At 66.9% G+C, this 112,769-nt stretch carries 111 protein-coding genes and 2 pseudogenes (2 of these 113 cut by a window edge); 78 read left to right on the top strand and 35 right to left on the bottom strand.

Annotation, left to right across the window (positions count from 1 at the left end):
- From DID96_RS13110 to DID96_RS13065, 10 genes are all read left to right on the top strand, one after another.
- Positions 1-1,354, top strand: the 3' portion of a protein-coding gene (locus DID96_RS13110; protein WP_124599742.1) for a hydantoinase B/oxoprolinase family protein. It extends 914 nt beyond the left edge of the window; the window shows 1,354 of its 2,268 coding nt (coding positions 915-2,268); the start codon falls outside the window, past its left edge; it ends in the stop codon at positions 1,352-1,354.
- On the top strand, positions 1,342-2,187 hold the full coding sequence (locus DID96_RS13105; RefSeq protein ID WP_124599741.1) for a hypothetical protein: 846 nt from the start codon (positions 1,342-1,344) through the stop codon (positions 2,185-2,187). Before DID96_RS13110 ends, DID96_RS13105 begins: the two co-directional genes overlap by 13 nt.
- Before the next feature lie 157 nt (positions 2,188-2,344).
- Entirely contained in the window at positions 2,345-4,345 is a 2,001-nt protein-coding gene (locus tag DID96_RS13100) for an acetoacetate--CoA ligase (RefSeq protein WP_124599740.1), read from the top strand.
- Positions 4,342-4,653 (top strand): hypothetical protein, encoded by a 312-nt coding sequence (locus DID96_RS13095; protein ID WP_124599739.1) that lies wholly within the window; start codon positions 4,342-4,344, stop codon positions 4,651-4,653. Before DID96_RS13100 ends, DID96_RS13095 begins: the two co-directional genes overlap by 4 nt.
- Before the next feature lie 122 nt (positions 4,654-4,775).
- Entirely contained in the window at positions 4,776-7,379 is a 2,604-nt protein-coding gene (locus DID96_RS13090) for a LuxR C-terminal-related transcriptional regulator (protein ID WP_260463877.1), read from the top strand.
- A gap of 384 nt (positions 7,380-7,763) precedes the next feature.
- A complete protein-coding gene (locus tag DID96_RS13085) occupies positions 7,764-9,350 on the top strand; it encodes an inorganic phosphate transporter (protein WP_124599737.1) in 1,587 nt (528 codons plus the stop codon).
- A 343-nt stretch (positions 9,351-9,693) separates the two neighbouring features.
- Positions 9,694-11,445: an ABC transporter permease subunit gene (locus DID96_RS13080; protein WP_124599736.1), complete on the top strand. Its 1,752-nt coding sequence runs from the start codon at positions 9,694-9,696 to the stop codon at positions 11,443-11,445.
- 22 nt (positions 11,446-11,467) lie between these two features.
- Positions 11,468-12,808 carry an AAA-associated domain-containing protein gene (locus tag DID96_RS13075; RefSeq protein WP_124599735.1) on the top strand — a complete coding sequence of 447 codons (1,341 nt, stop codon included), beginning with the start codon at positions 11,468-11,470 and terminating at the stop codon, positions 12,806-12,808.
- Between the two features lie 317 nt (positions 12,809-13,125).
- Positions 13,126-14,058 (top strand): polyphosphate kinase 2, encoded by a 933-nt coding sequence (gene ppk2, locus DID96_RS13070; RefSeq protein WP_124599734.1) that lies wholly within the window; start codon positions 13,126-13,128, stop codon positions 14,056-14,058.
- Positions 14,059-14,605: 547 nt separating this feature from the next.
- Positions 14,606-15,991, top strand: coding sequence for an NCS2 family permease (locus tag DID96_RS13065; protein ID WP_124599733.1), 1,386 nt, complete (start codon positions 14,606-14,608; stop codon positions 15,989-15,991).
- A gap of 170 nt (positions 15,992-16,161) precedes the next feature.
- On the opposite strand, the gene DID96_RS13060 is transcribed toward DID96_RS13065, so the two are convergent.
- Positions 16,162-17,532: an MFS transporter gene (locus DID96_RS13060; RefSeq protein ID WP_124599732.1), complete on the bottom strand. Its 1,371-nt coding sequence runs from the start codon at positions 17,530-17,532 to the stop codon at positions 16,162-16,164.
- Between the two features lie 95 nt (positions 17,533-17,627).
- The gene (locus DID96_RS13055; protein ID WP_124599731.1) at positions 17,628-18,494 is read right to left on the bottom strand and encodes a LysR family transcriptional regulator; all 867 of its coding nucleotides are present in this window, start codon (positions 18,492-18,494) and stop codon (positions 17,628-17,630) included.
- A gap of 189 nt (positions 18,495-18,683) precedes the next feature.
- Between DID96_RS13055 and DID96_RS13050 the strand changes: the two genes are divergently transcribed.
- Positions 18,684-19,682: an NAD(P)H-quinone oxidoreductase gene (locus tag DID96_RS13050; RefSeq protein WP_124599757.1), complete on the top strand. Its 999-nt coding sequence runs from the start codon at positions 18,684-18,686 to the stop codon at positions 19,680-19,682.
- 35 nt (positions 19,683-19,717) lie between these two features.
- Here the strand turns inward: DID96_RS13050 and DID96_RS13045 are convergent, their stop codons facing one another.
- Together DID96_RS13045 and DID96_RS13040 are read right to left on the bottom strand one after the other, a co-directional pair.
- Positions 19,718-20,152 (bottom strand): phosphatase, encoded by a 435-nt coding sequence (locus DID96_RS13045; protein ID WP_124599730.1) that lies wholly within the window; start codon positions 20,150-20,152, stop codon positions 19,718-19,720.
- Between the two features lie 310 nt (positions 20,153-20,462).
- Complete coding sequence (locus DID96_RS13040) at positions 20,463-21,845, bottom strand: NAD(P)/FAD-dependent oxidoreductase (protein ID WP_124599729.1); 1,383 nt, start codon at positions 21,843-21,845, stop codon at positions 20,463-20,465.
- 99 nt (positions 21,846-21,944) lie between these two features.
- On the opposite strand from DID96_RS13040, the gene DID96_RS13035 reads away from it, so the two are divergent.
- From DID96_RS13035 to DID96_RS13025, 3 genes are all read left to right on the top strand, one after another.
- Positions 21,945-22,898, top strand: a complete 954-nt coding sequence (locus tag DID96_RS13035; protein WP_124599728.1) for a LysR family transcriptional regulator — start codon at positions 21,945-21,947, stop codon at positions 22,896-22,898.
- Positions 22,899-23,023: 125 nt separating this feature from the next.
- Positions 23,024-24,280, top strand: a complete 1,257-nt coding sequence (locus DID96_RS13030; RefSeq protein WP_124599727.1) for an MFS transporter — start codon at positions 23,024-23,026, stop codon at positions 24,278-24,280.
- A 59-nt stretch (positions 24,281-24,339) separates the two neighbouring features.
- Complete coding sequence (locus DID96_RS13025) at positions 24,340-25,254, top strand: LysR family transcriptional regulator (RefSeq protein ID WP_124599726.1); 915 nt, start codon at positions 24,340-24,342, stop codon at positions 25,252-25,254.
- A gap of 30 nt (positions 25,255-25,284) precedes the next feature.
- Here DID96_RS13025 and DID96_RS13020 read toward each other — a convergent pair whose 3' ends face one another.
- The gene (locus DID96_RS13020) at positions 25,285-25,809 is read right to left on the bottom strand and encodes a Tautomerase enzyme (protein ID WP_124599725.1); all 525 of its coding nucleotides are present in this window, start codon (positions 25,807-25,809) and stop codon (positions 25,285-25,287) included.
- A gap of 102 nt (positions 25,810-25,911) precedes the next feature.
- On the opposite strand from DID96_RS13020, the gene DID96_RS13015 reads away from it, so the two are divergent.
- Positions 25,912-26,955, top strand: coding sequence for a GlxA family transcriptional regulator (locus tag DID96_RS13015; protein ID WP_124599724.1), 1,044 nt, complete (start codon positions 25,912-25,914; stop codon positions 26,953-26,955).
- Between the two features lie 120 nt (positions 26,956-27,075).
- On the opposite strand, the pseudogene DID96_RS13010 reads toward DID96_RS13015, so the two are convergent.
- Positions 27,076-28,312: pseudogene (locus DID96_RS13010) on the bottom strand (NADH:flavin oxidoreductase/NADH oxidase family protein).
- A 68-nt stretch (positions 28,313-28,380) separates the two neighbouring features.
- On the opposite strand from DID96_RS13010, the gene DID96_RS13005 reads away from it, so the two are divergent.
- Positions 28,381-28,860 (top strand): MerR family transcriptional regulator, encoded by a 480-nt coding sequence (locus DID96_RS13005; RefSeq protein ID WP_124599723.1) that lies wholly within the window; start codon positions 28,381-28,383, stop codon positions 28,858-28,860.
- A 121-nt stretch (positions 28,861-28,981) separates the two neighbouring features.
- On the opposite strand, the gene DID96_RS13000 is transcribed toward DID96_RS13005, so the two are convergent.
- A complete protein-coding gene (locus DID96_RS13000; protein ID WP_260463875.1) occupies positions 28,982-29,248 on the bottom strand; it encodes a hypothetical protein in 267 nt (88 codons plus the stop codon).
- A 130-nt stretch (positions 29,249-29,378) separates the two neighbouring features.
- Here DID96_RS13000 and DID96_RS12995 point away from each other — a divergent pair, with 130 nt between their 5' ends.
- The 3 genes from DID96_RS12995 to DID96_RS12985 all read left to right on the top strand — a co-directional run bounded on the left by DID96_RS12995 (position 29,379) and on the right by DID96_RS12985 (position 32,795).
- Positions 29,379-30,290 (top strand): AraC family transcriptional regulator, encoded by a 912-nt coding sequence (locus DID96_RS12995; protein WP_124599722.1) that lies wholly within the window; start codon positions 29,379-29,381, stop codon positions 30,288-30,290.
- Between the two features lie 225 nt (positions 30,291-30,515).
- Entirely contained in the window at positions 30,516-31,418 is a 903-nt protein-coding gene (locus tag DID96_RS12990; protein WP_185732240.1) for an NAD(P)H-binding protein, read from the top strand.
- Between the two features lie 228 nt (positions 31,419-31,646).
- Positions 31,647-32,795, top strand: a complete 1,149-nt coding sequence (locus tag DID96_RS12985) for a porin (protein ID WP_124599720.1) — start codon at positions 31,647-31,649, stop codon at positions 32,793-32,795.
- Here DID96_RS12985 and DID96_RS12980 read toward each other — a convergent pair.
- Both DID96_RS12980 and DID96_RS12975 read right to left on the bottom strand, forming a co-directional pair.
- Positions 32,792-33,202: a VOC family protein gene (locus tag DID96_RS12980; RefSeq protein WP_124599719.1), complete on the bottom strand. Its 411-nt coding sequence runs from the start codon at positions 33,200-33,202 to the stop codon at positions 32,792-32,794. The two genes, DID96_RS12985 and DID96_RS12980, sit on opposite strands and share 4 nt — an antisense overlap.
- 149 nt (positions 33,203-33,351) lie before the next feature.
- Positions 33,352-34,548 (bottom strand): GGDEF domain-containing protein, encoded by a 1,197-nt coding sequence (locus DID96_RS12975; protein WP_124599718.1) that lies wholly within the window; start codon positions 34,546-34,548, stop codon positions 33,352-33,354.
- A gap of 396 nt (positions 34,549-34,944) precedes the next feature.
- On the opposite strand from DID96_RS12975, the gene DID96_RS12970 reads away from it, so the two are divergent.
- The 11 genes from DID96_RS12970 (at position 34,945) to DID96_RS12920 (ending at position 43,885) form a co-directional block, all read left to right on the top strand.
- On the top strand, positions 34,945-35,625 hold the full coding sequence (locus DID96_RS12970) for a hypothetical protein (RefSeq protein WP_124599717.1): 681 nt from the start codon (positions 34,945-34,947) through the stop codon (positions 35,623-35,625).
- A 16-nt stretch (positions 35,626-35,641) separates the two neighbouring features.
- Positions 35,642-36,139 (top strand): Lrp/AsnC family transcriptional regulator, encoded by a 498-nt coding sequence (locus DID96_RS12965; RefSeq protein ID WP_124599716.1) that lies wholly within the window; start codon positions 35,642-35,644, stop codon positions 36,137-36,139.
- Positions 36,140-36,290: 151 nt separating this feature from the next.
- Complete coding sequence (locus tag DID96_RS12960) at positions 36,291-37,370, top strand: homoserine dehydrogenase (RefSeq protein ID WP_124599715.1); 1,080 nt, start codon at positions 36,291-36,293, stop codon at positions 37,368-37,370.
- Positions 37,367-38,797, top strand: coding sequence for an aldehyde dehydrogenase family protein (locus DID96_RS12955; protein ID WP_124599714.1), 1,431 nt, complete (start codon positions 37,367-37,369; stop codon positions 38,795-38,797). Before DID96_RS12960 ends, DID96_RS12955 begins: the two co-directional genes overlap by 4 nt.
- Positions 38,798-38,874: 77 nt before the next feature.
- On the top strand, positions 38,875-39,672 hold the full coding sequence (locus DID96_RS12950) for an ABC transporter ATP-binding protein (protein ID WP_124599713.1): 798 nt from the start codon (positions 38,875-38,877) through the stop codon (positions 39,670-39,672).
- A 31-nt stretch (positions 39,673-39,703) separates the two neighbouring features.
- Entirely contained in the window at positions 39,704-40,483 is a 780-nt protein-coding gene (locus DID96_RS12945; protein WP_124599712.1) for a transporter substrate-binding domain-containing protein, read from the top strand.
- An 81-nt stretch (positions 40,484-40,564) separates the two neighbouring features.
- The gene (locus DID96_RS12940; protein ID WP_124599711.1) at positions 40,565-41,242 is read left to right on the top strand and encodes an ABC transporter permease; all 678 of its coding nucleotides are present in this window, start codon (positions 40,565-40,567) and stop codon (positions 41,240-41,242) included.
- Between the two features lie 12 nt (positions 41,243-41,254).
- On the top strand, positions 41,255-41,950 hold the full coding sequence (locus tag DID96_RS12935; RefSeq protein ID WP_124599710.1) for an ABC transporter permease: 696 nt from the start codon (positions 41,255-41,257) through the stop codon (positions 41,948-41,950).
- Positions 41,951-42,006: 56 nt separating this feature from the next.
- Positions 42,007-43,176, top strand: coding sequence for a PLP-dependent aspartate aminotransferase family protein (locus DID96_RS12930; RefSeq protein WP_124599709.1), 1,170 nt, complete (start codon positions 42,007-42,009; stop codon positions 43,174-43,176).
- Positions 43,177-43,289: 113 nt separating this feature from the next.
- Positions 43,290-43,451, top strand: a complete 162-nt coding sequence (locus DID96_RS12925; protein WP_260463874.1) for a homocysteine S-methyltransferase family protein — start codon at positions 43,290-43,292, stop codon at positions 43,449-43,451.
- Positions 43,448-43,885, top strand: coding sequence for an Lrp/AsnC family transcriptional regulator (locus DID96_RS12920; RefSeq protein ID WP_124599708.1), 438 nt, complete (start codon positions 43,448-43,450; stop codon positions 43,883-43,885). The genes DID96_RS12925 and DID96_RS12920 overlap by 4 nt, the downstream gene beginning before the upstream one ends.
- A gap of 28 nt (positions 43,886-43,913) precedes the next feature.
- Here DID96_RS12920 and DID96_RS12915 read toward each other — a convergent pair whose 3' ends face one another.
- Both DID96_RS12915 and DID96_RS12910 read right to left on the bottom strand, forming a co-directional pair.
- Positions 43,914-44,675 carry a GntR family transcriptional regulator gene (locus tag DID96_RS12915; RefSeq protein ID WP_124599707.1) on the bottom strand — a complete coding sequence of 254 codons (762 nt, stop codon included), beginning with the start codon at positions 44,673-44,675 and terminating at the stop codon, positions 43,914-43,916.
- A 1-nt stretch (position 44,676) separates the two neighbouring features.
- Entirely contained in the window at positions 44,677-46,368 is a 1,692-nt protein-coding gene (locus DID96_RS12910) for a sigma-54-dependent Fis family transcriptional regulator (protein WP_124599706.1), read from the bottom strand.
- A gap of 304 nt (positions 46,369-46,672) precedes the next feature.
- Between DID96_RS12910 and DID96_RS12905 the strand changes: the two genes are divergently transcribed.
- From DID96_RS12905 to DID96_RS12825, 17 genes are all read left to right on the top strand, one after another.
- Positions 46,673-46,885 (top strand): phenol hydroxylase subunit, encoded by a 213-nt coding sequence (locus DID96_RS12905; RefSeq protein ID WP_260463873.1) that lies wholly within the window; start codon positions 46,673-46,675, stop codon positions 46,883-46,885.
- 16 nt (positions 46,886-46,901) lie between these two features.
- On the top strand, positions 46,902-47,897 hold the full coding sequence (locus tag DID96_RS12900) for a phenol hydroxylase (RefSeq protein WP_124599704.1): 996 nt from the start codon (positions 46,902-46,904) through the stop codon (positions 47,895-47,897).
- 40 nt (positions 47,898-47,937) lie between these two features.
- The gene (locus tag DID96_RS12895; protein ID WP_124599703.1) at positions 47,938-48,207 is read left to right on the top strand and encodes an MmoB/DmpM family protein; all 270 of its coding nucleotides are present in this window, start codon (positions 47,938-47,940) and stop codon (positions 48,205-48,207) included.
- 39 nt (positions 48,208-48,246) lie between these two features.
- Positions 48,247-49,797 (top strand): aromatic/alkene/methane monooxygenase hydroxylase/oxygenase subunit alpha, encoded by a 1,551-nt coding sequence (locus DID96_RS12890; protein ID WP_124599702.1) that lies wholly within the window; start codon positions 48,247-48,249, stop codon positions 49,795-49,797.
- A 53-nt stretch (positions 49,798-49,850) separates the two neighbouring features.
- Positions 49,851-50,207 (top strand): phenol hydroxylase subunit P4, encoded by a 357-nt coding sequence (locus tag DID96_RS12885; RefSeq protein ID WP_124599701.1) that lies wholly within the window; start codon positions 49,851-49,853, stop codon positions 50,205-50,207.
- A 66-nt stretch (positions 50,208-50,273) separates the two neighbouring features.
- On the top strand, positions 50,274-51,338 hold the full coding sequence (locus tag DID96_RS12880) for an NADH:ubiquinone reductase (Na(+)-transporting) subunit F (RefSeq protein WP_124599700.1): 1,065 nt from the start codon (positions 50,274-50,276) through the stop codon (positions 51,336-51,338).
- Position 51,339: 1 nt separating this feature from the next.
- A complete protein-coding gene (locus DID96_RS12875; protein WP_124599699.1) occupies positions 51,340-51,696 on the top strand; it encodes a 2Fe-2S iron-sulfur cluster binding domain-containing protein in 357 nt (118 codons plus the stop codon).
- Between the two features lie 17 nt (positions 51,697-51,713).
- On the top strand, positions 51,714-52,658 hold the full coding sequence (locus tag DID96_RS12870) for a catechol 2,3-dioxygenase (protein WP_124599698.1): 945 nt from the start codon (positions 51,714-51,716) through the stop codon (positions 52,656-52,658).
- A 21-nt stretch (positions 52,659-52,679) separates the two neighbouring features.
- Positions 52,680-53,138 (top strand): heme-binding protein, encoded by a 459-nt coding sequence (locus DID96_RS12865; RefSeq protein WP_124599697.1) that lies wholly within the window; start codon positions 52,680-52,682, stop codon positions 53,136-53,138.
- A gap of 80 nt (positions 53,139-53,218) precedes the next feature.
- Positions 53,219-54,730, top strand: a complete 1,512-nt coding sequence (locus DID96_RS12860; RefSeq protein WP_221624582.1) for a 2-hydroxymuconic semialdehyde dehydrogenase — start codon at positions 53,219-53,221, stop codon at positions 54,728-54,730.
- 27 nt (positions 54,731-54,757) lie between these two features.
- Positions 54,758-55,540: a 2-oxopent-4-enoate hydratase gene (gene dmpE / locus DID96_RS12855; RefSeq protein WP_124599696.1), complete on the top strand. Its 783-nt coding sequence runs from the start codon at positions 54,758-54,760 to the stop codon at positions 55,538-55,540.
- 40 nt (positions 55,541-55,580) lie between these two features.
- Positions 55,581-56,504 (top strand): acetaldehyde dehydrogenase (acetylating), encoded by a 924-nt coding sequence (locus DID96_RS12850; RefSeq protein WP_124599695.1) that lies wholly within the window; start codon positions 55,581-55,583, stop codon positions 56,502-56,504.
- Between the two features lie 45 nt (positions 56,505-56,549).
- On the top strand, positions 56,550-57,596 hold the full coding sequence (dmpG, locus tag DID96_RS12845) for a 4-hydroxy-2-oxovalerate aldolase (protein ID WP_124599694.1): 1,047 nt from the start codon (positions 56,550-56,552) through the stop codon (positions 57,594-57,596).
- On the top strand, positions 57,593-58,381 hold the full coding sequence (dmpH, locus tag DID96_RS12840) for a 2-oxo-3-hexenedioate decarboxylase (protein ID WP_124599693.1): 789 nt from the start codon (positions 57,593-57,595) through the stop codon (positions 58,379-58,381). The genes dmpG and dmpH overlap by 4 nt, the downstream gene beginning before the upstream one ends.
- Before the next feature lie 14 nt (positions 58,382-58,395).
- Positions 58,396-58,587: a 2-hydroxymuconate tautomerase gene (locus DID96_RS12835; protein WP_014900538.1), complete on the top strand. Its 192-nt coding sequence runs from the start codon at positions 58,396-58,398 to the stop codon at positions 58,585-58,587.
- A gap of 39 nt (positions 58,588-58,626) precedes the next feature.
- Positions 58,627-59,448, top strand: coding sequence for an alpha/beta fold hydrolase (locus tag DID96_RS12830; protein ID WP_124599692.1), 822 nt, complete (start codon positions 58,627-58,629; stop codon positions 59,446-59,448).
- A 135-nt stretch (positions 59,449-59,583) separates the two neighbouring features.
- Positions 59,584-60,486, top strand: coding sequence for a transporter (locus DID96_RS12825; RefSeq protein WP_124599691.1), 903 nt, complete (start codon positions 59,584-59,586; stop codon positions 60,484-60,486).
- Between the two features lie 55 nt (positions 60,487-60,541).
- On the opposite strand, the gene dbpA is transcribed toward DID96_RS12825, so the two are convergent.
- From dbpA to DID96_RS12805, 4 genes are all read right to left on the bottom strand, one after another.
- Positions 60,542-61,936: an ATP-dependent RNA helicase DbpA gene (dbpA, locus tag DID96_RS12820; protein ID WP_124599690.1), complete on the bottom strand. Its 1,395-nt coding sequence runs from the start codon at positions 61,934-61,936 to the stop codon at positions 60,542-60,544.
- Entirely contained in the window at positions 61,933-62,130 is a 198-nt protein-coding gene (locus tag DID96_RS12815; protein ID WP_124599689.1) for a hypothetical protein, read from the bottom strand. The genes dbpA and DID96_RS12815 overlap by 4 nt, the downstream gene beginning before the upstream one ends.
- A 341-nt stretch (positions 62,131-62,471) precedes the next feature.
- A complete protein-coding gene (gene mqo, locus DID96_RS12810) occupies positions 62,472-64,121 on the bottom strand; it encodes a malate dehydrogenase (quinone) (RefSeq protein WP_185732239.1) in 1,650 nt (549 codons plus the stop codon).
- Positions 64,122-64,637: 516 nt separating this feature from the next.
- Complete coding sequence (locus tag DID96_RS12805; protein ID WP_124599687.1) at positions 64,638-65,126, bottom strand: Lrp/AsnC family transcriptional regulator; 489 nt, start codon at positions 65,124-65,126, stop codon at positions 64,638-64,640.
- Positions 65,127-65,242: 116 nt separating this feature from the next.
- Here DID96_RS12805 and DID96_RS12800 point away from each other — a divergent pair, with 116 nt between their 5' ends.
- From DID96_RS12800 to DID96_RS12790, 3 genes are all read left to right on the top strand, one after another.
- Positions 65,243-66,277: a histone deacetylase family protein gene (locus tag DID96_RS12800; protein WP_124599686.1), complete on the top strand. Its 1,035-nt coding sequence runs from the start codon at positions 65,243-65,245 to the stop codon at positions 66,275-66,277.
- 76 nt (positions 66,278-66,353) lie between these two features.
- Positions 66,354-67,430, top strand: coding sequence for an ornithine cyclodeaminase (locus DID96_RS12795; RefSeq protein ID WP_124599685.1), 1,077 nt, complete (start codon positions 66,354-66,356; stop codon positions 67,428-67,430).
- 44 nt (positions 67,431-67,474) lie between these two features.
- Positions 67,475-68,608 carry a branched-chain amino acid ABC transporter substrate-binding protein gene (locus tag DID96_RS12790; RefSeq protein ID WP_124599684.1) on the top strand — a complete coding sequence of 378 codons (1,134 nt, stop codon included), beginning with the start codon at positions 67,475-67,477 and terminating at the stop codon, positions 68,606-68,608.
- A 6-nt stretch (positions 68,609-68,614) separates the two neighbouring features.
- Here the strand turns inward: DID96_RS12790 and DID96_RS12785 are convergent, their stop codons facing one another.
- Complete coding sequence (locus tag DID96_RS12785; protein ID WP_124599683.1) at positions 68,615-69,091, bottom strand: GNAT family N-acetyltransferase; 477 nt, start codon at positions 69,089-69,091, stop codon at positions 68,615-68,617.
- Between the two features lie 133 nt (positions 69,092-69,224).
- Here DID96_RS12785 and DID96_RS12780 point away from each other — a divergent pair, with 133 nt between their 5' ends.
- The 5 genes and pseudogenes from DID96_RS12780 to DID96_RS39545 all read left to right on the top strand — a co-directional run.
- A complete protein-coding gene (locus DID96_RS12780) occupies positions 69,225-70,757 on the top strand; it encodes a PLP-dependent aminotransferase family protein (protein ID WP_124599682.1) in 1,533 nt (510 codons plus the stop codon).
- Between the two features lie 81 nt (positions 70,758-70,838).
- Positions 70,839-71,138 carry a helix-turn-helix transcriptional regulator gene (locus DID96_RS12775; RefSeq protein WP_124599681.1) on the top strand — a complete coding sequence of 100 codons (300 nt, stop codon included), beginning with the start codon at positions 70,839-70,841 and terminating at the stop codon, positions 71,136-71,138.
- Between the two features lie 12 nt (positions 71,139-71,150).
- Positions 71,151-72,503 (top strand): aminotransferase class V-fold PLP-dependent enzyme, encoded by a 1,353-nt coding sequence (locus DID96_RS12770; RefSeq protein ID WP_124599680.1) that lies wholly within the window; start codon positions 71,151-71,153, stop codon positions 72,501-72,503.
- A 134-nt stretch (positions 72,504-72,637) separates the two neighbouring features.
- Positions 72,638-73,108 (top strand): cupin domain-containing protein, encoded by a 471-nt coding sequence (locus tag DID96_RS12765; protein WP_311767737.1) that lies wholly within the window; start codon positions 72,638-72,640, stop codon positions 73,106-73,108.
- 1 nt (position 73,109) lies between these two features.
- Positions 73,110-73,331 (top strand): annotated as a pseudogene (locus DID96_RS39545) (hypothetical protein); the annotation flags it as partial.
- Here DID96_RS39545 and DID96_RS12755 read toward each other — a convergent pair.
- Together DID96_RS12755 and DID96_RS12750 are read right to left on the bottom strand one after the other, a co-directional pair.
- A complete protein-coding gene (locus DID96_RS12755) occupies positions 73,240-73,539 on the bottom strand; it encodes an AzlD family protein (protein ID WP_124599678.1) in 300 nt (99 codons plus the stop codon). The pseudogene DID96_RS39545 and the gene DID96_RS12755 sit on opposite strands and share 92 nt — an antisense overlap.
- The gene (locus tag DID96_RS12750; RefSeq protein ID WP_124599677.1) at positions 73,532-74,266 is read right to left on the bottom strand and encodes an AzlC family ABC transporter permease; all 735 of its coding nucleotides are present in this window, start codon (positions 74,264-74,266) and stop codon (positions 73,532-73,534) included. Before DID96_RS12750 ends, DID96_RS12755 begins: the two co-directional genes overlap by 8 nt.
- Positions 74,267-74,390: 124 nt before the next feature.
- Here DID96_RS12750 and DID96_RS12745 point away from each other — a divergent pair, with 124 nt between their 5' ends.
- The gene (locus tag DID96_RS12745) at positions 74,391-74,849 is read left to right on the top strand and encodes an Lrp/AsnC family transcriptional regulator (RefSeq protein WP_124599676.1); all 459 of its coding nucleotides are present in this window, start codon (positions 74,391-74,393) and stop codon (positions 74,847-74,849) included.
- A 224-nt stretch (positions 74,850-75,073) separates the two neighbouring features.
- Positions 75,074-75,643 (top strand): hypothetical protein, encoded by a 570-nt coding sequence (locus DID96_RS12740; RefSeq protein WP_124599675.1) that lies wholly within the window; start codon positions 75,074-75,076, stop codon positions 75,641-75,643.
- Between the two features lie 42 nt (positions 75,644-75,685).
- On the opposite strand, the gene DID96_RS12735 is transcribed toward DID96_RS12740, so the two are convergent.
- The 10 genes from DID96_RS12735 to DID96_RS12690 form a co-directional block, all read right to left on the bottom strand.
- On the bottom strand, positions 75,686-76,318 hold the full coding sequence (locus DID96_RS12735; RefSeq protein WP_124599674.1) for a LysE family translocator: 633 nt from the start codon (positions 76,316-76,318) through the stop codon (positions 75,686-75,688).
- Between the two features lie 23 nt (positions 76,319-76,341).
- Positions 76,342-76,674: a DUF2322 family protein gene (locus tag DID96_RS12730; RefSeq protein WP_124599673.1), complete on the bottom strand. Its 333-nt coding sequence runs from the start codon at positions 76,672-76,674 to the stop codon at positions 76,342-76,344.
- An 85-nt stretch (positions 76,675-76,759) separates the two neighbouring features.
- Positions 76,760-78,580 carry a hybrid sensor histidine kinase/response regulator AtsR gene (atsR, locus tag DID96_RS12725; RefSeq protein WP_124599672.1) on the bottom strand — a complete coding sequence of 607 codons (1,821 nt, stop codon included), beginning with the start codon at positions 78,578-78,580 and terminating at the stop codon, positions 76,760-76,762.
- Positions 78,577-79,077, bottom strand: coding sequence for a molybdopterin-dependent oxidoreductase (locus DID96_RS12720; RefSeq protein ID WP_124599671.1), 501 nt, complete (start codon positions 79,075-79,077; stop codon positions 78,577-78,579). Before DID96_RS12720 ends, atsR begins: the two co-directional genes overlap by 4 nt.
- Before the next feature lie 35 nt (positions 79,078-79,112).
- Positions 79,113-79,991, bottom strand: coding sequence for a helix-turn-helix domain-containing protein (locus DID96_RS12715; protein WP_124599670.1), 879 nt, complete (start codon positions 79,989-79,991; stop codon positions 79,113-79,115).
- Positions 79,992-80,410: 419 nt separating this feature from the next.
- On the bottom strand, positions 80,411-81,331 hold the full coding sequence (locus tag DID96_RS39540; RefSeq protein WP_409333774.1) for a Wzz/FepE/Etk N-terminal domain-containing protein: 921 nt from the start codon (positions 81,329-81,331) through the stop codon (positions 80,411-80,413).
- On the bottom strand, positions 81,328-81,873 hold the full coding sequence (locus tag DID96_RS12705; RefSeq protein WP_124599669.1) for a low molecular weight protein-tyrosine-phosphatase: 546 nt from the start codon (positions 81,871-81,873) through the stop codon (positions 81,328-81,330). Before DID96_RS12705 ends, DID96_RS39540 begins: the two co-directional genes overlap by 4 nt.
- Entirely contained in the window at positions 81,870-82,925 is a 1,056-nt protein-coding gene (locus DID96_RS12700; RefSeq protein ID WP_124599668.1) for an SLBB domain-containing protein, read from the bottom strand. The genes DID96_RS12705 and DID96_RS12700 overlap by 4 nt, the downstream gene beginning before the upstream one ends.
- 51 nt (positions 82,926-82,976) lie before the next feature.
- Entirely contained in the window at positions 82,977-84,362 is a 1,386-nt protein-coding gene (locus tag DID96_RS12695) for an undecaprenyl-phosphate glucose phosphotransferase (RefSeq protein ID WP_124599667.1), read from the bottom strand.
- 382 nt (positions 84,363-84,744) lie between these two features.
- Positions 84,745-85,761 carry a 1-aminocyclopropane-1-carboxylate deaminase gene (locus DID96_RS12690; RefSeq protein ID WP_124599666.1) on the bottom strand — a complete coding sequence of 339 codons (1,017 nt, stop codon included), beginning with the start codon at positions 85,759-85,761 and terminating at the stop codon, positions 84,745-84,747.
- A gap of 205 nt (positions 85,762-85,966) precedes the next feature.
- On the opposite strand from DID96_RS12690, the gene DID96_RS12685 reads away from it, so the two are divergent.
- The 6 genes from DID96_RS12685 (at position 85,967) to DID96_RS12660 (ending at position 91,302) form a co-directional block, all read left to right on the top strand.
- On the top strand, positions 85,967-86,467 hold the full coding sequence (locus DID96_RS12685) for an Lrp/AsnC family transcriptional regulator (protein WP_124599753.1): 501 nt from the start codon (positions 85,967-85,969) through the stop codon (positions 86,465-86,467).
- A 195-nt stretch (positions 86,468-86,662) separates the two neighbouring features.
- Positions 86,663-87,370, top strand: a complete 708-nt coding sequence (locus DID96_RS12680) for a haloacid dehalogenase type II (protein WP_124599665.1) — start codon at positions 86,663-86,665, stop codon at positions 87,368-87,370.
- A gap of 887 nt (positions 87,371-88,257) precedes the next feature.
- The gene (locus DID96_RS12675; RefSeq protein WP_311767736.1) at positions 88,258-89,274 is read left to right on the top strand and encodes a hypothetical protein; all 1,017 of its coding nucleotides are present in this window, start codon (positions 88,258-88,260) and stop codon (positions 89,272-89,274) included.
- A 199-nt stretch (positions 89,275-89,473) separates the two neighbouring features.
- Positions 89,474-89,983, top strand: coding sequence for a hypothetical protein (locus DID96_RS38870; RefSeq protein ID WP_260463872.1), 510 nt, complete (start codon positions 89,474-89,476; stop codon positions 89,981-89,983).
- A 3-nt stretch (positions 89,984-89,986) separates the two neighbouring features.
- Positions 89,987-90,679, top strand: coding sequence for a C39 family peptidase (locus DID96_RS12665; protein WP_221624580.1), 693 nt, complete (start codon positions 89,987-89,989; stop codon positions 90,677-90,679).
- An 8-nt stretch (positions 90,680-90,687) separates the two neighbouring features.
- Positions 90,688-91,302, top strand: a complete 615-nt coding sequence (locus DID96_RS12660) for a hypothetical protein (RefSeq protein ID WP_124599663.1) — start codon at positions 90,688-90,690, stop codon at positions 91,300-91,302.
- 81 nt (positions 91,303-91,383) lie between these two features.
- On the opposite strand, the gene DID96_RS12655 is transcribed toward DID96_RS12660, so the two are convergent.
- Positions 91,384-92,793, bottom strand: a complete 1,410-nt coding sequence (locus tag DID96_RS12655) for an acetate kinase (protein ID WP_124599662.1) — start codon at positions 92,791-92,793, stop codon at positions 91,384-91,386.
- Between the two features lie 392 nt (positions 92,794-93,185).
- A complete protein-coding gene (locus DID96_RS12650; RefSeq protein WP_124599661.1) occupies positions 93,186-93,659 on the bottom strand; it encodes a VOC family protein in 474 nt (157 codons plus the stop codon).
- Positions 93,660-94,104: 445 nt separating this feature from the next.
- On the opposite strand from DID96_RS12650, the gene DID96_RS12645 reads away from it, so the two are divergent.
- The 5 genes from DID96_RS12645 to DID96_RS12625 all read left to right on the top strand — a co-directional run bounded on the left by DID96_RS12645 (position 94,105) and on the right by DID96_RS12625 (position 100,281).
- Positions 94,105-95,091 carry a MurR/RpiR family transcriptional regulator gene (locus DID96_RS12645; protein ID WP_124599660.1) on the top strand — a complete coding sequence of 329 codons (987 nt, stop codon included), beginning with the start codon at positions 94,105-94,107 and terminating at the stop codon, positions 95,089-95,091.
- Between the two features lie 56 nt (positions 95,092-95,147).
- Positions 95,148-96,716, top strand: coding sequence for a peptide MFS transporter (locus DID96_RS12640; protein ID WP_124599659.1), 1,569 nt, complete (start codon positions 95,148-95,150; stop codon positions 96,714-96,716).
- Positions 96,717-96,747: 31 nt separating this feature from the next.
- A complete protein-coding gene (locus tag DID96_RS12635; protein WP_124599658.1) occupies positions 96,748-97,722 on the top strand; it encodes an isoaspartyl peptidase/L-asparaginase family protein in 975 nt (324 codons plus the stop codon).
- Positions 97,723-97,828: 106 nt separating this feature from the next.
- Entirely contained in the window at positions 97,829-98,632 is an 804-nt protein-coding gene (locus DID96_RS12630) for a GNAT family N-acetyltransferase (protein WP_124599657.1), read from the top strand.
- 71 nt (positions 98,633-98,703) lie between these two features.
- Positions 98,704-100,281, top strand: a complete 1,578-nt coding sequence (locus DID96_RS12625) for an MFS transporter (RefSeq protein WP_260463871.1) — start codon at positions 98,704-98,706, stop codon at positions 100,279-100,281.
- 301 nt (positions 100,282-100,582) lie between these two features.
- Here DID96_RS12625 and DID96_RS12620 read toward each other — a convergent pair whose 3' ends face one another.
- Entirely contained in the window at positions 100,583-101,122 is a 540-nt protein-coding gene (locus DID96_RS12620) for a hypothetical protein (RefSeq protein ID WP_185732238.1), read from the bottom strand.
- A 263-nt stretch (positions 101,123-101,385) separates the two neighbouring features.
- On the opposite strand from DID96_RS12620, the gene DID96_RS12610 reads away from it, so the two are divergent.
- Positions 101,386-101,643: a type II toxin-antitoxin system ParD family antitoxin gene (locus DID96_RS12610; RefSeq protein ID WP_124599655.1), complete on the top strand. Its 258-nt coding sequence runs from the start codon at positions 101,386-101,388 to the stop codon at positions 101,641-101,643.
- Entirely contained in the window at positions 101,640-101,939 is a 300-nt protein-coding gene (locus DID96_RS12605) for a type II toxin-antitoxin system RelE/ParE family toxin (RefSeq protein WP_124599654.1), read from the top strand. The genes DID96_RS12610 and DID96_RS12605 overlap by 4 nt, the downstream gene beginning before the upstream one ends.
- Positions 101,940-102,307: 368 nt before the next feature.
- On the opposite strand, the gene DID96_RS12600 is transcribed toward DID96_RS12605, so the two are convergent.
- Positions 102,308-103,183 carry a LysR family transcriptional regulator gene (locus DID96_RS12600; RefSeq protein WP_124599653.1) on the bottom strand — a complete coding sequence of 292 codons (876 nt, stop codon included), beginning with the start codon at positions 103,181-103,183 and terminating at the stop codon, positions 102,308-102,310.
- Positions 103,184-103,363: 180 nt separating this feature from the next.
- On the opposite strand from DID96_RS12600, the gene DID96_RS12595 reads away from it, so the two are divergent.
- From DID96_RS12595 to DID96_RS12560, 8 genes are all read left to right on the top strand, one after another.
- Positions 103,364-104,683, top strand: coding sequence for a DUF3422 family protein (locus DID96_RS12595; protein ID WP_124599652.1), 1,320 nt, complete (start codon positions 103,364-103,366; stop codon positions 104,681-104,683).
- 30 nt (positions 104,684-104,713) lie between these two features.
- A complete protein-coding gene (locus tag DID96_RS12590) occupies positions 104,714-104,914 on the top strand; it encodes a hypothetical protein (RefSeq protein ID WP_124599651.1) in 201 nt (66 codons plus the stop codon).
- 193 nt (positions 104,915-105,107) lie between these two features.
- Complete coding sequence (locus DID96_RS12585; protein ID WP_124599650.1) at positions 105,108-105,542, top strand: N-acetyltransferase; 435 nt, start codon at positions 105,108-105,110, stop codon at positions 105,540-105,542.
- A 180-nt stretch (positions 105,543-105,722) separates the two neighbouring features.
- Complete coding sequence (locus DID96_RS12580; RefSeq protein WP_124599649.1) at positions 105,723-105,971, top strand: adhesin; 249 nt, start codon at positions 105,723-105,725, stop codon at positions 105,969-105,971.
- A 195-nt stretch (positions 105,972-106,166) separates the two neighbouring features.
- A complete protein-coding gene (locus tag DID96_RS12575; RefSeq protein WP_124599648.1) occupies positions 106,167-107,981 on the top strand; it encodes an alkaline phosphatase in 1,815 nt (604 codons plus the stop codon).
- Between the two features lie 86 nt (positions 107,982-108,067).
- The gene (locus tag DID96_RS12570) at positions 108,068-109,048 is read left to right on the top strand and encodes an ATP-binding cassette domain-containing protein (protein WP_124599647.1); all 981 of its coding nucleotides are present in this window, start codon (positions 108,068-108,070) and stop codon (positions 109,046-109,048) included.
- A gap of 4 nt (positions 109,049-109,052) precedes the next feature.
- Positions 109,053-109,880 (top strand): ABC-2 family transporter protein, encoded by an 828-nt coding sequence (locus DID96_RS12565; RefSeq protein WP_124599646.1) that lies wholly within the window; start codon positions 109,053-109,055, stop codon positions 109,878-109,880.
- Between the two features lie 4 nt (positions 109,881-109,884).
- Positions 109,885-110,688, top strand: coding sequence for an ABC transporter permease (locus tag DID96_RS12560; protein ID WP_124599645.1), 804 nt, complete (start codon positions 109,885-109,887; stop codon positions 110,686-110,688).
- A gap of 121 nt (positions 110,689-110,809) precedes the next feature.
- Here the strand turns inward: DID96_RS12560 and DID96_RS12555 are convergent, their stop codons facing one another.
- The 3 genes from DID96_RS12555 to DID96_RS12545 all read right to left on the bottom strand — a co-directional run.
- A complete protein-coding gene (locus tag DID96_RS12555; protein WP_260463870.1) occupies positions 110,810-112,117 on the bottom strand; it encodes an aldehyde dehydrogenase family protein in 1,308 nt (435 codons plus the stop codon).
- 23 nt (positions 112,118-112,140) lie between these two features.
- Positions 112,141-112,575 (bottom strand): arginase family protein, encoded by a 435-nt coding sequence (locus DID96_RS12550; protein WP_124599644.1) that lies wholly within the window; start codon positions 112,573-112,575, stop codon positions 112,141-112,143.
- Positions 112,576-112,684: 109 nt separating this feature from the next.
- Positions 112,685-112,769: the final stretch of a helix-turn-helix transcriptional regulator gene (locus DID96_RS12545; protein ID WP_124599643.1), read on the bottom strand. The gene runs 779 nt beyond the window's last position; the window shows 85 of its 864 coding nt (coding positions 780-864); the start codon falls outside the window, past its right edge; the stop codon is at positions 112,685-112,687.

The following is a 112,769-nucleotide window of genomic DNA, read 5'->3' as shown; positions in this document are numbered from 1 at the left end:
CTCGTGTGCGATCACCGTGAAGGGCGAGCGGATGGTGATGGATTTCCGCGGCTCGGCGCCGCAGTTCCTGAACCGCTCGGTCAACACCAACATCGCATCGTTCAAGGCGGCGCTGTGTACGGGCCTGCTGCAGAACATCTGGCCGGACCTGCCGCATACGATGGCGGTGCTGTCGCCGATCGAGATCATCACCGACCGCAATTCGATTCTCGATGCCGAAGGCGAGATGCCGCAGGCGATGAGCCTGATGCCGCTGTTCAAGGGCTGCGTCGTGTGGACGATCCCGATGAACAAGCTCAGCTACAGCCTGCCGCACCGCTACTCGGCGGTGATCGCGTCGCAGTACGACCAGGCGGCGACGTTCATCTACGGCGGCCTGACGCAGCACGGCGACGTGACCGGCAACTTCTGCGCGGACATCAACGGCAACGGGCAGGGCGCGCGCAGCCACGCGGACGGCGAGCATTCGATCTCGCCCGTGTTCGGCTTCATGTGCGACACCGGCGAGCACGAAATCGCGGAAGAGGACACGCCGATCATCCGCCTCGGCGCGCAGCGGCTCGCGAAGGACCGGATCGGCTGGGGCAAGTATCGCGGCGGGATGGGCTACGAGCAGATCGCGACCGCGCGCGGCTCGGGCCTGTGGGGCTTCATGACGGGCTGCGAAGGCTCGAAGTTCCCGTCGGCGCAGGGGCTGTTCGGCGGCTATTCGTGCCCGAGCTACCAGCTGATGAAGATCAAGGGCATCAACATCTTCAACGTGCTCGAAGAGAACCCGAAGGCCGTCGAAGTATTCGACATCGTCGAGCTGATGAACAAGCGGCCGATTCCGGGCGCGAAGTACAGCAGCCACGACATGGGCATGACGTTCGAGATCTGCAACGAAGGCGAGATCTACATGATCTGCCAGGGCTCGGGCGGCGGCTACGGCGATGTGCTCGAACGCGATCCCGAACTCGTGATGAAGGACTTGCGCGAGGAGCTGATGTCGCACGAGAACGCGCGCGACATCTACAAGGTCGTGTACGACGAGGAGACACTCGTCGTGGATGTCGAGGCGACCGCCGACACACGCGCGGCCGAGCGGCTCGCGCGCATCGCGCGCGGGCGGCCGTTCGACGCGTTCTGCGACGAATGGGTGACGCCGGAGCCGCCCGCGACGCTGCCGTACTTCGGCAGCTGGAACGACCGCACCGAGATCTACGCGACGACGATGGGCCAGCGTATCAAGATGCCGGCCGACCAGTTGCAGGGCGCGTTCATGCCCGATCCGAAGGACGTGCGGATTGCGGAACTCGAAGCGCGTCTCGCCGCGCGTGTCGACATGAACGGGGAGGCACCATGTCCCGACTGATTGAAGCACATCGCGCTCGCCGGCTGCTGTGGATCGATCATGACCCCTACAGCGCGCCGTTGCTGGCCGGCGGCGCCCCGCCGTGGCTCGACGTTGCCGCGTGCGTCGCATGGGCGCGGCAGGCGCATGGCCTGCTCGGCTCCGACGTGCGCACGCTGCCACTCGCCGAGGTTGCCGCCGCATGGCTGGCGCGCGACGCGGCGCTCGCGGCCGGGATGGCGGAGCGGACGAAACGCGCGCATCTGCCGCTGAAGGCGTGTCTCGCGAGTGTGCCGTTGCGCGAGCACGCGGCGGCGCTCGCAATTGCGCTGCGCGCCGCACTGCCCGATGCGGTGTTCACGCTCGTGCTGCCGTCGCCGCGCGACTGGGCCGCACAGGCGCTCGTGCTGGCAGGCGGCGCGCCGGACACCGTCGTCGACGAAGACGCAGCCGATGCAGCAGCGGCCTGCATCGCGGATTTCCTGCGGTCGTTCGCGACGGCCGGCATCGACGCGGTGCTGTTGCGCGAATCGCGCACCTGGGACGCAGACGAAGCCGCGCTGTGGCTCGAGCTGTATCGGCCGGTCGCGAACGTCGCGCGGCACTACGGGTGGGACTGGGGGCTGCAGGTGCCGTCAGCGATTGAATTTGGCGAGACGCACGGCCCCGATTTCGCGATTGCGCCGTCGGCGTGCGGTCAGGGTCCGACCGGGCTCGTCGTGCCGGAGACTTTCTGGCAAGGTGACGCTCTGCCTGCGCCGCAACCGGGTACGTTCGACGTTGCGGACATTCCTGCGGCAGCGCGTCCGGAGACCGTCCTCGAACGGCTCGCACTCTTACGTGAAAGGCGATAGAAATGACACGACCCCCACGCTCGCTTCGTTCGCTGCCCCGCGAGGGAGCGGTCAGCCGTCCACGGCCGGCTTTGCAAAGCCGGCCGGCTGCGCAGGCGCTGAGCGATGCTCTGCGAATTCCGTGCTACGCCCTTGGGGCGGCCCTGCGGAGGCCGACATGGTGACCGAAGGCGAACTGATGTGGACGCCGGACGAGACCTTCGCGCGCGGCGCCAATATCGCGCGTTACATCGACTGGCTGGCAGCCGACCGCGACCTGAAGTTCGTGGACTACGACGCACTGTGGCGCTGGTCCGTTAGCGAGCGCGACGCATTCTGGGCGTCGATCTGGCAATGGTACGGCGTGCAGTACGACGGGGCGGCGCGCCGCGTCACCGACGGCGCGCCGATGCCCGATACGCGCTGGTTTCCCGATGCACGCGTGAACTACGCGGAGCACGTGCTGCAGCACGCCGCACACGCGAGCGCGACGCATCCGGCGTTCCATCACGCGAGCGAAACGCGGCCGCTGCAGACGCTGTCGCTCGCCGAGCTCGCGAGCCAGGTGCGGCGCTTCGCGATGCGCTTGCGCGAGCTTGGCGTCGAGCCCGGCGATCGCGTCGTCGCGTATATGCCGAACGTGCCCGAATGTGCGGTCGCGATGCTGGCGGCGACCAGCATCGGCGCGGTGTGGTCGTCGGCGGCGATCGACTTCGGCGTGCGCACGGTCGTTGATCGCTTTCAGCAGATCGCGCCGAAAGTACTGATCGCCGCGGACGGCTATACGTTCGGCGGCAAGGTGTTCGAGCGCAAGCGCGAGGTGGCCGAGATCGCGCAGGCGCTGCCGTCCCTGCAGACGCTCGTATGGCTGCCGAACGTCGCGAGCGGAATGCCGGCAGAGATCGCATCGCTTTCGTGCACGGTGCATGCGTGGGACACGATGCTGTCGGGCCCCGACGTGCCGGCCGACGCGTTCCGCTACACGCGCGTCGGCGCCGATCATCCGCTGTGGATCGTGTTCTCGTCGGGCACGACCGGCTTGCCGAAGGCGATCGTGCACAGCCACGTCGGCGTGCTGGTCGAGCATCTGAAGCTGATGCATCTGCACATGGACCTGCGCGCCGGCGACGTGATGTTCTTCTACAGCACGACCGGCTGGATGATGTGGAACCTGCTGGTCGCCGCGCTGATGACCGGCGCATCCGCGGTGCTCTACGATGGCAGCCCGATGAACGGCGGCCCCGAGTGCCTGTGGCAGCTCGCGGCGGACGCGGGCGCGACGTGCTTCGGCGGCAGCCCGACCTTCGTGCAGATGATGGAGAAGGCCGGCATCGAACCCGGCCGGCGGTTCGACCTGTCGCGCCTGCGGAGCGTGCTGCTGAGCGGCGCACCGAGCGCGCCGGAGACGTTCGCATGGTTCTATCGCAGCGTGAAGGCCGATCTGTGGGTCACGTCGCAATCGGGCGGCACCGAGCTGTGCAGCGGGCTCGTCGGCGCGGTGCCGCTGTTGCCCGTCCATGCGGGCGAGATCCAGGCGCGCATGCTCGGCATGGCGGTCGACGTATGGAACGATGCGGGCGAGCCTGTCGTCGACGAAGTCGGCGAACTCGTCGTCACGCAGCCGGCGCCGTCGATGCCGGTGTTCTTCTGGAACGACGAAGGCGGCGTGCGCTATCGTGAGTCCTACTTCGAGCATTTCCCGGGCGTGTGGCGGCACGGCGACTTCATGCGCGTGACGCCGCACGGCGGATGCTACATCTACGGCCGCGCGGATTCGACGCTGAACCGCTACGGCGTACGGATCGGTTCGGCGGAGATCTATCGGGTCGTCGAGGAGATCGACGCGGTGGCCGACAGCCTCGTCGTGTGCTGCGAGCTGCCGGGCGGGCGCTTCTTCATGCCGCTGTTCCTGCGTCTGCGCGAGGGTGCGGTGCTCGACGACGCGCTGCGCGCGCACATCGCCGAGCGGCTGCGTACCGAGTGCAGCCCGCGTCATGTGCCGGACGTGATGGTGGCGATGGCGCAGATCCCGTATACGCTGACCGGCAAGAAGATGGAGGTGCCGGTGCGCAAGATCCTGATGGGACGGCCGGTCGAACAGGCGGCGAGTCGCGACGCGATGGCCAACCCGGCGGCGCTCGATGCGTACGTTGCGTTCGTCGGCACGGTGCCGCGATGACGACGGCGATCGCGATGGCGGGCGCCGGAGCGGCTACGCTTGCGGCACGCGGCGGCGATGACGACGATGGCGGCGGCGACGACGCCCGGCACGACGCGGCGTGCCTGCGGCCGTTCTGCTGCAACCCGTTCGCGGCGTTCTCCGCGTTCTCGCGCGTCGGCGGATGGACGCCGCCGCTGCCGGAAGTGGACACGTCGACGGGCACTTCGGCGTGCACATCGACGGGCACATCGGCGGGCACATCGGCGGGCACATCGGCGCGCGCATCGGACGACGTTTCCGGCGGCCGCTCATATGCCCGCTCATAGTCCGCATTTAGCCCGCTTGTAGCCGCCAGGCAATTGAGGCACGATGACCCACTCTCTCCACCATTCAGGCGAACGTGACTCGCTCCCCGAACGAGATACGACGCGGTGCGCGTCGTGACCGCGTGGATCTGCACGAACACAAGTTCTTCCCGCCCGCCGCCCGCCGTGGCACGATCGTCCGCCATGCGCTGCTCGAGCGCGTGACGCGGCTCGGCGTGCCGCGCGTCGTGATCCTGCAGGCGCCGCTCGGCAGCGGCAAATCCACGCTGCTGCAGCAGATCATGGATGCCGGCCGCGCGAAGCGCTGGACGATGGCGTGGCTGACGCTCGACGAGAACGACAACGACCCGCGCCGCTTCGAGGCGTACTTCATCGCGCTCGTCGCACGGATGGTCGCGGACGCGGGCGTAAGCGCGCAGTCGCACGCGACGACGGACAACATGCTCGACTGGGTGCTCGACCGGATCGCGCGGATCGACGGTCCGATCGGCTTCTGCATCGACGATGTGCAGTGGATACACGAACCCGCGATCCCGCGTTTCTTCCGCGATCTGCTGCGCGCGTTGCCCGGGCGATGCCGCGTGTTCCTTGGCTCGCGCAGCATCCCGGACATCGGCGTGAGCGCGCTGCTCGTGTCCGAGGAAGCACTCGTGCTGCGGATGGAGGATTTGCGCTTCTCGTCGGCCGAATCGGCCGAATTCCTGACCGGTGCCGACGACGTCGCGATCGATGCGGAAACGGCGGCGTTCGTCCAGGCGCGCACCGAAGGGTGGCCGGCCGGCCTGCAGCTGTTCAGGCTGGCACTCGCACGGTCCGACATTCGGCGCACGCTTGACGAGATGCGCGATTGCGCGCCGCTCGAACTCGTGCGGTACCTGTCGGAAAACACGCTGTCGCTGCAGCGCCCCGACGTGCAGGCGTTCCTGCTGAAGACGTCGCAGTTGCGGCGTCTGAACGGCGCGCTCTGCGAGGAGGTGACGGGCCTGCCGCACGCGGATGCGCTGTTGCGGCAGCTCGAGCAGGACGGGTTGTTCGTCGAGGCGCTCGACGGCAGCCCGGGCTGGTATCGCTATCACAGCCTGTTCGCGCGATTCCTGTCCGAGCGGTTCAGCGGCGAAGGCGCTGAAAGCGTGCTCGACGTGCACCGGCGCGCTGCGCATTGGTACGTGCGCCACGGCGTGCCGGAAGAGGCGATGTTTCATGCGGTCGAAGCGCGCGAGCATGCGCTGGCGATCGACACGCTCGACGCATGGGCGTCGCGACTGGTCGCGGATGCGGAGCTGGTCACGCTCGCTTACTGGTACGACCGGTTGCCGGTGCACGAAGTGATCGGCCAGCGGAGCCTCGCGGTCAAGATCGCGTGGGCGCTCGTGTTCCTGCGGCGCGGCGTGCCGAAGCATCCGCTGCTCGCGCAGCTCGAAGCGACGCGCACGGCCGATGGCGAGCAGGCGGGACGCAGTGCCGACGTCGTGCTCGCGATGGCCGAGCTGTTCAACAACGACTTGCGCGGCGCGGTGCCGCTCGCGAACGTGCCGGCGTTGCATCGCCCCGCGCGCGACGTGTTCGAGGCGTTCGAGCTCGGCGCGGCCGCGAACCTGCTGTCGTTCGCAGCGATGGCCGCGTGGGACGAGGAGGAGAGCCGCCGTCTGCTCGTGCTCGCGAACAGCCACAACGATCACGCGCAGGCGGCATTCAGCCACGGCTACACGCTCGCGCTGCAGTGCGTGATGGAGGTCGTCGGCGCGCAGCCGCAGCGCGCGACGCATGCGCCGCGCGCGAGCGCCGGCGCGCGGCCGTACGTGAACCGCGGGATGGCGGCCGCGGCGCTCGCCGCGACGCGCATCTGGGCGTGCTACGAGGCCGACGAACTCGACACCGCAGAACGGCTCGCCGCGCAGTTCGAGCAGGACATCACGCTCGCGGCGGTGCCCGAATTCATTGCACTGTCGATGGTGTCGATCGCGCGCGTGCACGTCGCGCGCGGACGCATGATGCAGGCGCGCGACACGCTCGACACGCTCGAGCGCGTGAGCTTTCAGAGCCAATGGTCGGGCGTGCGCGAGATGATCGCGTGGGAGCGCCTGTATCTGGCGGGGCGCAGCGGCGAGCCCGCGCGTATCGATGCGCTGCTGCCGCACGTGTCGATCGATGGCCCGCCGCCGGATCCGGCCTGGATCCCGGTCACGGAGATGCTGAGCGGCGCGCTGCTGGGCCGCATCCGGCTCGCGTTGCTGCAGCATCGGCCAGAGCGGGCGGCCGAGCTGCTGAAAACGGCGCTGGCCATCGTGCCCGCTCGACCGCTGCTGACGGTCAAGCTGCAGGTGTTGCAAGCGCTGGTCCAGCATCGGCAAGGGCAGACGAGACTGGCGCTGCGCACGCTGCAGCGGGTGGGGGACGCCGCCCGTGCCGGCGGCTGTCGCCGTGCGCTGCTCGACGAAGGCGCGGAGCTGGTGGCGATGCTGGACTCGATGCCGGACGCGGAAACGGATCGCGTCCATTCCATTTCCCGGCCGGGCGTGCAGAAAGCGGCGTGGCTCGGCATGCTGTCGCAACGCGAGCACGAAATCCTGCAACTGCTTTGCAGCGGCGCGTCGAATCGCGAGATTTCGGAAAAGCTGTTCCTGTCCGAGAACACGGTGAAATTCCACCTGAAGAATCTCTACCTCAAACTGGACGTCCGGAACCGCGCGCAGGCCATTCTCAAGGCCCGGTCGGACGTGCGCTGAGTCGTGCGCGACATATTCAATTGATTCGATGAATACCGCGAAAAGAATAATCGAATGCCTGGCGAACCCTTGCATTACTTCGCGTTACGGCATCGCGCGATTATCGTCGACGCCAGCCCGTCGTCCGAGCGACTGAAAAGTGCGCCGATTTACACGCAGCAGGCCGGATTGTCGCCCGCAGCCGTATGCGGAAAATGGCATGCGTGATGCATGAAATGCAACGTCCACAAGCTGGGTGAAAGCATGCCGCGCATATCTTACAGATTGAAATGTCGGATATTAATAATGGCGAATTAACCGGCCTTTTTTGATGCGAATTAACGTGCTAGTCACATGCGAATCGTATAGTCTTCGCTCCGTGCCCGCATTTTCATTCACGTGACCATGTCCGATCCAATCGCCGCGCAATTCAGCGTGCCCCGCAGCCGGGAGCGCAACCTGGGTTTCGCCGTCTTCCTGGTGTTGCTCCTCGCCGGAGCGATCTTCGTCATCACCCAGCTCGCGTCGGATCTTCAGACGGTGGCCGAGCGTTCGACGTTTCCTTACATCCTGCTTGGCATCGCATTGCTGATCGCGCTCGGTTTCGAGTTCGTCAACGGCTTTCACGACACCGCCAACGCGGTCGCGACCGTGATCTACACGCGCTCGCTCGCGCCGCACGCGGCGGTCGTCTGGTCCGGCGCGTGGAATTTCCTCGGCGTGCTGACGTCGAGCGGCGCGGTGGCGTTCGGCATCCTGCAGCTCCTGCCGGTCGAACTGATCCTGCAGGTCGGCAGCAGCGCCGGATTCTCGATGGTGTTCGCACTGCTGATCGCAGCAGTCGTGTGGAATCTCGCGACCTGGTATTTCGGCCTGCCGTCGTCGAGTTCGCATACGCTCGTCGGCTCGATCATCGGGGTCGGGCTGATGAACCAGTTCGTCAACGGTCCGTCCGGCACGAGCGGCGTCGACTGGAACCAGGCGCTGGGCGTCGGCAAGGCGCTGCTGTTCTCGCCGATCATCGGCTTCCTGCTGTCCGCGCTGGTGCTGATCGTCCTCAAGGCGGTCGTGCGCGTGCCGGCGCTCTATGAGGAACCGAAGGGGAACACGCCGCCGCCGTTCTGGATTCGCGCGCTGCTGATCCTGACCTGCACCGGCGTGTCGTTTGCGCACGGCTCGAACGACGGGCAAAAGGGCATGGGTCTCATCATGCTGATCCTGATCGGCGTGATGCCGACCGCCTATGCGCTCAACAAGGCCGTCACGCCGGAACAGACGGGCACGTTCGTCGCGGTGGCGCGCCATGCGTCGACGACGCTCGGCAAATATGCGGACGCGACTGTCCATCCCGCGGACGCACGCGGCGAAGTCGAGGCCTATGTGCGCACCCGCCACATCACGCCGGCGACGGTGCCCGCGTTGCGCGACCTGATCGACGGGATCGCCGGACAGGTCGGCTCGTTGGGCTCGATTTCCGCGGTGCCGCAAAACCAGGCCGGTAACGTGCGCAACAACATGTACGTGGCGTCCGAGGCGATCCGCCTGATGGAGAAGGCCAAGTCGCCCGCATTCACCGCCGAAGACTCGGCCGTCATCGAAGCATTGAGGAAGCAGCTGGACCATTCGACCAAGTTCATCCCGACCTGGGTGAAGGTCGCGGTGGCCATCGCGCTGGGCCTCGGCACGATGGTCGGCTGGAAGCGCATCGTCGTGACGGTCGGCGAGAAGATCGGCAAGTCGCACCTGACCTATGGCCAGGGCGCGTCGGCCGAGGCGGTCGCGATGCTGACGATCGGCATGGCCGACACATACGGGCTGCCGGTGTCGACGACCCACGTGCTGACGTCCGGCGTGGCCGGCACGATGACGGCCAACGGGTCGGGCCTGCGCTGGGGCACGGTGCGCAACCTGGTGTTCGCGTGGGTGCTGACCCTGCCGGCATCGATCGCGCTGTCGGGGGGCCTGTACTGGCTGCTGCATCGGGTCTTCTGATCCGGATGATGTAAGCCCGATGAAGCAAGCCCGATGAAGCAAGCCCGGTCGGGCGCCCGGCGCTCACCGCTCCGGGTGCCGCGACCGCTGGGCGCCGGCCGCCGGCCGGAATCCCTGCCGCAGGTGCCGTGCCGCGTGCGCGTTCCGCGTCCCCGTTGCGGACGCTGCGGGCGGCGTGGACGAATACGCGCATACGCGGATACGCGGCGCATGAATGCCGGAAACGTGCCGGCGCACGTCGCGATCGATCGCCGCAGCGCGGTCGGCCGTTCCGGCCGCCGACGGACGATCGCGGACCGTCGGCCAGTCTGTCCCAACGCTCTCTCGACGGAGAAACACCCTGATGGATCTCAGCTTTGACCCGAGCCGCCGCGCGAATGCGTCGGTGTGGCGTGTGTTGCCCAACCGCTGGGACTTCGTCGCGTTTCCGCTGATCGTCTGCCTGATCGCGATGGCGGCGATCGGCTTCCATCAGACGCTTGCGCCGATTTCGACGCTGAAGACCCAGGCGATCTCGCTCGACCCGTCGAACCTGCCCGAATACGCGCTGCGCACGACGCTGCGGATGCTCGCCGCGATGGTCGCGTCGCTCGCGTTCACGCTCGTGTACGGCACGCTCGCCGCGAAGAGCCGCCGGGCCGAGAAGGTGCTGATCCCGATCCTCGACATCCTGCAGTCGGTGCCGGTGCTCGGTTACATCTCGTTTACGGTCACGTTCTTCCTCGCGCTGTTCCCGGGCCGCGTGCTCGGCGCCGAGCTCGCCGCGATCTTCGCGATCTGGACGAGCCAGGCGTGGAACATGACGTTCAGCTTCTACCAGTCGCTGCGCACCGTGCCGCACGATCTCGGCGAGGTGTCGCGCGGCTTTCACCTGACCGGGTGGCAGCGCTTCTGGAAGCTCGAGGTGCCGTTCTCGATGCCGGGCCTGATCTGGAACATGATGATGTCGATGTCGGGCGGCTGGTTCTTCGTCGTCGCATCCGAGGCGATCACGGTCGGCAACAATACGATCACGCTGCCGGGCATCGGCGCGTATCTCGCGCAGGCGATCGGCGACAAGAACATCGGCGCAATCGGCTGGGTGATCCTCGCGATGACGGTCGTGATCCTCGCGTATGACCAGTTCCTGTTCCGCCCGCTCGTCGCGTGGGCCGACAAGTTCCGGATGGAAAACACGAGCTCGGGCGACGTACCCCGGTCGTGGCTGCTCGACCTGCTGCGCCGCACGCAGCTGATCCACCGCACGCTCGAGCCGATGGGCTGGATGCTGTCGCGGGCCGCACGTGCGCCGTTGCGCTTGCCGGCCTTCGGGCGCGCAGGATCCCGGCAGGCGCAACCGGGGCAGTCGTCGCGCATCGGCGATGTCGTGTGGGGCATCGTGGTGATTCTGCTGACCGCGTACGTCGTGTGGCGCGTGGTCGCTTACGTGCGCACCGGCGTCACGCTCGACGAAGTGGGGCACGTGCTCGTGCTCGGCCTCATCACGCTGCTGCGCGTCACGCTGCTGATCGCGATCGCGTCGGTGATCTGGGTGCCGGTCGGCGTGCTGATCGGGTTGCGCCCGGCGCTCGCCGAAAAGGTGCAGCCGCTCGCGCAGTTCCTGGCCGCGTTCCCGGCGAACCTGCTGTTCCCGGTGTTCGTGATCGTGATCGTGAAATTCCACCTGAACGCCGACATCTGGCTGTCGCCGCTGATCGTGCTCGGCACGCAGTGGTACATCCTGTTCAACGTGATCGCCGGCGCGACCGCCTATCCGAACGACTACAAGGAAGTGACCGCCAACTTTCGCATCCGTGGCCGGCAATGGTGGCGCCAGGCCATGCTGCCGGGCATCTTCCCGTATTACGTGACGGGCGCGATCACCGCGTCGGGCGGCGCATGGAACGCGAGCATCGTGTCGGAAGCCGTGCAGTGGGGCGACACCAAGGTCACCGCGCACGGCCTCGGCGCGTACATCGCGCAAATGACCGCTGCCGGAGACTTCCCGAAGATCATCCTCGGCATCGCGGTGATGTCACTGTTCGTGACACTGTTCAACCGCCTGCTGTGGCGCCCGCTGTTCGCGTATGCCGAGTCGAAGCTGCGTGTTGACTGAAACCGATTGAGAGCGAAACGCGATGCAAAATCCGAATGCTGTAAACGCCCCCGTTCAGGCCCAGCCGGTGCCACCGAAGCTCGGTGACGAAATCCTGCGTGTCGACCGCGTCAGCCGTGGTTTCAACAAGAACCAGGGCGAGCTGCTGGTGCTTGACGACGCGAACCTGTCGCTGCGCGAAGGCGAGATCGTCGGGCTGCTCGGCCGCTCGGGCTCGGGCAAGTCGACGCTGTTGCGGATCATCGCCGGCCTGATCGAGCCGACCGGCGGCGAGGTGAGCTACCTCGGCAAGCCGCTGCGCGGCCCGGCCGAAGGCGTCGCGATGGTGTTCCAGACCTTCGCGCTGTTCCCGTGGCTCACCGTGCTGCAGAACGTGGAAGCGGGCCTCGAGGCGCTCGGCGTCGATGCGCGCGAGCGGCGCGAGCGCGCCCTTGCGGCGATCGACCTGATCGGTCTCGACGGCTTCGAGAACGCGTATCCGCGCGAGCTGTCGGGCGGCATGCGCCAGCGTGTGGGCTTTGCGCGCGCGCTCGTCGTCGATCCGACGATCCTGCTGATGGACGAACCGTTCTCGGCGCTCGACGTGCTGACGGCCGAGACGCTGCGTACCGACCTGCTCGACCTGTGGACGCAGGGCCGCATGCCGATCAAGTCGGTGCTGATCGTCACGCACAACATCGAGGAAGCGGTGTTCATGTGCGACCGGATCCTCGTGCTGTCGTCGAACCCGGGCCGCGTGATCGCCGAGATCAAGGTGCCGTTCAAGCATCCGCGCAACCGCCTCGACCCGGCGTTCCGCAAGCTCGTCGACGACATCTACGCGAAGATGACCGCGCGCCAGATCGGCGAGGCGACGAAGAAGGGGCTCGAACCCAGCAGCCGGCTGCCGAGGGTGTCGACCAACCTGATGGCCGGCCTGATCGAAACGCTCGTGATGGCGCCGTACCACGGCCGTGCGGACATGCCGGAAATCGCGCGCACGCTGCATCTTGAGGTCGACGACCTGTTCCCGATCGCCGAAGTGCTGCAGTACCTCGGCTTCGCGGACGTGCGCGAAGGCGACGTGATCCTGACGCCGCCGGGGCGCGTGTTCGCGGAGTTCGGCACGCAGGAGCGCAAGCTGATGTTCGCGGATCATCTGCTGAAGCATGTGCCGCTCGCCGCGCAGATCAAGAAAGTGCTCGACGAGCGGCCGGGCCATCGCGCGCCGCGCGTGCGCTTCGAGCAGGAACTCGAGGATTTCCTGACCGATGGCGCCGCCGAGGAGACGCTCGACGCGGTGATCGACTGGGGCCGCTACGGCGAAGTCTTCTCATACAACGACAAAACCGAGATTTTCAGTCTCGCCGACGTAGAATCCTGATCCTTTCATTCGCTGAAAACTTCGGGGGATCTTACGTGGTCAGACGCTTGGTTCGCGGTGCCCGGATGCGCAGGCGCCAACGGTCCGGCAGTCATCGGTCGCGCTTGCGCGACGCGCTGTTTCGTCGTTTCATGGCCGCAAGCATGGTGCCCGTTCGACCGATGCTGCAGGCGTTCGCAACGGCGACGCCCGCCGTCGCGGAGCGCAACGGCGGGCAGGGCCGCGCGCTCGCGCTGCCGGACCCGACCGGCGCGCCGCCGCCCTCGCGTGCGCCGCTTTCCGGCACATCCTTTTCCACAGGCAATACAGGGACTCCCATGAAAGATGCTCTTCCGACCAACGATGCAGCCGCTGACGCCGATCGGGATCGATATGCGCGCCTGCAAGCGGAACTGATCGACAGCCTGGACGAGGAATTCGAACTGGAGCTCGACGACCGGCGCTTCGAGTCCGACACCGCGACGGACAGCGACCGGCGCGCGGAACGCCAGCATTACTTCCGCGAGCTGTTGCGTTTGCAGGGGGAGCTGGTGAAGCTCCAGGACTGGGTCGTTCATTCCGGCCACCGGCTGGTCGTGATTTTCGAGGGCCGGGACGCGGCCGGAAAGGGCGGGGTCATCAAGCGCATCACGCAGCGGCTGAACCCGCGCGTGTGCCGGGTCGCGGCGCTTCCCGCGCCGACGACGCGCGAGCGCACGCAATGGTATTTCCAGCGCTATGTCGCGCATCTTCCGGCCGCCGGCGAAATCGTGCTGTTCGATCGAAGCTGGTATAACCGCGCCGGCGTCGAGCGCGTGATGGGGTTCTGCACCGACGACGAATACGACGAGTTCTTCCGGTCGGTGCCCGAGTTCGAGAAGATGCTGGTGAGAAGCGGCATCCAGATCGTCAAGTACTGGTTCTCGGTGTCGGACGACGAACAGGAGCTGCGCTTCCAGAGCCGCATCGACGATCCGCTGAAACAGTGGAAGCTGAGCCCGATGGACCTCGAGAGCCGCCGGCGCTGGGAAGCGTACACGCAGGCGAAGGAAGTGATGCTCGAGCGCTCGCATATTCCGGAATCGCGCTGGTGGGTCGTGCGCGCGGACGACAAGAAGAAGGCGCGCCTGACCTGCATCAAGCACCTGCTCGGGCAAGTGCCGTATCACGACGTCGAGCATTCCGCGGTCGTGCTGCCGGAGCGCGTTCATCACGAAGACTACATCCGCCATCCGGTGCCGGACGACATGTACGTCCCCGACACCTACTGATGCGGGTTTGCGGCCGGCGGGGCATCGGGCCCCGCCTGGCGCAATCGGGCCGGCGCGCGCCGGGCCGCGCGAACGCGCGGTAGTACAAGCCCGGCAGCACAACCCCGGTAGCACGACCCCGGCAGCAGTAAAATCCCGCCGCGAAAAACCTGCGATGTCGCCGCCATGCCGGCCGAGTCCGCGCGCCTGCCCCCTGTATTCAAATACTCGTCTTAACGGAACCGGACTAGGCGTATACACGCGGTCGGCGGCGAAAAAGCCCGGTTCCACGCCGATATAAGCGCTATGACATGCGCTGCATGCCGACGGCCCAATGGGATGCGATGTTCTGTTCGCCTACCCTTCGCTTCGGCAAGATTCGAATGGCCGGGCTGATACAGAGCGCACGATATCGCGCAAAACAAGACGGCCCGCGCTTCGCGAATCGACGAGACGCATCGCGGCTCGCCCGTCCTTCCGACGTTGCCGACAAGCCTGTCAAGAGACGAGACAAACCTGATGACGGCCGCGCGCGGCCGTTTCAGCATGCTGATAAAGGAGCAAGCTCATGAGTGATACCCCGGTGCAGCCGGTCGCCGGCGTCGGCGCGGAAGCGGAGTTCGGCGCCAAGGGCGCCATCGATCGATATTTCGGGATTTCCCTGCGCGGCAGCACGCAGCGCCGGGAAGTCGTCGCGGGTATCACCACCTTCCTGGCGATGGTCTATTCGGTGTTCGTCGTGCCCGGCATGTTCGGCAAGGCCGGTTTCGACACGAGCGCCGTGTTCGTCGCCGTCTGCCTGACGACGGCCTTCGGCTCGCTGCTGATGGGCCTGTGGGCGAAGCTGCCGATCGCGATCGGCTGCGCGATTTCGCTGACCGCATTCACCGCATTCGGCCTCGTGCTCGGCAAGGGGCTGTCGCCGACGGTCGCGCTCGGCGCCGTGTTCCTGATGGGGCTCGTGTTCACCGGCATTTCCGTCACCGGCGTGCGCTCGTGGATCCTGCGCAACCTGCCCGCGGGCGTCGCGCACGGCACGGGGATCGGCATCGGCCTGTTCCTGCTGCTGATCGCGTCGAACGATGTCGGCCTCGTGATCAAGAACCCGGGCGCCGGCCTGCCGGTGACGCTCGGCCACGTCACCGCGCTGCCGGTGATCATGTCGGTGATCGGCCTCGCGGCGATCTTCGGGCTGGAAAAGCGCCGCGTGCCGGGCGGGATCCTGCTCGTCGTGATCGCGATCTCGGCGTTCGGCCTCGCGTTCGATCCGGACGTGAAGTACCACGGCATCTTCGCGCTGCCGTCGCTGAGCGCGCCGGGGCATGCGTCGCTGATCGGCGCGATGGACCTCAAGGGCGCGCTGTCGATGGCCGTGCTGCCGAGCGTGCTGGCGCTCGTGATGACGGCCGTGTTCGACGCGACCGGCACGATCCGCGCAGTCGCGGGGCAGGCGGGCCAGCTCGACGAGAACGGCCGCATCATCAACGGCGGCCGCGCGCTGACCGCCGATTCGGTCAGCTCGATCTTCTCCGGCTTCCTCGGCGGCGCGCCGGCGGCGGCCTACATCGAGTCGAGCGTCGGCGTGGCCGCCGGCGCGAAGACGGGCCTCGCCGCCGCGGTGGTCGGCCTGCTGTTCCTGATCGTGATGTTTTTCTCGCCGCTCGCGGCGCTCGTGCCGTCGTATGCGACCGCGCCCGCGCTGATGTACGTCGGCCTGCTGATGCTGAGCAGCGTGAGCAAGCTGCACATGGACGACATGGTCGATGCGATGTCGGGGCTCGTGTGCGCGGTGTTCATCGTGCTGACCGCGAACATTGTGACGGGCATCATGCTCGGCTTTTCGACGCTCGTGATCGGGCGCATCGCCAGCGGCGAATTCCGCAAGCTCAACGTCGGCACCGTGATCATCGCGGCCGTGCTCGTCGTGTTCTACCTGGGCGGCTGGGCGATCTGACGAGACCCGTCGCACGCTGCCGCGGACAGGGCCGCGGCAGCGTGCAGGGAGGACGTTGTCTCCACAACCATCATCATCGTTGATGGCCTCAAGGCCTGGGAACGTCGGTTTCCAGGCTCTTTTTGCTGGTGCGGCGCGGCTCGCGCGTCGCCAGCCGTGAGATCAGATCATCATGTCACCGGCGGCGCATGCCCGCTGTCGCCGATCCCCCGCATGTCGTCGTATTCCCGCGAGATGTCCTTGTTGGTGTAGTCACCGAGCATCGCCGCGGAGACCACGCTGAACACCGCGCACACCGCCACATAGATCGCGATCGCGTAGCCCGAGTGGTAGTAGGCGAACAGCGCCGTCGCGATCAGCGGTGCCGGGCCGCCGGCGATCACCGACGCGAGCTGGTAGCCGAGCGACGCGCCGCTGTAGCGCAGGCGCCCCGTGAAGGATTCCGCGATCAGCGCGGCCTGCGGCCCGTACATCATCGAATGCGGCACCAGCGACAGCACGATCGCGATGAAGATCCACGCCGCGATCTTCGTATCGACCATCCCGAAGTAGACGAAGCCGAACAGGCCGGCGGCAATCGCGCCGGTGATGTACATCCGCCGCCGCCCGATCAGGTCGGACACGTGGCCGAACAGCGGGATCGTGAAGAACTCCACGACCGACGCGGCAAGCACCGCCGCGAGCAGCAGGTTGCGCGACACGCCGAGTGCCGTGACGCCATAGGTGAACACGAACGCGGTGTAGATGTAGAACGGCGCCTGTTCAGCCATGCGCGCGAATGCCGACAGCAGGATGTCCTTCGGCTGGCGGCGCAGCACTTCGAGCATTGGCGTCCGCTCGATCCGGTGCTCGGCGAGCAGCTTCGCGAAGATCGGCGTCTCGAGAATGTTCAGCCGGATGTAGAGGCCGATCGCGACCAGCACGATGCTGAGGACGAACGGCACGCGCCAGCCCCACGTGAGGAAGCTGTTGCCGGCGATCCAGCTGACGGCCAGCACGGCGAGGTTCGCGAGGAATAGCCCGGCCGGCACGCCGAACTGCGGCCACGACGCAACGAAGCCGCGATGCGCGTTGGTGCGCGCCCATTCCATCGACATCAGCACCGAGCCGCCCCATTCGCCGCCGACACCGACGCCCTGGATGAAGCGCAGCACCGTGAGCGCGACCGCGCCCCAGATGCCGATCACCGCATAGGTCGGGACGAACGCGACGGCGAACGTCGCGAGCCCCATCAGCAGCAGCGTCACGATCAGCGTGGCCTTGCGTCCGATGCGGTCGCCATAGTGGCCGAAGATCGCCGCACCGACCGGCCGCGCGACAAAGCCGACCGCATAGATCAGGAACGCCTGCAGCGTACCGACCAGCGGGTGGGATTGGGGGAAGTACAGCTTCGCGAAGACCAGACCGGTCACGGTGCTGTAGAGGAAGAAGTCATACCATTCGATCGTCGTGCCGACCGTGCTGGCGATGACGGCGCGCCGCAACTGGCGCCGCGCCTCCTCGTCCGAGAGGGGCGATGCCCCGGTTTCCATGGCAGCCATTTGGAATCCCCTTGAAAAAGGGCGATAGATGTATAGACAATCGCCGTTTCAACGGGTTCCGATCGTGGTGGCGTGCGCGTCGCGCGTTGCGCCGGTCAGCCCCCGAACGCCGACACGATCGCATCGATCGTCACGCGGATGCGCGCGGTGTGGCGCAGGTCCTGGTGCGTGACGAGCCATATGTCATACGAAACGTCGCCCGACCGATCGGGCCAGATTCGCACGAGCCCGTCGCGTTCGCCCATCGGCACCGGCAGCTGGCCGATGCCGAACCCGGCCTTGAGCGCCGCGCGCAGCGTCAGGTTCGCATTCAGGCGCGCGACGATGCGGCCGTTGGTCAGCGGCTCGCCGACGAATGCGGGCGCGCGGGCTGCCGCGATGTGCGGCTGGTAGACGGCGAGATCGTGGCCGGCGAACCGCTCGCCCGGCACCGGCTCGCCGCGATGCCGCAGGTAGTCGGGGGACGCGTACAGCCCGACTTCCCATTGCGCGACACGGCGCGCGAGCAGATCCGGATTGGCGGGCTTGACGGTGCGGATCGCGATGTCGGCCTCGCGCTTCGCGAGATTGAGGATCTGCGTCGACGTGTCGAGCACCACCGACACGTCCGGATGCTTCGCGTGCACGCGCTCGATGGCCGGCATCACGAATTCGAGCGCGAGCGCGTCCGTCGTCGTGATCTTCACTTCGCCGGCGAGCCGCTTGTCGACGCCTTGCGTGTGGCGCACGAGATCGTGCGCGGACTGCTCCATCGCCTCGGCGGCGCGGATCGCGATGCGGCCGACGGGCGTCAGCTCATAACCCTTCGACGTGCGCAGGAACAGCGTCGCGCCGAGCGCATGCTCGAGCGCGGCGAGCCGGCGGCCGACCGTCGCCTGGTCGATGTCGAGCGCGCGTGCGGCACCGCGCAAGGTCTTTTCCCGATGGAGCGCGACGAAGATGCGCGCGTCGTCCCAGTTCATGGTGCCTCCGGCATGATGCAATTCTGCATCATACGTTCGGCAATTCGCTGCGTGTCAAGCGCGCGCCGCATCCCTACACTTTTCTCTACCCGATGCGGCGAGCCGGCGAGTTGCCCGGCGTCGCAGCGCATCCGGCATGTCGAAAAGGATGAAGCCGTGTCACATACCACGCAAACTGTTCCCGCGGCGATGACCGCGATCGAGATCGCACGGCCGGGCGGCCCCGACGTGCTCGTGCCGGCGACGCGGCCGACTCCCGCGCCTGCCGCCGGCGAGGTGCTGATCCGCGTTCACGCGGCCGGCGTGAACGGCCCCGACACGCTGCAGCGCAAGGGCCTGTACGATCCGCCGCCGGGCGCTTCCGACATTCCGGGCCTCGAAGTGGCCGGCGAAGTCGTCGCGCTCGGCCGCGACGTGACGCGCTTCGCTATCGGCGATCGCGTCTGCGCGCTGATCACGGGCGGCGGCTACGCGGAATACGCGGTTGCGCACGAGACCAACACGCTCGCGATTCCCGAAGGGCTGTCGATGGTCGAAGCGGCTGCGCTGCCCGAAACGTTCCTGACGGTGTGGCTGAACCTGTTCCAGCGCGGCAAATTTGCAGCGGGCGACAGCGTGCTGATTCACGGCGGTGCGTCCGGGATCGGCACCACGGCGACGATGCTCGCGAAGGCGTTCGGCGCATCGAAGATCGTCACGACGATCAGTTCCGACGCGCAGCGCGCCGCGAGTCTCGCACTCGGCGCCGACGTCGCGGTCGACTACCGGCACGAGGATTTCGTCGAAGCAGCGAAGCGCGCGACGGACGGGCGCGGCGTCGATGTGGTCGTCGACATCGTCGCCGGCGATTACGTCGCGCGGAATTACGCGGCTGCCGCGATGAACGGGCGCATCGTGCAGATCGGCGTGATCAAGGGGCCTGCGAAAGAGCTCGATCTGTTCCCGATGCTGACGAAGCGCCTCACGCATATCGGCTCGACGCTGCGTTCGCGGACGCACGAGGAGAAGGCACAACTGATCGACGATCTCGAACGGTCGGTGTGGCCGCACATTCGCAGTGGCGCGGTGAAGCCGCTGATCTATCGGACCTTCGAACTCAACGATGCGCGCGGCGCGCATGCGTTGATGGATTCCGGCACGCACATCGGCAAGATCGTGCTGACGACGGCGGCGGCGCGCGCCGCGTGATGCACGGCGGCACGGCGGCACGGCCACGCGTGGCTTCAGCAATGACCGAGCGGCGCGGCCGAACGTGCGACGTCGGCGATCCGGACGCTGCGCGACATCCCGTAGACTTCGGCCTCGCGGCGCTCGGGCTCGCTGCTCGCGACGACTGCCGCGCATTCGCGCGGCACGCCGAGTGCGTGCAGTGCGACATCGAACGGATGCTGGCTCGCGGCGACGGACGGCTGATGCGCGTCGGTCACGACGACGGAGAAACGGTCGAGGTTCGCGAGGCCGAACTGGCCTTCGAACATTGCGCTGAGCCGCGACGCCGGCAAGGTCGTCACGAGGCCGAGACGGTAGCCTTCGGCGGATGCGCTGTCGAGCCACTCGATGATCGCATCGCGCTGATGCTGCGATTCCCGCGAGTCCGGTGTCGCTTCGATCTGTTCAAACGCTGCGTCGAGTCGTGTAACGATGGCTTCGATGACCACGGTGATGCTCCTCTCCGGAAGACGTAACGATCCGTTCGCTGACGGGAATGCCATACCTTATCGTTTGAATGGATTACAGGACTAATTAATCTTTTTAGCCGACTCATAGGATCGGGCTTATACATCTTTCTGCACGGTGGTGGTGCAAACGCACGACTGTCGTGCATTCGCGCGATTCATGAAATCTGCGCACCAGATCGGTGTTTCACTGAATGCAACGATCGCATCGACCATCTTCCGGACACGCATGAATCGCGTATCGCGTATCGGGCAACCGTTGCCCGATACGGGTGCCGCTTCGTTCCGCTCGTCAATGCAGCTTGATCGAAGGCTGGTTGCGGCTTTGCAGCCAGTGGCTCAGTGCCTGGAGCAGCGTGCGCTTCGCGCCGTACACGCTGAACAGGTGCTTGCGATACAGGAACTTGTACAACCCGATCGCGGCCAGCCCGTCGACGATCAGCGAGCGCGAGCGCACGCCGAGCTCCGCCTGGAACACCGCACCCGCCTGGCCGAGCGACACGACGGTGCCCGCATCGCGGAACGTGAAGCCGTCGACCGGCTTGCCGGCCAGCCGCCGCGCGAACGCATGGCCGAGATACACGGCCTGCTGGTAAGCGACCTGCGCACGTGGCGGCAGGAAGCCTTGCGCGCCCGCGGACGGGCACGCCGCACAGTCGCCGAACGCGAACACGTGCGGATCGTCCGGCGTCTGCAGCGTATCGGTGACGATCACCTGGTTCGCCCGATTGAGCGCGATGTCGCCGAGCTGCCGCAGGAACGCGGGGCCCGCGACGCCCGCGGCCCAGATCGTGATGTCGCTCGCGAGACGTTCGCCGGTGGCGGTCACCACTGCGTCATGCGCGACTTCCGCGACGCGTGTGCCGGTCAGCACGTCGACGTGCAGTTGCCGCAGCTGCGTCTGCATCCGCGCGGAGAGCCGCTCGTCGAGCGCCGGCAGCACGCGCGGGCCGCCTTCGATCAGCCGGATGCATACGTCGCGGTCCGGCACCAGCGCCTTGAACCGGTACGTCGTCAACTGGTTGATCGCATGCCTGAGCGCGGCCGCGAGCTCCACGCCGGTCGCACCGGCGCCGATCACGTTGATGCAGATCGGCTGCGGGCGCTGAATCGGCTGCTCAATCGGTTGCTGTTCCGGCTGCTGCTCCGCCAGATGGTTGGCCTTCGTGCAGGCCGCGAGGAACTTGCGGCGGAAATCCTCGGCCTGCTCGACGTTCTCGAGCGGCAGCGCGTGACGCGCGGCGCCCGGCACGTTGAAGAAGTTCGTCACGCTGCCGACCGCGAGCACGAGATCGTCGTAATGCACGTCGCGCTGCGGCAGGATTTCCGTGCCGTCCGCGTCGAGCACGGCGGCGATCGTCGTGGTGCGCCGTGCCCGGTCGACACGTTGCAGCTCGCCCTGCACGAACCGGAAGCCATGCCGCTTCGCCTGCGCCGCATACTCGATCGTGTGCGAGGCCGGGTCGCGATGGCCGGACGCGGCCTCGTGCAGCAGCGGCTTCCAGAAATGCGTCGGCGAACGATCGACCAGCACGATCTCCGCCATGCCGCGCCGTCCGACGGTGTCGCCGAGACGCGTCGCCAGTTGCAGGCCGCCGGCGCCGCCGCCGACGATCACGATGCACGGCACGCGCGTCGCGCGATCCGTGCCAAGGGTGAACGGGTTCGTGTCCATGCTTGTGCTCCAGGCTAGATGCTGCAGATGACAGATTTCGAGATACGACGATATAGTTTCGCATCCGCTAAGACAATTTAATGTTTATAGGCGACTCATATGTATTCACTAATAGGTAAGACGGCGACGTTCCGGCAACTGAAGGCGCTGGACATGATCGCGCGGCTTGGCAGCGTGTCGCGCGCGGCGGAGGAGCTGAACCTGACGCAGCCCGCCGTGTCGCTGCAGATCCGCCTGCTCGAGGAGGCCGTCGGCGCGGCGCTGCTGCAGCGGGTGGGGCGCGGCGTGCAGCTGACCGCGGGCGGCGAGATCGTCGCCCGCTATGCGCGCGAGATCCTGTATTTGTGGAGCGAGGCAGGCGACGAAGTGGCGGCGTTGACGGGCGATCTCGGCGGCACGCTGCGGATCGGCGCGATCACGACGGCCGAGTACCTGATTCCGCCGCTGCTCGTCAAATTCACGGCGACGCGCCCGCACGTGAAGACGTACTTCAAGGTCGGCAACCGCGACGACATCATCCGGATGCTCGCGACGCATGAAATCGATCTCGCGGTGATGGGCAGCGCGCCTAAGGAGTTGCGCACGCATGCGGTCGAGTTCGCGAAGCATCCGATGGTGTTCGTCGCGGCGCCCGGCCATCCGCTGATGCAGCGCAAGCGCGTCGCGCTGAAGGATCTCGAATCGGCGCACCTGCTGGTTCGCGAGCGCGGTGCCGGCACGCGCTCGACCGTCGAGAGCCTGTTCAAGGCGTCGGGACACAAGTTTCATGTGGGATCCGAACTGTCGAGCAACGAGGCGATCAAGCAGATGGCCGAGGCGGGGCTCGGCATCGCGTTCCTGTCGCTGCATGCGTGCGCGCTCGAATTGCGCACCGGGCTGCTGGGGCAACTGCCGTTTCCAGGCAACCCGATCGAACGGGAGTGGTACGTGGTGACGCTTGCCGACCGGCGGATCTCGCAGGTGACCGCGCTGTTCCGCGATTTCCTGATCAAGCAGGGCGCGCCGGTGATCGACGGCGCGACGACCGCGTCGCACGAGCGGCGGCGCAAGTGATGGACACCCAACCCGCTCCGTTCGTCAGTCATCAGTTTTTTCGATGACTCAGATCGCTGCCGCGTGCCTACTCGCGGCAGTGGCCTCCGGCTACCGTTACGCCCATCTCAATGCCGAGGCCACACATGTCCAAGCTCAACCTGAAACTGCTGGGCCCCTGCCTGCTTGCGATCGCGATCGATGCGATGGGATTCGGGCTCGTCTATCCGATCATGGCGGCGATCTTTTCCGATCCGCATTCGGGCGTCATCGGCGCCGGCGTGCCCGCGCACCTGCGCAACTTCTATCTCGGTCTCGGGTACGGCATCTATCCGTTCTTCATGTTCTTCGGTTCGTCGCTGATGGGCGAGCTGTCCGACGCCTATGGCCGCCGCAGGATCCTGCTGCTGTGCGTGTTCGGCCTCGCGCTCGGCTACCTGCTGATGGCGCTCGGCGCGCTGCTGCCGAGCATCGCGCTGCTGCTCGTCGGGCGCGGGCTGAGCGGCCTGATGGCCGGCTGCCAGGGGATCGCGCAGGCCGCGATCGCCGACCTGAGCACGCCGGAGAACAAGGCGTACAACATGAGCATCATGTCGGTCGCATTCAGCGCGGGCGTGATCGTCGGCCCCGTGCTCGGCGGCGTCACGTCGGACCGGACCCTCGCGCCGTTCTTCAACTACGGCACGCCGTTCCTGCTGGTCGCTGCGCTGTCGGTCGCCTGCGGGCTCTGGACGCTGCGCTGCTACCGCGACGCGGCCGCGCCCGCCGGCGGCGCGCGGATCGATCTGCTGCTGCCCGTGCGGATCATCTTCGAGGCCGGCACGCATGCACGCGTCGCGTGCCTGTCGGCCGTGTTCTTCCTGATGCAGGTCGGCTACGGCCTGTACCTGCAGACGATCATGCTGGTATTGCAGACGCGCTTCCAGTACACGAGTGCGCAGCTCGGCCTGTTCAGCGGGCTGATCGGCGTCAGCTTCGTGTTCGGGCTCGTGGTCGTCGTCCGGCTGATGCTGAAGGTGTGGGGCGTCGTCGATATCGCGAAGGCCGGCCTCGTCGTCGCCGGCATCGGGCAGGTGCTGTCCGCGCTGTTCCCGCATGAAGGCGCGCTGTGGGTGCTCGCGATGCTGGTCGGCTGCTTCGACATGGTCGCCTATACGACGATGTACACGGCGTACTCGGACGCGGTTACCGAGGACCGCCAGGGATGGGCGCTCGGCGTCGCCGGCTCGGTGATGGCGATCGCCTGGGTGGTGACGGGGTTCCTCACCAACCTGCTGCCGGTGCTTGGCGAACTCGGCCTGCTGATGACGGGCGGCCTGAGCTTCGTGCTGAGCTTCCTCGTGATGATCGCGTACGGCCGCGTGTGGGCGGCGCCGGTGGTGCGGGTTGGCGTACGTGTCTGAGATTGGCGCGCGTTTGCGTCGCCTGTTACGCTTCGACACGTGTCAACACCGGGGAACCCATGGATCTGCTTGCCGCGATGCGCATCTTCGTGCGAGTCGTCGAACGCGGGAACCTGTCGCGCGCCGCGAAGGATCTCGGCCTCGGCCAGCCTGCGGTGAGCGACCGCATCGAGCGGCTCGAGCGGCATCTCGGCGTCAGGCTGCTCCTGCGCAGCACGCGCGCGGTGTCGTGCACGGACGAAGGCGCGCTGTTCTATCAGAAGAGCAAGACCGTCCTCGACGCGGCCGACGACGCGCAGGCCGCGGTGACGCTCGGCGCCAACGCCGTGCGCGGACGTATCCGGATCGCCGCGCCGCACGGGATCGGCGAGGTCGTGCTGCCCGGCGTGCTGGCGGCCGCGCGCGAACGTCATCCGCAGCTGCAGGTCGACCTCGTGCTGAACGATGCGATCACCGACCCGGTGACCGAGGGCGTGGACATCTCGCTGCGGCTTGGCCAGCTCGGAGATGGCAACTTCGTCGCGCGCCGGCTCGGCCATGTGCGCCGCGTGCTGGTCGCGGCGCCGGCCTACATCGACGCGCACGGCTTGCCGGACAAGCCGGCCGAGCTCGCCGTCCACCCGTTCGTTCGCGTCGCGGGACTCTTCGGCGACGGGCAGCTGCGGTTCGCGAACGGATCGAAACCGGCGCGGCCCGCGCCGATCAGCATCGTCGTCAGCACGAGCCACTGGCGGCCTGCCTATGAGCTGCTGGTCGGCGGCGCGGGCATCGGCGTGCTTCAGGAGCCCGTGTGCCGCGACGCGCTGGCGACCGGGCAGCTCGTCAGGTTGTTGCCCGGGCATACCGTTCCCGGCTTCGAGCTGCATGCGCTGTGTCCGGCCGTGCGGCCGCTTCCGGCGAAGACGCAAACCGTGATGAAGCTGCTGGACGCGCATTTCGGCCGCGTGCTGGCGGCGGGCGACGTGGACGTTTGATATCCCGTCCGCGCCGAACCGCGCCGCCGCTCAGCGGTCCTGCACGATCGCGTCGAGCGCGCTTCCCAGCACGACGCGCGCGTGCTCGCGCCGCCGCCGCGCGACCCGTTCCGCGCCTGTCTGCCGCTCGTGCTCGCCGGCGATGAATGCCTGGATGTCGGGCAGCCGGCGAATCACGCCGCGGCTGCCCCACTGGCCGTCCGGCATTTCCGTCGGAAACACCCAGACGCGCGGCGCAACGTCGTCGTGTGTGCCGCCTTCGGCCCGCACGACGGCCGCGGTGATCTCTCGGACGAGCGTCTCCCGCGCCGCGTCGGTGTATTGCCCCTCGGGCACGGTCGGCACGATCCGGTAGCGCGGCTTCGCGGAGCGCTCGCCGCCCACCCACGTTCCGGCGGGGCGATGCAGAAAGACCACGGAGACGCTCTGTGCGATCTCGTTGGCCGGGTCGAAGCCTTCGGCCCGCAACAGGATGTCGGTCATTTCCTTGAGCAGCCGCGCTTCGGCTTCGGCGGACAGCGCGTGCTCCGGAATCGTTGCGTCGATCATCGGCATGGCAATCTTCCTTCTTCGGTGGTTGGGACAGCCCGATGATCGGGCTTGCGACACGCATCGACGAGTGGCAGGATCGCCATTCCTGATGGAAAAACGGACAACATGGCGACTATCCGTATCTGGGTCTACGACGGGATTCTGGCGTCAGGCGTTGCCGGGCCGATCGACGTGTTCAACGCGGCGAACCGTCTCGGCGCCGGCCGCGCGGCGCCGGGGCAGCCGTGCGCGCCGACGCTCGCGTGGCGCGTGGAATCCGTCGACGGGCAACCCGTGCGCGCGGCCTCCGGACAGGCGATCGCGGTGGACGGGCGCATCGACGTGCGCAAGCGCGCCGATGCGATTCTCGTGACCGCGCCGTTCGTCGCGGACATGGACGCATTTCTCGCCCGCCGCGAACTGGTGGACACGCTGTCTGCCGCGCTGCGCCGCCAGCACGACGCTGGCGCGCTGCTCGCGTCGTATTGCACGGGCAGCTACCTGCTTGCCGAGGCGGGGCTGCTCGACGACCGGATCGCGACGACGCACTGGTCGCGGGCGCCGGATTTCCGGCGGCGTTATCCGTTGGTCGAATTGCGCGCGCATGAAGTGCTCACGGAGCAGAGTGGCATCCTGTGCGGCGGTGCGGTGACGTCCTATCTGGACATGGCGGTGCGAGTGGTCGAGCGGCTGACCGACGCGCGGCTCGCGGCGCTCGTCGCGAAGACGCTGCTGATCGATGCGGGGCGCGCATCGCAGGCGTCATATGCGTCGCTCGTCGACGATCACGGACACACCGATCCGCTCGTCGCACGCGCGCAGCGCCGGATGGAGGCGACGCTCCGGCAGCGATTCCGGCTGGCGGACCTCGCCGCCTACCTTGCGGTCAGCGAGCGGACGCTCAACCGGCGTTTCAGGCAGGCCGTCGGCGATGCGCCGCTCGGCTATCTGCAGCGGCTGCGCGTCGAGGTCGCGAAGCGTCTGCTGGAATCGGGCGTCCATCGCGTCGAAGCGGTGTGCGAGCAGGTCGGATACGACGATCTCGGCACCTTCCGGCAGTTGTTCAAGCGCATGACCGGGCTGTCGCCGCGCGAGTATCAGCACCGCTTCGCCCGTTCGCTTGCGCACGACGCGACGGACGAACACGTCGCGCAGCCGGCGGGCCATTGACGCTTGGGCGGAGCGCGATCATCGTCGATCTCGTCCTGCACGGGCGATCGAGCCGTCGCGCCTCGATCGGTTCCGGCGTCGTGTGTCGCTGGCGTCACGTTCTCGCGAGCCGTCTCCCCATCACGCGCGCGCAGGATTCCACTGGCGATACCGGCGCGTCAGCTGGCGCATCTGAAGCTGGTCGAGCACGAGCGTCAGGACCGGCGAGTAGTGGCGCGCGGGGCGGCGTCCCGCCGCGATCGCGCGCAGGCGGCGCTTCACGAGCGCCATCGTGGCCAGCCCGGCGGCCGCCTTGTCGCGCCACCCGACGTGCACGCCGGGCGCGTCGACCGCCTGGCCGTCGCGCCAGCGATTCGGCAGGTCCGGAATGCACGCGAGCGCGGTCGCCATGCCGACCACCGCGACGCCTTCCCCGAGCACCGTTTCGGCGACCGGCTGGCGGCGGATGCCGCCCGTCGTCATGACCGGCATCCTGGCGATTGCCGCGATGTCGCGTGCGAACGTCAGGAAATAGGCTTCGCGCGCGAGCGTGCGGCCATCCGCGGTGTGGCCCTGCATCGCCGGGCTCTCGTAGCTGCCGCCGGACAGCTCGACGAGATCGACGGCCTGGTCGTTGAGCCACAGCACGATCTGCTTCGCGTCGTCCTCGGAAAACCCGCCGCGCTGGAAGTCCGCGGAATTGAGCTTGACCCCGACGCTGAACGTGGCGCCGACGCGCGCGCGAACCGCGCGCACGACCGACATCAGCAGCCGCGCGCGGTTTTCCAGCGAACCGCCCCAGTCGTCCTGGCGCCGATTGGTCAACGGCGACAGGAACTGCGAGATCAGGTAGCCGTGCGCCGCATGGATCTGCACGCCGTCGAACCCGGCCGCCTGCGCGGCGGCGGCCGTGTCGGCGAAGCGCTCGATCACCTCGCAGATCTCGCCCGCCGTCATCTCGCGCGGCGCGGCGAACAGCTTGCTGTGCTTGCCGAGATCGAGCGGCACGGCGGACGGCGCCCACCCGTCGCGACCCATCGCGTCCATCACCTGCCGGCCCGGATGGTTGATCTGCATCCACACGCGCGCGCCGTGGCGGCGGGCGGCGTCGGCCCGCGCGCGGAACGGCTCGAGCGGCGTGTTCCGTTCGAGCACGACGCCGCCCGGGCCCGTCAGCGCGCGGCCGTCGATCATCACGTTCCCGGTGATCAGCAGGCCGGCGCCGCCGGCGCCCCCACGCGGCATACAGGCGCAGCAGCGCGTCGCCGGGCAATTGGCCGGGATCGGCCATGTTTTCCTCCATCGCGGCCTTCGCGATGCGGTTGGGCAGGGTGCCGCCATTCGGCAGCGTCAGCGGAGCAAACAAGGAAGTCGTCATCGGAGGACCCGTTCGGCATATGCGATCGGTCTATACTAAGTTTCAAGTCCACTTGAAGGTCAAGCATCATGAAAATCGGAGAACTGGCTGCCCGGACCGGCATGAGCACGTCCGCGATCCGCTTTTACGAACAGAGCGGCCTGTTGCCGCCGGCCGGCCGCGGCCAGAACGGTTACCGGATCTACGACGACGCGGCGGTCGAGCGGCTACAGATGATCTCGCTCGCGCAGCGGCTCGGTTTTTCGCTCGACGAAATGCGAGCCGTTGCCGAGGAAATGAACGCATTCTCGAAGGACGGGCTGCTCGCGCGCCTCGACGAGCGGCTGCGCGAGATCGACGCACTGCGCGCAAAACTGGATGGGCAGCGCGCGGAGTTGCAGGCGATCCGCGCGACGCTGGACGCCGAATGGGCCGAGGGGCGGTGTGTGAAGATGGAATGCTTCGATCCGCCGGACGCGACGAAGGAGGCCGCGTCGCGACGCCGGGGCAAGAGAGCGGCGCCTGCGCATGAATTGGCCGCGCGCAGGAAATCGTTGGGCGGCGCGTAGTACCGCGTCGCCGCGGGCACCTGGGTGCGCCGCTGCTGGTCGGGTGCGCCAGCGCAACACGCGATCCTCGCCCGCGCACGATGACGTGGCGCCCGGACGTTCCCGCTTCGCTGCGCGCCGGTCAAACGATCCCGAAGTCGTCGTTGCTGTCCGGAATCGACGCGAGCAACCGCTCGATCCGGTACCAGCCGACGAGGCCGAGCGTCAGCATGGCGATCGCGGCGAAAGTCGCGCGGACGCCGGTGGAACCGGCATTCGATTGATCACGCGATGGCGGGCGCAGCGGTGCGGCGAACGCCGTGCGCCGCGAACGGCAATCGAGCATGGCACGCTCCGATGAATGCGATATGCGCCGATCGTAACGGGCGGCGCGCATGCCGACGCGCACGCATGGATCGCCGCGAACAGAAACGGATGATCGTTTTCGCATGACCGGCCGACGCACGTCCGGCGACGAGCGTGCGCGCCGGAATGGCGGCACAATGCGCATTCGATTCGCGACTTGACATGAGGGTGCGATGAACGATGCGACCCTTGCGCACGGCGTGCCGGTCAGCCTGCGTTCCAGCGCCGGGCTCGGCTGGCAAGGCTTCAGTGCGGCGCTGCTCGGCATCCAGGCGGGCACCTACCGGATCCCGGCGGCCGACGAGCACCGGGTTGGCGTGCATGTCGGCGCGCCGACTCGCGCGGACTGCGCGTGCGACGGCCATCGCTATACGCGCATCCAGGCGCACGGTGACGCCGACGTGATCCCGGCCGGCCTGCCTGGCCGGTGGACCGACGCATCCGATTGCCGGATCCTGCGCATTACGTTCAGCGACGCATTCGCGCGCGCGACGTTCGACCAGCTCGAACTGAAGCCGTCGCAGGCGCAGATCCGCCGGCGCATGCAGGTGCGCGATCCGCGCCTGCAGCACATCGCGTGGGCGCTGGCCGCCGAGCTCGAAGCGGACGACGCGTCGGACCCGCTCTACGCGGAAAGCCTGTGCACCGCGCTGATCGTGCGGCTCGTCGACGCCGCGCCGTCGTTCCGCGGTCGGCGGCACGCGCTTGCACCGAACACGGCCGCGCGCGTGATCGACTACATCGAGGGCCATCTCGACCAGCGTCTGACGCTGGCGGAACTCGCCGCGCTCACGGCGATCAGCGTGCCGCATTTCAAGGTGCTGTTTCGCGAGACGCTCGGGATGCCCGTGCATCAGTACATCGTGCAGCGCCGTGTCGAGCGCGCGAAGGCGCTGCTGCTCGAAGGCCGGCTCAGCATCAGCCAGGTCGCGCTCGAAGCGGGGTTCGCGCATCCGAGCCACATGGCGAACTGGATGAACCGCCTGCTCGGCGCGACGCCGAGCGAGATCGCGCGAGCCGCCGCGCAGTCGCCGCATCCGGCGTCGCGTGTCGCCGATGACGACCGCCACGTTCCCGTCGCCTGAACGACTCGTTTCCGGGAGCGACTCGCGAGGCGGGCCGATCGGCACGCCACATGTGTCGCGCATGGGACATTGCCCTCTTGCATGCGCTTGGCGTTCGGCCGGCATCCGGTCGGTAACGCCACCGCCGATCGCGTCATCCTTGCATGCTCATCTCATCCGGACCTGCGCGCCGGACCGGCCGCGAGTGTCGATAATCACCACACATCGACCCGACAGGAGCGCATCGTGTTCGTGATATTCGGAGCATCAGGCAACGTTGGCCGTGCCACGGCTGCTGCGTTGCGCAACGCTGGCCATCCCGTGCGCGCGGTGGTGCGCGACGCGCGCCATCGCGAGCGGCTCGAACATCTGGGGTGCGAAGTCGTGCTCGCTGACCTGACCGACACACGCTCGGTCGCAGCGGCGATCGACGGCGCGCACGGCGTGCAGATGCTGTGTCCGGTGCCCGCAAACGATGAGGATCCCGCAACGACGATGCGGCGCATGATCGACGTCGCGGCCGCGGCGCTCGCCGCGAATCCGCCGCCCGTGCTGCTCGAGCTGTCGGATTACGGCGCGGAGCTGGCGTCGAACACGGGGATCACGCGCCTGTTTCACGACCTCGAGGAACGGCTCAGGCCGATCGACACGCACGTGACACTGCTGCGCTCCGCCGAGCATCTGCAGAACTGGATGCGGATGCTGCCGACCGCGCTCGCGACCGGCGTGCTGCCGAGCCTCCATCATCCGGTCGGCAAGCTGTTTCCGGCGGTCTCGGCGCCGGACGTCGGTGTCGTCGCGGCGGAACTGCTGCTCGACAGCGAGCACGACGGCGGGCCGCGCGTCGTCAACGTCGAAGGGCCGCGGCGCGTCAGCGTCACCGATATCGCGGCCGCGTTGGCCGAAGCGGCGGGCCGCCCGATCGTCGCGCGCGAACTGCCGCGCGACGCGTGGGCGCCGACGCTGTTGCGCGCGGGACTCAGCGAACTGCATGCGCGCCTGATCACCGATCTTTACGACGCGCACAACGCCGGCCACATCGACGTCGAAGCGGGCGCGACCGAACGGCGTTTCGGCACGACCGAGCCGGCCGACGCGCTGGCGGGGCTCGTGGCGCGGGTGCGACGGACGATGCAGCGAGAGCCGTAACGCGACGCCTTACCTCGCTTCGCATCCATCGCCGACCGATGCCGGCACGATGCAAGCGGGTCCGGCGCCGCCGCGCCACCACTATTGCAAGTTCTGGAATGGACCTATCCAGATCGGGCAATATGTGCCGGAAAAATGACCGACTATGCTCCCGACCGCAGTCTCGATCGTCCGGCCGCAAGGCCGTCGAGCTGCGTGAATAATCATTCGCTCGGGGAGGCACATCAGATGAAGAAGGTCGTCATTTCCAGTGGCGTCGGCGCGTTGTTCGCCGTCGCGGCATCGTCCGCATTCGCACAGAGTTCCGTCACGCTGTACGGGCTCGTCGATACCGCAATCCGTTATCAGACGAACGCCGCCCCGGACGGCAAGGACCTGATCGGCATGACGGTCGGTCCGGAAACCCACAGCCGCTGGGGCTTGCGAGGCAGCGAAGACCTCGGCGGCGGCCTGTCGGCCATCTTCCGCCTCGAAAACGGTTTCGAGCTCGGCGACGGCAAGCTGCACGTGGCGAATACGTTGTTCAGCCGGCAGGCGTATGTCGGCCTGTCGAGCAACCGGTATGGTTCGCTGACGTTCGGCAACCAGTACGCGCCGCTCTACGACACGATGGGTGACATCTTCGATCCGATGACGGTCGGCGACTACTGGCAGGACAGCTGGATGTACAACGGCATCGGCAACTTCCTGACCGTGCCGAACTCGGTCAAGTACCAGTTCACGTACAACGGCCTGAGCATCGACGCGATCTACGGCTTCGGCAATCATGCCGGCGCGATGGGCCTCGACAGCACGTATGGCGTGGAAGTGACGTATGCGCACGGCCCCGCATCGATCAACACGGGCTTCACGCAGACCTCGGTGTCGTCGTTGAACGGCAGCACGGTCAACGGCGCGAAGATCAACTTCGTGCACGTGAGCGGCGCGTATCAGGTCACGCCGTCCGTGCGCCTGCTGGCCGGCTGGCTGCACGGCCAGGACAAGACGGGCACGACGGATTTCAACATGCAGCAGGCCGGTGCGCCGACCCTGAGCGGCGGCAGTCCGAACCGCATCGACGACACGCTGTACATCGGCGCCAACTGGCAGGCGACGGCCCCGCTGCTGATCACGGTGGCCGGCTATTACGGTCACGCGCGCAATGCGGAACGCCTCGACGGCACGCTCGGCTCGGGCATCAACTACTCGGCGACGGTGCTGGCCGAGTATTCGCTGTCCAGGCACACGGAAGTGTATGGAACGATGGATTTCGCGCGTGGCAACGGCGCATTTGCCGCCGATTACCCGGGTGTGACCAACCGGGCAACCGGCAATGTGGACAAGCTCGGCCGCACCAACAACGTCGGTGTGGCGGTCGGCCTGCGGCAGATGTTCTAGTCGCGGTTGACGTTCGCCGCAGCATGACACACGGCCTCGACCCGGTTGCCGGCCGGGTCGACCAGAAACGCCGCGTAGTAGTCGCCGTGGTAGTGCGGCCTCAATCCGGGATCGCCGTCAGAGCGCCCGCCCGTCGACATGCCGGCCTCGAAGAACGCGTCCACGTGCGCGCGGGACGGGGCCTTGAAGCACCAGTGTCGCTTGTTCGTGCCGATTTCGGCGGGATCCTGATACACGGCCAGAAAGGTCGAGGCTGTGTCGTTGGCATTGCAACGCTCGCCGTAGCCGAGTGCGGTGGGCCGGTCATACACCTTGGATGCGCCCAGAGCGGCCATCACAGCATCGTAAAAGGGACGCGCCGCCTGAATATCCGGGACGCCGATCGAAACGTGGTCGAGAAGCTGCATTGTATGTGCCCCCATTGAACTCGCCCGAGTGTACATGAGGTGCGGCACTGACGTGCGGCACGGCTCGGGAGAGGATTCCGCCGTAGCGGGGCGACGCCGCGTCGAGCGACTGCCCGTACGTCCGATCACCGCACCGGCCTTTCTGCCTGCTACGCGGCGGCGTTCCCCGCCGACAGCCGTTCCTTCGCGTCCCGCCGTTCCCGATGAACGCAGATCCGGTTTCGGCCGGCCCGCTTCGCTTCGTAGAGCGCGGCGTCCGCCCGCGCATTGACGCGGTCCAGCGTGTCGCCGGCGCGCCAGCCCGCGATGCCGCCGCTGATGCTGTACGCGCAGGGTCCGGCGCCCGTCGCCACCGGCTGGCCGGCCACCGCGTGGCGCAGCCGCTCCGCGAGCCGCAGCGCATCGGCCGGCGCCGCGTCGGCCAGCAGCACCGCGAACTCTTCGCCGCCGATGCGCCCGAGCACGTCGCTGCGCGTCAACTGCAGCCGCGCGGCGCGGACGAATTCGCGCAGCACCGTGTCGCCGCCCGCATGCCCGAACGTATCGTTGATTGCCTTGAAGTGATCGAGGTCGACGATCAGCAGCGAAATCGGTATGCCGCGGCCCAACGCAGTGTCGGACAACTGCAGCGCGGCGGCCTCGAATCCCTTGCGCGATAGCGCGCCGGTCAGGAAGTCGCGGTCGGCGGCGTCGCGCGCATCGGAGAGCAGCATGTCGTGCACCATCATCATCGCGGTCATCGACAGCGTCGGCATGACGGCGGCGCCGATCGTCAGCAGCACCACGTTCCAGGTGGAAGCGAACATCAGCACGTTCGACGCGCCGGACAGCGTCATGAAGTAGAGGCCGCGCGCGACCTGGCAGACGCCGAACGTGAGCGCCAGCGTCGCGGTGGCCCAATACGGATACGCGGAGCGCCCGGCTGGCCGGTGCCGCACCACGAGCAGCGCGCCGGCGATGCAGTACGCCGCCGAGAACAACGTGGTTGCCAGCACGCGCATCGGGATGCTGTCGACCGCATAACGCCAGTACACGAGCGCGACGCTGATCGCGACCAGCGCTGCCGCCATCACGGGCCAACGGACGCGGCGCCGGAGAAAGCGCGCGCACCCGACATAGAACAGGATCGTTGCGAGCGCCATCAACTGATTGGCGACGACGACCGACACCGCATCGGAGATTCGTCCGCGCAGCAGGACGAGCGGCAGCGCGACCACCATCAGCAGATTGGCGGCGAGCCAGTCCGGCACGCCCGGTATGCCGGAGCGCAGCAGCGACACGAGCAACGCCGCCAGGATCAGGCTCATCAGTGCGGACGTGGCGATTGCCACGACTGGGTCTAGCATGTGCGATGGAACGGTCTCGAGGGGGTGGTGCCGATGGACGGTTGCCGGGCGCGATGGGGTATCGCGGGTTCGCAAGACTGTGTCATGCACGCGCCGCGCGCGGATTGCCCGGGAGATTAAGACACCGCTGCGGAAGTCTCAAGTGCCCGGGTGGATCCTCGTGCGCGTCCCGGCCGGGCCCCGGCGGCTTGTCGGCGGGGTTTTCCATGATTGCGACGAAAATCGTTGGAAACTGGAAAATCTTCTCCGATTTTCGTCGTCGATCGCTGAGACTGAGATTTTTCCCGCCGCGACCGGGCGATATGATTTCTCCATCCCGACACCTGTCGGCAGAACCCTCGGGGCGCGCCGGCATCATGGCGGCGCGGCTCCACCAGCATCGAGAGAGTCGTTTGTATGCCGGATACGCCAGTCGTCATCGTTGAACGCGCCCGCAGGCGAACCGCGCAGATCCGGTTCGGCGACGTGCCCGCCGAGTTGCAGGACGGACCCAAGTGGATGTGCCTGATCGTGCCCGGCCAGGCGGTGCGAGCCGGCGCCGAGCCGATTTCGTCGGCGCGGGCGGCCGCGATGCTCGGCCGCCTGAGGCCCGCGAATGTCGCGCTGACCGACAGTGCCGCGCACGCCGGCGGCTGGCTGGCCCGTTCGGCGCCCGATACAGCAGGCCGGTGCCGGGCCTATGCCCGACTCGATGCGGACCGGACCCTCGAGATGGTCGGGATGCCGGCCGTCGGCCCGTGGTGCGACGAGCGCTACACGTGGTGGCCCGGCGCATACGAACTGCCGCTGCTCGAACAGTTGTCCGCAATCGTGCCCCCGCTGCTCGACCAGCCCGGCCCGACCGCATTCGCGCATCTGCTGATGAGCCTGACCGCGATCGACGGCACCGCGCTCGTGACCGAATCGGACGATGGCATCGAGCGCCCGTTCCGCATTCCCGCGGGCGTGGACACGATCCATTTCGCGCCGGTCTGCATCGACGGGCCGGCAATCGGCTGGCGCGATGCGGTTGTCGATTCGTTCGACCGCGTCCGGCAGCTCGTCGGGCTCAAGTCGGCCCGTCCGTTTTATCTGTGAATTCCACGCACACGCCATGACCGACGCACTCGACGCCTTCGACCGCAAGATCCTGAACATCGTCCAGCGCGACTGCACCGCGACCGCGGACATGATTGCCGAGCGCATCGGCCTGTCGACGTCCGCGGTGCAGAAGCGGCTGAAGCGGATGCGCACCGACAAGGTCATATCGGCGGAAATCGCGGTGGTCGATCGCACGGCGGTCGGCCGCCCGATGATCTTTATCGCCGCGATGGAGATCGAACGCGAAAACTACGAGACGATCGCAAAGTTTCGCGAGTGGGCGAAGTCGCATGACGAGATCCAGCAGATCTACTACGTGACCGGCTCCGTCGACCTGATCGCGATCGTCACCGCTCGGGACGTCGAGGCCTATGACCGGCTGTCCGCGCGGATCATGCAGAGCAATCCGATGATCCGCCGCATCAATACGAACGTCGTGCTCAGTCCGGTCAAGGTCGGGCTGTTCGTGCCGGTCGAGAAGGACGGCGACGACGAGCCTTCTGCCGTCTGACCCGGCCGCGCGGCGCGAGGACGGCCGATCTGGCCGTCCCGCGTGACGAACCGCAAACCGGAGCTGCCGAATTCGGCCGAAACGCATAATTTGGATATCGATTCGCATCACTAACATATTTCCTGCGTTCACCAAACAGGAGATGATCGAGATGGAACTCAAGTTGGCACTGGTCGGCTTCGGCGGAGTCAATCAAGGACTCGTCGAGCTGCTGAAGAAGAAACGCGCGATGCTGTCGGCCGCGGGGCTCGACGTGACCGTCACGATGGTCGCCGACCTGCGGCTCGGGATCGCGACGAATCCCCGTGGCATCGCGCTGGACGTGCTCGACGACACCGCGCGGCGCGGTGTCGATGCGGGCGCGCTGCGCCGCGATCCCGGCACGCTGGTGTCGCCGGACGTCACGCTCGGCGCAGTATTGAAGGCGATCGCGGCGGAGCATGTCGACGTCGTCGTCGAAGCGACCTTCACCGACCCGAATACCGGCGAGCCAGCGCTGTCGCACTGCCGCACTGCACTCGAGTGCGGCAAGCACGTCATTACCACCAACAAGGGGCCGATCGCGCTTGCGCAACCGGCGCTATCGCGGATTGCCGCGCGATCGGGGGCGTGCCTGCGCTACGAAGGCACCGTGATGAGCGGCACGCCGGTGCTGCGCCAGCTCGCGACGACGCTGCGCGGCTGCGAGGTGACCGGCTTCGCCGGCATCCTGAACGGGACGTCGAATTTCGTGCTCGGCCAGGTCGAGGCCGGTGCGGGATTCGATGCGGCGATCAGCGACGCGCAGCAACGCGGCTATGCGGAGGCGAATCCCGCGGCCGACGTCAACGGTTCCGACGTGCAGCTCAAGGTCGTCATTCTCGCGAACGCACTGTGGAACGCGGGCCTGAAGCGCAGCGACGTGACGTGTCGCGGCATCGTCGAGCTGACCGAGGACGATGTGCGCACCGCGGCGGCCGAAGGGATGTCGTGGCGGCTGATCGGATCGGCGGTCCGTCATCCGGACGGCACGGTTACCGCGAGCGTCGAACCGCGCAAGCTGCCGGCCGGCCATCCGTTGCGTGCCGCGAACGGCGTGACGAACGCGATCACATTCGACACCGACGTGCTCGGCGACGTGACGATCAGCGGGCCCGGCGCGGGCCGCGAGGAAACCGCGTTCGCGATCCTGTCGGACCTGATCGAGCTGGGCGATCGCAGCGCCGCCGCCGCACCGGAGGTGACAGCATGACCGCGCGCGATGCAGTGATCGGCGAGCTCGCATCGGCCGGTGTGGCCGAGGTCCGGTCGCCCTACGACGGTGCGGTCGTCGGTGCTGTCCACCTGTCGCCGTTCGACGCGACGCCGGCGATCGTCGAGCGTGCGCTGGCGGGCGCGAGCGTGGCCGCGGCGTTGCCGCGCAACCGGCGGGCCGACATCCTGTCCCGCGCTTCGGCGCTCGTCGAGGCGCGCGCGGAGACGCTCGCGCGCACGATCTCGCTCGAAGCGGGCAAGCCGGTGCGGCAGGCGCGCAAGGAGGTCGCGCGCTGCGTGAACACGTTGCGCCTGTCCGGTGAAGAGGCCAAACGCCTGGTCGGCGAGACGATTCCGTTCGATGCGTATCCGGGGTCCGAGGATCGCAGCGGCTATTACATGCTGGAACCGCTCGGCGTCATTCTCGCGATCACGCCTTTCAACGATCCGCTGAACCTGGTCGCACACAAGCTCGGCCCGGCGCTCGCAACCGGTAATGCGGTGATCCTGAAGCCGTCGCAGCTCGCGCCGCTGTCCGCGCAGGCACTCGTCGAGATCCTGTGGGAGGCAGGCGCGCCGCACGACACGCTGCAGATCGTGCACGGCGGCGCGGAGATCGCGTCCGCACTGGTGCGCGACCGGCGGATCCGGATGGTGACGTTCACCGGCGGCCCGGCGACCGGCGAGGCCATCACGCGCGACGCGGGTCTCAAGAAGATCGCGATGGACCTCGGCGGCAATGCGCCGGTGATCGTGATGGCCGACTGCGACCTGAAGGACGCCGCCGAATCTTGCGTATCGGGCGCGTTCTGGGCCGCAGGACAGAACTGCATCGGCACGCAGCGGATCTTCGTGGCCGAGGCCGCGTACGAGCCGTTCGTCCGCTACTTCGTCGAGCTGACGCGCAAGATGGTGGTTGGCGACCCGCTCGACGATGCGACGGACATGGGGCCGATGATCGGCGAGGAGCAGGCGATTCGGATCGAGCGCTGGGTCGATGAAGCGGTGGCGGGCGGCGCGACGGTGCTGACCGGCCATCGCCGGCGCGGCGCCCTGTATGAGCCGACGGTGCTCGCCGACGTGCCGTGCGACGCCCGCGTGTGGAGCGACGAAGTGTTCGCGCCGGTCGTGACGATCGTGAAATTCACCGACCTGCAGCAGGCGCTCGATGCCGCGAATGCGTCTGAAAGCAGTCTGCATGCGGGCGTGTTCACGAGCCGCCTCGAGGTCGCGCTCGGCGCGGCGGAGCGCCTGCAGGCGGGTGGCGTGATGATCAACGATTCGTCCGACTACCGCTTCGACGGCATGCCGTTCGGCGGATTCAAGTATGGATCGCTGGGCCGCGAAGGCGTGCGGTTTGCGATGACGGAAATGACGCAGCCGAAGGTGGTCTGCTTCAGGCGCAAACGGGGGCTGTCGAGCTGATGCGCTGTGCCGGCGCGTGGGGTGCCGGCGCAGCGCGGACCGGAGCGGTGTGCAACGTATCGAAGAGGGAGTCGGGGATGCCAGCAGCAATTCCTGCATGCAAGCCAGCGGCCGACGTGCTGGTGGTCGAGGATATTCACAAGTCGTTCGGCGGTGTCGAGGTGCTGAAAGGCATCTCGCTGACCGCGAGAAATCACGAGGTCGTATCGATCCTCGGCAGCAGCGGGTCGGGCAAGAGCACGTTCCTCAGGTGCATCAACCTGCTGGAAACGCCCGACCGCGGGCGGATCTGCGTGAACGGCGACACGCTCGCGCTCAAGCCGGCAGGCCGAGACGGCGCGCTCGTCGCCGCCGATCCGCAGCAGGTGATGCGTGTGCGCCGCAAGCTCGCGATGGTGTTCCAGCAGTTCAACCTGTGGGCACACATGACGGTACTGCAGAACGTGATGTTCGTGCCGGTACGCGTGCTCGGCGTGCCGAAACGCGACGCGCGCGACAAGGCGATCGCGATGCTCGAGCGCGTCGGGCTCGCGGGCAAGTGCGAGCACTACCCGAACCAGCTGTCGGGCGGCCAGCAGCAGCGGGTCGCGATCGCGCGTGCGCTCGCCACCGATCCCGACGTGATGCTGTTCGACGAACCCACGTCGGCGCTCGACCCCGAGCTCGTCGGCGAAGTGCTGAAGGTGATGCGCTCGCTCGCGGACGAGGGCCGCACGATGCTCGTCGTCACGCACGAGATGGGCTTTGCGCGCGAGGTCGCGAACCGCGTCGTGTTCGTCCACCAGGGACGGATCGAGGAAGACGGCCGGCCCGACGAAGTGTTTGCAAGCCAGAAATCGCCGCGTTTCCAGAAGTTTCTGTCCAGCATCATCTGATGCGGATCCAATGCCAACCGGAGGGGAAATCATGAAGAAGCTGCTTCAGTCGCTGTGCGTGGGCGCGGCATTGCTTGGATCTGTCGCGCACGCCGAGCAGGTTGTGCGGGTCGGCACGCTCGCCGACTACGCGCCGTTCGAATACAAGGACGCGTCCGGCAAGCTGCAGGGCATGGAGATCGACATCGGCAAGAAGATGTGCGACGCGATGAAGGTCAGGTGTCAGTGGGTGACGATGGACTTCGACGCGCTGATTCCGGCGCTGAAGGCGAAGCAGATCGATGCGGTGCTCGCGCAGATGTCGAAGACGCCGGAGCGCGAGCAATCGGTCGACTTCACGCGCATTTTCACGACGGCGCCGGTTCAGCTCGTCGCGAAGCCGGGTTCGGGCATCACGGACAGCCCGGCCACGTTGCGCGGCAAGACGATCGGCGTGCAGACCGCATCGACGCACGAATCCTATCTGCGCCGCCGCTTGCCGACGAGCAAGTCCGGTGTCGACGTGAAGGTCTACCAGACGCTGGACGAGGCGTGGCTCGATCTCGAGGCCGGCCGTATCGACGCGGTGTTCGCGGACAACACGGTGGCCTATGACTGGCTGACCAAGGCTGGCAGGAAGGAAGGCTTCGACTTCGTCGGCAAGCCGATCGTCGACACGGAGGTCTTCGGCGATGGCACTGCGATCGCCGTGCGCAAGGGCGATGCGCCGCTCAAGGCGCTGTTCGACAAGGGCATCGCGCAGGTGCAGGCCGACGGCACGTTCTCGGCCGCCAACAAGCGCTATTTCCCGTTCAGCATCGCGCCGCAATAAACGCGCATCCCCGCATCCCGACCGCGCGGCCGCCGGACCGCGGCGCGCGCCGGTCCGCGCCTCACAAGGAGCGATACCACGATGGACATGTTGGTGAACTACGGCGCGCAACTCGCGGCGGGCGCGCTCGTCACGCTGGAACTCGCGCTCGCCGCGCTGTGCGTCGGCATGCTGCTCGGCATCGCCGGCGCCTCGGCGAAGCTGTCGAGTGTGCGCTGGCTGAGCGGCGCGGCCTACGCGGTGACCGATTTCCTGCGCGGCATTCCGGAATTCCTGATCCTGCTGATCTGCTACTTCGGGCTGTCGCATCTGCTCAACACGCAATTCGACGGTGCGATCACGGTCAGCCCGTTTTCGGCCGGCGTGATCGCGCTCGCGGTGGTGTTCGGCTCGTATGCGTCGGAGATGTTCCGCGGCGCGTTCGTCGCGGTGCCGGCCGGGCAGGTCGAGGCCGCGCGTGCGTACGGGATGACGCGCCTGCAGACGCTGTGGTTCGTTCGTCTGCCGCAGGCCTGGCGGATCTGCCTGCCGAGCCTGAACAACATGTGGCAGAACCTGCTGAAGGATACGTCGCTCGTTTCCATCGTCGGGCTCGAGGACATGCTGCGCAAGGCCAACATCGCGGCGCAGTTCACCAAGCAGCCGTTCGTCTTCTACGTGGCGGTCGGCGTCGTCTATTTCGGCTTTCTTGTCGTCTCCAATCCCGCGTTTGCGTGGCTCGAACGTGTCGCGGGCCGCGGCTACGCGAAACGCACCTGAAGGAGCCCTGCGATGAATGACCTGCTTTCCCTGATGGCCCAGTCGGGCCCGGACATCGTGCGCGGCGTATGGATCACGCTGCAGCTGCTGGTGCTGTCGTGCGTGCTTGCGTTCGTGCTGGCGGTGCCGCTCGCTGTCGCGCGCACGTCGGAGAGCCGCTGGCTGTCTGCGCCGAGCCGTTTCTTCATGTCGGTGTTTCGCGGCACACCGCTGCTCGTGCAGATCTTCGTGCTGTATTACGGGCTCGCGCAGTTCCCGGTCGTGCGCGCATCGCCGCTCTGGCTGCTGGTCGGCGGCTCGTTCTCGTGCGCATTGTGCGCGCTGACGCTCAACCTCGCGGCCTACATGGCGGAAGACATCCGTGGCGGGATCGCCGGCGTGCCCGCCGGCGAAAAGGAAGCGGCGATCGCATTCGGGATGAGCCGTTTCATGCTGACCTGGTGCGTGATCGTGCCGCGCGCGATCGGCATCGTCGCGCCGACGCTCGGCAACGAGATCGTGCTGCAGCTCAAGTCGACCGCACTGGCGAGCACGATCACCGTGCTCGACCTGACCGGCGTCGCGCGGCGCATCTCGATCGAAACCTATACGACCGACGCACTGATGCTGGCCGGCATCGTGTACGTCGGCATCACGGCCGTGCTGTCGAGCGCGTTGAAACGCGTCGAAGGCCTGCTGAACCGCCATCTGGACAGCGTGCGCGCGTGACGGCGCGGCATTGACCCGACAGATGGACCCGACACATCGAACGATCCGAGGACGACATGGGATACAAGCTTGAAACGCTGGCGCTCGCCGCCGACCGCGACGTGACCGACGAGAAGACGGTCGCGCCCGCGATTCACTATTCGGCCGTGTTCAAGGCCGCCGGCAGCGAGGAATTCGCGGAGATGTCGAGCGTGCCGCAGCATCCGCGCAACTACACGCGCTACGGCAATCCGGTGCACGAGCGCGTGAAGGCGCTGATGGCCGAGCTCGAAGGCACTCAGACGGCGCTCGTCACGGCCTCCGGGATGGGCGCGATCGCGACCGCGATCCTCAGCGTCGTGAGGGCCGGCGATCACGTGATCGGCCAGACGCGCCATTACATGAGCACGACGAAGATGCTTGACGACATGTTGCGCAAGTTCGGCGTGGACGTGACCTTCGTCGACCAGACCGACGCGGCCGCGTTCGGCCGCGCGATCCGTCCGAATACGCGGCTGATCGTGCTCGAGTCGCCGGTGAATCCGCTGCTGCTCGTGACGGACATCGCGGCCGTCGCCGAGATCGCGCGCTCGCGCGGCATCCTGACGCTCGCGGACAACACGTTCGCATCGCCGGTCAACCAGCAGCCGCACCGGCTCGGTGTCGACATCGTCGTGCACAGTGCGACCAAGTACCTCGGCGGCCATCACGACCTCACGGGTGGCGTAATCTGCACGAGCCGCGCGCTCGCCGAGCAGATCTGGCACACGCACATCACGCTTGGCTCGGTGCTGTCGCCGATGGATGCGTGGCTGCTGCTGCGCGGGCTGCGCACGCTGCCGCTGCGCGTCGAGCGGATCAATGCGAACGCGCTCGCGCTCGCCGAATTCCTCGAAGCGCACCCGAAGATCGAACGCGTGTTCTATCCGGGCCTGCGCAGCCATCCGCAGCATGCGCTCGCGTGCCGGCAGATGCACGGTTTCGGCGGCGTGGTCGCGTTCGGCGTGCGCGGCGGCTACGACGACGCGCAGCGCTTCGTCGAGGCGCTGTGCGTGCCGCTGAATGCGGGCAACCTCGGCGGCGTCGATTCGCTTGCGATCCATACCGCGTCGATGTGGGCCGGCACGATGTCCGCGGAGCAAATGCGCGCGGCGGACATCCCGCTCAATTTCATCCGCTATTCGGTCGGCATCGAGCACGTCGACGACCTGAAGGCGGATATCGCGCAGGCGCTCGAGCGGATCTGACGTCGCCCGACGCACGCTTTCATCCGGTGCCGGCCGCCTGCGGGTGTGCAGCGACGGCACGGGGATCGATCTTTGCCGCGGCACGCGCGGCGTGCAACGAAGGAGCACGGATAATGCACCGCATCACGGTACTCGACGGCGGCACGGCCCGCGAACTGACACGGATCGGCGCGCGGTTCGTCGGCGGGTGCTGCGGAATCGGCCGCGACCCGATCGCGGCATTGCGCGACGCGGTCGATGCCCGCCGTGCCCGCCGCGCCGGGGCTGCGCGATGAAGGTCGACGGCCTCGACCAGAAAATCATCGACGCGTTGTGCGCCGATGCGCGAATCCCGCTCGCGGTGCTGGCAGACCGGATCGGCCTGTCGCGGCAGGCAGTCCGCCACCGGATCGACCGGCTCGAAGCGCTGAAGATCATCGCCGGCTACACGGTGCGGCTCGCGCTACCTGACGATACCGTGCCCGTGCGCGCGGTGATGCTTGTCTACCGCAAGGACCGGATGCGCGGCGCGGACGTGCTCGCGGCGCTCGAACGGATCGCCGAGGTGCGCGACTGCGCCGTGCTGAGCGGCGAGGTCGACCTGCTCGTGCAGATCGAGGCCGCATCGCACGAGCGCGTCAGCGAGATCTGGGCAACCATCAGTGCGATGGCCGGCGTGCAGAACATGACGACCAGCTTCGTGCTCGATTCGGTGATTCACAAGCGGTGAGCGCGGCTCGCGGCGCTCGCTCTCCACGTCACGCAAACGGCAGCGTCCCCGGCGGCGCACTCCGCACCACCGCGAGCGTCGCGCTGATGTGATCCTCGAGCGCGAGCGCCGCACGCGCATCGGCGCGGCGCATCGCCGCTTCGAAGATGCATGTGTGTTCCGCATGCACGTCGCGCTTCGAATCGCCGAGGCCGATGCACACGCGCCGGTAGCGCTCGCTTTGCTGCGACAGCATGCGCAGCACAAGATAAGTCCACGGCGACGCGGCCGCCGAAATCAGCGCCTCGTGGAACCGGCGATTGCACGCCTCCCATGCGGCGCGGTGCTCGATCGACACCGGCTGCTCCCACGCGGACAGCATCTCGAAGCTCTGCCGCACGCGCTTTTCCCACGCAGCGTCGCCGCGTCGCACCGATTCGCGCAGCGCATCGACTTCGATATGCAGCCGCAGCCGCGTGATCGCCTCGAGGTCGGCAACCGACATCGGCGTGACGCGAAACCCGCGCTGCCCTTCGGCGACGACCAGCGCATCGCTGACGAGCCGCGTGAGCGCTTCGCGCAGCGTGCCCGCGCCGACGCCGTACACATCCTTCAGGTGCTCGACGCGCAGCTTCGCGCCCGGCGGGTAGTGCCCTTCGATGATGTGCTGCCGCAACTGGTGGTACGCATGCTCGCCGAGCGTGCGCGCGTGCGGTTCGGCCGTGTCGTCGGCAGGCGTGTCGGTGGATGAGGGCGGCGGGTCGTCCGGCTGCGCGACGCGCGGCGGATGAGCGGGCAGGATGGTGTTCATGTCACGCGTCCTCCTGGTCCTGTTTGCGGGTGAGGCGGTAGCTGAGCTGCGCGCGCGTCAGGCCGAGCAGCCGTGCGGCGGCCGACAGGTTGCCGTTCGAGCGGTCGACGGCCTCCTGCAGCAGCGCCCGTTCGAGCCTGTCGAGCCCGCCGCCGCCCCCTTGCAACTGATCGAGGATCGACCGGCAGTCGATCTGCATCGCCGATGCCGCGCGGATCTGCCCGGTGCGATCGACGGTCGCGCCGCCGGGCAGGCCGAGGCCGGGAAACAGGTCCTTCGCGTCGACCGCGCGGTTCGGCCGCGCGAGGATCACCGCGCGTTCGATCAGGTTTTCGAGTTCGCGCACGTTGCCGGGCCAGCGGTAGCCGCGCAGCGCGTCGTACGCATAGTCGGTCAGCGTCGGCACCGGCTTGCCGTGCAGCGACGCGAAGCGTTCGAGCATCGTGTCCGCGAGCAGCGCGATGTCGTCCTGCCGCTCGCGCAACGGCGGGATCAGCACCGGATACACGTTGATCCGGTAATAGAGATCGGCGCGGAAGCTGCCGTCGCGCACGGCCTGTTCGAGGTCGCGGTTGGTCGCGGCGACGACGCGCACGTCGACCTTGCGGCTCCCGGTCGCGCCGAGCCGCTCGACTTCGCCTTCCTGCAGCACGCGCAGCAGCTTCGCCTGCACGTCGAGCGGCAGCTCGCCGATCTCGTCGAGAAACAGCGTGCCGCCGTCCGCGCGCTCGAAGCGTCCCGCACGCGCGGCCTGCGAACCCGTATACGCGCCTTTCTCGGCGCCGAACAGCTCGGATTCGATCAGCGCGTGCGGAATCGCCGCGCAGTTGATCGCGACGAACGGCTTCGCGGCGCGCGGGCTCAGGTTGTGCAGCGCGCGGGCGAAGCGCTCCTTGCCGACACCCGTTTCGCCGGTCAGCAGCACGGCGACCTTGGTCGGCGCGGCCATCTCCAGCAGCGAATAGGCGGCCGTGAACGCGTCGGAGCGGCCGACGAGCTGCGTGCGGTCCGCGTCCGGCGCGATCTCGAGGCGCAGCGATTCGACTTCGGTCTGCAGGTCGCGGATCGTGTTGATCAGCGAGTCGGCCTTGAACCACGACGAGATTTCCTCCGCGTCCGGCCATTCGTCGGCCGGCTTGCCGACGATCGTGCAATGCGCATCGTTCATGCCGACGCAGGTCGTTTCCTTGAACAGCACGGTGCGACCCATGAATGCGCTCGTATAGCCGGTCGCATAGCCGATCAGCATCCAGCACACGGGTTCGGGCTGCGCGCCGAACGTGCGCCGATGCACGTCGGCCTCCCACGAGTGCTCCCAGCGGTATTCGCAGTAGAACGCGCCGGTTGCCGGATCGGCGTCGAAGCGCAGCGGCGTGACCTGCACCGCGCCTTCGAGCATGTGCAGCTGCGGGCCGACATGGAACATGTCGAAGAACGACGCCTTCGCACGGATCTCGCGCGCGAGCGCCGCGTCGCGCTCGCCGGCCGCGAAGCCGACGCGCGTGAAGAAGCGGCGCGTCTGTGCGGCCCCGACGCTTTCCATCAGCTCCTGGCGCAGCGTCGCGAGCGCACCCGCGTGCAGCAGCACCATCCGCTGTCCGGCGAGCCAGATGCGGCCGTCGCTGGCCGAAAAATGAATCAGCCGCCGCAGGTCGGCGTCCGTCGGTAGCGGGGGCAGGCTGGGCCGCGTCATGTCTCCTCCGTCGAGATTTCTCGTGATTTCCACATTTATGTGACCGCCGGTCGAACGCCTTCGAGGGTTTCATCATTTCATCAAATCCGCTCGATCAGCTTGATCAAATGATGAAAGCGCTCGTCAGATCAAGGGTTTGGCGCGTGCATTCGCGGGCGGTCCGGATTCTGGTTAACCGGTATTGTGCGTGGCGAATTCGAATTTTGTGTCAGGGCTTTCCCTGAATTATCGAGATTTTTCGGTGGGCACCACGGACGTGGCACGGTTGCTGCATTGAAGTCCGGGCATGGAGGCGACACCGATCATGGATCACATCACAACCGATCACCCCCCGCTCGACCCGGGCCGCAAGTGTGTGCGGGTCACCGGCACCAACGGCCGCGGATTCGTCGAATTCGAGTTGTCGGTCGGCGGCGCGCCGGACCTGCTCGTCGAGCTGATGTTGCCCCGTGCCGCTTTCGATGCGTTCTGCGCCGAACAGCGCGTGACGCGGCTGGACGACGAAGCGAACCCATGACCTTGAGGAGCAAGAAGTGACCATCGAGCTGAAGACAGTCGACATCAAGCCGCTCCGGCACACCTTCGCGCACGTCGCGCAGCACATCGGCGGCGACAGGACGGCGAGCCGGTATCAGGAAGGGATGATGGGCGCGCAGCCCCAGGCGAATTTCCATTACCGGCCGACCTGGGACCCCGATCACGAGATCTTCGACGCGTCGCGCACCGCGATCCGGATGGCGAGCTGGTATGCGCTGAAGGATCCGCGCCAGTTCTACTACGCGTCGTGGGCGACCACCCGCGCGCGCCAGCAGGACACGATGGAAGCGAATTTCGAGTTCGTCGAGTCGCGCCGGATGATCGGGCTGATGCCCGACGACGTCGCGCGGCATGCGCTCGACGTGCTGGTGCCGCTGCGCCACGCCGCGTGGGGCGGCAACATGAACAACGCGCAGATCTGCGCGCTCGGCTACGGCACCGCGTTCACTGCGCCCGCGATGTTCCATGCGATGGACAACCTCGGGGTCGCGCAATACCTGACGCGCGTTGCGCTCGCGATGGCCGAGCCCGACATGCTCGACACGGCCAAGGCCGCGTGGCTTGCCGACGACGCGTGGCAGCCGCTGCGCCGCTATGTCGAGGACACGCTCGTCGTCGACGATCCGGTCGAGCTGTTCGTCGCGCAGAACCTCGCGCTCGACGGCCTGCTGTATCCGCTCGTGTACGACCGCTTCGTCGACGAACGGATCGCGCTCGCGGGCGGCTCCGCGGTCGCGATGCTGACCGCGTTCATGCCCGAATGGCACGCGGAATCGGGCCGCTGGATCGACGCGGTCGTGAAGACGATGGCCGCCGAATCCGACGACAACCGCGCGCTGCTCGCACGCTGGACGCGCGACTGGTCCGGGCGGGCGAACGACGCACTCGAGCCGGTGGCCGAACGCGCGCTGCAGGATGCCGGGCGCGCGGCGCTCGACGAAGTGCGCGAGCAGTTCGATGCGCGCGTCGCGAAGCTCGGCATCGCGTGCTGAGCTGACGCCGGACATCCATCCGTCACCGAAGGAAACACGCATGTCTAACGTATTCATCGCCTTCCAGGCAAATGAGGAGTCCAGATCGATCGTCGACGCGATCGTCGCGGACAACCCGCGCGCAGTCGTTGTCGAGTCGCCCGGGATGGTGAAGATCGACGCGCCGGACCGGCTGACGATCCGCCGCGAAACGATCGAGGAACTGACCGGCGCGCGCTTCGACCTGCAGCAGCTGCAGGTGAACCTGATCACGCTGTCCGGCCACATCGACGAGGACGACGACCAGTTCACGCTGAGCTGGTCGCACTGAACGCCGCGCATCGCACAACCGAGAACACCGGAGACACGAATGGACACGCCAACGCTCAAGAAAAAACTCGGCCTGAAGGACCGCTACGCGGCAATGACGCGCGGCCTCGGCTGGGAGACGACCTATCAGCCGATGGACAAGGTCTTCCCGTACGACCGCTACGAGGGGATCAGGATCCACGATTGGGACAAGTGGGTCGACCCGTTCCGCCTGACGATGGACGCGTACTGGAAATACCAGGGCGAGAAGGAAAAGAAGCTGTACGCGGTGATCGACGCGTTCACGCAGAACAACGCGTTCCTCGGCGTGACCGACGCGCGCTACATCAACGCGCTGAAGCTGTTCATCCAGGGCGTGACGCCGCTCGAATACCTCGCGCACCGTGGTTTCGCGCACGTCGGCCGGCATTTCACCGGCGAGGGCGCGCGCGTCGCGTGCCAGATGCAGTCGATCGACGAGCTGCGGCACTACCAGACCGAAACGCACGCGATGTCGACGTACAACAAGTTCTTCAACGGCTTCCATCACTCGAACCACTGGTTCGATCGCGTCTGGTACCTGTCGGTGCCGAAGTCGTTCTTCGAGGATGCGTATTCGTCGGGGCCGTTCGAGTTCCTGACCGCGGTGAGCTTCTCGTTCGAATACGTGCTGACGAACCTGCTGTTCGTGCCGTTCATGTCGGGCGCCGCGTACAACGGCGACATGTCGACCGTTACGTTCGGCTTCTCCGCGCAGTCGGACGAATCGCGCCATATGACACTCGGCATCGAGTGCATCAAGTTCATGCTCGAGCAGGACCCCGGCAACGTGCCGATCGTGCAGCGCTGGATCGACAAGTGGTTCTGGCGCGGCTACCGGCTGCTGACGCTCGTCGCGATGATGATGGACTACATGCAGCCGAAGCGCGTGATGAGCTGGCGCGAGTCGTGGGAGATGTACGCGGAGCAGAACGGCGGCGCGCTGTTCAGGGATCTCGCGCGCTACGGGATCCGCGAGCCGAAGGGCTGGCAGGACGCGTGCGAGGGCAAGGACCACATCAGCCACCAGGCGTGGTCGACGTTCTACGGCTTCAACGCGGCGTCGGCATTCCACACCTGGGTGCCGACCGGCGACGAGATGGCGTGGCTGGCCGCGAAGTATCCGGATTCGTTCGACCGCTACTACCGGCCGCGCTTCGAGCACTGGGGCGAACAGGCGCAGGCCGGCAACCGCTTCTACATGAAGACGCTGCCGATGCTGTGCCAGACCTGCCAGATCCCGATGCTGTTCACCGAGCCTGGCAACCCGACGAAGATCGGCGCGCGCGAATCGAGCTATCTCGGCAACAAGTTCCACTTCTGCAGCGACCACTGCAAGGAGATCTTCGATCACGAGCCGCAGAAGTACGTGCAGGCGTGGCTGCCCGTGCACCAGATCTACCAGGGCAACTGCTTCCGGCCGGACGCGGATCCGACCGCCGAAGGCTTCGATCCGCTCGCCGCGGTGCTCAACTACTACGAAGTGGGCATGGGCCGCGACAACCTCGATTTCGAAGGCTCGGAAGACCAGAAGAACTTCGCGGCCTGGCGCGGCCAGGCGACGAGCAACTGATACGTAACCTTGCATGGGACCAGTGCGCGAACGCTGGTCGACAGGAGACAAACATGGCCGTCATTGCACTCAAACCCTACGACTTCCCGGTGAAGGACGCGGTCGGGAAGTTTCCGGCGCCGCTGCTGTACGTGTGCTGGGAAGACCACCTGATGTTTCCCGCGCCGTTCTGCCTGCCGCTGCCGCCCGACCTGCCGTTCGGCGCGCTCGCGAACGACGTGCTGCCGCCCATATACGGCTACCACCCGGACTTCGCGAAGATCGACTGGAGCCGCGTCGAGTGGTTCCGGTCCGGCGAGCCGTGGGCGCCCGATGCATCGAAGAGCCTGGCCGGCAACGGCCTCGGGCACAAGGACCTGATCAGTTTCCGCACGCCGGGCCTCGACGGCCTCGGCGGCGCGAGCTTCTGAGCGTCACCTGCACGAACGCAGGCCGCATTTCGGCGGTCGGCATTCCGGAACGACGAGCACATCATCATGAGCCACCAACTTACCATTGAGCCGCTGGGCGTCACGATCGAGGTCGAGGAAGGGCAGACGATGCTCGACGCGGCGCTGCGCCAGGGCATCTACATCCCGCACGCGTGCTGCCACGGCCTGTGCGGCACCTGCAAGGTCGCGGTGCTCGACGGCGAGACCGACGTCGGCGACGCGAACCCGTTCGCGCTGATGGACTTCGAGCGCGAGGAGGGCAAGGCGCTCGCGTGCTGCGCGACGCTGCAGGCCGACACCGTGATCGAGGCGGACGTCGACGAGGATCCGGACGCGGAGATCATCCCGGTCAAGGATTTCGCGGCCGATGTGACGCATATCGAAACGCTCACGCCGACCATCAAGGCGATCCGGCTGAAGCTGTCGCAGCCGATCCGCTTCCAGGCCGGCCAGTACGTGCAGCTCGAGATCCCCGGGCTCGGGCAGAGCCGCGCGTTCTCGATCGCGAACGCGCCGGCCGACGTCGCGGCCACCGGCGAGATCGAGCTCAACGTGCGCCAGGTGCCGGGCGGGCTCGGCACCGGCTACCTGCACGAGCAGCTCGCGACGGGCGACCGCGTGCGCCTGTCGGGCCCGTACGGCCGCTTCTTCGTGCGCCGCTCGGCCGGGTTGCCGATGCTCTTCATGGCCGGCGGCTCGGGCCTGTCGAGCCCGCGCTCGATGATCGTCGACCTGCTCGACAGTGGTGCGACCGCGCCGATCACGCTCGTCTACGGCCAGCGCAACGCGAGCGAGCTCTACTACCACGACGAATTCCGTGCGCTCGCCGAACGCCATCCGAACTTCACGTACGTGCCGGCGCTGTCCGACGGCGCGGCGCAGGCGGGCGACGGCATCGCGCAAGGGTTCGTGCACGACGTCGCGAAAGCGCATTTCGGCGGCGACTTCTCGGGCCAGCAGGCGTACCTGTGCGGGCCGCCCGCGATGATCGACGCGTGCATCACCGCGCTGATGCAGGGGCGCCTGTTCGAGCGCGACATCTACCACGAGAAGTTCATCTCGGCCGCGGATGCACAGCAGGCGCGCAGCCCGCTGTTTCGGCGGGTGTGAGATGGACGCGCGCGGCGTGAAGGCGACCGTGACGATCGTGCAGACCGACGAGCGTTATCCGTGCGCGGCCGGTGAATCGCTGCTCGCCGGGATGGCAAAGCTCGGCCGGCGCGGCATCCCGGTCGGCTGCCTGAACGGCGGCTGCGGCGTCTGCAAGGTGCGCGTGCTTCACGGCACGGTGCGCAAGCTCGGGCCGATCAGCCGCGCGCACGTGAGCGCGGACGAGGAGGGCGAAGGCTACGCGCTCGCGTGCCGCGTCGCGCCGGACGGCGACGTCGCACTCGAAGTGGCCGGCCGCCTGAAGAAGCCGTTCCTGTGCGGCGCGGCCCATCCGGCAACGCCGGTTTTCAACAAGTGATCTGGAGGAGACTCACCATGGGTGTGATGCGTATTGGGCATGTCAATCTGAAGGTGATGGACATGGACGCCGCGCTGCGGCATTACATGCGCGTGCTCGGGATGCAGGAAACGATGCGCGATGCGGCCGGCAACGTCTACCTGAAGTGCTGGGACGAATGGGACAAGTATTCGCTGATCCTCAGCCCGTCCGACCAGGCGGGGCTCAAGCACGCCGCGTACAAGGTCGAGCACGACGCGGACCTCGACACGCTGCAGCAGCGCATCGAGGCGTACGGCATCGCGACCGAGATGCTGCCGGAAGGCGCGCTGCCGGCGGTCGGCCGCCAGTTGCGCTTCCTGCTGCCGAGCGGGCATGAGCTGCGGCTGTACGCACAGAAGGAGCTGGTCGGCACCGCCGTCGGCTCGCTGAACCCCGATCCGTGGCCAGACGACATCCCGGGCTCGGCCGTGCACTGGCTCGACCATTGCCTGCTGATGTGCGAGCTGAACCCCGAGACGGGCGTGAACCGTGTCGAGGACAACACGCGCTTCATGGCCGCGTGCCTCGACTTCCATCTGGCCGAGCAGGTAATGGTCGGCCCCGGCAACACGATCCAGGCCGCGACATGGATGTTCCGCAGCACGACGCCGCATGACATCGCGTTCGTCGGCGGCCCGCGCAACGGGCTCCATCACATTGCGTTCTTCCTCGACGACTGGGCCGACGTGCTGAAGTCGGCCGACGTGATGGCGAAGAACAAGGTGAAGATCGACGTTGCGCCGACCCGGCACGGGATCACGCGCGGCACGACCATCTACTTCTTCGATCCGAGCGGCAACCGCAACGAGACCTTCGCGGGGCTCGGCTATCTCGCGCAGCCCGATCGTCCGGTCACGACGTGGACCGAGGACGAACTCGGGCGCGGGATCTTCTTCCACTCCGGCGAGCTGAACGAAGCGTTCACGACCGTCTACACCTGAAACGCACAGGAGCACAGCGTCATGGCCTGCAACCCAACCACGCCGGGCGTCGACACGCGCGTGATCGACTGGCCCGCGGCATCGCGCGCCGCGCACGCGGCGGCCGAGGCCGCCGAACGCATCGGTGTGCGCGTCAACGTCGCGGTCGTCGATGCGGCCGGCCTGCTCGCCGCATTCGTGCGGATGCCCGGCGCGCCGCTGCATTCGATCGACATCGCGATCGACAAGGCGTACACGGCGGCGAGCTTCGGCCTGCCGACCGGCCGCTGGCACGACGCGCTCGCCGAGCACTCGGCCGCCGTGCGGCAGGGGCTCGTGTTGCGCCCGCGCTTCGTCGCGTTCGGCGGCGGTTTGCCGATCGTCGACGACGGCCGGCGGATCGGCGGGATCGGCGTGTCGGGCGGCAGCGAAGCGCAGGACGAAAGCTGCGCGCAAGCGGGCCTCGCTGCCGTCGGCCTTGGCGGCCTCGCCGGCCCGTGACGTGCCAGGTGCGGCGAAAACGCGAGCCCGCTTCACGACTGAACAGGATCACTGAATATCCACTATCGGCAGACATCATCATGTACGACACAGAAACGAGTGCCGCGGACCGCGGCCCCGCCGGCGGGCAGCCGGACGTGCGGCTCGTCCGCAACTTCATCGACGGCGAGTACCGTGCCGGCGAACGCTGGTTCGACAAGCGCTCGCCGCTCGACAACACGCTGATCGCCCGTGTCGCCGAGGCGGGGCGCGCGGGCGTCGACGCGGCCGTGCGCGCGGCGCGCGCCGCGCTGTCGGGCCCGTGGGGCGGCCTGACGGTCGCGCAGCGCGTCGAGATCCTGTATGCGGTTGCCGACGGCATCGAGCGCCGCTTCGACGATTTCCTCGAAGCGGAAGTGGCCGACACCGGCAAGCCGGCGAGCCTCGCGCGCCATCTCGACATCCCGCGCGGCGCCGCGAACTTCAAGGTGTTCGCGGACGTCGTGAAGAACGTGCCCGGCGAAACCTTCGAGATGGCGACGCCCGACGGCGCCGGCGCGCTCAACTACGCGATCCGCCGGCCGGTCGGCGTGGTCGGCGTGATCTGTCCGTGGAACCTGCCGCTGCTGCTGATGACGTGGAAGGTCGGGCCCGCGCTCGCGTGCGGCAACACGGTGGTCGTGAAGCCGTCGGAAGAAACGCCGCAAACGGCCGCGCTGCTCGGCGACGTGATGAACGCGGCCGGCGTGCCGCGCGGCGTGTACAACGTCGTGCACGGCTTCGGCCCCGACTCGGCCGGCGAATTCCTGACGACCCACCCGGGCGTGAACGCGATCACGTTCACGGGCGAGACGCGCACCGGCGCCGCGATCATGAAGGCCGCCGCCGACGGCGCGCGCCCTGTCAGCCTCGAGATGGGCGGCAAGAACGCGGCGATCGTGTTCGCCGACTGCGACTTCGACGCGGCCGTCGAAGGCACGCTGCGCTCGTGCTTCGCGAACGCGGGGCAGGTGTGTCTCGGCACCGAGCGTGTGTACGTCGAGCGCCCGCTGTTCGAGCGCTTCGTCGTCGCGCTGAAGGCCGGCGCGGAGCGGCTGCAGCCGGGCCGGCCGGAAGCCGCCACGACCGGCATCGGGCCGCTGATCAGCCAGGCGCACCGCAACAAGGTGCTGTCGTACTACCGCCAGGCGGCCGAGCTCGGCGCGACCGTCGTCACCGGCGGCGGCGTGCCCGACATGCCGGACGACCTGCGCGACGGCGCATGGGTGCAGCCGACGATCTGGACGGGCCTCGGCGACGATACGCCGATCGCCCGCGACGAGATTTTCGGGCCGTGCACGCTCGTGATGCCGTTCGATTCCGAAGCCGAGGTCATCGGCCGCGCGAATGCGAACGCGTACGGGCTGTCGACCGCGATCTGGACCAGCAACCTGTCGCGTGCGCATCGCGTGGCCGCATCGATCGACGTCGGCATCGCGTGGGTGAACACGTGGTTCCTGCGCGACCTGCGCACCGCGTTCGGCGGCGCGAAGCAATCGGGCATCGGCCGCGAAGGCGGCGTGCATTCGCTCGAGTTCTACACGGAACTCCGCAACGTCTGCATCAAGCTCTGACCCCACGTTACCGACCGGATGACAACGATGGATTCCACATTGATTACCACGCTCGGCGACCGGCTGTACGACGCGATGACGTCGCGCACGCCGATCGCGCCGCTGACGTCGCAGCACGAGGACTTGTCGGTTGACGACGCTTACCGGATCCAGCAGCGCTTCGTCGCGCGCCGCCTGGACGCCGGGGAAACCGTGATCGGCAAGAAGATCGGCGTCACGTCGAAGGCCGTGATGGACATGCTCGGCGTGTACCAGCCGGACTTCGGCTACTTGCTGTCGGGGATGGTGTACGGCGACGGCGAATGCATTGCGCTCGACACGCTGATCCAGCCGAAGGCGGAAGGCGAGATCGCGTTCGTGCTGAAGCGCGACCTGCTCGGGCCCGGCGTGACGAACGCGATGGTGCTCGCCGCGACCGAATGCGTGATGCCGTGCTTCGAAATCGTCGATTCGCGGATCCGCGACTGGAAGATCCGGATCGGCGACACCGTCGCGGACAACGCGTCGTGCGGCGTGTTCGTGCTCGGCGACAAGGCGGTGAGCACGCGCAGCGTCGATCTCGCGACCTGCGGGATGGTGCTCGAGAAGAACGGCGACGTGATCGGCACGGGCGCCGGCGCGGCCGCGCTCGGCTCGCCGGTCAACGCCGTTGCATGGCTCGCCAACACGCTCGGCCGGCTCGGCATCCCGCTGAAGGCCGGCGAGGTGATCCTGTCCGGCGCGCTGGCCGCGATGGCGAGCGTCGGGCGCGGCGACAACTTCCGCGTGTCGATCGGCGGGATCGGCGCGTGTTCGGTGCGGTTCGCGTGAGCGGCGCCGTTCTCATTCACTGGCAAACAAGGACATCCCCATGACCCGGAAAATCCGTTGCGCGCTGATCGGCCCCGGCAACATCGGCACCGACCTGCTCGCGAAGCTGATGCGCAGCCCCGTGCTCGAACCCGTCTGGATGGTCGGCATCGATCCTGAATCCGACGGCCTGAAGCGGGCTCGCGAACTCGGCCTGAAGACGACCGCGGACGGCGTCGACGGCCTCGTGCCGCACGTGCAGGCCGATGGCGTGCAGATCGCGTTCGACGCGACGAGCGCATACGTGCACGCGGAGAACAGCCGCAAGCTCAACGCGCTCGGCGTGCTGATGATCGACCTGACGCCTGCCGCGATCGGCCCGTACTGCGTGCCGCCCGTCAACCTTCAAGACCACATCGGCCGCGGCGAGATGAACGTGAACATGGTCACGTGCGGCGGCCAGGCGACGATCCCGATGGTGCGCGCGATCTCGCGCGTGCAGCCGGTCGCGTATGGCGAGATCGTCGCGACCGTGTCGTCGCGTTCGGTCGGCCCCGGCACGCGCAAGAACATCGACGAGTTCACGCGCACCACGGCCGCGGCCGTCGCGCAGGTCGGCGGTGCGAAGGAAGGCAAGGCGATCATCGTGATCAACCCGGCCGAGCCGCCGCTGATCATGCGCGACACCGTGCACTGCCTGACCGAAGGCGAGCCCGACGAGGCGCGCATCGTCGAATCGGTGCACGCGATGATCGCCGACGTGCAGCGCTACGTGCCCGGCTACCGGCTCGTCAACGGCCCCGTGTTCGACGGCCGGCGCGTGTCGGTCTATCTCGAGGTCGAAGGGCTCGGCGACTACCTGCCGAAATACGCGGGCAACCTCGACATCATGACGGCCGCCGCCGCGCGCACCGCCGAGATGTTCGCCGAGGAACTGCTGGCCGGCCGCCTCGCGCTGGCGCCGCTCGCGCACGCGGCGGCCTGACGCGCGCGCACGCCTATCCCACGATCGGACGAACAAGGAACCGCAATGAATCTCAAAGGCAAGCGAATCACCGTCCACGACATGACGCTGCGTGACGGCATGCACCCGAAGCGTCACCAGATGACGCTCGACCAGATGCGCTCAATCGCGAGCGGGCTCGACGCGGCCGGCGTGCCGCTGATCGAGGTCACGCACGGCGACGGCCTCGGCGGCTCGTCGGTCAACTACGGCTTTCCGGCGCACAGCGACGCCGACTACCTCGGCGCGGTGATCCCGCTGCTGAAGCGCGCGAAGGTGTCGGCGCTGCTGCTGCCGGGCATCGGCACCGTCGATCACCTGAAGGAGGCGCACGCACTCGGCGTGCACACGATCCGCGTCGCGACGCACTGCACCGAGGCCGACGTGTCGGAGCAGCACATCGCGATGGCGCGCAAGCTCGACATGGATACCGTCGGCTTCCTGATGATGAGCCACATGAACAGCCCGGAAGGGCTCGTGAAGCAGGCGACGCTGATGGAGTCGTATGGCGCGAACTGCATCTACATCACCGATTCGGCCGGCTACATGCTGCCCGGCGACGTGACCGCACGGCTTCGCGCGGTGCGCGACGCGCTGCGGCCCGACACCGAACTGGGCTTCCACGGCCACCACAACCTGGCAATGGGCGTCGCGAACTCGATCGCGGCGATCGAGGCCGGCGCGAACCGGATCGACGGCGCGGCGGCGGGCCTCGGCGCCGGCGCGGGCAACACGCCGCTCGAGGTGTTCGTCGCGGTGTGCGAGCGGATGGGAATCGAAACCGGCATCGACGTGTGGAAGATCCAGGACGTCGCCGAGGATCTCGTCGTGCCGATGATGGATTTCCCGATCCGCATCGACCGCGACGCGCTGACGCTCGGCTACGCGGGCGTGTACGGCTCGTTCCTGCTGTTCGCGAAGCGCGCGGGCGACAAGTACGGCGTGCCGGCGCGCGACATCCTCGTCGAGCTCGGCCGGCGCGGGATGGTGGGCGGACAGGAAGACATGATCGAAGACACCGCGCTCACGCTCGCGAAGGCGCGCGCGGCACAAGTGAAGCAGGAGGCCGCATGAATCTCGCGACCGACATCGTCGACGCGCTGGCGACCCGCCTCGACGACTGTGCGCGCGACGCGCGCGACACGCCGAAGATCACCGACACGCATCCGGAAATGGACTGGGACGACGCGTATGCGGTCCAGGACGCGATCCGCCGCAAGCAGATCACGCGCGGCGCGCGGATCGTCGGCTACAAGGCCGGCCTGACGTCGCACGCGAAGATGCGCCAGATGGGTGTCGATACCCCCGTGTTCGGCTTCCTGACCGATATCTACGCGCTGCAGGAAGGCGGCGAATGCGACACGGCCGCGCTGATCCATCCGAAGGTCGAGCCGGAAATCGCGTTCGTCACAAAAGCCGAGCTGAAGGGCCCCGGCTGCCATATCGGCGCGGTGCTCGCCGCGACGGATTTCGTCATGGCCGGCATCGAGGTGATCGACAGCCGCTACCGCGATTTCAAATTCGATCTGAAGAGCGTGGTGGCCGACAACACATCGGCCGCGCGCTTCGTCGTCGGCGGGCGGCCGCTCGCGGTCGACGGTGTCGACCTGCGCACGCTCGGCGTCGTGCTCGAGAAGAACGGGCAGCCGGTCGCGTTCGGCGCGGGCGCGGCCGTGCTCGGCCATCCGGCCGCCGCGATCGCGATGCTCGCGAACCATCTCGGCGCGCGCGGCGAAGCGATTCCCGCAGGCAGCGTGATCCTGTCGGGCGGCATCACCGAGGCGGTGGCTGTAGCGGCCGGCGACAGCGTGACGCTGCGCGTGCAGGACATCGGGTCGGTCGGCCTGCGTTTCATCTGACGAGGAGGACTATCGTGCCGGTTGCTCATCTTTACATCCTGGAAGGCCGAGACGACGACAAGAAGGAACGCCTGATCGCCGAGGTCACCGAAGCCATCCATCGCTCGCTCGACGCGCCCGTCGAATCGGTACGCGTGATCATCACCGAGATGCCGAAGGCGCACTTCGGGATCGGCGGGCAGAGTGCAAAAAAGCGCGGGCGCTGACGCGTTCGGCGCATGACAGGAACCGACTGGAGGAGCGTCATGACGACCAACCCTGAAATCGGCCGCCGGATCGTCGCCGGTGGCATCGACACGAACTATCACGACGTCGGCGACGGGCCGCCCGTGCTGCTGATCCACGGCTCGGGGCCGGGCGTGACCGCCTACGCGAACTGGCGGCTCACGATGCCCGCGCTGGCGCGGCAGTTCCGCGTGATCGCGCCCGACATGGCGGGCTTTGGCGAGACCGAGCGGCCGGCCGGCTACCGGTATTCGCTGGACGACTGGGTCGACCATGCGCTCGGCCTGCTCGACGCGCTTGGCGTCGCGCGCGCGCACGTGGTCGGCAATTCGTTCGGCGGCGCGCTCGCGCTTGCGCTGGCGATCCGGGCGCCCGAGCGCGTCGGCCGGCTCGTGCTGATGGGCGCGGCCGGCACGCGCTTCCCGCTGACGCAAGGGCTCGACGCGGTATGGGGCTACACGCCGTCGATCGCGAACATGCGCGCGCTGCTCGACGTCTTCGCGTTCGACCGCACGCTCGTGAACGACGAACTCGCGAAGCTGCGCTACGACGCGAGCGTGCGGCCCGGCTACCAGGAAGCGTTCGCGGACATGTTTCCCGCGCCGCGGCAGCGCTGGGTTGATGCGCTCGCGAGCGACGACGCGAAGCTGCGCGCGCTCACGCACGACACGCTGATCGTCCACGGACGCGAGGATCGCGTGATTCCGCTCGCGAGCTCGCTGAAGCTGCTCGAGCTGCTGCCGAACGCACAGTTGCACGTGTTCGGCCGCTGCGGGCACTGGACGCAGATCGAGCACGCTGAGTGCTTCAATCGGCTCGTGATCGATCACTTCAACGAGTAGCACGCATCGGCAGGTCGCGTTGCCGTCACGTGCCGGCCGGGCCGGCACGTGACGGCAGCGGAAGCAGCGGAAGCAGTTCCCACGCAGCAGAACACATAACGAAACCAATCAGTAGAACGAATATTGGAGACATCGATGAAACGGAAGGCTGCATTCGGATTGATCTCGCTCGCCGCGTGCGCGGGCATCACGTTGAGCACTGGTGCGTGGGCGACGGAAGGCGGCGGCGACACGATCGGCGAGGGCGCCGAGGCGTTCTTCGCGGGCGCGCTGCCGCCGGCCGGCCTGTACATGCTGGCGTACTACACGCATTACCATGCGTCGCGTTTCAACGATTCGCACGGCAACGGCTCGGTGCCGGGTTTCAAGCTCGATGCGGATGTGCTGATTCCGCGTGTCGTGTGGATGTCGAACCTGTCGCTGCTCGGCGGGCGCTACGGCGCGTATGCGGTGCTGCCGATGGAGCATCTGGCGCTCGATGCCGGCGGCGCGTCGTTCGACCGCACCAATCTCGGCGACCTGATCGTCAGCCCCGCCATGATCGCGTGGGGCTCCGGCGCGCTGCGCACCGTCGCCGCGGTCGAGTTCGTGTTCCCGACCGGCCAGTACGACGCGCACGCGGCGCTGAACACCGGCAGGAACTACTACACCGCGCGGCCCGTGTTCGGCGTGTCGTGGCTGCCGAACGACAAGGTCGAGGTGTCCGCGAAGATCACGTACAGCTTCAACGCGCCGAACAACGACACGCACTATCACTCGGGGAACCTGTTCCACGTCGACTACTCGGCGAGCTATGCGGTCACGCCGAAGGTGCGCGTCGGGTTGTCGGGCTACCTGGTCAAGCAGACGACCGACGACATGCAGAACGGCCAGCCGGTCGCGGGCGACGGCTTTCGCGGACAGACGTTCGCGATCGGCCCCGGCGTTCGCTACCAGTTCAGCAAGATCAGCGTGGAGGCGCGCGTCGTGAAGGAGTTCTTCGTGCGCAACCGGCCGGCCGGGGAGGCCGTGTGGGCGAAGGCGGTCATACCGTTCTGAGCGCACGGCTCGCGGCGATCGCCGTGGCGATGCCGCCGCCGCTCGCGCACCGACGTCACTCGTCCATCAGACGCACTTTCACCCGCTTGCCCTTGATCTTGCCCGCATTGAGCTTGCGCAGCGCATCGCGCGCAATGCCGCGCTCGACGGCGACGTAAGTCGAGAACTCGGTCACGTTGATCTTGCCGATCTGCGTGCCGCTGAAGCCCGCGTCGCCGGTCAGCGCGCCGAGCACGTCGCCGGGGCGGATCTTGTCCTTGCGGCCGCCGAGCACCTGCAGCGTTTCCATCGGCGGCAGCAGTGGTTCATTGGCATCGGCCTTCAGCTCGGCGAGCGGATGCCATTCGACGTCGCGCTTCTGTGCCTGCTCGATGCCGCCGACGCGCCCCATCTCGTCCATGCTCGCAAGGCTCAGCGCCCAGCCTTCCTGGTCCGCACGGCCCGTGCGGCCGATACGGTGCACGTGCACTTCGGGGTCGGGTGTCACGTCGACGTTGATCACCGCTTCGAGCTGCGCGATGTCGAGGCCGCGCGCGGCCACGTCGGTCGCGACGAGCACCGAGCAGCTGCGGTTCGCGAACTGGATCAGCACCTGGTCGCGTTCGCGCTGCTCGAGTTCGCCGTGCAGCGCGAGCGCGTGGAAACCTTGGGCGTGCAGCACGTCGAGCAGGTCGCGGCACTGCTGCTTGGTGTTGCAGAACGCGATCGTGCTGACCGGACGATAGTGGTTCAGCAGCAGGCCGACCGCATGCAGCCGCTCGTCCTCGGTTACTTCGTAGAAGCGCTGGCGGATCTTGCTGTCGTCGTGGCGCTCCTCGAGCTTCACTTCCTTCGGGTTGCGCAGGAACTGCTGGCTGAGCTTCGCGATCCCGTCCGGGTAGGTCGCGGAGAACAGCAGCGTCTGGCGCGTCGGCGGGCATTGCCGCGCAACCTTCGCGATGTCGTCGAAGAAGCCCATGTCGAGCATCCGGTCCGCTTCGTCGAGCACGAGCGTGTTCAGCGCGTCGAGCGTCAGGTGGCCGCGGTCCAGATGGTCCATGATGCGCCCCGGCGTGCCGACGACGATGTGCGCGCCGTGTTCGAGGCTCTGCGACTGCGGGCGCATCGGCGTGCCGCCGCACAGCGTCAGCACCTTGATGTTTTCCTCGGCACGCGCGAGGCGGCGGACTTCCTGCGCGACCTGGTCGGCGAGTTCGCGCGTCGGGCACAGCACCATCGCCTGCACGTCGAAGCGGCGAGCATCGAGGCGCGCGAGCAGCGCGAGCGAGAACGCGGCCGTCTTGCCGCTGCCCGTCTTCGCCTGCGCGATCAGGTCGTGGCCGGCCAGTGCGATCGGCAGGCTCGCGGCCTGGATCGGCGTCATGTCGGTGTAGCCGAGCTGCGTGAGGTTGGCGAGCGTGGCGGGCGTCAACGACAGCGCGCTGAACGGCGTGGCGGTCGGCTGGGTCATTCCAGGTCTCCGAGATAAGGGCGGCCTGCCATCTGTTCGTAGACGATCGTGCCGTCTTCGGCTTCGAAGCGCTCGACATAGTTGCGCGCGCCGCACAGCGGGCAGCGGAACAGCAGCCCTTGGCCTTCGTCCTTGATGACGACGTCGGATTCTTCCCACTGCGTGCCGCAGCTCTGGTTTCGGCAGGTAAACACGGTCTTTCTCCAGCTGAATTCGGTTGTGCGCGCCGGCGCGACGGGCGCGGGCGCTGGCGTTGCTCGGCCGTCGCTCGCCTCGGCCGCATGAAAGGGCGGCGAGGGCGGCGCACGGCGCGGCCGTTCGCGTGATGGTTCGTCGAGGTGGATGGTGGATCGTCGCGCGATCGGAGAAACGCGCGTGGCGCAATTCTAGCGGATACGGCGGCCGTGCCGGCGGTCTCGCGCAGCGGCGCGCCGAAATGAGAAACGGCCGCCCGGCCCGGACTGCCCGCGACGTGCGGGGCGGTCCGGATCGAACGGCCGTTTGATCCGATGCGGCGGCGCTCAGCGCATCGGCATCACAGCGCCATGTCGGCCGCGGCCTTGGCCGGCGCCGGCTTGGCCGGCGTGAGCGGCTTGAGCGACGCTGCGGCGGCGCCCGGCTGCGCGGGCGCGGCCATGTCGATCTTCGGCGGCGGCGTGAGCTGCAGCACGTCGCTCGTATAGGTCCACTCTTCGTAGACCTTCGCCGGGCTGTCGTTCAGCTTCGTGCCGTAGCTCGGCACGATCTCGCGGATCTTCTGCTGCCAGGCGGGCGTCGCGACCTTGTCCTTGAACACGCGCTCGAGCAGGCTCAGCATGATCGGCGCGGCGGTGGACGCGCCCGGCGATGCGCCGAGCAGACCCGCGATGCTGTTGTCCTTCGCGCTGACGATCTCGGTGCCGAGCTTCAGCACGCCGCCCTTCACGGGGTCGCGCTTGATGATCTGCACGCGCTGCCCGGCCTGCCACAGACGCCAGTCTTCCTTCTTCGCGTTCGGGAAGTACTCCTTCAGCGCGTTGAAGCGGTCGTCGTCCGACAGCATCAGCTGGCCGGCGAGGTATTCGACGAGCGGGAACTCGTCAACACCCACGCGCATCATCGGCATCGCGTTATGCGTGTTCGTGCTGGTCAGCAGGTCGAAGTACGAGCCGTTCTTCAGGAACTTGGTCGAGAACGTCGCGAACGGGCCGAACAGGATGATCTTCTTGCCGTCGATGATCCGCGTGTCGAGGTGCGGCACCGACATCGGCGGCGAACCGACCGATGCCTTGCCGTATGCCTTCGCGAGGTGCTGCTTCACGACTTCCGGATTGTCGGTCACGAGGAACGAGCCGCCGACCGGGAATGCGCCGTAGTCCTTCGCTTCCGGAATGCCCGATGCCTGCAGCAGGTGCAGCGCGCCGCCGCCGGCGCCGATGAACACGAACTTCGCGTCGACGGCCTGCGGCGCTTCGTTCGAGTGCAGCTTGACCCACGACACGTGCCACGTGCCGTCGGCGTTGCGCGTGATGCCGCGCACCTCGCTCGACAGCGACAGCGAGAAGTTCGGCTGGCGCTGCAGGTAGCCGACGAACTGGCGCGTGATCTCGCCGAAGTTCACGTCGGTGCCGATCGGCGTCCAAGTGGCCGCGACCTTCTGCTTGCGGTCGCGGCCTTCCATCATCAGCGGCACCCACTGCCTGATCTGGTCGTAGTCTTCCGAATACTGCATGCCGCGGAACAGCGGGCTCGCCTGCAGCGCGTCATAGCGCTTCTTCAGGAAGCGGACGTTGTCGTCGCCCCACACGAAGCTCATGTGCGGCGTCGAGTTGATGAACGCGTGCGGGTTCTTCAGCACGCCCTGCTTGACCTGCCACGCCCAGAACTGGCGCGAGATCTGGAACGACTCGTTGATCTCGATCGCCTTCGCGATGCTGACCGTGCCGTCCGGCTTCTCCGGCGTGTAGTTGAGCTCGGCGAGCGCCGAGTGGCCCGTGCCCGCGTTGTTCCAGCCGTTCGAGCTTTCCTGCGCGACGCCGTCGAGGCGTTCGACCATCGCCATCGACCAGTCCGGCTGCAGCTCGTGCAGCCAGACGCCGAGCGTCGAACTCATGATGCCGCCGCCCACCAGCAGGACGTCGACCTTCTTCGTGTCGGCCGCGTGAGCGGCAGACGCGGCTACGCACAGCGCGAGCCCGGACAGCATTACCCGTAACGTTTTAATCAAAGCACTACCCTTTTCAGCTTGGTCACATCAGGTCTGCCACACAGCCTGGCGCCCGGCGCACGGCTTCGTCGGCCGGCGCGCGAGCGTTCCGGACGATGCCGGATCGGCATCCGGAAATCCGGAGCGCATTTCCGGGATTCCGGAATGTGCTCGCGAATCGCGCTTGAGCCGATGCGGAACCGATTCGAAGGACACCTTCCGATCGGTTTCGGGTGCGTCGTCCGTCAGGTGCTCCCGGGGCCGCGCAATACGCGCGCAGGCCCTTGTGGAAAACGTGTGCGGACGAGGCCGGCGGCCGCGCGCAGGCAAGCGGCGCGCGACGCGTTCATCGGGGGGGCGGGTGGCAAGGGGCGCGTAATATAACCGAAGTCGATCATCGTGTCGCACGCGAAATTTGTCCTTGTTTTTGTGGGGTTTTTCGCGTGTCCGGCTTTCCGGAACGGGTTCGGTCGCGGCCGGAAAATTCGGTGGTATCGGCGGGGTGCCGAACGGCGCTCACTCGTCCGGCACCGGCAACCGCGACGAGAACTTCACCTCGCGCAACGCGAGGCTCGACTGGATCGACGAGATGCCGGCCTGCTTCCTGAGCACGTGCTCGACGAACTCCGCATACGCATCGAGATCGGTCGCGACAACCTGCAGCATGTAATCGGCGGCACCGGTGATCTTGTGGCACGACACCACTTCGTCGCGATGCCGGATCGCCGTTTCGAAATGGTCGGAGGTCTGGTCCGAATGCATGTTGAACGTGACGAGCACGAACGCGAACACGTTCATGCCGAGCGCGCGCCGGTCGAGGTTCGCCTGGTAGCCGGTGATCACGCCCTCGTCCTCGAGGCGCTTGCGGCGCCGCCAGCAGGGCGTCACGCTCAGCGACAGCTTCTCGCCGAGCGTCGCGTTCGACAGCGCGCCGTCCTCCTGCAGCAGGCGCAGCATCGCGCGGTCGACGCCGTCCATTTCGGTGGCCGGGCGATTTTTGCTCATATCTGGCATCCCGTAGACAGTTTGTACAAAAGTGTAAGCAACGCACGCGCGAAAAGCAAAGCTATTGCCCCCTCTCGCCAATAAACTGTTGCCCACCATTACCGCAACGGTCAATCATGCTCACGATCTACAGCAGCGATCATCGCCTGCATCGCGGCGTCGAACTGAAGGACGGCGCCATCACCGATTCGTTCGAGAACCCCCAGCGCGCCGAAACGGTGCTCGCGCAAGTCCGGGCGACCGGCCTCGGCGACGTGATCGCGCCGCAATCGTTCGACCGCGCATGCTATGCGCGCGCACACAGCCAGCGCTACGTCGATTTCCTCGCGGGCGCGTGGGACGAATGGCGCACAACCGGCCGCACCTGCCAGGCGCTGCCGCTCGTGTGGCCGGTGCGCGCGATGCCGGCTGCCGCGACGCCGCCCGCGTTCATCGACGGCAAGCTCGGCTTCTTCGCGATGGACGCGGGCGCGCCGATCAACGCCGGCACGTGGGACGCGGTGAGCGCCAGCGCGAATTCGGCGCTGACTGGCGCCGACCTGCTGTCGAACGGCACGCGCGCGGCGTTCGCGCTGTGCCGCCCGCCCGGCCACCATGCGGGCCGCGAATACATGGGCGGCTACTGCTACCTGAACAACGCGGCGATCGCGGCGCAGCACGCGATCACGCGCGGCGCGGCGCGCGTCGCGGTGCTCGACGTCGATTTCCACCACGGCAACGGCACGCAGGACATCTTCTACGATCGATCGGACGTGCTGTTCGCGTCGATTCACGGCGAGCCTTCGGTGTCGTATCCGTACTTCTCCGGCTATGCGGACGAGCGCGGCGCGAGCGAGGGCGAGGGCTTCAACCTGAACCTGCCGTTGCCGAAGGGCACGTTGTGGAACACCTATGACGAAGCGCTCGGCCGCGCCACGGCGGCGATCGCCGCGCATGCGCCCGACGTGCTCGTCGTGTCGCTCGGCGTCGACACGTTCGAGCACGACCCGATCAGCCACTTCCGTCTGCGCTCGCAGGACTACCTGCGGATCGGCGAGGCGCTCGCACGCCTGAACCTGCCGACGCTGTTCGTGATGGAGGGCGGCTACATGGTCGACGAGATCGGCATCAATGCGGTCAATGTGCTGCTCGGCTTCGAAGGCCGCGCATAACGGCCCCACATAACGGCCGCGCGCCAACCATTTCAACGGCGGCCCGTCGGCCGCCGCAACCGATGGAGCAACTTGCATGACGCGATATCTGGATGTGACGAGCATGTCGAAGCTCGTCGACGCAGTCGGGATCCCGCAGATCCTGACGACGATGGCTTCGTACATCGAGCAGGATTACCGCCGCTGGGAGACGTTCGAGAAGACCGCGCGCGTCGCCAGCCATTCGCCGGACGGCGTGATCGAGCTGATGCCGACGTCCGACGCCCGGCTGTATGCGTTCAAGTACGTGAACGGGCACCCGAAGAACACGAAGGCCGACTTGCTGACGGTGATGGCGTTCGGCGTGCTCGCCGACGTCGACACCGGCTATCCGCTGCTGCTCAGCGAGATGACGCTGACGACGGCGATCCGCACGGCCGCGACGTCCGCGCTGGTCGCGCGCTTCCTCGCGCGCAGCGACGCGCGTTCGATGGCGCTGATCGGCAACGGCGCGCAGAGCGAATTCCAGGCGGTCGCGTTTCACGAGATGCTCGGCATCGACGAACTGCGCGTGTTCGACATCGATCCGGCCGCGACCGACAAGCTCGTGCGCAATCTCGCGCCGTTCGCGGGGCTGCGCGTGATCCGCTGTGCGTCGGCGGCCGATGCGGTGCGCGGCGCCGACATCGTGACGACGGTCACCGCCGACAAGACGAACGCGACGATCCTGACGCCCGACATGATCGAGGACGGGATGCACGTCAACGCGGTGGGCGGCGATTGCCCCGGCAAGACCGAACTGCACGCGGACGTGCTGCGGCGCGCGCGCGTCGTCGTCGAGTTCGAGCCGCAGACGCGCATCGAAGGCGATCTCCAGCAGATGCCCGCGGATTTTCCGGTCGTCGAGTTCGCGCAGATCGTGTCCGGCGCGCAGCAAGGCCGGGAATCCGATGCGCAGGTGACGGTGTTCGACTCGGTCGGCTTCGCGCTCGAGGATTTCTCGGCGCTGCGCTATCTGAACGCGGCTGCGCGCGAGCGCGACATCGGCATCGAGCTCGACCTGATTCCGACGCCGCGCGATCCGAAGAACCTGTTCGGCGTCGCGACCGGCAGCGAGGCCAGCGCGGCGTCCGGCGCCGCGGGCCGCGCGATGCTCGCGGCCCTGAGCCATTGATGAATCACATCGACACCAACAACATGGTCCACCAGGAGACAAACATGATTCGACCACACAAGACGACGTTGGCCGCGGCTGCCGCGATGATCTGCGCGCTGTCCGCGCACGCGGACGAGATCGTGCGCATCGGCCACGTCGCGCCGCTGACCGGCCCGATCGCACACCTCGGCAAGGACAGCGAGAACGGCGCGCGGCTGGCCGTCGAGGAGATCAACGCGAAAGGGCTCGTGATCGGCGGCAAGAAGGTGACGCTGCAGCTCGATCCGCAGGACGACGCCGGCGATCCGCGCACCGCGACGCAGGTCGCGCAGCGGCTCGTCGACGACAAGGTGGTGGGCGTCGTCGGCCATCACAACTCGGGCACGTCGATCCCGGCGTCGCGCGTCTATCGGGACGGCGGCATCGTGCAGATCTCGCAGGCCGCGACCAATCCGATGTACACGCAGCAGGGCTTCAAGACGACCTACCGGGTCGTCGCGACCGATGCGCAGCAGGGGCCGGCGCTCGCCAGCTATGCGATGAAGAGCATGGGCATCAAGACGGTCGCCGTGATCGACGACGCGACCGCATACGGCCAGGGGCTCGCGACCGAATTCGAGAAGGCCGCGAAGGCTGCCGGCGTGAAGATCGTGTCGCGCGATGCGACGAACGACAAAGCGATCGATTTCCGCGCGATCCTCACGAAGATCAAGGGCGAGAACCCGGACGCGATCATGTACGGCGGCATGGACGCGACCGGCGGGCCGCTCGCGAAGCAGGCGCGGCAGCTCGGCCTGCGCGCGAAGATCCTCGGCGGCGACGGCGTGTGCTCGACGGACCTGCCGAAGCTTGCGGGCGCGGCATCCGACAACGTCGTGTGTTCCGAAGCGGGCATCGCGCTCGAGAAGATGCCGGGCGGCGCGGCGTTCGCGCAGCGCTACGAGGCGCGCTACCATCAGCCGCTGCAGGTCTATGCGCCGTTCTCTTACGACGCCGTCTACATCATCGTCGACGCGATGAAGCGCGCGAACTCGACGTCCGCCGCGAAGGTGCTGGCCGCGATGCCGGCCACCGACTATCGCGGCGTGATCGGCGAGACGAGCTTCACGCCGCAGGGCGACCTGAAGCACGGCGCGATCTCGGTGTTCTCGTACAAGGGCGGCAAGAAGATGCTGCTCGACATCGTGCAGATGTGATGCCGTTTACCGCGGCAGCACCTTCCGGTAGATCACGAAGCCCGACTTCTCCGCGACCGTGTCGTAGAGCCGCATCGCGGTGTGATTCGTCTCGTGCGTCTGCCAATACACGCGTTCCGCCCGCGCGCTGTGCGCCTCCGCATAGACGGCTTCGATCAGTGCGCGGCCGACGCCCTTGCCACGCTCGCTGTCGAGCGTGAACAGGTCCTGCAGATAGCAGGTCGGGCCGATCAGCGTCGTGCTGCGGTGATACAGGAAATGCACGAGCCCGACGAGCGTCCCGTTGCGTTCCGCGACGAACGCATGCACGGGTTCGTACCCGTCGAAGAAACGCGACCACGTGAGTCGCGTGATTTCCGCCGGCAGTGCCGTATCGCCGAAGCGCCCGTAAAAGCGGTTGTAGCCGTCCCATAGCGGCAGCCAGTTGTCGTAATCGTCCTCGCGGACGCGGCGCACGGTCAGGCTGGCATCAGTAGCGTTCATCTTCGTCGACCTCTCGTTGGATGGAATGGAGTGGGGCCGTTGCCGGCATGGCCGGATACGGCTCGAACGCTTACGATAGAAAATTCGTGGCACCATGTGTAGACCCATGAGCCAACCCATTCCTGGAGCCACGATGGACTACGGTGTTTTGCTGTCGATGTTCGAGCGCGAAACCGGGCGCGATGTGGCCGCGCGAATGTCGCAGCAGCACCGGCTGTATGCGTGCCTGCGCGCAGCGATCCTCGGCGGCCGGATTGCGGAAGGCGCGCGCCTGCTGCCGACGCGCACGCTCGCCGACGAGCTGGGCATCGCGCGCAATTCGGTGCTGTACGCGTATGAACGATTGACCGCCGAGGGTTTCGTGATCGGCACGCGGCAGGGCACCGTGGTTGCGCGCGTGGGCCTCCATCATCCGCGTGCTGCGCCGGTGCCGGCCGCCGCTGCTGCTGCCGCCGCTGCTGCTGATGATAATGCCGCTGCTACTGCCGTGGCTGACGATGCCGCGATGCTGTCGCGGCGGGTCGCGCACGCCGAGCGCGCGAGCGGCGGCATCGACGAGTCGCTGCCGTTCACGCCGGGCGCGCCCGCGGTCGACGCGTTTCCGCTGCCGCAATGGCGGCGTTGCATCGAGCGCGCATGGCGCGCTGCCGGGCCCGCGCAGCTCGGCTATCAGGCGGCCGAAGGGAACGCGCGGCTGCGCGAAGCGATCGCCGGCTATCTGCGCGTGTCACGCGGCGTGCGTTGCGATGCGGCGCAGGTCATCGTCACCGACGGCACGCAGAATGCGCTCGATCTGTGCGCCCGCGCGCTGGCCGACGCGGGCGATACCGCATGGATCGAGAATCCCGGCTACCACGGTGCGCGCAATGCGTTCCTCGCCGCCGACCTGCGCGTCGTGCCGATTGGTGTCGATGCGGACGGCCTCGCGCCGCGGGCGGACGACTGGCGCGATCGACCGCCGAAGCTGATCTACATCACGCCGTCGCACCAGTATCCGCTCGGCGCGGTGATGAGCCTCGAACGGCGGCTCGCACTGGTTGCGCATGCGCGCGCGGCCGGTGCGTGGATCGTCGAGGACGACTACGACAGCGAATTCCGACATCACGGCGCGCCGCTCGCGGCGGTGCAGGGGCTCGCCGACGACGCGCCGGTGATCTATCTCGGCACCTTCAGCAAGGTCATGTTTCCGGCGCTGCGGATCGGCTTCCTGATCGCGCCGCCCGCACTTGCGCGTGCGTTGCGCGACACGGCCGGCGCGCTGATGCTGCACGGGCGCGCGGTCGAGCAGCACGCGCTCGCGGATTTCATCGAGGCCGGGCATTTCGCGCGGCACCTGCGACGCATGCGCCGGCTGTACGCGCAGCGGCGCACGACGCTGCAGGACGCGCTCGAGCGGCACCTGCGCGCGCAGCTGACGGTCTCCGGCGGCGCCGGCGGCATGCATCTGTCCGCGCGGCTCGACGTGCCCGTGGCCGATACCGAACTGAGCCGCATCGCGCTGGCGCGCGGGCTGAACCTGCGGCCGCTGTCGACGTTCTGCCTGCCGGGCACGGAGCAGCGCTACAACGGCCTCGTGCTCGGGTATGGCGGCGTGCCGGCCGAACGGATGGATGCACTCGTGCGGCGGATCGGCGGCGTGATCGACGCGGCGCTGGCGGGGCGGTGACGGCGAGCAGCCCACGCAGCCCGCGTTTGCACGCATTTCATCATTTAGCTAAGATGCAAAATGTTCGACGAGGCAGACACCATGGACGACATCACCCGCATCAGCGCCCTTGCCAATGAAAGCAGGCTTGCCGTGATGCGCTGGCTCAAGAATCCGAGGCAGCACTTCCCGCCGCAGCCGCACGGCGACATCGACGCGCTCGGCGTGTGCTGCACGTTCATCACCGAGAAGCTCGGCATCGCGCCGGCGACGACAACCCGCCACATGCGCATCCTCGCGGATGCCGGCTTCGTGCGCGCGACCCGTCTCGGCAAATTCACGTACTACAAGCGGATCGACGCCGAGCTGAAGAAGCTGGGCCGTGACCTGTCACAACTCTGAGAGACACCCGACATGAACGAACTTGCGTTGCTGGCCGATGCCGATCAACGGGCGCGTGCGTACCTCGCGTCGGCGGAGACGCGCCGCGCGTTTCCGGACGCCGCCGCGCTGGCGAACCTGGCCGCGTTCGACGAGCCGTTGCCCGAGCAGGGGAAGCCGGCCGACGACGTGCTGCGCGTGCTCGACGAGGCGGGCTCGCCCGCGACCGTCGCGTCGAATGGCCCGCACTATTTCGGCTTCGTGATCGGCGCGGCGCTGCCGGCCGCCGCCGCGGCCGAGCGCCTGATGCTCGCGTGGGACCAGTGCGCGTCGTCGTTCGACAATTCGCCGGTTGCCGCGACGCTCGAACGGCTCGCGGCGCGCTGGGTCGTCGACGCGCTCGACCTGCCGCGCGACAGCGCGGTCGGCTTCGGCACCAGCGCGACGGCGTGCACGCTCGTCGCGATCGCCGCCGCACGGCGCGCGCTGCTCGCGCGCAAGGGATGGGACTTCGACGGCGACGGGCTGATCGGCGCGCCGGAGATCAAGGTGGTGATTTCGGAGCTCGCACACATCACGGTCAAGAAGGCGCTGCGGGTGCTCGGCTTCGGGATGAAGCGCATCGTCGTCGCGCCGGTGGACGCGCACGGACGCATCGATCCCGATCGCCTGCCGCCGCTCGACGACATGACGATCTTCTGCGTGCAGGCCGGCGAGGTGAACACCGGCGAGTTCGATCCGTTCGCCGCGCTGATCCCGCGCGCGAAGGCGGCCGGTGCCTGGGTTCACGTGGACGGCGCGTTCGGCCTGTGGGCGCGGGCGTCGTCGAAGCACGCGCTGACCGACGGCGTCGACGGCGCGGACAGCTGGACGACCGACGGCCACAAGTGGCTCAACACGCCGTACGACGGCGCGATGGTGATCTGTCGCGACGCGGCGGCGCTGGCCACCGCGATGAACAGCGACGCGGTGTACCTGAGCGGAGCGCAGGACGCGCAAAAGAACCTCAATCTCGAGTTCTCGCGGCGGGCGCGCGGCATTCCGGTGTGGGCCGCGCTGCGCTCGCTCGGGCGCGAGGGCGTGGCCGCGATGGTCGATCGCCATTGCGCGTACGCGTCGCGCATCGCCGACGGCCTGCGGGCGGCCGGCTACGATGTGCTGAACCGTGTGGTGCTCAATCAGGTACTGGTGCGCGCGGGCACGGAGGCGCAAACTGTCGCGATCCGCGAAGCCGCGCAGGCATCCGGCGAGGTCTGGTTCGGCGCGACCGTGTGGCAGGGGCGGCCGGCATTCCGGATCAGCGTGTCGTCGTGGCGGACTGGCGATGAACACGTCGAACGGCTCATCGGCCTGCTCGCCGCGTTGCGTGTGTGGCACGTCGGCTGAAGCATGCAGCGCGGCGGTCGTGGACGAATACCGGGCCGCCGCGCCACATTGGAACTAACAGCCAATCTATTGGTTGCAGCACCACGTGGCGGACGGGTCACTCAACCCAAGCATCTATCGTTGCGAGCACAACCTTGACGAATCATCCTCGTGAATTGTTGAAGGCAGCCGAGATCGAGAACATGGAGCCGGAGCGCTCGGTCCATTCGCTGAATGCCGACGCAGTCCGTCTCAAGAAACCGCTGGGCGACCTGACCGGGCTCACGCAGCTCGGCGTGCTGCAGGTCACGCTGATGCCGGGGCACGGGTCGGCCGAATATCACATGCACCACTACGAAGAGGAGTGCGTGTACGTGCTGTCCGGCAACGGCACCGCGACGATCGGCGAGCGCGACTACGCGGTCGGGCCCGGCGATTTCCTCGGGTTCCGGCGTGGCGGCGACGCGCACACGCTGGTGAACACGGGTGACGTGCCGCTCGTGCTCTTCGTCGCCGGGCAGCGGCTCGAACACGACGTGTGCGATTACCCGAGGATCGGCAAGCGCCTGTATGTGGCCGGGAAGCGCGAGGCGTTGATCGATCTGCCCGATGGGGAAGACGCATGATGCTTTCCGCGTCGGTGCGGTAGCGCCGGGCCTCGTCGACACGCCGCTGATCGCCGACTGGGCCCATGCGCAGCCACGCTGGCGCGAGCGCGCATGCGCGCATGCGCGCTGCGCGGTGCCGCCGCGCCGAATTACCCGAGCAGGTGCCGCAGCACGCCGGCCGCGACGACGCCGATCGTCACGGTCGGCAGGATCGACAGGCGGGTCGCGGCGAGCAGCGTGATCGCGAGCGCGGCCAGATCGGCGGGTCGGCTCGACACGAACGCCGGCGCGATCACCGAGATCAGCACGCAGCCGGGCACGTTTTCCATCACGGCGGTCATGCGCGGGCTCAGCGTGCGGTTGCGCAGCATCACGTAGCCGAGGATGCGCGACAGGTACGTGCTCGACGCCATCAGCACGATCGTCGCGAGGGTAGCGGCGTCAGGCATCGCGCGGCTCCCACAGCAGCGCGGCGATCAGCCCCGCGCACGCGCCGGCCGCGACATACCACGCGCCGGGCACGGCCAGATGCGTGGTGGCCGCGACCACGAGGCTGACGAACCACGGCCGGCTCGCGCGCAGGCCTTTCCACATTCCGCGCAGCAGCACGAGAAAGACCGCCGTGAACGCCATGTCGAAGCCGTATTGCTCGACGTCGCCGATCGTCGGGCCGAGCGCCGCGCCGAGCGTGGTCATCGACACCCACGTCGAATAGAGGCCGGCCGCCACGCCCGCGTAGTACGCGACGCTGATGTGATCGGCCGATCGCTGCCGCGCGTCGGCGAGCGACATCGCCCAGCTCTCGTCGCACATGAAGAACAGCGCGGCGAACGCGCGCCGGCGCGGCAGGCGCCGGATATACGGCGCGAACGCGGCGCCCATCAGGATGTGACGCGAATTCACGAGGAACGACATCGCGACGATCAGCGCGATGTGCGGTGGCGACGTCCACAGATGGATCGCCGCGAACTCCGAGCCACCGCCGAAATTGAGGCCCGTCATCAGCGGCACTTCGAGGATGCCCAGGCCCTTCTGGGTTGCCTGCGCACCCAGCACCAGCGCGAACGGAATGAAACCCAGCATGACGGGCAGCGCCGCGCGCATCCCGCGGCCCATCTCGGCGATAAAGGCAGGCCGCTCGCGCAGCCCGGTCGATGTTGAAACGCTACTGCTCATTACTCCTCCTTCGGGGGGAGGATTGTCTGCTTTTTTGACTCGAATCGGGTTGCGTTGTGGCCAGATCTTTCGGAGAATTTGGCATTCAATGTCGTTGTTTGAAAAATTGTGGAATCGGATGCCAATGAAGATTGATGCCATCGACCGGCGGATCCTGAACGCGCTGCAGCGCGACGGCCGCATGCAGAATGTCGAGCTCGCGCACGAAGTGGGGCTGTCGCCGTCGCCGTGCCTGCGGCGCGTGCGGCTGCTCGAGGAGGCGGGCGTGATCGAGAAATACGTCGCGGTGCTGAACCCGGCGAAGGTCGGCAAGGCGCTGACGATCTTCGCGCGCGTGTGGCTGAAGGGGCAGGACGCCGATACCGTGAATCGCTTTGCCGATGCCGTCCAGCAGATGCCGGAAGTCGTCGAGTGTCACCTGATGGCAGGCGATTGCGATTTCCTGCTGCGCATCGTCGCGGCCGACATCGACGACTACCGGCGCTTCCAGATGGAATACCTGACGCGCATCCCGGGCGTGCAGAGCGTGAAGACCGATATTCCGATGCAGAAGATCAAGCTGACGTCGGCGTTGCCGACGTAGCGTGCGGCGCGGGTCGGTGTCACGCGCCGCGAACCGAAATTGGACGAATGGTCACGGACTGGTGACAATTGGCCAGTATGTTGAACGCATGCGTGACGACTCGGCCACCCGCCTTGCAACTAACGGCCGAATCGCGCCGGCCCGCGCGTATGCGCGAGGCGTCCGGCTGGCGCTCGCTCGAGTCGCGCATTCCGATCCCGTTTTGTTTCTCGTGCCGGGCGCCCATGCAAGCCATCGACAATCCCTGGAATTTGCTGGAAGTCTTCAAGCTCGCGATCGACATCCTGATGCCGCTGTCGGTGGCCGGCCTCGGCTGGTTCATCAGCCGCCGGCTGAAGCAGCTCGAACTCGTGCAATGGACCAACCAGAAGCTCATCGAGAAGCGTCTCGCGCTCTACGACACCGTCGCGCCGCTGCTCAACGAGCTGCTGTGCTTCTACACGTGGATCGGCCACTGGAAGGACATTTCGCCGGACGACGTGATTCGCGCGAAGCGCGAACTGGACCGGACCTTCCACATCTATCGCTACCTGTTCGACGATGACGTGTACGACGCGTATCACGCATACATCCATGCGCTGTTCGAGATCCACACGGGCGCCGGCCAGGATGCACGGATCCGCTCGCTGATCCAGGCGCCGAACGGCGACCGGACGCGGCACGGCACGTATGCATGGAACCTGGCGTGGAACGAGCGGTTTTCGAGCGCGAGCGTCGTGGATGCCGCCGACGTGCGCCGGCATTACACGCGGCTGATGGAGCGGCTGCGGGTGTCGCTGGGCGCGGACCGGTGACGCCGGCGCAACGGGGCGGGTGAGAGCCGATGCGCCGCGCGATCAGTTCCGGCCGGCGGCCGCGAGCCGCGCGGCGAGTCCCACGAACACCGAACCGAGCAGGTATTGCGGCAGTTTCGACGGGCGCCGGCGTTCGCTGAACCGGCGGCTCAGCCGGCTGGCGGACAGGATCACCGCGCCGTTGACCACGAGGCCGATCGCGTTGAGCACCGTCGCGAGCACGAGGATCTGGACGGTAATCGACCCGGATTCCGGCCGGACGAACTGCGGAAACAGCGCGAGCACGAACAGCGCCATCTTCGGATTGAGGAGATTGGTCGTCAGCCCCTGGCGAAAGATCGTCGCGGTCGAGCGGCGCCGGATCGACGCGTTCGGCGCGAGCGCGGTCGGATCCGACCGGAACGTCTTCCACGCGAGGTAGAGCAGGTAGGCGGCGCCGGCGAAACGCACGATGTCATACGCGGTCGGCACGGCGACAAACAGCTGCGACAGGCCGAGCGCGGCGGCCAGTGCATGGCAGTACGTGCCGGCCTGGATGCCGGCGAGCGTCGCGAACCCGGCGCGGCGGCCCTGGCTGACGCTGCGCGACGCGATCAGCAGCATGTCGGGGCCCGGCGTGGCGGTCAGCGCGAGACACGCGCCCGAGAACAGCGCGAGCGTGGAGACGTCGATCATGCGATTCCTCCGCGCTTACGCGCCTACGCGCGTGCGATCACGTCGATGCGCAGCGGCGCGCCACCCGCCACGATCGCGAGCAGGTGGTCGACGTTCGGGTGTGCGCCCGGGCGGTTGCGCGCGTCGGCCGTGTGCTCGCCGAACACCGCGAGGCCGTGCTCGGCGGCCTTTGCGTCCAGCGTGCCGAACGTCTGCTGCAGATAGTGGTAGACCGCGAGCGAACCCTGCTTGCCCGGCTTGTTCTCGATGCTGGCCACCACGTCGCCGTTGGCATTGACGAGGTCGATGCGCTCGATCGCGTCGATGGCCGGCAGTTGCGCGAGGTTGTCCTTGAATACGTTGCCCGGTTGAATCACTGAAACACTCCGTCTGGTCGGTAATTGGCGTGACGGGTCGTATCTTATCCGATCGGACGTCGCGCGCCCGCCGCACGAAGCACCGCTACCCGAGCAGCCGATCCACGACCGTGCCGAGGTCGCGCAGATGCACGGGTTTCGGCAGGAACGCGTCGAACACCTGCTGGTTTTCCTCGAGGGTCGCCGACTCGTACGCGCTGACGCCCAGGATCGCCGTCTGCCGCTCGCGGCCCGGCGGCAACGTGGCGCGGATCCGTTTCGCGACCTCGAACCCGCTCAGGTCAGGCAGCTCCAGATCGAGCAGCACGAGGTCGTAGCGGTGTCCGTTGAAACGCGCGATACCGTCGTTGCCCGTGCCGCACAGGTCGGCCGGAATCCCGAGCGCGGACAGCATCGAGCCGAGCGTCTCGCGTGCGTTGTCGTTGTCGTCGACGACGAGCGCGCGCCGGGCGCGCGGCGGCGCGGAACGCGGCAACGCGGGCGCGTCGCCCGGCCGTTCGCCGCCGGCGGGCAGTTCGACCGGCAGCGTGACCACGAATTCGCTGCCTTCGCCGACCGCGCTGCGGACCTCGACATGCCCGCGCAGCGTCGTCACGATCTCCCGCACGACGGCGAGGCCCATGCCGATGCCGTCCACGTGCAGCCCCACCGCATCGTTCGCGCGGTAGAACGGCTCGAAGACCTTCGACAGATGCGATTTCGCGATGCCGACGCCGGTGTCGCGCACGACGATCGTCAACTGATCGCCGGCCGGCGTGCCGGCGAGCGTCGCGGTGACGGCGATCGTGCCGCCGTTCGCGCCTCCGTTCGTGTATTTGACCGCGTTCTCGATCAGGTTGGACAGCACCTGCTGCAGCAGCTTGCGATCGGAGCGCACCGCGAGCGCGGCCGGCTCGACCTGCTGCGTGACCTGGATGCGCTTCGCGGCGATCCGCTCGCGAAACGGCTCCAGCACGTCGGCGACCAGCGCCGCGACGCCGACGACTTCCGATTCCGCGAGACGCTTCGTCGAGCGGAGCTTGATGTAGTCGGTGAGCTCCTTCACCAGCGCTTCGAGCGACGCCGCCGAGTTCTGCAGCCGCCTGATCGTCTTCAGGTTTGCGTCGGACTGCGGTCGCGCGAGCAGGATCTCGATCGATCCGCAGACCGCCTGCAGCGGCGTGCGCAGCTCATGGCTCACCATGCCGAGAAACGCGTTCTTCGCCTCGATCATCTCGAACGCGCGATCCGACGCCTTCTTTTCGGCTTCGAGCGCTGCGTGCTGCCGCTCGAGCAGGTCGTCACGCGTGCGCACCGTATAGAACAGCAGCAGGAACAGCGCGCCGAGGATCACGCCGAGAATGCCGCCGAGAATCAGGATCGCGCGCTGCTTTTCCTTCAGCTGATGGAACGTGAAATCGCGCTGCGCCATTTCGATTGCGCGGAAATAGTTCGACAGGCCGTTCACCTTGGGCCAGAATGCGGCGACATCGGCGAGCACGCGCGCGGCGTTGCCGGGCGTGTCGCGCAGCGGCGGCACGTCGCGCTTCAGGCGCGTCATGAATGCGCCGAGGGTCGCGATGTCGTCGCGCGCCTTCGGAATGCGCAGCCAGTACTCGGACACTTCGGACGGCCGCTGCAGGAAACCGAACGACACCGACAGGCTGTCGAGCTGCGTCTGCAGGTGGTCGAAGTCGTCGTCCTGATGCGTCGCGTACAGGATCAGCTGCCGGTCGAAGCGGCTGTACGCATTGCGGTATTGCGCAGCCGTCCAGAACACGCCTTCGCGCGGGCCTTCGAGCACGCCCTCGTTGACCGAGGTCGCGAGCAGGTCGTACAGCAGGAACGCCCACGCCGCGAATCCCAGGATCCACAGGGATCCGAGGACGATGATGATTTTTCTATTCTTCCATTGCTTGCCGTTCATTTCACGGTCAGGCCGATGATCTGCCAGGCGAACTTGGCCTCGCCGAGCGGCGTCTTCAGGTCGTCAGGGAACTGGTCGCGCGGATACATGATCCACAGCGGGCCGTAGTTGTCGTTGCCGAGCACCTTGCCGTTCATCTTGCGCGCGAGAATCACGCCGTACTTGTCGGCGTCGGACACCGGAATCGTGAACGTGTATTCGTCGATGCAGCGGAATTCGATCTGCGTGCCCTGCGCGCCGACCACCTTCAGCACGTCGCTCAGGCGCGGGCCGCTGAAGGTCGCTTGCGGCGTCCAGCTCGTGGACGTGGAGATCTCGTGTTGCGGCAGCGCCATCAGCTCCTGCTCGGAAAACACGTAAACGGTCTTGCCGGGCTGGTTCGACTTCGCGATCCGGCCGTCGACGGTGAACGTGAACGGTGCGGCCCAGCAGGCGGCGGCCGCGCCCAGCAGGCTGGCGAGCAGCAGGGTTTTCAGCCAGAACGTCGAAATTCGCATGTGTTTTCCTCGCGTGTTGTCGTGGGAGCGGCGGTTCAGCCGGTGCTGCTGTTGAGCGGCTGCGCGACCTTCAGCTCGCGCGCCACTTCGGCGTACAGGATCGGCAAGCGCACCGGTTTTTCTTCGCAGCGCGCATTGTAGTGCGACACCACGTGCGCGATTTCGTCCTCGCTCGCTTCGCCGGTCGAGATCTTGCCCGTCAGCAGGAAGATCGGCGCGCCGCCGTTTTCGCTCGAGCGGATGCCGCACACGAGATCCGCGGCCGTCTGGTCGCCGAGCATCCAGTCGAGGATGTAGCCGTCGAAATCCTCGACGGCGAGCGCGTTGCGGAACGAATCGCAGTCGAAATACGGAATCGCGTTCACGCCTTTCTCGACGAAGTACTCGCAGATCGTTTCGGCGACGTCCTGCGAATCGTCGACCACGGCGATCCGTGCGACGTACGCGCTCTGCTGCGTGGAGCGCAGCTCGATCAGGTCGACCGGATAGGTGCGGCCTTCGTGTGCGTATTGGCGCTCGGTCACGATCCACTCGCCTTGCGACTGCACCGCGACGAAGTCCGATTCAGGCCGGCTGCTGGCCTTCGCCGCGATCGCAGCGCGGCAGCGCAAGCGCCGCGATTCGATCACGAGCGTCGCATCGATCATCTCCGTGGCGGGCGCGTTCGCCTGTGCGCCGCGGTCGTCGAGCAGGATCGCGGGCGGCACGCCGAAGTGCGTCGCGATGTCCTGCAACTGCGACAGGTTCCACGGGATCAGCCCTTTCATCTTGCGCGTGACGACGGAAAAGCTGAGGCCGAGCACGTTCGCGATCGTCGTGTTGTGACTGCGTGGCGGGATGCCGTTCCGGGTCAGGAGGTCGCGCACCTTGGTGGCGGTGATGAGGTCGGCGCTGGCCTGCTCGATGTTGGGCATCTCGTTGGGTCTCCGGTGATTTGCGCGTGGAAGCATAGCAAAAGTGACGCACCATGCAAGCTTTGGAAACGAGAATAAGCTTGACATGCAAATTTTCTCCATTATTATTGCTCACCGCGTCACTATTGTTTGCCGCGTCATGTTTGGCGGCCGCTGCTGTCAGGCAGCGGGCACCTGGAAGTGCGGCGCGGTGTGACACAACGATTCGAAGCAGGAACCTGAGAGAGCCTTGGAACGCGTGCCGGCGCGGGCGGAGTTGCATCCGTCTTTTGCGCCGCACGCGCGACCGGGTACGCGCTTGCGGGTGTGTCGAAGCTCGAATTGCGGCGCCAATAGAACTCGAAGAAAGTGCCAACGTTTCCCCGTCTACTCGCACTGGGGCATCTGTCCGCGTCACTGGCCGATCGGCTGCGTGGAAATCACACATCACCTGAAAACGTTCGTCGTTCATGACGGTCACGATCACGCGTTCGAAACGCTCGTCGAGCGTAGCGATTGAATCGTGCACGCCAGCCTGTCGAACCCGCGCTTGTACCGAACGCAATGTGTCCGGTGTCGGTCCGGCATCCTCGATGGCCTGTTTTACCGCGAGGACTTCGTTCAAGTTCAATAATCAATATCAACCATATATGACAAGTACTAAAAGCGAGGCAGGCGCCTGATTTCCGACGGTCCGTTTGGCATGATCGCTGCATCCTGTTTTCCGAGAGTGGCCATCGTGACGGATGCTCCGGCCGGAAACCCGTGCGGTTTTCGCGTTCGGCGCGCCGTCGTCTTGCCTCATGCGTTACAGCCCGCTTCAATCCATCCGTCGCTATCAGAGCATTTCGATGTTCGGCGGCGGAATCGTCGTGACGGTCCTGATCCTGTTCGCCTGCGGGCTCGGGATGGCATCGATCGTCTACGGGCACCTCGAGGCCGAGCACGCCCGGGCGGGTGATGCCGGTGTTGAAACGCGAAATGAAATCGCCGACCACCGGAAAGCGCTGCGGCTGCACGACGATGTAGCTGCGCAGCGTGTCGACCGCGCGCGTGACGACGAGCAGCGACGCGAGGATCTGCGCTTCGGCGGCCGCAGTCGATTTCACGTCGAACAGCGACGACACGTCGCCGAGCAGGCTTTTCGCGGCGGACGCGTCGCCGCTGTCCTCGACCTGCACCAGGATGTCGGCCTGATAGAGCGGATGGCTGAGGAATGCGTACAGCGTGCCTGCGCCGACGCACGCGGCGGTAACGAGCGCGATCAGCCAGCGATGGGAGACGAGCGTGTCGAGGGCCGCGGCGAGACTGATCTCGTCGGGGCGCTCGCGTACGCGTCGAGGGGTAGGGATTAACGTCATCGGCTCAGTCCGGAAGAGAGGCGTGAAGGGGAAGGCGGCAGCGGGTCGCCTTGCGGCGATTCGGCGGGCGGCTGCGCGCCGGCCGGCGCGATGCGCACGCGCCAGCAGTCGATCGCGCGCTCGATGAGCGCGAGGCTGTGTTCGAAAGCGGCGCGCGCGCCGAGATACGGATCCGGCACATCGAAGCCGGTGTGCGTACCGTCCGGCGCGGGGCAACCCTCGCCGAGCCGGAAGACGCGGCCGCACAACGCCGGATCGCGGCGCTCGAGATAGCGCTTCTGCTCGCGATCCATCGTGAGGATCAGGTCGGCGCGCGTGCAGAGCCACGAGGGAAGCTGACGCGCGCGATGCGCGCTGATGTCGAGGCCGCGATCGCGCATCAGCGCGACCGCGTGCGGATCGGCCGGATGCCCGTCGAGCGCGCCGATCCCGGCCGATTGAACGTCGACACCAGGCAGGCGTGCGCGAAGCAGCGCTTCCGCCATCGGGCTGCGGCAGACGTTGCCGATGCACACGACGAGCAGCGTGGCCACCGCGATCATTTGACGGCGAGCGCCGCGGCGGCGCTGGTGTTGGCGCCCGGCAGCAGCAGGCTCAGCACGCGGCTGAAGCGCACGAGGCCGTTGCCGTCGACGTAGACGATGTCCTTCGGCTGCAGCTCGAACTCGTTGGCGAGCACCATCGACACCGGCGAGCGCGCGTCGAGATGGAACACCTGCGGCGCGTCCGTCTGCGAGCCGCGAATCACGAACATCTGGGCGGCGTCGGCCGTATTCGCGTTCACGCTGCCGGCCTGCGACAGCGCGTCGGACAGCGTCAGCCTGCCGTCGCGCAGCGGCAGCGCGAGCGACGGCTTGTTGACTTCGCCCATCACGTACACGCCGTAATCGCTGCGGGCCGGCACGTGCAGCAGATCGCCGGCCGCGAGCGCGATGTCCGCGGGGTTGCGCCCGTGGCGCAGCAGCTGCGTCAGGTCGAGCGGATGGGACACGCCGCCGCGCACGAGCGTCAGGCGGCTCTGGTCCGCGGACGGATTCATGCCGCCGGCGCGCCCGAGCGCATCGTAGAGCGTCATCGGCACGTCGTTCACGGGCTGGCCGCCCGGCGTGTGCACTTCGCCGTCGATATAGACCTGCTTGGAGCGGAACGACGCGACGCGCAGCGTGACTTGCGGATCGCGATAGACACGCGCAAGCGCGGCGGCGACGCGTGCTTGCGCGGCGTCGGTGGTCAGGCCCGCGACCGGCACGGCGCCCGCGAACGGAAACGACACGTGGCCTTTCTGATCGACGACGAAGCCGGCAACGGGATCGGCGGCGCGCGTTGCGTTCGGCGGTGCGGCGCCTTGCGCCGCCTGCTGTTCGGTGGCCTGCGCCTTCAGCGTGCGGACCAGCGCCGCATCGATCGTCGCGATCCGATAGCGCGGCGCTTCGCCGTCGGCTTGTGCGCCTGCCGCGGGCGGCGGCGGTTCGCTCATTCGCATGCCGGGGGCGATCGCGCACGCGGACAGCGTGACGCCGAGCGCGGCCGCTAGCAGCAGGCGGGCACCAACGGGGCGCGTGTTTCCGATCCGCTCGGTCACGGCAATTTTCATATGTAGTCCTCTATGTGATCCGGCATCGCGCAGCGCGATGCCGCTGGCGCGTCAGTACGCGTTGCTGTGGGTCCAGCCGTGCGTGACGGTGGCCGCGACGATGCGCATGTCGAGTGCGAACGACCAGTTGCGCAGGTAATAGAGATCGGCCTCGACGCGGCGCCGCATCTTCTCGATCTGCGCCCAGCCGGTGATGCCGGGCTTCACGCGGTAGCGGTGGATGTAGCCGTCGACGATCTGCTGGTACAGGTCGTCGTGCTCGATCGCGTGCGGACGCGGCCCGACCACGGACATCTCGCCGCGCAGCACGTTGATGAACTGCGGCAGTTCGTCGAGGCTCGTGCGGCGCAGGAACGCGCCGATGCGCGTCACGCGCGGATCGTCCCGCGTCGCCTGGCGCACCGCGCCGTTGGCGTCCGCATGCAGCCGCATGGTCCTGAACTTGTAGATCGTGAACACCTTGCCGTTCGCGCCCTTGCGACGCTGGCGGAACAGCACGGGCCCCGGCGACGACAGCCTGATCGCGACGGCGATCGCGAGCAGCAACGGTGCGATGCCGACGAGCGCGGCCGCCGCGAACACGCGGTCGAAGAGCGCTTTCTGGATTCGCGCGCACGACGACAGCGGCGACGCGACCAGGTTGATCGCCGGCGCGCCGACGAGATCGATCATCTCGCCGTCGAACATCGCGAGCGTGCTGATGTCCGGCATGAAGCGGATATTCACGAGATCGTGGCTGAACGCGTCGCGCACGGCGAGAGCGGCGCGCGTCTCGGCGATCGGCAGCGCGACCCACACCTCCGGAATCGCGTGCGCACGCACGTGTGCCGCGAACGCGCCGAGTTCATCGAAGCGGGGGAGGCCGCCGTGATCGTCGAGCGCCGGATTCGACATGTCGAGCACGGCGGCCGCGCGAAATCCGGGCGACGACGACCGGGCGATCCGGCCGAGCACGGCGTTGACGTGCGTGCCCATGCCGACGATCGCGACCGGGCAGTTGCGCTTGCCTGCGTGGCCGAGGCGGTCGAGCAGCGTGCCCGCGGCGAGCCGCGACGCGACGAGTGTGGCGCTGCTCGCGAACGACCAGCACAGATGCCAGTCCGTCGGCACGGACAGCGCGTGATACGGCGCGAGCATCACGAGCGTCGCGCAGGCCTGCGCGACGATCCACGCGATGCACGTGCGCCCGGCGACGGAGTATTTCGAACGGTTGCGCGTTGCGCGATAGACGCCGAAGGTTGGAAACAGCACCATCGCGAACGTTGCCGCCGACGCGACGAGCGCCACCTCGGCGGATGGATGGCCGCCGCCGTGCGGCAGAACCATGGTCGTGACCAGCGCGCTGAGAGCAATCAGTGTGACGTCCGACATACGCGCAAGCAGCCCCGCGGCTGCCGACGGCGTGCGCGCTCGCCGGTCAAAGAGTGCCGTATGCATATACCCATTTCCATGCTGTTTTAAACGACGTTGCGTTCTTCGCTTCGCATGATGCACGACGCACCGCGCACCGATGAATACGGTGCGCCGCTGCCGCTTCCGGTTTCGTGGAATGTCAGACGAATGGATGGAGCGCGCTCTGCCTTATCGGGAGACCGTTTGCGCCGCGCGTGCATCTTTTAAATACGGAAAGATGCGTGTGGAGGTAGAGATGCGATGCGGCGATCAACGAAACCCACATCGATTTTCTGGAAATGGAGCGGTGATTTAAATCGGACAAGTACGAAGTTTCGTATCAGTTCTTTGAGGCTTGTACGAAATTTTTAATCTTCGTCGGGACGCGCGTGATGACGAGCCGAAACCGGCATGCCGCAACCGCGCATCAACCGTCGCGGAAGATGAAGCTGTACGCACTCAACGCCGGCACCCCACCCAGGTGCGCATACAGCACCTTCGACCCCGGCTCGAATTCGCCGCGCCGCACCTTGTCGATCATCCCGTGCATCGATTTGCCTTCGTAGACGGGGTCGGTCAGCACGCCTTCCAGCCGTGCACAAAGGCGAATCGCCTCGAGCGTGCCGTCGTTTGGCAACCCGTATTCGGGGCCGCCGTAGCGCGTGTCGAGCACGACATCCTGCTCGCCGATATCGCGCCCAAGTCCGACCAGCTCCGCCGTATGCCGCGCGATCCGCGTGATCTGCTCGCGTGTCTGCTCCGGCTTCGCCGACGCATCGATGCCGATCACGCGATCCGCGCGCCCGTCGGCCGCGAAGCCGACGACCATCCCCGCCTGCGTGCTGCCGGTCACCGAGCACACGACGATGTAGTCGAACCTGAAGCCGAGCTGCGCTTCCTGCGCGCGCACTTCCTCGGCGAAGCCGACGAACCCGAGCCCACCGAGCGGATGTTCCGAGCAGCCGGCCGGAATCGGATACGGCTTGCCGCCCGCCTGCCGCACGCTCTCCATCGCCTCTTCCCAACTGCGGCGGATGCCGATGTCGAAGCCGTCCGCGACGAGCCGCACGTCGGCGCCCATCATCCGCGACAGCTGGATGTTGCCGACGCGGTCGTACACGGGGTCTTCATAGTTGACCCAATGCTCCTGCACGAGCACGCACTTCATGCCGAGATGCGCGGCGACGGCCGCGACCTGGCGCGTCTGGTTCGACTGGATGCCGCCGATCGACACCAGCGTGTCGGCGCCCTGCGCAAGCGCGTCGGGGATCAGGTATTCGAGCTTGCGGGTCTTGTTGCCGCCGAACGCGAGGCCGCTGTTGCAGTCCTCGCGCTTCGCGTACAGCTCGACCTTGCCGCCGAGATGCGCGCTCAGGCGCTTGAGCGGCTGGATCGGCGTCGGGCCGAAGATCAGCGAATAGCGTGGGAAGCGTTGCAGGTTCATCGAATGTCTCCGGAATGGCCGCATAGGCGTGAATGCATGAACGGATCGCGTCGGCCGACACCGGGCGCCGGGCCGTGACGCGATGAAAAAATGATAGGCACGCACACGCGAAATGAGCTTGCGAAATAAATCCGGCCGTCCTACGTTTATGACGAAATCATCGATGAGCAAGCAACCGCTGTTCGCCGGAAAGGAGACAGGCGCAATGAAATTAGGCAAGCGCTCGGATTCCGCGCCGGATGCCGCCCCGGTGCTGGATCGGATCGATCGCGCGATCCTGCGGCAATTGCAGCAGGACGCGTCGATCTCGAACGTCGCGCTCGCCGCGAAGGTGAAGCTGAGCGCGCCCGCGTGCCTGCGCCGCGTCGAGCGGCTCAAGGAGATGGGGCTGATTCGCGGGATCGTCGCGCTGCTCGAGCCGAAGGCGCTCGGCGCGGGGATGCTGGTCGTGATCGGCTTCGTGCTCGACCGCTCGACGCCGGAAGCGTTCGCCGCATTCGAGAAGGCCGCGCAGAAGGTGTCCGGCTGCGTCGAATGCCACGTCGTGACCGGCGAGTTCGATTACTTCATGCTGGTGCGCACGCGCGACAGCGAGAGCTTCAACCGGCTGCATGCGGAGCAGTTGCTGTATCTGCCCGGCGTGCGGCAGGTGCGCAGTTTCATGGTGCTGAAGGAAATCCTGTCGACGCATGCGTTGCCGGTGTAGCCATGCGAACCAGTCGAACTGGAATTCAGTCTCGGCCCGCCATTCACGCGGAACGCTTGACGCGGTCGAGCGGGGCGGGATGATGCGTGTGACGCAGGGTTTCGGCGCGGCGTCGGTCGCATAGCGTGTCGACACCGCCGCCACCGCCTCTCGATGCACTTCAACGCATCTCAACGTACACCGAGCGAGAAAACCATGAACACCGTTCAGGCATTGATCTTCGACGTACAGGGCACGGCCACCGATTTCCGCACGACGGTCAGCGCGGCGGCCCGCGAGATCGCGGGCGATCGCGCGCCCGATACGGACTGGGGACGTTTCGTCGACGACTGGCGCGGCCGCTATCGCCCCGCGCTCGACGCGATCCTGTCCGGCGCGCAGCCGTGGTCGTCCGTCGACCGGATCTACCGGCAGGCACTCGATCAGGTCATCGATGCGTACGGCCTAAGCTTCCTGGCCGGCGACGAACGCGAGCGCCTCAACTTCGCGTGGCAGACGATCGAACCCTGGTCGGATGCGGTCGAAGGCCTGTCGCGGCTCAAGCGCAAGTTCAAGCTGGCGACGCTGTCGAATGCGGACGTGAGTGCGGTCGTGAACATCTCGAAGCGCTGTGGATTGCCGTGGGACGCGATCTTCGCGGCGGAGATGGCCGGCACGTTCAAGCCCGATCCGCGCACGTACCGGATGGCGCTGCGTTATCTGGGCGTGGACGCCGGCAGCGCGATGATGGTCGCGTGCCACAAGTACGATCTGCACGCGGCGCGCGCGCTCGGCATGAAGACCGCGTTCGTCGCGCGGCCGCTCGAATTCGGCCCCGGCGGCAACGTCGATCTGGCGTTCGACGATCGCTTCGACGTCAACGCGCACGACTTCATCGATCTCGCCGCGCAGCTCGGTTGCTGAGCCGCCGCTCATTGCGGCTGCGCAACGACGACGCCCGGGATGAACGCCTGGTCGAGGATCGCGTTCGTCTTGCCGACGGCATTGTGCCGATGTCACGGCGGCGGCGGTAATCCACATCCCGTATGAACCGACAGGCGCATGCGACGGTCGCCGCGAACGGCATCCGGCCCGAACCCACCGCGTGATCATCGTTGATACGTTTCTGAATGGCCCCTGCGCACGGCCTTTGCCTCCTATGCGGAAAGAATCCGGCCCAGTGTCCTTGTCCAACATGCGTCTGCGACCGCGAGCGAATATTCGGCCGGGCGGGATAACCCGCATGCAGGAAATGACGTGCCAAAAGTGAAACATTTTGCGTTCGTCATTCCGTCATTTGAAAAATCGAGCAGGTGTCTGAATCCAAAAGGGTTTTCCCCGATACTCAGGGGAAACCCCGGTGCCGTGCCGGGCGGTGCGTTTCAAAACTGAAACAAAAAATGCGCGCCGCAACCGGTCGGGTCGGATCGTTTTGTGCGGAAAAGCGATATTTCTCTTTGCATTCAGTCGCTTGCAGGCTTGGCATCGCCAATGCGTGACGGGTGACGGATTGGCTCAGTCGGCCAAGCCGTCCCTTGTTAACTCAGGAGGATTTCATGCGCAAAACTTTATTGGCGTCTGCTGCAGTCCTCGCCCTGGGATTCAGCGGCTATGCAGCGGCGAACCCATGTGCTGATGGCGCGACAACATGCAATCAGCAATCCCGTGACGGAGCGAACACCGTCTCCAATGCAGTCAGCTCGACTCAAACCAGTGCAAGCGGGTCCAACGCGAACGAGATCTCGGCACCTGTTTCCCAGGATGCTTACAACAACACGAGAGTCGTCGCGCTCAGCAGGCTCAGCGGAACCGTGAGCGGCGTCAGCGTTTCGAACATCGGCAACCAGGCAAGCAATACGGGCAGCGCTGCTGGCGGAAGCGGTGGCAGCGGCGGCAACGGGCTAGGCCTTGGCGGCACTGGCGGAAAAGGTGGTAAAGGCGCGGTCGGCGCCGTTGGCGGCGCTGGCGGCGCTGGCGGCAGCGGCGGCACATCGACAAATGGTAGCGCCACGGCGGGCAACGCCAGCAATGGCAGCGCGACGGCTGGCAACGGGACTGGCGGCGCGGGTGGCGCTGGCGGCTCGCCGAGCGCCAACGGCGGACAAGGTGGTAGTGGCTCAGCCAACGGCGGCTATGGTTCCGGCCAGGGTGGTGGCGCGGTCGCGGCTTCGGTTGGTGTGGGCGGCTACGGCAAGGGCACTGGCAAGGGCTGGGGCACCGGCTCGGGCAGCAGCAGTGCTGGCGGGGTCGGCGTAACGACTCACGGCGGCGGAGCCGTGACGGCATCGAGCGGCGCAGGCACCGGCACGGGTACGGGCACCGGCACCGGTTCGGCTAGCGGTACAGGCGGCGCAGGGTCGTCTGGTACGGCGACAGCGTCTGGCGGAGCAGCCTCCGGCACGGGTGGCGCGGCTGGCGCAGGGGGCGGTGCGGGTGGCACCGCGGCGGCCGTCGCAGGTAACGGTGGCGTTGGCGGCGCGGGAACGGGCGGCGGTGCGGCGACCGCTCCTGCTTCGACGTCGGCCAGCAACGGCAGCTCGACGGCAGGTAACGGCGCGGTTGGCGCGGCAGGCGGCTCGGGCGGCTCGGGCGGCATGGGTGGCACCGGCGGCGTCGGCAACGGCGGTGTTGGCGTCGGCGCAGCTGGCGGTGTGGGCGGCGCAGGCGGAGCCAACTCGGTCAACGCGGGTACGTTCGACATGGCCAACACGATGACAAGCGTCGGTCAGACCGCAGCGGGCATCATGATGGCCAACCAGAACAGCGGCGCGGCGTCGCTCGTGCAGCAGGCGGTCACAGTGCAGTCGCAGCTGACCGTCGGGCACTAGGACAGCCGGTCGGCAAAGGTCAATCGTGCGAAATGCCGCGGGTGCAGCGCACACCGCGGCGATCGTTCGATCGCCGGATGGACAGGCACATCGGCGACGGCGAGCTGGCCGAAAGGCCGCCTTGCCGTCGCCGGCAGATTGCTGCCCGATCTCCGTCGGCCGACGATCATGCAGATTCCGCTCCCTGCGCGTCGGGTTCGTGCAAGCCGCCGCAGGGCCCAAGGAGACAACCATGCGAACGCGTAACGCATTGTCGCTGGTGTTATTGCCTGCTGTGCTGTTGCCGGGCCTGGCGGCTCAGGCAGCGCCTGACGAGCCTCGATCGATTGACTCGGATGCCGCCGTCACGGCTGCATCGAATTCCATCCCTCCCGCACCGGCCGCGCCCGCGGACGGCACCGCGCCCGCTACGGCTGCGGTCGTCGCGCCGCCTGCCGCAGGCGCCGCGACCGGACGCGAAGACAGCTTCGGCGTCGCGATGACGCCCGACCAGCTCGACGAGCATCGCGGCGGCGATGCGCTGATCGGCCAGAACTTTCTGAACGGCACGGTTTCCGACAACGTCGCGAACCGGGTGTCGACGGGCTCGAATTCGATTGCCGACGGCTCGTTCGCCAATTCGAGCGGCCTGCCGACGGTCATCCAGAATACCGGCGCCAATGTGCTGATTCAGAACGCGACGGTACTCAACGTGCACTTCGGGAACTGAGCGATGCGACACCTCGCTGCGGTGTGGATGGCGGCGCTCGCGTGCGCGCTGGGCGGCCCGGCCGCGCAGGCGGACGAGATGACCGTCGTCGATCCGGCAGGCGCCGGTTACGCGATGCATGTCACGAGTCTCAAGGAGGCGCGTTTCAAGCGCACCGTCAAGCAGCAGTACGACTTCAGCTGCGGGTCGGCCGCCGTCGCGACGCTGCTGACTTATCAGTACGACTATCCGATGACCGAGCAGACGGCCTTCGCGCAGATGTGGGAGAACGGCAACCAGCAGAAGATCCGCCACGAGGGCTTCTCGTTGCTCGACATCCGGCGCTTTCTCGAAGCGCACGGCTTCGTCGCGGACGGCTATGAACTGCCGCTGCAAACGCTCGCGAAGACGCACACGCCGGCGATCGTGCTGATCACCGAGCATGGCTATCACCATTTCGTCGTCGTGAAGGGGCTGCGCAACGGGCGAGTGCTCGTCGGCGATCCGGCTACCGGCACGCGGCCGATGTCGCAGGCAAGTTTCGAGCAGAAATGGGAAGACCATGTGATCTTCGTGATCCACAACAAGCCCGAGCTCGCGGTGTTCAACGATCCGCGCGACTGGCGCGTCGCGCCGAGCGCGCCGCTTTACACGGGGATCAACCGCGATGGCCTATACAACGTCGTGGTTCCGAAGCACGGCCCGAGCGACTTCTGAGGATCGCCATGAGATCAGAGACCAGGAAGTTGGCCAGGCTCGCCGTGATGGCCTGCGGCGGGATGGTGTCCATGGGCGCGGTGGCGATGCAGAACGGCCCGCCAGCCGCGAGCGTCGAACCTGCCGTGCAGGCGAGCGACGCCGTGTCGGCCTGCGGCGCGCGGGCCGGCGCCGACGTCGCGCAGGACGACCGGAACTGGTGGACGGCGGGCGGCGCGATCGCGCTCAGCGACGCACGCCTCGACGCGATGCGGGGCGGCTTCGACATGCCGGGCGGCCTGAAGGTGTCGTTCGGCGTGTCGCGCGTCGCGTTCGTGAACGGCAACCTGGTCGCGTCGACCAGCTTCAACATTCCGGACGTCAGTCAGATCACCGTGCAACAGGCGCAGGCGCTGGCGGCTGCGAACGCGGGTGCGCTGATCCAGGTCGGCCCGGGCAACGCCGCGCAGCCCGGCGTGTTGCCGGCGCTGACCGGCGCGGTGATCCAGAACACGCTGAACAACCAGCAGATCCAGACGCTGACGACGATCAACACGACCGTCAACACGCTGACGTCGTTCAAGAACCTGAACGTCCTGTCGACGCTGAACAACGCGCTGCTCGGCGTGCTGCCGGGCAGATGAGCGGGCAGATGAGCGGGCAGATGAGCGGGCACGTCGGGCATAGGCGCGCGCCGGGGGCAACGCCCGGCGCTCGAAGCGCGCTCAGAACGCGATCGGCACGCGCAGCGTTATCACGACGTCCGGCGTGTCGCGCGTGAGACCCGCGCCGATCGACAGGTTCAGCGTGGTCTTCGGCGACAGCCGGTACGAGTAGCCGACGAGCAGCGTGCCGAGGATCACGCGCACGGAACCGGGCACCGTCTGGCCGTTCTGTTGCGTCGGCAGCACGATGCTCTGGTCATAGCCGAGGCTGACCGATGCTTTCTCGTTGAGTGCGAGGCCCATGCCGATATTGAAGCCCCAGATGTCGCCGGGCTGCACGCTGCCGATGAAATCCTTCTGTCCGTTGCGGATCGTCAGGCTCAGGTTGTCGCGGCCGAAGTTGTGCAGATAGCTGAAGTTGCCGAAGAACACCACCGGATCGGACGGGAATAGCCAGGTGAGGCCCGGCTGGATCGCGTAGAAGCCGGAGCCGGTCGGCTGCTCGAGCGGCAGGCCCGTGCCGGTGGCATTGCCGACGCAGCGCGTGACGCAATCGGTGACGACGTCGAACGGGCTCTTGCCGGTGGCCGTCTTGAAGCGGAGCCAGCCGATGTAGTAGAACTTGTCCGGGCCGCCGTTGTTGAACTGGTAGCGCAGCGTCATCTCGACGTCGCCGATGTTGTGGCCGTGGCTGTTGAACGCGTTGTCCTGCGCGGTACCCGTGAAGATCTCGCGGCTGACCGTGTCGGTCGTCGAGTACACGTACGGCACGCGGACTTCGAATTCCATCCGGTTGGTGATCCCGTAGCGCGCCGCGACCGCGGCCGTCAGCACGGTCGTCTTGACTTCCCGCACGTCGATCAGGCCAATCAGCAGCGCGGGGATGATCGTATAGCCGACGAGTGCGACGCGGTCCGACGACGAATAGCTGAACTGGAACGACGGCTCGATCACGAACTTGTGCTTCGGCGTCAGCACGCCGGGCTGATCGAAGATCGGCGCGACGGGCGGCGGCGCGGTTTCCGGCACGGGCGCCTGGCCGACCGGCTGTGCGGGAGACTGGGCGGCCGCGGTGGCGGGTTGTGCCGTGCCGGCCGCGCCGCCTGCCGCCCCGGCCGTCGGTGCTTCGGTCGTCGCTGCTCCGTTAGTCGCTGCGCCGGTGGCGGGCGCTGCGGGCGCGGCGCCGGTATCGGCCTGCTGCGCGGCATCGCCAGTGCCGGCACCGCGCTTGTTCGCGAGTTCGCGCGCGTCCAGTGCCCGGCTCAGGCGGGCGAGATTCGCTTCTTCTTCGGCGAGCTTGCGCTTGAGCGCATCGAGTTCCTTCAGGTGGTGGTCGACTTCCTGGCGCAGCGCGGAGATGTTCTCCTGCGTCGACTGGGCATCCAGCGACTGCGCGTGCGCTTCGGCTTGAAACAGCAGCACGCTTGCGTAAGTGATGGCACGGATGTGGCGAAAAGGCATGCGCTTCACGGTGCGTCTCCAAGATCAGGCTTGCAGATTCACCCCCGATGCACTCCGACAGCAGGCTCGCGCGCGTCGCACCGGATCGCTTCGGCTCACGCCAGGCCGAACGTAACGGTCTGGATCGAGCGCCGCGCGCCGACACTGGATTGTCATGTCCGCAACGTCACTGCAACGTCCCGATCGCGCGTGCCGAACAACACGCAGCAGATTTCACGAGGCTAGTTCAGGCGGGCTTCCAAAGCCAACCAGACAAACCCTTGCCCGCGTACGGCGCGCGATACGGGATGAGCTGATTCGCGGGGGCTTTCGGGAAAACTGGATGCACGTTTCGCGCCTGTGGCGCGTCTCGTCGCACGGCCGCCGCGACACACCCCGCGCACCCGTTACGGGCGCTCGTATCAGCCCGTCGCCCCCGCATAGGCGGCTTTCAGCGCGGCGACGTCGAACTTCGTCATTTGCATCATCGTGTTGGCGACCCGCCCGGCCTTGACCGGGTCGGGGTCGGCCATCATTGCGATGAGATCGTCCGGCACGATCTGCCACGAGACGCCGAAGCGGTCTCGCAGCCAGCCGCAGCCGTCGGTCGAACCGCCGCCCTCGAGCAGCGCGCTCCAGTAACGGTCGAGCTCCGCCTGATCGCGACAGTTGACCATCAGCGAGATCGCGTGATTGAACGACTCGGCCTTTTCGTGGCTCATCGCGATGAACGGCTGCCCGAAGAGCACGAACTCGACGACCTTGGTGGAACCGGCGCTCGGCACCGGCGTGACGCGAAGCACGCGCGAGTCCGGAAAGATGCCCGCATAGAACGTTGCGGCCTCTTCGGCTCGCGTCGCGTACCAGAGAAACGGCGTGATCTTCTGAATCGACATGGCAAATCTCCTGTCAGTGTTGGCCAGATGCCGGGGCGAACTGCATGCCGCCATGAATACGACGGAGAGAGGCCACCAAAATTAACACGTCGGGCAGAAATATTTCATGCTTTCTATCCGCTTCGGCCGTGCCGATGCGACCCCGGTTGGCTCGCCTTTCAAGTACTAGATCAGGTATCCGAAATGTTAGTCATCCTTTCTCAGAAGTCCGTCACGCGACCGGCCTGAGCCGTGCGCCCGGAACAGCAGTCGCTACACGTTTTGCCGGTGCCGCGGGATTTGCGATTGCGCGCCTGGCAGGCCGACGAACTGACCCCTCGCAACCGCTTGCGCCGCTATCATCGGATGAATGAATATGAATTTTCACGTTTTCACTAGCTTGAAAATATAAATTCATCGAGCCATACTTCGAGCATCCCGTCATCCAAACGTCCCATTCATCACTGTGAGCGATACCGAACTGCCCGGCGCGATCGAGCGCATTCACTACGCATCCGCCACGGCCTCCGACGCATTGAAACCCGTCGCGCGATGGCTGGCGTCCCATTCGCTCGACGCCGCGACGCTCACGATCGAGGAAGTCGCCGACGCGTGCGGCGGCTCCGTCGCCAGCGTCAACCGGTTCGCGAAGCACGCCGGGTATCGCGGGTTTTCGGAGCTGAAGGCGGATCTCGCCGCCGTCGTGCGCCAGGCGCTGCAGCCGGTGGAGAAACTGGAACTGGAAGCGTCCTCGGCGCAAGAGGGGATCGGCGCATGGCTGGCGGATCACCAGCGCAACCTCGCGGCGATGGATTCGCCGCTGCAAAGGGAGCGCCTGGCCCACGCGGCGGCGCGCATCGTCGAGAGCAACGCCGTGTATTGCCTCGGGCTGGGCCTGAGCACCTATTTGACGGGATTGTTGGCGGACACGTTGATGCCATATCACCGGCAGGTCGTATGGGCCGCAGCGGGAGGCGGCAGCGAGCAGGCGGCGCGGCACATGACGCGCATCGGCTCGGGCGACACGTTGATCGCGATCTCGCTGCCGCGCTATTCACGCGACACGGTCGAGCTGGCGCGCTATGCGCGCGAACGCGGCGCGTACGTTGCAGCACTGACCGACGATCCCACCGCGCCGCTCGCCGCGACCGCCGACTGTGTGTTGCTGGCGCCCGCCGAGCATCGCGTGTTGTCGTCGAGTTCGGTGGGCATGGTGGCGCTCATCGAAACGCTGGCGTCGGAAGTGCTCAAGGCGACACCGCAGTCGAAAGCAATCGCGGCCAGCTTGTCGCAAACGGTGCTGCCGTATCTCATGTTCGACACCACACCGTCGATGACGGCGAAAACCAGGGCCGATACCAAGGCCGATACCCGACCCGACGGCAAGGCCGCCGGCTTCAAGCATAGCGATGGGCCTTCGGGCGCATCCGGCAAAACTCGCAAACCGTCGTGACCCTCTGAGCGTCGCCGACAGTTGTTTCAGCAGTTCGAGAAGTCGAGGAGACTCAATTGAACACCACCTCCGATAGCGTTGCCGAGTCACCGGTTCAGCAACTCAGGGATACGTCTGGCCTGGCAGGGCATCCGCGCGGTCTCACCACGCTGTTCTTCACCGAGATGTGGGAGCGGTTCAGCTTCTACGGCATGCGGGCCATTCTCGTGCTTTACATGGTCGCGGCGCCGGGGCTCGGCGGCCTTGGCTACGACACACCGCACGCGACGGCAATCTACGGCACGTATTCGATGGCCGCGTTCCTGCTGTCGCTGCCGGGCGGCATCATCGCCGACCAGTGGCTCGGCACGCGGCGCTCGGTCTTGATCGGCGGCATCGTCATCGCGTGCGGACACTTCACGATGGCGATCCCCGCGGTCCCCACGTTCTTCGCCGGTCTCGTGCTCGTCGCATGCGGAACGGGCCTGCTCAAGCCGAACGTGAGCGCACTCGTGGGCGGCCTCTATTCGCAAGACGATGACCGCCGCGACAGCGGTTTCTCGATCTTCTACATGGGGATCAACATCGGCGCATTCCTCGCGCCGCTCGTCTGCGGTTTCCTCGCGGAAGCCGAGCCTTTCAAGAACGTGCTGCGCTCATTCGGCATCGATCCGGTCAACAGCTGGCACTTCGGGTTTGCGGCGGCAGGCGTCGGCATGTTGTTCGGTCTCGTCGTCTTCTGGTTGCAACGCGGACGTCTCGAGCATGTCGGCGATCGGCTCGCGGCCAAGCCTGCGCCGTCGACGCAGAAGCGGCAACGCGGTCTGCTGCAGACGACGGTCTATGTCGCGCTCGGCGTGTTCACCGTCGTTGGCACGGCGCTCGCCGGCAGCAACTGGCAGAACGTGCTTCCGTTCCTGCTGGCCTTCGATGCGCTCGTTCTCGTCATCATGATGGGGCGGCGGGAACAACTGACGGTTGCCGAGTGGAAGCGCCTGGCCGTCATGGGCATCTATTTCGTCGTGACGATCGCGTTCTGGTCTGCGTATGAACAGAAAGGCTCGAGCCTGAGCCTCTTTGCAAAGGAGATGGTGCAGCGAAACATCGGCAGCTTCGTCGTGCCCGCCGCGTGGTTTCAGTCGCTGACCGCACTGTACGTGATCCTGCTTGCACCGGTGTTCGCGGCGCTGTGGGTGCGGCTGGGCCGTCGCCAGCCGTCGAGCCTCGCGAAGCTCGCGCTGGCGCCGCTCCTGATCGGCTCCGGTTACGCCGCGTTCGCGATCATGTGCTCGTCGCTTCACGTCGGCGTAAAGATCAATCCGCTCTGGCTGGCCGGCCTGTTCCTGTTCGAAGTGTTTGGCGAGCTGTGCCTGAGCCCTATCGGCCTGAACCTCGTCACGAAGCTCGCACCGGTCAAGCTCGTCGGCTTGATGATGGGCCTCTGGTTCTTCGGCAGTTCGTTCGGCTACAAGCTCGCCGGTTACTTTGCAGGCTTCTACGTGCCCCAACCGGCACGGTTGACGATGCTTTATGGCGGCATCGCCGCGGGGCTCTTCGCCGTTGCGGCGCTGCTGTTCCTGATGATGCCGATGATGAGAAGGCTGGTCGGCGACGAGTCGGAAAAGGCCACGACGCACGCGCATTGACGATCGAATCGAATACCGCAGGAAGAACGAAATGGCACAGTACATCCTCGCAATCCACGGCGGCGCCGGCACGCTGCAGCGCGGCGTCATGACGCCGGAACAGGAAGCCGCGCATCGGGTCGCGCTCGAAGAAGCGCTCGACGCAGGCCATCGCGTTCTGAAAGAGGGCGGATCCAGTGTCGATGCCGTCGTTGCCGCCGTCGTCGCGTTGGAGAATTGTCCGCTGTTCAACGCCGGGCGCGGTTCCGTTTTCACGCACGCGGGCACGCACGAAATGGATGCGGCCGTCATGGAAGGGCACACCGGGCGTGCAGGCGCGGTGGCGGGTGTTTCCCGGATCAGGAATCCCGTCGAAGCGGCACGGCGCGTGATGGACCGGTCCACGCACGTGTTGCTTTCCGGGGCGGGCGCCGAGCAATTTGCCACCGACGAAGGCCTGGCTCTCGAGGGCCCCGAGTATTTCTACACCGATTTTCGATGGCAGCAGTTGCTGGCCGTGCGCGATACGGGCCGGGAAATACTCGATCACGACGGTACGGCACTGCTTCGCGAACAGGATCCGTCCGCCGCGAGCCGACTCATCAATGGCGAGCACAAGTTCGGCACGGTTGGTGCCGTCGCACTCGATGCAGCGGGGCATCTGGCCGCCGCGACGTCCACCGGCGGCTTGACGAACAAACGCCACGGACGAATCGGCGATTCGCCGCTCATCGGATGCGGCACCTTTGCCGATACGCGCGTGGCCGTGTCCACGACGGGAACGGGAGAGGCATTCATCCGCGCTGTCGCGGCGCATGATGTCGCGGCACGGATGAACTACGGCCTTGCGACCGTCGACGAGGCTGCCAGCGCGGTTGTCAACGAGGTGATACCTCGGCAACGCGGCACCGGCGGGCTCATCGCCGTCGATGCCGAGGGGCGCGTGTCGATGCCGTTCAATACCGAAGGGATGTATCGCGGCGTCATTCAAAGCGACGGCACGCGGCACGTGGATATCTACCGGTAGACGACGGCGGTGGGGGGGCGTCAGGGGGAGGGGAAACGGAACACGACGGCCGGTGCGTTTCGCGGCTATGCTGTACGACCGAACACCTTCAATGCAGGAGCAGCGCATGTCTGAAGCAGCGGCACCGAACGCGACCCATGACACGCATCCGCTCGACACGGTCGTCTGGAATGCGCTCACCAGCCGGCAGCGCCGGTTTGCACTCGGCGACGAGCGGGCGCTGCGCTTTCCGGCGGCCATCGCGCCGTTTGCTGCCGTGGCAGACGATGCACCCGCTTCCTTCGAAGCGTTGCGCACGCTGATGGACGCGCAGGGCCCCGTTGCGCTGGTCACGCCGCGCGAGATGGCGCCGCCGGCCGGGTTCGCGGTGATGCGGCGTGCGACGCTGCTTCAGATGATCTGGCAGGACGAGTCCGTCCCGACCGTAGCCACGGAGCACATCAGGCTGACCGACGCGGACGTGCCGGAGATGCTCGCGCTGGTCGCCGCCGCGCAGCCCGGCCCGTTTGGCGCGCGCACGATCGAGCTGGGCGACTATTTCGGCGTGCGCCGGCAGGGCAAGCTGGCCGCGATGGCGGGCGAGCGCATGCGGCTCGACGGACTGACCGAGATCAGTGCCGTCTGCGTGGATGCCGCATTTCGCGGGCAGGGTCTCGCGGCCGATCTGATGAAGCGGCTCATCGTGACGATCCGCGCGCGCGGCGAGACGCCGTTCCTCCACGTGCTCGCGTCGAACCACGCGGCGATTGCGCTCTACCGGACGCTCGGTTTTGTCGATCGGCGCGCGATGCACCTCGCGGTGTTCGACAGCGCGAAGGGCCAGGCGACGCGCAAGTCGTCGGAGGAAAGCGCGTCGATCGTGCTGAATGCAAGCGCGAACGGGGAAGGCGGAGTAATGTCGCACGGGTGAACGACCGCAGCGGCGCGTATTGACGCAGCCGCGGTCGCAGCCGAAACCCTCGACAGCGCCAGGAAACCACCGTGATTCCGGATTTCGCCGCTCACGATCAGGCCGGACAACTGCTGCCGTTCCGCGAATCGCTGCTGGCGATGCTGGGCATATCGTTCGTGTCGATGCTGGTCGCGCTCGATCAGACGATAGTCGGCACCGCGCTGCCGCGCATCGTCGCGGATCTGCAAGGTTTCGACCTGTACGCGTGGGTCGCGACGTCCTACATGCTGACCGCAATCGTCACGATTCCGATCTTCGGCCGGCTCGGCGACCTGTTCGGCCGCAAGCCCTTCCTGCTTGCGGCCATCGTGCTGTTCACCGTCGCCTCGCTGTTGTGCGGGGTGGCGACCAACATGCTGTTTCTCGTGATCGCGCGCGGCTTGCAGGGGATTGGCGGCGGCATCCTCGCGGGAACGATGTTTGCGACCGTCGCCGAGCTGTTTCCCGATCCGCGCATCCGGTTGCGCTGGCTGGTGTTCGTCAGTGCGGCGTACCTCGTGGCTAACGCCGCGGGGCCGTCGCTCGGCGGCATGCTCACGCAGTACGGCGGCTGGCGCTTCGTGTTCTTCGTCAATCTGCCGGTCGGCCTCGTCTCGCTGCTGTTCGTGCACGCGTTCCTGCCCGATCTCCGGCGGCGGCGCACCGGCATGCGCGTGAAGATCGACTGGATCGGGGCGCTGCTGCTGGCGTCGACGCTCGGCATGCTGCAGGGGCTGATCGAACTGGCACCGACTGCGGGCATGAGCGCGCCAACCATCGGCCTCGGCCTGGCCTGTGTGGCCGGCGCGGCGGCCTTGCTGTTCTGGGAAAGGCGCGTCGCGCACCCGATCGTGCCGATTGCCATGCTCGCGGATGCCAATCTCGCGGCGCTGTTCGCGATGTCCGTACTTGGCGGTTTTGCGCTGTTTACGCTCGTCTTCTATGTGCCGCTGCTGTTTCAGGGCGGCTTCGGCATGTCGCCGCACGAGTCGGGCGTGCTGATCACGCCGCTTCTGCTCGGCTCGACGGTCGGCGGCATCGTGAACAACCGGATCATCACGCGCGTTCGGCCGGCCAACCGGATCCTTTACGCCGGCTTCGCGTGTTTCACGTGCGCGGCGCTCGGTCTGGCCGCGATCAACGGGAAGGTGCCGCACGCGCTGTGGATGGCCTACATGGGCATGGGCGGATTCGGCATGGGGCTCGTCGCGTCGAACCTCACGCTCTTTGCGCAGCAGCTTGCCGCGCGCGATCACCTCGGCTCGGCGACGGCGTTGCTGCAATCGTTGCGCCTGTCGGGCGGCATGCTCGGCACCGCGATCACCGGAATGCTGGTCAGCCGCCTGTATGCGATCGGTGCCCACGGGTCGCTCGATGCCTATCAGGCGTCGCAATGGTTCCGGTCGCTGGCGAATCCCGAATTGCACGTCGATCGTGCCGAGCAGGCGGCGCTGATCAGCCGCGTGATCATGGCCGGCCATACCGGCGACCCGATGATGCATATGGCGCGCGAGGCGCTCGTGCGAACCGTTCACCTGGGGCTCGGACTCGCAGCGGCAGCGGCGCTGATCGCGCTGGGCCTCGTGTGGTTCGTGCCACCCGTGCGCGTGGAACGCATCGACGACTGATACTTTGCGGCGTGGGAGCAGCCGCGATTGTTCGCGCAGGAGATGCGCGCGGGTTTGAGGCCACTGCGCAAATAGCGCGGGGGTAGCGGTCCGGTGCGGCTTGATTGGGCCAGTACGGGCGCGGTGTCGCTGGTTGGTGCGGGATGCTTGTCGTAGGCGCGTGGCGCACTTCCGATTGGGTTCAGTCCGCACCCATCGCGGAGGATTCCAGACACCTGTATCTGTCAAAGACCGTTACCAACTGCCGATCGGCACGATCGTTGTCGAACCGGGTCATGCGATTTCTTTCTATCGCTGCCGGCTATTGATCGGGATCCTGCCCGAAGTGCATGAGTGTTTCCCGGCGAGCCATGGCCTCGGCCTCGGCGGCCGATATGATCGGCAACTGACACTTCGAGAGATCGATGCGTCCCACGTTGAAGACGGCTTTTTGCGGCGGGGGTGCCGGTTTGCCGGACGGGCGTGCGTCGTGCTCGACGGCGGACTCGCGCATGACCCGCGTCAGGCTGCGATGGAGCGCGTTCGTGACGAACGCGTCGATGTGCTGCCTGGCTTCGGAGAGTCGAATGAGGCGATACTCGCTCGTCGAGCGACCGCGTCTCGCCGTGGGGCGCGCGATCCGGAATCCGGTGATCGGAGTGTGCTTTGTGCTCATTCGTAAATCCCCTTTTCGACCAAGTATTTTTGCAATGCGTGCACGGACTTGCCATGCGGCGCGACGTCGAATTCCAGATTGCCGGGGGCCACCGGGCTTCGGCGCTGCCTTGCGGCCGCCCGCTGCCAATGCGCCGATGCGGGCGATTCCCAGCGTATCGCATGCTCTGACGATCCGCCACAGCATCGCCGCTCCGAGTCCGGCGACAGCGCTCTCGCCCAGATCGATTGTCTTGAGTTCGAGTGCGGACGCGTCCGATTCTCGAAACAGGGATATGCGATTTTCTGGTATGTCGAGCGAACGTATCCGGCACGCGCCCAGCGCGTTCCGTCCGGGCAATTGGCGACGCCAGTGCTCGCATCCAATCTGACTGGAGGTTGGCTTCTTGATAATAGTTGATAATCGGGCTACCCTATGCGCATCGGGATCAATGTCGACTGGAGGGCGAAATGATCAGTGCCGAATTGGGTCAGCAATTGGAGAGTTACGTCGCGAAGCTGGTCGAATCGGGCCGCTATGGGTCCAAGAGCGAAGTACTGCGAGAGGGGGTGCGATTGATTCAGGATCGCGAGGCGCAACTGAATGCGCTGGACGCCGTGATCGCGCGCAGCCTCGCCGATGCGGACGCGGGACGTGGAGCCGATGCAGCGGAAGTGTTCGATCGTCTCGAAGCGAAATATCGGGCGCAGGCAGACCGTCAGGCATGATCGTTCGTCTGTCTGATTTCGCGATTTCCGAACTTGAATCGATTGCCGATTACATTGCGCGCGACAACCCGCGACGAGCTGTCACCTTCGTCGGTGAGCTTCGTGAGAAATGCCTGAGCCTTGCGGAGATGCCGTTTGCGTTTCCGCTCGTTTCCCGGTTCGAAGGCCAGGGCGTGCGGCACCGCGTATATGGCAGCTACCAGATCTTTTATCGGGTTGTCGGCGACCCACCCACGCAAATCGACATTCTTCACGTGCTGCACGGCGCACGGGACTACGCGGCCATTCTGTTCTGAGCGATATCGCACCCTTCCAGGCGCGCGCACCGGCGTTGGTCGGGTTCGCCTGAATGGCGTTGAGAGCTTCCGAAGTTTTGCGCGTGCCGCCGCGTTTTTTTGCACGGCGTTTATGCCGGTTCTTCTAAGCTGGGTTCTGTCCAGACAAGCCGAACCGGCTCAACTCCGACACATGGTTCCTACCCGACTCGCAACGGTGCCGCACCGCGCGGCGCCTGCCAATGCACCGATTTCCCACGACAACGTGATTCCGTTTCCGCCGCCGCGCCTGCTGGTGCCGGTGACGCGGCGGCTGCGTGTCGAAATCGCTGGCCGGTAAGCGGCCTTCACCACGCTCGCACGAGATAGCCTGCCGACAACCCGCACCGTCACGCATCCCCGGCCTGCCCCGTCTGTCGCTGCAGATCTTCCATGATCTGCTCCGCGAGGAAGTCGCACGGCGGCCGCTTCGACTTCGTGCTGCGCGCGAGAATCAGCTCGAGCGGCGGCAGGTCGGGCAGCCCGTGCGAGCGTCCGAGCACCGTCAGTTGCGACGGGATTGCGCAGCGCGCGAGCGGCGCGACCGCGAGCCCCGCTTCGACCATGCTGATCAGCCCGAGCAGGCTCGGGCTTTCATACGAGGTGCGGTACGGCAGCTTCGCGCGCTCGAGGCTTCTGATCGCATTCTCGCGTGCGACGCTGCCCGGCATGAACACTGCGATCGGCAGCGGACGCTCCTCCCACACGCGCGGCCCGTTCGTCATCGCGGCCCACGCCATCGGCTCGTGCCGCACGAAATCGCCGGACAGGCCCTTCACGCGCGTGCCGCACACGAGATCGACGGTACCGTCCTTGATCAGCGGCGCGAGCGCGCTGCTCGGCAGCCCGATCACCTGGATCTCGACCTTCGGATACGACGCCGAGAATTTCTTAAGCACTGAAGGAAGAAGCGACGACGCATAGTCGTCCGGCACGCCGATTACGACCTTGCCGGTCACTTCCGGCCGCACGACGGCCGCCCACGCCTCGTCGCGCAGCGCCAGCATCCGCCGCGCGAAGCCCAGCAGCACCTCGCCCTCGCGCGTCAGCACAATGCTGCGCGGACGCCGCACGAACAGCGGCCGGCCAAGCGCATCCTCGAGGCTCTTGATCTGCATGCTGACGGCGGATTGCGAGCGGTTCACGGCTTCGGCGGCGCGGGTCATGTTGCCGGTCTCCGCGACGGCGACGACGGTGGCGAGCACGTCGTGATCGAGCATCTTCATCGGTATCAGAAAATCTGAACGTAACGATCAGCATTATGCGTTTTTATTGTCGTTATGTGTCTGCCATAGTGCGATCACGCAAGCGATTCCGCTGCGGCTGCCGGCGCATCGGGTGTGGCCCGGGCACGGTTGCCGGCATGCCGAAGCCGCGGGGTTGAACAAGGAAAGCATGGTGTATCGATGATGGACCATCCGTTGCGCGCCGCACTGGCTGCGGAATTGCATGCCCGGCCGTTCCTGCGGCTGGCCGAATCCGTTTCGCTGACGCATTACGCGATCTACTCGGACGGCCAGCCGGACATCCACGAGACGCTGCTGCACACGCTGTGCCGCGACGCGGGCCTGCCGGCGCCGCACGACGGCGCCACGCATCACGCGGTGCAGTCGCTGAGCGGCTGGTACCTGAAGTGGGAGCGGCACACCGAGTTCTCGACCTTCACGTTCGTCGCGCCGCGCCGCGACACCGGCTATTTCGACGATCTCGCGATCGAGGGGATCCCGGCAGACTGGTTCGCACGACTGAACGGCATCCGCTTCGTCGCGGTGCGAATGGAGCTCGTGTCGGGCGCCGCGGCGAAGCTCGTCTGCGGCGACCTGCGTCGCTGGATCGATGGACCGATCCTCGTCGGCGCCAACGTGCTCGGCGGCGGCAGGGTGTTCTGCGACTGGCACGTGCGGCCCGACGGCTTCATGCGCTTTCTCGTCGTCGACGAGGATTTCCGCGAAGAGCAGGGCGGCCGGCTGCTGCAGCGTCTCTATGAAATCGAAACGTACCGGATGATGGCGCTGCTTGCGCTGCCGGTCGCGCGCCGGATGAGCCGTGAGCTCGACGAGATCCACGCGTCGCTGCAGGCGCTGATGCAGAGCATGGATGCGGGCGGCGCGCACGGCGACGACGCGGCGTTGCTGGTCAGGCTCACGCACCTGGCGGTGCGGGTCGAATCGATGTCGGGGTCGGGCGGGCGCTTCAGCGCGTCGCGCGCATACGAGAAGCTCGTGCTCGCGCGCATCCACGAACTGCGTGAAGAGCGCATCGAGGGGATGCCGACGATCGCCGAATTCATGGAGCGGCGCTTCGCGCCGGCGATGGAGACGTGCCGCAGCGTGTGGGCGCGTCACGAGCAGATTGCCGACCGGATCGCGCGCGCGGTCGACCTGCTGCGCACGCGCGTCAATCTCGCCCAGGAAAAGGACGTGACGCGGCTGCTCGCCGGGATGGAGCGCACCGCGCGCAACCAGCTGCATCTGCAGCATGCGGTGGAAGGCCTGTCCGTCGCCGCGATCTCGTATTACGTGCTGTCGCTCGCCGCGGCGGCATTCAAGGCGCTGCACGTGATGAGCCTGCCGGTCGATCCCGAGCTGGCCGAAGGCCTGCTGATCGCGCCGGTCGTGCTCGCGGTGATCCACATCACGCGGCGGACCCGCGCGCAGCTCGCGCGCGCGGAAGCCGCACACGATGGCGAGCCCGTGCATGCGGTGAAGCTGAAGCAAGTCGCATAGATAATCGATTACACAACACAAGGAGTGGAGATGACTTTTTCGAAAATGCAGCCGGAATTCTTCGTCAGCATGGACGACTACGCGGAGCCGATGGGCGATGACGCAGGCGACGCGGAAGTCGCGCGCGTGTCGTCGTATCAGGCCGTGCTGCAGGAGCCGACGGTGTCGCTCGTCGGCAGCCCGATCGATCGGCCGGATGTCGCGACGGTCGCGATTCTCGGATACAACTGACTGAACGCGCGCGCCCCGGGGCTCCCGGGGCGTCAGCGCGCCTTCCGCATCACGCTTCCCGCCTCTCGCTTCCCTCGTCTTGCCTCACGCGTTGCGCAGGCGTCGCAACGACGCCGTGGCAGAATGGCCGGTCAGCTTTCCGGACGGGCCGGATCGGCCGGCCCGACCTTCTGTCACTGACCTGCGCACTTACATGACTGCTCATTCAGACATCGAGATCCGGTTGACCGCCGTCGGCCAACCGGCGGCACGAGACTTCATCGGCGGCAAGCTCAAGGCGTACAACGACTCGGTGGTCGGCGAGTACGACAGCACGGCGCTCGACGTGTACGTGACCGACCCGGCGACCGGCGACGTCCTCGGCGGACTGGTCGGACGCACCTCGCTGGGGCTGTTCTTCATCGACCTGCTGTACGTGCCCGAATCGCTGCGCAAGGACGGCCTCGGCAGCAAGCTGCTGCACGCGGCCGAAGCGGAAGCGAAGCAGCGCGGCTGCGCGCGCGCGGTGCTCTACACGATCACGTTCCAGGCGCCCGCGTTCTACGAGAAGCACGGCTATCGCGTGTTCGGCGAAGTGCCGTGCGAGCCGGCCGGGGCCGCGCGGGTGTTCATGGTGAAGGAGCTGTGACGGGCGTCGGGGATCGGGTTTGCGTCGGCCTTGCGCCAGGCTCGGGCGAGCGTCAGCCCAGAAACGCGCCGCGGTGCGTATCGATGAGGCCGGGAACGACGCAGTTGACCATTACCGGGGAAGCCCCGAGTGCCGCACGAAACGTGTCCGCGTTACGCTTGGACGGCGAGGAGACAAACCATGAGAAGAGCTGTCCATATTGCTGTTATCGCGTTGCTGGCGTATCTCGTTGCCGATCGCGCGTTGTTGCATGCGCAGGGGCGCGACGCCAGCCCGCAGGCGTGCGCACAGGGCGCGGCGCGCGTGAAGTACGACGCGCTCGGCCGGGGCTTCGACGATGCTGCAGCCAGCAGCCAGAGCGAGGCATTCATGTCGGGCTGTCTTGTGACGGGGAGAGGCGGCAACGACGCGAAGACGGCGAACAATTGAAGCGGAACGAACAAGCGAGGCCATGGAACCCGCCCTGTGACTCGGCAGTCGATCGTCGCAGCAGTTTGGTCAATCGACTGTTTCCCCGCTCGTGCGCGGTGACGAGAACCACGACGGCCGAGCGACGGAATCGATTGCATGCCGCCGCACCGCGATGCGCTTTCGGCATCCACCGCATGTCGCTCGGGAGGATTGATGAAGCGCCGCCATTTCCTCAAGTCGTCGGCCTTTTTCACGATCGCGGCTGCCACCGGCACGCTTGGCGCGCCGAGGTCGGTTCCTGCTGCCGGCGCTGCGCGCGAAGGTCGCCATCGGTTCCCGCAGGGCGTTGCCAGCGGTGATCCGCGCGATCGCTCGATCGTGTTCTGGACGCGATGCGTGCCTCCAGTGCCGCCCGTGCGTGGCGACGCGCGGCACCGCACAAAAGGCGCGGCGCGTGCCGTGCCGTTGCGGCTCGAAGTATCGGCACGGCCGGATTTCTCAGCGCTGGTCGCCAGCGTCTCGCTGACGGCGCTGGCCGCCTATGACTACACCGTGCGCGCGAAGGTGACGGCGCTTTCGCCGAAGACCACGTACCACTATCGGTTCGTCGCCGGCGGCGATGTGAGTGTCGCCGGTGTTGCGCGCACGGCGCCGGATGCCGACGAGCCCAACGAGCGGGTGCGCTTTGCGTGGATCACCTGCCAGGACTGGAGCGTCAATCACTGGCAGGCAATGAGCCTGCTGGCAGCCGAAAGCGATCTCGAATTCGTCGTGCACGTCGGCGACTATATCTATGAAACGGTCGGCGGCCCGACGCACGGCGCTGTCGAGGCGGCGCATCCCGCGCTGCGGCTGCCTGACGGAAAGCCGCTCGCCGACGGCCGCGTCTATGCGGATACGCTCGAAGACTATCGGACGCTTTATCGCACCTATCGCACCGACCCGCGCTTGCAGACGCTGCACCAGCGCCTGCCGATGATCGCGATCTGGGACGACCACGAATTCTCCGACGACTGCTGGCAGGATCATCAGGTCTACACGAACGAGGAAAGGCAGGAGACCCTGCGTCGCCGCAACGCGAGCCGTGCGTGGGCGGAGTACATGCCGGTGGACTGGAGCGACGTGCGCTTCGAGCCGGACAATCCGTCGTACACGAACATTCGCATCTACCGCGAATTTCGCTTCGGCATGCTGATGCATCTCGTGATGACCGACGAGCGGCTGTATCGCGACGACCACATCGTGAACGAGGCGGCTTACGCCCGCGCGCACGGGCACGACCCGGTCAATGGCGACGATTCGGCCGGCTCGCGTTACTTCGTCGAGCAGGATGTGCTGCAGCGCTCCGAGGCGCGGGATACCGAGCAGCTCGGCCGGCCGCCGTCGATACTCGGCCCGGAGCAGACGCAATGGTGGAAGGCCGCGATGAAAGGGTCGCCGGCGACCTGGAAGGTGTGGGGCAACGAGGTGATGCTGAACCGTCTGTGGGCCGTGATGCCCGGCGCGCCCAAGGTGCCGGAGGCACGCCGCGTGATCGATTGCGACTCATGGGACGGTTATCCGGCGCACAAGCACGAGCTGATGTCCTACCTGAAGGAGCAGGGGATCCGTAACGTCGTCGCGATCAGCGGGGATCTGCACGCGTTTCAGTGCGGCGTCGTGCGGGACGACCCCGACCCCGCGGTGGGCGCGCCCGTGATCGTCGATTTCGTCTGCGCCGGCATCAGCAGCACGTCGTTCTATTCCTACCTGAAAGACGCGTGGCGCCGCTCGCCGTTTGCGTTGCTGGCGGCGACGCCAGCCAGGCTCGACGCGTTCCTGATGAAGAACAACCCCGATCTGTGCCATGCGGACCACGACGCGCAGGGCTATGCGTCCGCCACCGTCACGCGGGAAAGCTTCTCCGTGGTGTTCAACAAAATGAAGCCGGTGAACCCGGACGGCACCGCGCCCGCGGATGCGCTGCTCGACCGCACGCGGCTGACCGTGCCCAAGGACGCGGTCGAGGTACACGTCGAGCGTTTCTAGCTGCTCGTGGTAACATCCCGCGCCTTCCAATTGACCTGGCTTGCCTGGCGGCAACAGGCGAGCGTCAACGACTCAGCGAGGATGGCATGTCCCAGATCGTGGTCGAAGGTTTGGCCAAAACCTACCGCATCGCAGAACGGCAACCCGGCATCCTCAGCGTGTTCCGCCGTCGCTGGCGCGAAGTCGAAGCGCTCAAGGACGTCACCTTCAGCCTGCGGCGCGGCGAACTGCTCGGTTTCATCGGCCCCAACGGGGCCGGCAAGTCCACGACCATCAAGATCCTCTCCGGCATCCTGCGCCCGACGGCCGGCAAGGTCGTGATCGAAGGCCGCGTGCCGTTCGACGACCGCATCGCCCATGTCGCGCGCATCGGCGCGGTGTTCGGCCAACGTAGCCAGTTGTGGTGGGATTTGCCCGTCATCGACGGCTTCGACCTGCTCCGCGACATCTATCGTGTGGACCACGGGGCCTACCGCCGTACGCTCGACGAGCTGGTCGCGATGCTGCGGCTGGAGCGCCTGCTCGATCAGCCGGTGCGCCAGCTTTCGCTCGGGCAGCGGATGCGGGCCGAGATCGCGGCGGCGCTGCTGCACGCGCCGTCGATCCTCTTCCTCGACGAACCGACGATCGGCCTCGACGCACCGTCGAAGCTGGCCGTGCGCGAATTCGTCAAGGAACTGAACTGCGCGCGCGGCGTCACCGTGGTGCTGACCACGCACGACATGCACGACATCGAAGCGCTCGCGCAGCGCGTGATCGTGATCGGTCACGGCCGCGTGCTGGCCGACCAGCCGTTCGACGCGCTGCGCGCCGGCGTGCTGTCCGATCGCCGCCTGCTGGTGGATTTCGCGGGCGACGCGCCCGCGCTCGACATCGACGGCACGCAGTTGCTGAGGCGCGACGGCCGCACGGCCGAACTGGCATTCGATCCGCGCGTGGTCGGCGCGCCGGCGATCATCGCGCGCATCGCGGCCGAACATGCGGTGGAGGACATCCGCGTCGAGCAGCCGGCGATCGAGGAAGTCATCGCCCGCTTCTACCATCTGCACGGCGCAACCGAGGCGTGACCCGATGAACGCCTTTCGTCCGTATGCCGCGGCGTTCGCCGCCCGGTTCAAGACCATGCTGCAGTACCGCGCGGCGGCGTGGGCCGGCTTCACGACCCAGTGCTGGTGGGGCGCCCTCAAGGTCATGGTCTTCGCGGCCTTCTATCGTCACTCGGCGCATGCGCAGATACCGATGACGCTCGAGCAGGCGATCACCTACACGTGGCTCGCGCAAGCGCTGTTCTCGCTGCAACCATGGAGCGGCGACCCGGACATCGCGTCGGCCGTGCGCACCGGCGCGGTGAGCTTCGACCGGCTGCGCCCCGTCGATACGTACGCGTGGTGGCTCGTCCGCGCAGTGGCGTGGCTGAGCGCGCGAGCGTTGCCGCGCGTCGCGCTGATGTTCGTCGCCGCCGCGATCGTTCTGCCGTTGGTCGGCCTCGGCGAATGGGCGTGGCGTCCGCCGGCCGATGCGACGCAAGCCGGGCTGTTCGCGGTCTCGCTGCTGCTGATGACCGTGCTTGCGGCGGCGTTCGTGATGCTGCTCAATCTGTGCATCGCCGCGACGCTGACCGACCGCGGAATCAACACGTTCGCACCGGCGTTCGTGATCCTGTTCTCGGGCAACCTGATTCCACTGGGCTTCTTTCCCGACCGGATCCAGCCGCTGCTGATCGCCCAGCCGTTCGCCGGCATGCTCGACATCCCGTCGCGCATCTACATCGGCACGCTCAGCGGCACCGCCGCATGCGCCGGGCTGGTGTTGCAGGCGTTCTGGATCGTCGTGTTCGTCGTGCTGGGCCGCAAAGGCATCGACAGCGTGATGACCCGGCTCGAAGTGCAGGGAGGCTGACACCATGAACACCGCACGTCTGCTGTCGCGCTACTTCGCCACGTCGGTCCGCGCACAGCTTCAATATCCGGCGTCGAGCCTGCTGCTCGGCACCGGCACGTTCCTGACGACCATCATCGAGCTCGCAGGAATCTGGGCGCTGTTCGACCGCTTCGGCGACGTGCAGGGCTGGCGCTTCGGCGATATCTGCATGTTCTTCGGCATCGTCAGCATCAGCTTTGCGATCGCCGATTTCTTCAGCCGCGGCTTCGACGTGTTCGGCAGCGAGTTCATCCGCACGGGGGACTTCGACCGCGTGCTGCTGCGCCCGCGCACGGCCACGCTGCAACTCGTCGGCCACGACTTCAGGCTGCGCGTGATCGGCCGGCTGATGCAGGGGATCGTCGTGCTGGTGGTCGGCAGCCGGGCGCTCGATTTCCAGTGGAACGCCATCTCGGCCGGGCTCGCGTTGTGGACGATCGCCGGTGGCGTCGCGCTGTTCTTTGGCCTGATGGTCCTGCAGGCGACGCTTGCGTTCTGGACGGTCGAAAGCCTCGAAGTGGTGAACGTCGTCACGTATGGTGGCGTGCAGGCGGCGCAGTTTCCGCTCAGCCTTTACGCCGGCTGGCTCCGCAGCTTCCTGATATTCGTCGTACCGATCGCGTGCGTCGCGTACTTTCCGGTGCTCGCGATCCTCGGCAAGCCGGACCCGCTCGGTGCGCCGGACTGGTTCCTGCCGCTGGCGCCGACGGTGGCTTTCGGGTTCCTGGCGATCGCCTTTGCGGCGTGGCGGTTGGGGGTGCGCAAGTACACGTCGACCGGCACCTGAACCGACTTTCGACATGACGTTCGAAAAAGGTCTGAATCGAACAGGTGTCCTGCTTGCTGTCCGCAATCGTCTGATGAACGTTCACCCATCTCGCAAGCGACCGGTATCGCTGCGCCACCGGTCAGCCGATCGCCCGTATCGCGTGGCGCAGTTCCTGATAGCTGCGCAGCCCGGCAACGCCGAGTTCGCGGCCGATCCCGCTGAGCCCGAACCCGCCCCAGCACACGTGCGGATAGATGAGCTGCGGCGCGTTGATCCACACGAGCCCCGCACGCACGCGCGCCTGGTATTGCTTGGCCATCTCCGCATCGCGCGTGACGATGGTCGCGACGAGCCCGTAACGCGTGTCGTTCGCGAGCGCGATCGCTTCGTCGTCCGTGCGGAACGACTTCACGCACGCCACCGGGCCGAACACTTCGTCCGTCCACAGCACGTTGTCGGCGGCCGGCTCCGCGATCACGACCGGCGCCATGAAAAAGCCGTTGCCGCCCGCATCGGCGACGCGGCCGCCGAACGCGACCTGCGCGCCGCTGTCGATCCCTTTCTGCAGCAGCGCTTCGACGCGCGCGCGCTGCGCGGCCGAAATCAGCGGCCCCATCGCGACCTGCCCGGCATCGGGCGGCGCGACGACGAGCGCGCGGACGGCCGTCTCGAACGCCGCCATGAAGCTGCGATACACGCTGTCGTGCACGAGGACGCGCGCGGTGGCCGAACACATCTGGCCCGCGTTCGTGAACGCGCCGGCGACCGCAAGCGGGACGGCGACGTCGAGATCGGCATCTTCGCGCACGATCAGCGCCGACTTGCCACCGAGTTCGAGTGTCACGCGCTTCATGTCGTCGGCCGCGGCGCGCATCACTTTCTTGCCGGCGGCGGTGCTGCCGGTAAACGAGATCTTGTCGATCAGCGGATGCGCGGTCAGCGCCGCGCCAACGTCGGCGCCGCCATTCACGATGTTCACGACGCCGTCCGGCACGCCGGCCTCGGCGACGATGTCGAGCAGCGCATGCTCGGCCGGCGACGTCAGTTCCGACGGCTTCAGCACGACCGCGCAGCCGGCCGCGAGCGCGGGCGCGAGCTTCCATGCGGTCGTGACCATCGGGAAGTTCCACGGCACGATCAGCGCGGCGACGCCGACCGGGTCGTGGAAGCGTTCGGCCGCGACGGTGTCGCTCGGCAGCGCGACGGCTTCGGCCGCGAAAGCCGCCCGGTCGTCGCACAGCGTCGCGTAATACGCAAACGTCGCGGCGACGTCGCCGACGTCGGCGTCGGCCTCGAACGGCGGCTTGCCGCTGACCTGCATCTGCATTGCCGCGAGACGCTCGCGGTCGGCCTCGACGAGTTCGGCGATCTTCGCGAGGATCTTGCCGCGCGCGGCGGGCAGCACGAGCGTCGTGCTGGCGGCTTGCGAAAGCGGTGCGGTGGACATGGGTGTGATCCTGTCGGTCGGGTTCAACGGCAGGCGACGCCCGGCATCACGCAGAGCATCTCGAATGCGAGGTTCGCGCCGACGAGCGCGGTCGTGCCGAACGGGTCGTAAGGCGGCGACACTTCGACGATATCCGCGCCGACGATGTTGAGGCCCTTCATCCCGCGCACGATCTCGAGATCTTGCTGCACGGTCAGCCCGCCGACTTCCGGCGTGCCCGTGCCGGGCGCGAACGATGGATCGAGGCCGTCGATGTCGAAGCTCATGTTGTACGGGCGCAGCAGCACGGATTCCGAACGGATCTGGCGCGGACCGAAGCGCGAGCCGGAGCGGTTCGACGTGCCGAGATCGAGCGGCACGCCGACGAAGCACACGTCGAGCCCGTCGGTCGTCGTCGCCTGCGGCAGGCGCATCATCGTGGCGATGCCGCCCATCGGTTGACTGAGTTCGCGGTGCATCGGGGCCGTCTCCTCAGTCTGGTGAAAAACGATCGGCCGATGGTAGAGGAGAACGCGCAGCCGAAGATTTTGAAGTCGCAACGTTTACATCGATGCGTGTCGATGCGAGTCAGCCCGCGAGCGCAGGTGGCGCGGCACCGTCCGCTGCGCCGGACGCGCCCCACGCGGCGAGCTCGCGCTTCGTGCGCACGCCG

The sequence above is a fragment of the Burkholderia sp. Bp8963 genome (assembly GCF_003854275.1).
Taxonomy (GTDB): domain Bacteria; phylum Pseudomonadota; class Gammaproteobacteria; order Burkholderiales; family Burkholderiaceae; genus Burkholderia.
The sequence above is the reverse complement of the archived record's forward strand: the minus strand, read 5'-3'. Positions and strand labels throughout refer to the sequence as shown.

Bases quoted from the DNA above. Each gene is read 5' to 3' on its own strand.
- DID96_RS13105 (WP_124599741.1), top strand. From the start codon at position 1,342: ATGTCCCGACTGATTGAAGCACATCGCGCTCGCCGGCTGCTGTGGATC.
- DID96_RS13100 (WP_124599740.1), top strand. From the start codon at position 2,345: ATGGTGACCGAAGGCGAACTGATGTGGACGCCGGACGAGACCTTCGCG.
- DID96_RS13095 (WP_124599739.1), top strand. From the start codon at position 4,342: ATGACGACGGCGATCGCGATGGCGGGCGCCGGAGCGGCTACGCTTGCG.
- DID96_RS13085 (WP_124599737.1), top strand. From the start codon at position 7,764: ATGTCCGATCCAATCGCCGCGCAATTCAGCGTGCCCCGCAGCCGGGAG.
- DID96_RS13080 (WP_124599736.1), top strand. From the start codon at position 9,694: ATGGATCTCAGCTTTGACCCGAGCCGCCGCGCGAATGCGTCGGTGTGG.
- DID96_RS13075 (WP_124599735.1), top strand. From the start codon at position 11,468: ATGCAAAATCCGAATGCTGTAAACGCCCCCGTTCAGGCCCAGCCGGTG.
- ppk2 (WP_124599734.1), top strand. From the start codon at position 13,126: ATGAAAGATGCTCTTCCGACCAACGATGCAGCCGCTGACGCCGATCGG.
- DID96_RS13065 (WP_124599733.1), top strand. From the start codon at position 14,606: ATGAGTGATACCCCGGTGCAGCCGGTCGCCGGCGTCGGCGCGGAAGCG.
- DID96_RS13060 (WP_124599732.1), bottom strand. From the start codon at position 17,532: ATGGCTGCCATGGAAACCGGGGCATCGCCCCTCTCGGACGAGGAGGCG.
- DID96_RS13055 (WP_124599731.1), bottom strand. From the start codon at position 18,494: ATGAACTGGGACGACGCGCGCATCTTCGTCGCGCTCCATCGGGAAAAG.
- DID96_RS13050 (WP_124599757.1), top strand. From the start codon at position 18,684: ATGACCGCGATCGAGATCGCACGGCCGGGCGGCCCCGACGTGCTCGTG.
- DID96_RS13040 (WP_124599729.1), bottom strand. From the start codon at position 21,845: ATGGACACGAACCCGTTCACCCTTGGCACGGATCGCGCGACGCGCGTG.
- DID96_RS13035 (WP_124599728.1), top strand. From the start codon at position 21,945: ATGTATTCACTAATAGGTAAGACGGCGACGTTCCGGCAACTGAAGGCG.
- DID96_RS13030 (WP_124599727.1), top strand. From the start codon at position 23,024: ATGTCCAAGCTCAACCTGAAACTGCTGGGCCCCTGCCTGCTTGCGATC.
- DID96_RS13025 (WP_124599726.1), top strand. From the start codon at position 24,340: ATGGATCTGCTTGCCGCGATGCGCATCTTCGTGCGAGTCGTCGAACGC.
- DID96_RS13020 (WP_124599725.1), bottom strand. From the start codon at position 25,809: ATGCCGATGATCGACGCAACGATTCCGGAGCACGCGCTGTCCGCCGAA.
- DID96_RS13015 (WP_124599724.1), top strand. From the start codon at position 25,912: ATGGCGACTATCCGTATCTGGGTCTACGACGGGATTCTGGCGTCAGGC.
- DID96_RS13005 (WP_124599723.1), top strand. From the start codon at position 28,381: ATGAAAATCGGAGAACTGGCTGCCCGGACCGGCATGAGCACGTCCGCG.
- DID96_RS12995 (WP_124599722.1), top strand. From the start codon at position 29,379: ATGAACGATGCGACCCTTGCGCACGGCGTGCCGGTCAGCCTGCGTTCC.
- DID96_RS12985 (WP_124599720.1), top strand. From the start codon at position 31,647: ATGAAGAAGGTCGTCATTTCCAGTGGCGTCGGCGCGTTGTTCGCCGTC.
- DID96_RS12980 (WP_124599719.1), bottom strand. From the start codon at position 33,202: ATGCAGCTTCTCGACCACGTTTCGATCGGCGTCCCGGATATTCAGGCG.
- DID96_RS12975 (WP_124599718.1), bottom strand. From the start codon at position 34,548: ATGCTAGACCCAGTCGTGGCAATCGCCACGTCCGCACTGATGAGCCTG.
- DID96_RS12970 (WP_124599717.1), top strand. From the start codon at position 34,945: ATGCCGGATACGCCAGTCGTCATCGTTGAACGCGCCCGCAGGCGAACC.
- DID96_RS12965 (WP_124599716.1), top strand. From the start codon at position 35,642: ATGACCGACGCACTCGACGCCTTCGACCGCAAGATCCTGAACATCGTC.
- DID96_RS12960 (WP_124599715.1), top strand. From the start codon at position 36,291: ATGGAACTCAAGTTGGCACTGGTCGGCTTCGGCGGAGTCAATCAAGGA.
- DID96_RS12955 (WP_124599714.1), top strand. From the start codon at position 37,367: ATGACCGCGCGCGATGCAGTGATCGGCGAGCTCGCATCGGCCGGTGTG.
- DID96_RS12950 (WP_124599713.1), top strand. From the start codon at position 38,875: ATGCCAGCAGCAATTCCTGCATGCAAGCCAGCGGCCGACGTGCTGGTG.
- DID96_RS12945 (WP_124599712.1), top strand. From the start codon at position 39,704: ATGAAGAAGCTGCTTCAGTCGCTGTGCGTGGGCGCGGCATTGCTTGGA.
- DID96_RS12940 (WP_124599711.1), top strand. From the start codon at position 40,565: ATGGACATGTTGGTGAACTACGGCGCGCAACTCGCGGCGGGCGCGCTC.
- DID96_RS12935 (WP_124599710.1), top strand. From the start codon at position 41,255: ATGAATGACCTGCTTTCCCTGATGGCCCAGTCGGGCCCGGACATCGTG.
- DID96_RS12930 (WP_124599709.1), top strand. From the start codon at position 42,007: ATGGGATACAAGCTTGAAACGCTGGCGCTCGCCGCCGACCGCGACGTG.
- DID96_RS12925 (WP_260463874.1), top strand. From the start codon at position 43,290: ATGCACCGCATCACGGTACTCGACGGCGGCACGGCCCGCGAACTGACA.
- DID96_RS12920 (WP_124599708.1), top strand. From the start codon at position 43,448: ATGAAGGTCGACGGCCTCGACCAGAAAATCATCGACGCGTTGTGCGCC.
- DID96_RS12915 (WP_124599707.1), bottom strand. From the start codon at position 44,675: ATGAACACCATCCTGCCCGCTCATCCGCCGCGCGTCGCGCAGCCGGAC.
- DID96_RS12910 (WP_124599706.1), bottom strand. From the start codon at position 46,368: ATGACGCGGCCCAGCCTGCCCCCGCTACCGACGGACGCCGACCTGCGG.
- DID96_RS12905 (WP_260463873.1), top strand. From the start codon at position 46,673: ATGGATCACATCACAACCGATCACCCCCCGCTCGACCCGGGCCGCAAG.
- DID96_RS12895 (WP_124599703.1), top strand. From the start codon at position 47,938: ATGTCTAACGTATTCATCGCCTTCCAGGCAAATGAGGAGTCCAGATCG.
- DID96_RS12890 (WP_124599702.1), top strand. From the start codon at position 48,247: ATGGACACGCCAACGCTCAAGAAAAAACTCGGCCTGAAGGACCGCTAC.
- DID96_RS12885 (WP_124599701.1), top strand. From the start codon at position 49,851: ATGGCCGTCATTGCACTCAAACCCTACGACTTCCCGGTGAAGGACGCG.
- DID96_RS12880 (WP_124599700.1), top strand. From the start codon at position 50,274: ATGAGCCACCAACTTACCATTGAGCCGCTGGGCGTCACGATCGAGGTC.
- DID96_RS12875 (WP_124599699.1), top strand. From the start codon at position 51,340: ATGGACGCGCGCGGCGTGAAGGCGACCGTGACGATCGTGCAGACCGAC.
- DID96_RS12870 (WP_124599698.1), top strand. From the start codon at position 51,714: ATGGGTGTGATGCGTATTGGGCATGTCAATCTGAAGGTGATGGACATG.
- DID96_RS12865 (WP_124599697.1), top strand. From the start codon at position 52,680: ATGGCCTGCAACCCAACCACGCCGGGCGTCGACACGCGCGTGATCGAC.
- DID96_RS12860 (WP_221624582.1), top strand. From the start codon at position 53,219: ATGTACGACACAGAAACGAGTGCCGCGGACCGCGGCCCCGCCGGCGGG.
- dmpE (WP_124599696.1), top strand. From the start codon at position 54,758: ATGGATTCCACATTGATTACCACGCTCGGCGACCGGCTGTACGACGCG.
- DID96_RS12850 (WP_124599695.1), top strand. From the start codon at position 55,581: ATGACCCGGAAAATCCGTTGCGCGCTGATCGGCCCCGGCAACATCGGC.
- dmpG (WP_124599694.1), top strand. From the start codon at position 56,550: ATGAATCTCAAAGGCAAGCGAATCACCGTCCACGACATGACGCTGCGT.
- dmpH (WP_124599693.1), top strand. From the start codon at position 57,593: ATGAATCTCGCGACCGACATCGTCGACGCGCTGGCGACCCGCCTCGAC.
- DID96_RS12830 (WP_124599692.1), top strand. From the start codon at position 58,627: ATGACGACCAACCCTGAAATCGGCCGCCGGATCGTCGCCGGTGGCATC.
- DID96_RS12825 (WP_124599691.1), top strand. From the start codon at position 59,584: ATGAAACGGAAGGCTGCATTCGGATTGATCTCGCTCGCCGCGTGCGCG.
- dbpA (WP_124599690.1), bottom strand. From the start codon at position 61,936: ATGACCCAGCCGACCGCCACGCCGTTCAGCGCGCTGTCGTTGACGCCC.
- mqo (WP_185732239.1), bottom strand. From the start codon at position 64,121: ATGCTGTCCGGGCTCGCGCTGTGCGTAGCCGCGTCTGCCGCTCACGCG.
- DID96_RS12805 (WP_124599687.1), bottom strand. From the start codon at position 65,126: ATGAGCAAAAATCGCCCGGCCACCGAAATGGACGGCGTCGACCGCGCG.
- DID96_RS12800 (WP_124599686.1), top strand. From the start codon at position 65,243: ATGCTCACGATCTACAGCAGCGATCATCGCCTGCATCGCGGCGTCGAA.
- DID96_RS12795 (WP_124599685.1), top strand. From the start codon at position 66,354: ATGACGCGATATCTGGATGTGACGAGCATGTCGAAGCTCGTCGACGCA.
- DID96_RS12790 (WP_124599684.1), top strand. From the start codon at position 67,475: ATGATTCGACCACACAAGACGACGTTGGCCGCGGCTGCCGCGATGATC.
- DID96_RS12785 (WP_124599683.1), bottom strand. From the start codon at position 69,091: ATGAACGCTACTGATGCCAGCCTGACCGTGCGCCGCGTCCGCGAGGAC.
- DID96_RS12780 (WP_124599682.1), top strand. From the start codon at position 69,225: ATGGACTACGGTGTTTTGCTGTCGATGTTCGAGCGCGAAACCGGGCGC.
- DID96_RS12775 (WP_124599681.1), top strand. From the start codon at position 70,839: ATGGACGACATCACCCGCATCAGCGCCCTTGCCAATGAAAGCAGGCTT.
- DID96_RS12770 (WP_124599680.1), top strand. From the start codon at position 71,151: ATGAACGAACTTGCGTTGCTGGCCGATGCCGATCAACGGGCGCGTGCG.
- DID96_RS12755 (WP_124599678.1), bottom strand. From the start codon at position 73,539: ATGCCTGACGCCGCTACCCTCGCGACGATCGTGCTGATGGCGTCGAGC.
- DID96_RS12750 (WP_124599677.1), bottom strand. From the start codon at position 74,266: ATGAGCAGTAGCGTTTCAACATCGACCGGGCTGCGCGAGCGGCCTGCC.
- DID96_RS12745 (WP_124599676.1), top strand. From the start codon at position 74,391: ATGAAGATTGATGCCATCGACCGGCGGATCCTGAACGCGCTGCAGCGC.
- DID96_RS12740 (WP_124599675.1), top strand. From the start codon at position 75,074: ATGCAAGCCATCGACAATCCCTGGAATTTGCTGGAAGTCTTCAAGCTC.
- DID96_RS12735 (WP_124599674.1), bottom strand. From the start codon at position 76,318: ATGATCGACGTCTCCACGCTCGCGCTGTTCTCGGGCGCGTGTCTCGCG.
- atsR (WP_124599672.1), bottom strand. From the start codon at position 78,580: ATGAACGGCAAGCAATGGAAGAATAGAAAAATCATCATCGTCCTCGGA.
- DID96_RS12720 (WP_124599671.1), bottom strand. From the start codon at position 79,077: ATGCGAATTTCGACGTTCTGGCTGAAAACCCTGCTGCTCGCCAGCCTG.
- DID96_RS12715 (WP_124599670.1), bottom strand. From the start codon at position 79,991: ATGCCCAACATCGAGCAGGCCAGCGCCGACCTCATCACCGCCACCAAG.
- DID96_RS39540 (WP_409333774.1), bottom strand. From the start codon at position 81,331: ATGACGTTAATCCCTACCCCTCGACGCGTACGCGAGCGCCCCGACGAG.
- DID96_RS12705 (WP_124599669.1), bottom strand. From the start codon at position 81,873: ATGATCGCGGTGGCCACGCTGCTCGTCGTGTGCATCGGCAACGTCTGC.
- DID96_RS12700 (WP_124599668.1), bottom strand. From the start codon at position 82,925: ATGAAAATTGCCGTGACCGAGCGGATCGGAAACACGCGCCCCGTTGGT.
- DID96_RS12695 (WP_124599667.1), bottom strand. From the start codon at position 84,362: ATGCATACGGCACTCTTTGACCGGCGAGCGCGCACGCCGTCGGCAGCC.
- DID96_RS12690 (WP_124599666.1), bottom strand. From the start codon at position 85,761: ATGAACCTGCAACGCTTCCCACGCTATTCGCTGATCTTCGGCCCGACG.
- DID96_RS12685 (WP_124599753.1), top strand. From the start codon at position 85,967: ATGAAATTAGGCAAGCGCTCGGATTCCGCGCCGGATGCCGCCCCGGTG.
- DID96_RS12680 (WP_124599665.1), top strand. From the start codon at position 86,663: ATGAACACCGTTCAGGCATTGATCTTCGACGTACAGGGCACGGCCACC.
- DID96_RS12665 (WP_221624580.1), top strand. From the start codon at position 89,987: ATGCGACACCTCGCTGCGGTGTGGATGGCGGCGCTCGCGTGCGCGCTG.
- DID96_RS12660 (WP_124599663.1), top strand. From the start codon at position 90,688: ATGAGATCAGAGACCAGGAAGTTGGCCAGGCTCGCCGTGATGGCCTGC.
- DID96_RS12650 (WP_124599661.1), bottom strand. From the start codon at position 93,659: ATGTCGATTCAGAAGATCACGCCGTTTCTCTGGTACGCGACGCGAGCC.
- DID96_RS12635 (WP_124599658.1), top strand. From the start codon at position 96,748: ATGGCACAGTACATCCTCGCAATCCACGGCGGCGCCGGCACGCTGCAG.
- DID96_RS12630 (WP_124599657.1), top strand. From the start codon at position 97,829: ATGTCTGAAGCAGCGGCACCGAACGCGACCCATGACACGCATCCGCTC.
- DID96_RS12620 (WP_185732238.1), bottom strand. From the start codon at position 101,122: ATGCTGTGGCGGATCGTCAGAGCATGCGATACGCTGGGAATCGCCCGC.
- DID96_RS12610 (WP_124599655.1), top strand. From the start codon at position 101,386: ATGATCAGTGCCGAATTGGGTCAGCAATTGGAGAGTTACGTCGCGAAG.
- DID96_RS12605 (WP_124599654.1), top strand. From the start codon at position 101,640: ATGATCGTTCGTCTGTCTGATTTCGCGATTTCCGAACTTGAATCGATT.
- DID96_RS12600 (WP_124599653.1), bottom strand. From the start codon at position 103,183: ATGAAGATGCTCGATCACGACGTGCTCGCCACCGTCGTCGCCGTCGCG.
- DID96_RS12595 (WP_124599652.1), top strand. From the start codon at position 103,364: ATGATGGACCATCCGTTGCGCGCCGCACTGGCTGCGGAATTGCATGCC.
- DID96_RS12590 (WP_124599651.1), top strand. From the start codon at position 104,714: ATGACTTTTTCGAAAATGCAGCCGGAATTCTTCGTCAGCATGGACGAC.
- DID96_RS12585 (WP_124599650.1), top strand. From the start codon at position 105,108: ATGACTGCTCATTCAGACATCGAGATCCGGTTGACCGCCGTCGGCCAA.
- DID96_RS12580 (WP_124599649.1), top strand. From the start codon at position 105,723: ATGAGAAGAGCTGTCCATATTGCTGTTATCGCGTTGCTGGCGTATCTC.
- DID96_RS12575 (WP_124599648.1), top strand. From the start codon at position 106,167: ATGAAGCGCCGCCATTTCCTCAAGTCGTCGGCCTTTTTCACGATCGCG.
- DID96_RS12570 (WP_124599647.1), top strand. From the start codon at position 108,068: ATGTCCCAGATCGTGGTCGAAGGTTTGGCCAAAACCTACCGCATCGCA.
- DID96_RS12565 (WP_124599646.1), top strand. From the start codon at position 109,053: ATGAACGCCTTTCGTCCGTATGCCGCGGCGTTCGCCGCCCGGTTCAAG.
- DID96_RS12560 (WP_124599645.1), top strand. From the start codon at position 109,885: ATGAACACCGCACGTCTGCTGTCGCGCTACTTCGCCACGTCGGTCCGC.
- DID96_RS12555 (WP_260463870.1), bottom strand. From the start codon at position 112,117: ATGTCCACCGCACCGCTTTCGCAAGCCGCCAGCACGACGCTCGTGCTG.
- DID96_RS12550 (WP_124599644.1), bottom strand. From the start codon at position 112,575: ATGCACCGCGAACTCAGTCAACCGATGGGCGGCATCGCCACGATGATG.